Annotated in this window: 90 protein-coding genes and 1 rRNA gene (1 of these 91 running past the window's edge); 37 read left to right on the forward strand and 54 right to left on the reverse strand. The window is 51.3% G+C overall.

Features of this window, described 5'->3' with window-relative positions; all coding sequences use genetic code 11:
* The 4 genes from ACYVIY_RS08675 to ACYVIY_RS08690 form a co-directional block, all read right to left on the reverse strand.
* Positions 1-84: ribosomal RNA gene (locus ACYVIY_RS08675) — 16S ribosomal RNA — on the reverse strand; the annotation flags it as partial.
* A gap of 571 nt (positions 85-655) precedes the next feature.
* Positions 656-1,954, reverse strand: coding sequence for a tyrosine--tRNA ligase (tyrS, locus tag ACYVIY_RS08680; RefSeq protein ID WP_460975929.1), 1,299 nt, complete (start codon positions 1,952-1,954; stop codon positions 656-658).
* A 118-nt stretch (positions 1,955-2,072) separates the two neighbouring features.
* On the reverse strand, positions 2,073-3,287 hold the full coding sequence (locus ACYVIY_RS08685) for an S-adenosylmethionine:tRNA ribosyltransferase-isomerase (RefSeq protein ID WP_460975930.1): 1,215 nt from the start codon (positions 3,285-3,287) through the stop codon (positions 2,073-2,075).
* Entirely contained in the window at positions 3,280-3,789 is a 510-nt protein-coding gene (locus ACYVIY_RS08690; RefSeq protein ID WP_460975931.1) for a hypothetical protein, read from the reverse strand. The genes ACYVIY_RS08685 and ACYVIY_RS08690 overlap by 8 nt, the downstream gene beginning before the upstream one ends.
* 167 nt (positions 3,790-3,956) lie before the next feature.
* Here ACYVIY_RS08690 and ACYVIY_RS08695 point away from each other — a divergent pair, with 167 nt between their 5' ends.
* The 7 genes from ACYVIY_RS08695 (at position 3,957) to ACYVIY_RS08725 (ending at position 10,688) form a co-directional block, all read left to right on the forward strand.
* Positions 3,957-4,508 carry a cob(I)yrinic acid a,c-diamide adenosyltransferase gene (locus ACYVIY_RS08695; protein WP_460975932.1) on the forward strand — a complete coding sequence of 184 codons (552 nt, stop codon included), beginning with the start codon at positions 3,957-3,959 and terminating at the stop codon, positions 4,506-4,508.
* A 115-nt stretch (positions 4,509-4,623) separates the two neighbouring features.
* Positions 4,624-5,694 carry a branched-chain amino acid aminotransferase gene (locus ACYVIY_RS08700; RefSeq protein ID WP_460975933.1) on the forward strand — a complete coding sequence of 357 codons (1,071 nt, stop codon included), beginning with the start codon at positions 4,624-4,626 and terminating at the stop codon, positions 5,692-5,694.
* 157 nt (positions 5,695-5,851) lie between these two features.
* The gene (locus tag ACYVIY_RS08705) at positions 5,852-6,427 is read left to right on the forward strand and encodes an RNA polymerase sigma factor (RefSeq protein ID WP_460975934.1); all 576 of its coding nucleotides are present in this window, start codon (positions 5,852-5,854) and stop codon (positions 6,425-6,427) included.
* Between the two features lie 7 nt (positions 6,428-6,434).
* Entirely contained in the window at positions 6,435-6,770 is a 336-nt protein-coding gene (locus tag ACYVIY_RS08710) for a hypothetical protein (protein ID WP_460975935.1), read from the forward strand.
* Positions 6,763-7,251 carry a Spy/CpxP family protein refolding chaperone gene (locus ACYVIY_RS08715; RefSeq protein WP_460975936.1) on the forward strand — a complete coding sequence of 163 codons (489 nt, stop codon included), beginning with the start codon at positions 6,763-6,765 and terminating at the stop codon, positions 7,249-7,251. Before ACYVIY_RS08710 ends, ACYVIY_RS08715 begins: the two co-directional genes overlap by 8 nt.
* A gap of 63 nt (positions 7,252-7,314) precedes the next feature.
* Positions 7,315-7,716, forward strand: coding sequence for a hypothetical protein (locus ACYVIY_RS08720; protein ID WP_460975937.1), 402 nt, complete (start codon positions 7,315-7,317; stop codon positions 7,714-7,716).
* Between the two features lie 92 nt (positions 7,717-7,808).
* Positions 7,809-10,688 (forward strand): TonB-dependent receptor domain-containing protein, encoded by a 2,880-nt coding sequence (locus tag ACYVIY_RS08725; RefSeq protein WP_460975938.1) that lies wholly within the window; start codon positions 7,809-7,811, stop codon positions 10,686-10,688.
* A gap of 100 nt (positions 10,689-10,788) precedes the next feature.
* Here ACYVIY_RS08725 and ACYVIY_RS08730 read toward each other — a convergent pair whose 3' ends face one another.
* The 6 genes from ACYVIY_RS08730 to ACYVIY_RS08755 form a co-directional block, all read right to left on the reverse strand.
* A complete protein-coding gene (locus ACYVIY_RS08730) occupies positions 10,789-11,367 on the reverse strand; it encodes a hypothetical protein (protein ID WP_460975939.1) in 579 nt (192 codons plus the stop codon).
* Between the two features lie 65 nt (positions 11,368-11,432).
* On the reverse strand, positions 11,433-13,856 hold the full coding sequence (locus ACYVIY_RS08735) for a TonB-dependent receptor domain-containing protein (protein ID WP_460975940.1): 2,424 nt from the start codon (positions 13,854-13,856) through the stop codon (positions 11,433-11,435).
* A complete protein-coding gene (locus tag ACYVIY_RS08740) occupies positions 13,834-15,183 on the reverse strand; it encodes an HTTM domain-containing protein (RefSeq protein WP_460975941.1) in 1,350 nt (449 codons plus the stop codon). Before ACYVIY_RS08740 ends, ACYVIY_RS08735 begins: the two co-directional genes overlap by 23 nt.
* 15 nt (positions 15,184-15,198) lie before the next feature.
* Positions 15,199-16,353 carry an imelysin family protein gene (locus ACYVIY_RS08745; protein ID WP_460975942.1) on the reverse strand — a complete coding sequence of 385 codons (1,155 nt, stop codon included), beginning with the start codon at positions 16,351-16,353 and terminating at the stop codon, positions 15,199-15,201.
* Between the two features lie 69 nt (positions 16,354-16,422).
* On the reverse strand, positions 16,423-17,595 hold the full coding sequence (locus ACYVIY_RS08750; protein ID WP_460975943.1) for a DUF4856 domain-containing protein: 1,173 nt from the start codon (positions 17,593-17,595) through the stop codon (positions 16,423-16,425).
* 362 nt (positions 17,596-17,957) lie between these two features.
* Positions 17,958-20,381, reverse strand: a complete 2,424-nt coding sequence (locus ACYVIY_RS08755; protein ID WP_460975944.1) for an immunoglobulin domain-containing protein — start codon at positions 20,379-20,381, stop codon at positions 17,958-17,960.
* A gap of 306 nt (positions 20,382-20,687) precedes the next feature.
* Between ACYVIY_RS08755 and ACYVIY_RS08760 the strand changes: the two genes are divergently transcribed.
* Positions 20,688-23,774 (forward strand): ATP-binding protein, encoded by a 3,087-nt coding sequence (locus tag ACYVIY_RS08760; protein WP_460975945.1) that lies wholly within the window; start codon positions 20,688-20,690, stop codon positions 23,772-23,774.
* An 88-nt stretch (positions 23,775-23,862) separates the two neighbouring features.
* On the opposite strand, the gene ACYVIY_RS08765 is transcribed toward ACYVIY_RS08760, so the two are convergent.
* The 3 genes from ACYVIY_RS08765 to ACYVIY_RS08775 form a co-directional block, all read right to left on the reverse strand.
* Positions 23,863-25,830: an SPFH domain-containing protein gene (locus ACYVIY_RS08765; protein WP_460975946.1), complete on the reverse strand. Its 1,968-nt coding sequence runs from the start codon at positions 25,828-25,830 to the stop codon at positions 23,863-23,865.
* A gap of 305 nt (positions 25,831-26,135) precedes the next feature.
* Positions 26,136-27,734 (reverse strand): hypothetical protein, encoded by a 1,599-nt coding sequence (locus ACYVIY_RS08770; protein ID WP_460975947.1) that lies wholly within the window; start codon positions 27,732-27,734, stop codon positions 26,136-26,138.
* 138 nt (positions 27,735-27,872) lie between these two features.
* Entirely contained in the window at positions 27,873-29,309 is a 1,437-nt protein-coding gene (locus ACYVIY_RS08775; protein ID WP_460975948.1) for a BamA/TamA family outer membrane protein, read from the reverse strand.
* A 122-nt stretch (positions 29,310-29,431) separates the two neighbouring features.
* On the opposite strand from ACYVIY_RS08775, the gene ACYVIY_RS08780 reads away from it, so the two are divergent.
* Both ACYVIY_RS08780 and ACYVIY_RS08785 read left to right on the forward strand, forming a co-directional pair.
* Positions 29,432-30,808, forward strand: a complete 1,377-nt coding sequence (locus tag ACYVIY_RS08780; RefSeq protein WP_460975949.1) for an MFS transporter — start codon at positions 29,432-29,434, stop codon at positions 30,806-30,808.
* A gap of 87 nt (positions 30,809-30,895) precedes the next feature.
* Positions 30,896-31,843: a carbohydrate kinase family protein gene (locus ACYVIY_RS08785; protein WP_460975950.1), complete on the forward strand. Its 948-nt coding sequence runs from the start codon at positions 30,896-30,898 to the stop codon at positions 31,841-31,843.
* Between the two features lie 66 nt (positions 31,844-31,909).
* On the opposite strand, the gene ACYVIY_RS08790 is transcribed toward ACYVIY_RS08785, so the two are convergent.
* Both ACYVIY_RS08790 and lgt read right to left on the reverse strand, forming a co-directional pair.
* Positions 31,910-32,530, reverse strand: coding sequence for a transposase (locus tag ACYVIY_RS08790; RefSeq protein ID WP_460975951.1), 621 nt, complete (start codon positions 32,528-32,530; stop codon positions 31,910-31,912).
* A gap of 173 nt (positions 32,531-32,703) precedes the next feature.
* Positions 32,704-33,558 (reverse strand): prolipoprotein diacylglyceryl transferase, encoded by an 855-nt coding sequence (gene lgt / locus ACYVIY_RS08795; protein ID WP_460975952.1) that lies wholly within the window; start codon positions 33,556-33,558, stop codon positions 32,704-32,706.
* Between the two features lie 95 nt (positions 33,559-33,653).
* On the opposite strand from lgt, the gene yidD reads away from it, so the two are divergent.
* The 3 genes from yidD (at position 33,654) to ACYVIY_RS08810 (ending at position 34,900) form a co-directional block, all read left to right on the forward strand.
* Positions 33,654-33,866: a membrane protein insertion efficiency factor YidD gene (yidD, locus tag ACYVIY_RS08800; protein WP_460975953.1), complete on the forward strand. Its 213-nt coding sequence runs from the start codon at positions 33,654-33,656 to the stop codon at positions 33,864-33,866.
* A 138-nt stretch (positions 33,867-34,004) separates the two neighbouring features.
* Positions 34,005-34,382, forward strand: a complete 378-nt coding sequence (locus tag ACYVIY_RS08805) for a co-chaperone GroES (RefSeq protein ID WP_460975954.1) — start codon at positions 34,005-34,007, stop codon at positions 34,380-34,382.
* 119 nt (positions 34,383-34,501) lie between these two features.
* The gene (locus ACYVIY_RS08810; RefSeq protein ID WP_460975955.1) at positions 34,502-34,900 is read left to right on the forward strand and encodes a DUF4174 domain-containing protein; all 399 of its coding nucleotides are present in this window, start codon (positions 34,502-34,504) and stop codon (positions 34,898-34,900) included.
* Between the two features lie 66 nt (positions 34,901-34,966).
* Here ACYVIY_RS08810 and ACYVIY_RS08815 read toward each other — a convergent pair whose 3' ends face one another.
* A complete protein-coding gene (locus ACYVIY_RS08815; protein ID WP_460975956.1) occupies positions 34,967-36,928 on the reverse strand; it encodes a sialate O-acetylesterase in 1,962 nt (653 codons plus the stop codon).
* A gap of 146 nt (positions 36,929-37,074) precedes the next feature.
* Here ACYVIY_RS08815 and ACYVIY_RS08820 point away from each other — a divergent pair, with 146 nt between their 5' ends.
* Complete coding sequence (locus ACYVIY_RS08820) at positions 37,075-37,962, forward strand: SDR family oxidoreductase (RefSeq protein ID WP_460975957.1); 888 nt, start codon at positions 37,075-37,077, stop codon at positions 37,960-37,962.
* 6 nt (positions 37,963-37,968) lie between these two features.
* Here the strand turns inward: ACYVIY_RS08820 and ACYVIY_RS08825 are convergent, their stop codons facing one another.
* The gene (locus tag ACYVIY_RS08825; protein WP_460975958.1) at positions 37,969-38,835 is read right to left on the reverse strand and encodes a hypothetical protein; all 867 of its coding nucleotides are present in this window, start codon (positions 38,833-38,835) and stop codon (positions 37,969-37,971) included.
* A 244-nt stretch (positions 38,836-39,079) separates the two neighbouring features.
* Positions 39,080-39,631, reverse strand: a complete 552-nt coding sequence (locus ACYVIY_RS08830; protein WP_460975959.1) for a DUF2911 domain-containing protein — start codon at positions 39,629-39,631, stop codon at positions 39,080-39,082.
* A 156-nt stretch (positions 39,632-39,787) separates the two neighbouring features.
* On the opposite strand from ACYVIY_RS08830, the gene ACYVIY_RS08835 reads away from it, so the two are divergent.
* The gene (locus ACYVIY_RS08835) at positions 39,788-41,623 is read left to right on the forward strand and encodes an acyl-CoA dehydrogenase (RefSeq protein ID WP_460975960.1); all 1,836 of its coding nucleotides are present in this window, start codon (positions 39,788-39,790) and stop codon (positions 41,621-41,623) included.
* A gap of 94 nt (positions 41,624-41,717) precedes the next feature.
* On the opposite strand, the gene crtD is transcribed toward ACYVIY_RS08835, so the two are convergent.
* The 3 genes from crtD to ACYVIY_RS08850 form a co-directional block, all read right to left on the reverse strand.
* Positions 41,718-43,223, reverse strand: coding sequence for a 1-hydroxycarotenoid 3,4-desaturase CrtD (gene crtD, locus ACYVIY_RS08840; protein WP_460975961.1), 1,506 nt, complete (start codon positions 43,221-43,223; stop codon positions 41,718-41,720).
* Between the two features lie 70 nt (positions 43,224-43,293).
* Positions 43,294-44,184, reverse strand: a complete 891-nt coding sequence (locus tag ACYVIY_RS08845; protein ID WP_460975962.1) for a PE-PGRS family protein — start codon at positions 44,182-44,184, stop codon at positions 43,294-43,296.
* Between the two features lie 186 nt (positions 44,185-44,370).
* Entirely contained in the window at positions 44,371-47,853 is a 3,483-nt protein-coding gene (locus ACYVIY_RS08850; RefSeq protein WP_460975963.1) for a PAS domain-containing protein, read from the reverse strand.
* A 322-nt stretch (positions 47,854-48,175) separates the two neighbouring features.
* On the opposite strand from ACYVIY_RS08850, the gene ACYVIY_RS08855 reads away from it, so the two are divergent.
* The 3 genes from ACYVIY_RS08855 to ACYVIY_RS08865 all read left to right on the forward strand — a co-directional run bounded on the left by ACYVIY_RS08855 (position 48,176) and on the right by ACYVIY_RS08865 (position 51,979).
* Positions 48,176-50,659: an alpha/beta hydrolase family protein gene (locus ACYVIY_RS08855; protein WP_460975964.1), complete on the forward strand. Its 2,484-nt coding sequence runs from the start codon at positions 48,176-48,178 to the stop codon at positions 50,657-50,659.
* A gap of 113 nt (positions 50,660-50,772) precedes the next feature.
* Entirely contained in the window at positions 50,773-51,264 is a 492-nt protein-coding gene (locus ACYVIY_RS08860) for a papain-like cysteine protease family protein (protein WP_460975965.1), read from the forward strand.
* 76 nt (positions 51,265-51,340) lie between these two features.
* Entirely contained in the window at positions 51,341-51,979 is a 639-nt protein-coding gene (locus tag ACYVIY_RS08865; RefSeq protein WP_460975966.1) for a 3-keto-disaccharide hydrolase, read from the forward strand.
* A 73-nt stretch (positions 51,980-52,052) separates the two neighbouring features.
* Here the strand turns inward: ACYVIY_RS08865 and ACYVIY_RS08870 are convergent, their stop codons facing one another.
* Positions 52,053-53,033 carry an SMP-30/gluconolactonase/LRE family protein gene (locus ACYVIY_RS08870; protein ID WP_460975967.1) on the reverse strand — a complete coding sequence of 327 codons (981 nt, stop codon included), beginning with the start codon at positions 53,031-53,033 and terminating at the stop codon, positions 52,053-52,055.
* A 205-nt stretch (positions 53,034-53,238) separates the two neighbouring features.
* Between ACYVIY_RS08870 and ACYVIY_RS08875 the strand changes: the two genes are divergently transcribed.
* The 3 genes from ACYVIY_RS08875 to ACYVIY_RS08885 all read left to right on the forward strand — a co-directional run bounded on the left by ACYVIY_RS08875 (position 53,239) and on the right by ACYVIY_RS08885 (position 55,497).
* Entirely contained in the window at positions 53,239-53,601 is a 363-nt protein-coding gene (locus tag ACYVIY_RS08875; protein WP_460975968.1) for a hypothetical protein, read from the forward strand.
* A 116-nt stretch (positions 53,602-53,717) separates the two neighbouring features.
* Entirely contained in the window at positions 53,718-54,761 is a 1,044-nt protein-coding gene (gene queA / locus ACYVIY_RS08880; RefSeq protein ID WP_460975969.1) for a tRNA preQ1(34) S-adenosylmethionine ribosyltransferase-isomerase QueA, read from the forward strand.
* A gap of 40 nt (positions 54,762-54,801) precedes the next feature.
* Positions 54,802-55,497, forward strand: coding sequence for a 2-C-methyl-D-erythritol 4-phosphate cytidylyltransferase (locus ACYVIY_RS08885; protein WP_460975970.1), 696 nt, complete (start codon positions 54,802-54,804; stop codon positions 55,495-55,497).
* A gap of 6 nt (positions 55,498-55,503) precedes the next feature.
* Here ACYVIY_RS08885 and ACYVIY_RS08890 read toward each other — a convergent pair whose 3' ends face one another.
* On the reverse strand, positions 55,504-56,949 hold the full coding sequence (locus ACYVIY_RS08890; RefSeq protein ID WP_460975971.1) for a pyridoxal phosphate-dependent decarboxylase family protein: 1,446 nt from the start codon (positions 56,947-56,949) through the stop codon (positions 55,504-55,506).
* A gap of 172 nt (positions 56,950-57,121) precedes the next feature.
* Between ACYVIY_RS08890 and meaB the strand changes: the two genes are divergently transcribed.
* Complete coding sequence (gene meaB, locus ACYVIY_RS08895; RefSeq protein ID WP_460975972.1) at positions 57,122-58,096, forward strand: methylmalonyl Co-A mutase-associated GTPase MeaB; 975 nt, start codon at positions 57,122-57,124, stop codon at positions 58,094-58,096.
* Between the two features lie 49 nt (positions 58,097-58,145).
* Here the strand turns inward: meaB and ACYVIY_RS08900 are convergent, their stop codons facing one another.
* The 5 genes from ACYVIY_RS08900 to ACYVIY_RS08920 all read right to left on the reverse strand — a co-directional run bounded on the left by ACYVIY_RS08900 (position 58,146) and on the right by ACYVIY_RS08920 (position 65,193).
* Positions 58,146-58,700 carry an alpha/beta hydrolase gene (locus ACYVIY_RS08900; RefSeq protein ID WP_460975973.1) on the reverse strand — a complete coding sequence of 185 codons (555 nt, stop codon included), beginning with the start codon at positions 58,698-58,700 and terminating at the stop codon, positions 58,146-58,148.
* A 213-nt stretch (positions 58,701-58,913) separates the two neighbouring features.
* Entirely contained in the window at positions 58,914-59,375 is a 462-nt protein-coding gene (locus ACYVIY_RS08905; protein ID WP_460975974.1) for a hypothetical protein, read from the reverse strand.
* 47 nt (positions 59,376-59,422) lie between these two features.
* Complete coding sequence (locus tag ACYVIY_RS08910) at positions 59,423-59,938, reverse strand: hypothetical protein (protein ID WP_460975975.1); 516 nt, start codon at positions 59,936-59,938, stop codon at positions 59,423-59,425.
* Between the two features lie 456 nt (positions 59,939-60,394).
* A complete protein-coding gene (locus ACYVIY_RS08915; protein WP_460975976.1) occupies positions 60,395-61,939 on the reverse strand; it encodes a SusD/RagB family nutrient-binding outer membrane lipoprotein in 1,545 nt (514 codons plus the stop codon).
* A gap of 23 nt (positions 61,940-61,962) precedes the next feature.
* Complete coding sequence (locus tag ACYVIY_RS08920) at positions 61,963-65,193, reverse strand: SusC/RagA family TonB-linked outer membrane protein (RefSeq protein ID WP_460975977.1); 3,231 nt, start codon at positions 65,191-65,193, stop codon at positions 61,963-61,965.
* 840 nt (positions 65,194-66,033) lie between these two features.
* Between ACYVIY_RS08920 and ACYVIY_RS08925 the strand changes: the two genes are divergently transcribed.
* From ACYVIY_RS08925 to ACYVIY_RS08935, 3 genes are read left to right on the forward strand one after another with little or no spacing between them, the layout of a single operon-like run.
* Positions 66,034-69,300, forward strand: coding sequence for a SusC/RagA family TonB-linked outer membrane protein (locus ACYVIY_RS08925; protein WP_460975978.1), 3,267 nt, complete (start codon positions 66,034-66,036; stop codon positions 69,298-69,300).
* A gap of 19 nt (positions 69,301-69,319) precedes the next feature.
* Positions 69,320-70,822, forward strand: coding sequence for a SusD/RagB family nutrient-binding outer membrane lipoprotein (locus ACYVIY_RS08930; protein ID WP_460975979.1), 1,503 nt, complete (start codon positions 69,320-69,322; stop codon positions 70,820-70,822).
* Positions 70,823-70,847: 25 nt separating this feature from the next.
* On the forward strand, positions 70,848-71,687 hold the full coding sequence (locus tag ACYVIY_RS08935; protein WP_460975980.1) for a BT_3987 domain-containing protein: 840 nt from the start codon (positions 70,848-70,850) through the stop codon (positions 71,685-71,687).
* 73 nt (positions 71,688-71,760) lie between these two features.
* Here the strand turns inward: ACYVIY_RS08935 and ACYVIY_RS08940 are convergent, their stop codons facing one another.
* The 4 genes from ACYVIY_RS08940 to ACYVIY_RS08955 all read right to left on the reverse strand — a co-directional run bounded on the left by ACYVIY_RS08940 (position 71,761) and on the right by ACYVIY_RS08955 (position 78,626).
* The gene (locus ACYVIY_RS08940) at positions 71,761-73,248 is read right to left on the reverse strand and encodes a glycoside hydrolase family 130 protein (RefSeq protein ID WP_460975981.1); all 1,488 of its coding nucleotides are present in this window, start codon (positions 73,246-73,248) and stop codon (positions 71,761-71,763) included.
* Between the two features lie 114 nt (positions 73,249-73,362).
* Positions 73,363-75,678, reverse strand: coding sequence for a glycosyltransferase family 4 protein (locus ACYVIY_RS08945; protein ID WP_460975982.1), 2,316 nt, complete (start codon positions 75,676-75,678; stop codon positions 73,363-73,365).
* A 491-nt stretch (positions 75,679-76,169) separates the two neighbouring features.
* On the reverse strand, positions 76,170-78,224 hold the full coding sequence (locus ACYVIY_RS08950; RefSeq protein WP_460975983.1) for a sialate O-acetylesterase: 2,055 nt from the start codon (positions 78,222-78,224) through the stop codon (positions 76,170-76,172).
* Positions 78,225-78,323: 99 nt separating this feature from the next.
* Positions 78,324-78,626: a DUF4286 family protein gene (locus ACYVIY_RS08955; protein ID WP_460975985.1), complete on the reverse strand. Its 303-nt coding sequence runs from the start codon at positions 78,624-78,626 to the stop codon at positions 78,324-78,326.
* A gap of 86 nt (positions 78,627-78,712) precedes the next feature.
* Here ACYVIY_RS08955 and ACYVIY_RS08960 point away from each other — a divergent pair, with 86 nt between their 5' ends.
* Positions 78,713-79,168, forward strand: a complete 456-nt coding sequence (locus tag ACYVIY_RS08960; protein WP_460975986.1) for a cytochrome B — start codon at positions 78,713-78,715, stop codon at positions 79,166-79,168.
* Between the two features lie 298 nt (positions 79,169-79,466).
* Positions 79,467-80,036, forward strand: a complete 570-nt coding sequence (locus ACYVIY_RS08965; RefSeq protein WP_460976311.1) for a C40 family peptidase — start codon at positions 79,467-79,469, stop codon at positions 80,034-80,036.
* 57 nt (positions 80,037-80,093) lie between these two features.
* On the opposite strand, the gene argB is transcribed toward ACYVIY_RS08965, so the two are convergent.
* The 9 genes from argB to ACYVIY_RS09010 all read right to left on the reverse strand — a co-directional run bounded on the left by argB (position 80,094) and on the right by ACYVIY_RS09010 (position 88,734).
* Positions 80,094-80,876 (reverse strand): acetylglutamate kinase, encoded by a 783-nt coding sequence (gene argB, locus ACYVIY_RS08970; protein WP_460975987.1) that lies wholly within the window; start codon positions 80,874-80,876, stop codon positions 80,094-80,096.
* Between the two features lie 64 nt (positions 80,877-80,940).
* The gene (locus ACYVIY_RS08975; RefSeq protein WP_460975988.1) at positions 80,941-81,909 is read right to left on the reverse strand and encodes an N-acetylornithine carbamoyltransferase; all 969 of its coding nucleotides are present in this window, start codon (positions 81,907-81,909) and stop codon (positions 80,941-80,943) included.
* A gap of 47 nt (positions 81,910-81,956) precedes the next feature.
* A complete protein-coding gene (locus ACYVIY_RS08980) occupies positions 81,957-83,090 on the reverse strand; it encodes an aspartate aminotransferase family protein (protein ID WP_460975989.1) in 1,134 nt (377 codons plus the stop codon).
* Positions 83,091-83,226: 136 nt separating this feature from the next.
* Positions 83,227-83,955, reverse strand: a complete 729-nt coding sequence (locus ACYVIY_RS08985; protein ID WP_460975990.1) for an alpha/beta fold hydrolase — start codon at positions 83,953-83,955, stop codon at positions 83,227-83,229.
* A 13-nt stretch (positions 83,956-83,968) separates the two neighbouring features.
* Positions 83,969-84,589: a hypothetical protein gene (locus ACYVIY_RS08990; protein ID WP_460975991.1), complete on the reverse strand. Its 621-nt coding sequence runs from the start codon at positions 84,587-84,589 to the stop codon at positions 83,969-83,971.
* Between the two features lie 219 nt (positions 84,590-84,808).
* Entirely contained in the window at positions 84,809-85,396 is a 588-nt protein-coding gene (locus ACYVIY_RS08995) for a hypothetical protein (protein WP_460975992.1), read from the reverse strand.
* A gap of 162 nt (positions 85,397-85,558) precedes the next feature.
* Positions 85,559-86,791 carry an ATP-dependent Clp protease ATP-binding subunit ClpX gene (gene clpX / locus ACYVIY_RS09000; RefSeq protein WP_460975993.1) on the reverse strand — a complete coding sequence of 411 codons (1,233 nt, stop codon included), beginning with the start codon at positions 86,789-86,791 and terminating at the stop codon, positions 85,559-85,561.
* A gap of 216 nt (positions 86,792-87,007) precedes the next feature.
* Positions 87,008-87,889, reverse strand: a complete 882-nt coding sequence (locus ACYVIY_RS09005; RefSeq protein WP_460975994.1) for a hypothetical protein — start codon at positions 87,887-87,889, stop codon at positions 87,008-87,010.
* Positions 87,890-88,053: 164 nt separating this feature from the next.
* Positions 88,054-88,734 (reverse strand): ClpP family protease, encoded by a 681-nt coding sequence (locus ACYVIY_RS09010; protein ID WP_460975995.1) that lies wholly within the window; start codon positions 88,732-88,734, stop codon positions 88,054-88,056.
* A gap of 176 nt (positions 88,735-88,910) precedes the next feature.
* Between ACYVIY_RS09010 and ACYVIY_RS09015 the strand changes: the two genes are divergently transcribed.
* Positions 88,911-89,324, forward strand: coding sequence for a helix-turn-helix domain-containing protein (locus ACYVIY_RS09015; RefSeq protein WP_460975996.1), 414 nt, complete (start codon positions 88,911-88,913; stop codon positions 89,322-89,324).
* A 102-nt stretch (positions 89,325-89,426) separates the two neighbouring features.
* A complete protein-coding gene (locus tag ACYVIY_RS09020; protein ID WP_460975997.1) occupies positions 89,427-90,497 on the forward strand; it encodes a M42 family metallopeptidase in 1,071 nt (356 codons plus the stop codon).
* 88 nt (positions 90,498-90,585) lie between these two features.
* Here ACYVIY_RS09020 and ACYVIY_RS09025 read toward each other — a convergent pair whose 3' ends face one another.
* The 3 genes from ACYVIY_RS09025 to ACYVIY_RS09035 form a co-directional block, all read right to left on the reverse strand.
* Positions 90,586-92,058, reverse strand: coding sequence for a M48 family metalloprotease (locus ACYVIY_RS09025; protein WP_460975998.1), 1,473 nt, complete (start codon positions 92,056-92,058; stop codon positions 90,586-90,588).
* Between the two features lie 178 nt (positions 92,059-92,236).
* Complete coding sequence (locus tag ACYVIY_RS09030) at positions 92,237-95,263, reverse strand: outer membrane beta-barrel protein (protein ID WP_460975999.1); 3,027 nt, start codon at positions 95,261-95,263, stop codon at positions 92,237-92,239.
* A 33-nt stretch (positions 95,264-95,296) separates the two neighbouring features.
* On the reverse strand, positions 95,297-96,205 hold the full coding sequence (locus ACYVIY_RS09035) for a GLPGLI family protein (protein ID WP_460976000.1): 909 nt from the start codon (positions 96,203-96,205) through the stop codon (positions 95,297-95,299).
* A 120-nt stretch (positions 96,206-96,325) separates the two neighbouring features.
* Here ACYVIY_RS09035 and ACYVIY_RS09040 point away from each other — a divergent pair, with 120 nt between their 5' ends.
* Together ACYVIY_RS09040 and ACYVIY_RS09045 are read left to right on the forward strand one after the other, a co-directional pair.
* On the forward strand, positions 96,326-97,075 hold the full coding sequence (locus tag ACYVIY_RS09040) for an ABC transporter substrate-binding protein (RefSeq protein WP_460976001.1): 750 nt from the start codon (positions 96,326-96,328) through the stop codon (positions 97,073-97,075).
* A 42-nt stretch (positions 97,076-97,117) separates the two neighbouring features.
* Entirely contained in the window at positions 97,118-98,146 is a 1,029-nt protein-coding gene (locus ACYVIY_RS09045; RefSeq protein WP_460976002.1) for an AraC family transcriptional regulator, read from the forward strand.
* A gap of 26 nt (positions 98,147-98,172) precedes the next feature.
* Here the strand turns inward: ACYVIY_RS09045 and ACYVIY_RS09050 are convergent, their stop codons facing one another.
* From ACYVIY_RS09050 to ACYVIY_RS09065, 4 genes are all read right to left on the reverse strand, one after another.
* On the reverse strand, positions 98,173-98,517 hold the full coding sequence (locus ACYVIY_RS09050; protein ID WP_460976003.1) for a DUF4260 domain-containing protein: 345 nt from the start codon (positions 98,515-98,517) through the stop codon (positions 98,173-98,175).
* A 42-nt stretch (positions 98,518-98,559) separates the two neighbouring features.
* The gene (locus tag ACYVIY_RS09055) at positions 98,560-99,585 is read right to left on the reverse strand and encodes an NAD-dependent epimerase/dehydratase family protein (protein ID WP_460976004.1); all 1,026 of its coding nucleotides are present in this window, start codon (positions 99,583-99,585) and stop codon (positions 98,560-98,562) included.
* Between the two features lie 105 nt (positions 99,586-99,690).
* The gene (locus ACYVIY_RS09060; RefSeq protein ID WP_460976005.1) at positions 99,691-99,834 is read right to left on the reverse strand and encodes a hypothetical protein; all 144 of its coding nucleotides are present in this window, start codon (positions 99,832-99,834) and stop codon (positions 99,691-99,693) included.
* 179 nt (positions 99,835-100,013) lie between these two features.
* Positions 100,014-101,294, reverse strand: a complete 1,281-nt coding sequence (locus tag ACYVIY_RS09065; protein WP_460976312.1) for a 3-phosphoshikimate 1-carboxyvinyltransferase — start codon at positions 101,292-101,294, stop codon at positions 100,014-100,016.
* A 107-nt stretch (positions 101,295-101,401) separates the two neighbouring features.
* Here ACYVIY_RS09065 and nagA point away from each other — a divergent pair, with 107 nt between their 5' ends.
* Positions 101,402-102,589, forward strand: coding sequence for an N-acetylglucosamine-6-phosphate deacetylase (nagA, locus tag ACYVIY_RS09070; protein ID WP_460976006.1), 1,188 nt, complete (start codon positions 101,402-101,404; stop codon positions 102,587-102,589).
* A 166-nt stretch (positions 102,590-102,755) separates the two neighbouring features.
* On the opposite strand, the gene ribD is transcribed toward nagA, so the two are convergent.
* Entirely contained in the window at positions 102,756-103,823 is a 1,068-nt protein-coding gene (gene ribD / locus ACYVIY_RS09075; protein ID WP_460976007.1) for a bifunctional diaminohydroxyphosphoribosylaminopyrimidine deaminase/5-amino-6-(5-phosphoribosylamino)uracil reductase RibD, read from the reverse strand.
* 113 nt (positions 103,824-103,936) lie between these two features.
* Between ribD and prmC the strand changes: the two genes are divergently transcribed.
* From prmC to ACYVIY_RS09100, 5 genes are all read left to right on the forward strand, one after another.
* Positions 103,937-104,785 carry a peptide chain release factor N(5)-glutamine methyltransferase gene (prmC, locus tag ACYVIY_RS09080; protein ID WP_460976008.1) on the forward strand — a complete coding sequence of 283 codons (849 nt, stop codon included), beginning with the start codon at positions 103,937-103,939 and terminating at the stop codon, positions 104,783-104,785.
* 259 nt (positions 104,786-105,044) lie between these two features.
* Positions 105,045-105,308 (forward strand): four helix bundle protein, encoded by a 264-nt coding sequence (locus ACYVIY_RS09085; RefSeq protein ID WP_460976009.1) that lies wholly within the window; start codon positions 105,045-105,047, stop codon positions 105,306-105,308.
* Between the two features lie 51 nt (positions 105,309-105,359).
* Complete coding sequence (locus ACYVIY_RS09090; protein ID WP_460976010.1) at positions 105,360-106,337, forward strand: AAA family ATPase; 978 nt, start codon at positions 105,360-105,362, stop codon at positions 106,335-106,337.
* 36 nt (positions 106,338-106,373) lie between these two features.
* Positions 106,374-106,877 (forward strand): peptide-methionine (R)-S-oxide reductase MsrB, encoded by a 504-nt coding sequence (gene msrB, locus ACYVIY_RS09095; protein ID WP_460976011.1) that lies wholly within the window; start codon positions 106,374-106,376, stop codon positions 106,875-106,877.
* Positions 106,878-107,039: 162 nt separating this feature from the next.
* The gene (locus ACYVIY_RS09100) at positions 107,040-108,335 is read left to right on the forward strand and encodes a hypothetical protein (protein ID WP_460976012.1); all 1,296 of its coding nucleotides are present in this window, start codon (positions 107,040-107,042) and stop codon (positions 108,333-108,335) included.
* A 172-nt stretch (positions 108,336-108,507) separates the two neighbouring features.
* Here ACYVIY_RS09100 and ACYVIY_RS09105 read toward each other — a convergent pair whose 3' ends face one another.
* The 5 genes from ACYVIY_RS09105 to ACYVIY_RS09125 all read right to left on the reverse strand — a co-directional run.
* The gene (locus tag ACYVIY_RS09105; RefSeq protein WP_460976013.1) at positions 108,508-110,040 is read right to left on the reverse strand and encodes an MBOAT family O-acyltransferase; all 1,533 of its coding nucleotides are present in this window, start codon (positions 110,038-110,040) and stop codon (positions 108,508-108,510) included.
* Positions 110,030-111,325 (reverse strand): hypothetical protein, encoded by a 1,296-nt coding sequence (locus ACYVIY_RS09110; protein WP_460976014.1) that lies wholly within the window; start codon positions 111,323-111,325, stop codon positions 110,030-110,032. The genes ACYVIY_RS09105 and ACYVIY_RS09110 overlap by 11 nt, the downstream gene beginning before the upstream one ends.
* Before the next feature lie 8 nt (positions 111,326-111,333).
* Positions 111,334-112,650, reverse strand: a complete 1,317-nt coding sequence (locus tag ACYVIY_RS09115) for a hypothetical protein (protein ID WP_460976015.1) — start codon at positions 112,648-112,650, stop codon at positions 111,334-111,336.
* Between the two features lie 160 nt (positions 112,651-112,810).
* Positions 112,811-113,803: a glycosyltransferase family 2 protein gene (locus ACYVIY_RS09120; protein WP_460976016.1), complete on the reverse strand. Its 993-nt coding sequence runs from the start codon at positions 113,801-113,803 to the stop codon at positions 112,811-112,813.
* Positions 113,804-113,879: 76 nt separating this feature from the next.
* Positions 113,880-115,343, reverse strand: the 3' portion of a protein-coding gene (locus tag ACYVIY_RS09125; protein WP_460976017.1) for a hypothetical protein. The gene runs 279 nt beyond the window's last position; 1,464 of the gene's 1,743 nt are visible here — the last part of the coding sequence; its start codon lies beyond the right edge, outside the window; it ends in the stop codon at positions 113,880-113,882.

Genomic DNA, 115,343 nt, shown 5'->3' on the forward strand with positions numbered 1-115,343 from the left:
CACTGGCATTGCTGCCCGTTCGACTTGCATGTATTAGGCCTGCCGCTAGCGTTCATCCTGAGCCAGGATCAAACTCTCCATCGTAAATATTAGTGTGGCAAGATCAACTTACCACTGTCTTGTTCAACCGACACCCGAAGGTGTAAGGCTGAGTCTTTTTGTGCTGACCGTTTGTCAAAGAACTTCGCGCCTGGTCCGTTGACCGAAGCGGGGTGAGCTAAACTCTCGATGAGTGTATCTCGGTATGTGTCATTTGGGAGGGCAAAGGTACGCTGCTGATTCCCGTTTGTCAAGTAAAAACTGAAATTTATTTTTTGGCTTGCCTTTCAGTTTTTGCCTTTAACCTGCTCATACACAATGATTTAGATTGGTTATGAGTGGTTCCCGTATCGTTTGGGAGTGCAAAGGTAGCTGACTTGTTTTGCTTTGTCAAGCGAAACCGAAAAATAATTTTCATTTGTTTTTCGGTGTTGTCTTTGCCGAGCGGGTCAGGTGTGGTTTAGGCCGTTCTGACGGGTGCTCTTCCCGGATTTGGGACTGCAAAGGTAGGCACTTGCCCACCCTTTGTCAAGACCTCATTTGGAAATAAATCAGAGGCAATAAGGCTTACAGAGTCTAAGTCTCTGGTATGACTGGACTTAGACTCTGTAAATTTTTACGCTTTTTTTAGCAGATGATTCTTTTTGCCTTTTGACACTAGGATGTAGCGGTCCTGAAGCCATTCTAACTCCAGTGGTGCAGCCGGATCATTTACTTTTGTTTTGTTTATGCTGACCGCGTTTTGTGTAATAGCCCGACGGGCTTCGCCCTTAGATGCGTACACCTCTCCCCGACTAGCTACTGAAAGTAGATCCGTAATGTCTTTACTGCTTGCCAGTTCTTCGGCGGATATTTCGGTTTGGGGTACACCTTCAAATATTACGTCAAATTCTTCCACCTGAATAGAACGTAGCGTATCAAGCGTAGCCTTTCCAAACAATACCTCGGATGCTTTTACGGCCAGATCGTATCCGGCCTGCGAGTGGACACGTATCGTTACGTCCTGCGCAATGGCTTTTTGCAGAATGCGCAGATGCGGTGCTTCGGCGTGCTGGCGCTCCAAGTCTTCAATCTCATCGCGAGAAAGAAGTGTAAACACGCGGATCAGTCGTGAACAGTCAGCATCGGACGCGTTAAGCCAAAATTGGTAAAACTGGTAAGGCGACGTCATATTCGGATCGAGCCATACGTTTCCTCCCGCCGATTTGCCAAACTTGGTTCCATCGGCTTTAGTGACCAATGGCGTTGTCAGGGCAAACGCCAGATGCTCTTCACGCTCCTCCGTTTGACCGCCTTCTTTACGTCGAATAAGCTCCGTGCCTGTAGTAATGTTGCCCCACTGGTCGGAGCCGCCCATTTGTAACCGGATCCCTTTGTTCTTATAGAGCCAGTAGAAGTCATATCCTTGTAATAACTGGTAGGAAAACTCCATAAACGAGAGCCCCGTCTCCAGACGTTTCTTTACGGAGTCTTTAGCGACCATGTAGTTCACCGTAAGATGCTGTCCCGCTTCCCGCAGAAAGTCCAGAAACGTCATCTCCTTAAACCAGTCGTAATTGTTGACCATCTCGGCGGCATTTTCGCCAGAGAAGTCAAGGAAACGAGTTAGCTGCGCCCGTATCCCTTCCTGGTTGCGACGTAACGTTTCTTCGGATAAGTAGTCCCGTTCGGTCGAACGGCCGGATGGGTCACCGATCATACCGGTTGCTCCACCAACCAGCGCATAGGGTTTGTGCCCCGCCCGTTGCAGATGAACCAACAGCATGATGGTTGCCAGGTTTCCAATGTGCAGGGAAGCGGCCGTTGGATCAAACCCAATATAGGCCGCAGTCATATCCTGAGCGAGTTGTTCTTCGGTGCCCGGAGTCATGTCATGTAACATGCCCCGCCAGCGGAGTTCTTCGATAAAATTCATAATAAAAGGAGAAGGGAGGAAGGGCAAAGAAGGAGGAAACGGAGAAGTCCACTAACAAGTTTTTCCTTATCCCTTTCCTCCTTTTAGCCCCTTTCCTCCTTTTTTGCAAAAATAGTGGTTATGGTAATAGCAGCGATGAGTCGCCGTAGCTGAGAAACCGATATTGATTCGTCAGGGCCTCGTTATAAACCCGCTTCCAGTCGTCGCCAATCAACGTAGCGATCAGCAAAATCAAGGTCGAACCAGGCTGGTGGAAGTTGGTGACAATACCTTTACAAAGCTTCAGTTGATAGCTAGGCGTAATATAGATGCCCGTATGCGCAACAACCTTCTCCAGACTCGAGCGATCCAGGTACGTTAAAACGGCATTGAGCGCTTCCTCAACCGGCGGGTGTTCCGAAATGGGCAGTTGATACGCATAGTGCTGATCGAGCCTAAACGGATCAGGTTCGTTACGTATTACTTTAACGCCCATCCAATACAAGCTTTCCAGCGCCCGCATGGACGTAGTGCCAACCGGTATAATGGTACGTATATTAATAAGCAGGTTCTGAATATTCTGCCGGGTGTAAACAACCTGCTCGGTATGCATATAATGCTGGCGAACGTCCTCGGACTTAATCGGCTGAAACGTACCGGCGCCGACGTGCAACGTTACGTAATCGTGGCCGATACCACGCTTAGCAAGATTCTCGAACACAGCGGGCGTGAAATGCAGACCAGCCGTTGGGGCGGCCACGGCTCCCTCCTGCTTTGAATATACGGTCTGATACGTATTTCGGTCAACGTCGGTCGCTTCCCGTTTGAGGTAAGGTGGAAGTGGCACCTCACCTGCCTGATGTATAACCTGTGCAAACGTCAACTCAGCGGGCTGCCAGCTTAGGTTAATAACCGAATGCTCGGGATCATGCCAGGCAGCAGTAAGCGTAACCGGTCCGTTTGGTCCTAATAGGGTTGTTTCGAGCGCTTCATCCTGTTTCCAGCGTTTTCGATTTCCAATCATGACCTGCCACGTAACGGATCCCGTAGCTTCCATAGCCTGCGTGATGGGCTGATCAGCCGGATACGGGTTCAGCAGAAACAGCTCGATTAAAGCACCCGTTGTCCGGACGAAATGCAGTCGTGCCGGAATAACTTTAGTGTCATTAAATACCAGAAATGCATTCTCTGGCAATAATTGGGGCAAGTCGTAGAAATGCGCGTGGCTGACCTGACCAGCTTTGTAAACGAGCAATTTCGATGCGTCGCGCTGGGGTAGCGGAAACCGGGCAATCCGATCATCGGGCAGGTCATATTGAAACTGACTCAACCGCAATTGATTTGTTTCACTCATCGCTGCCTGGTTTCATGGCCAACCGGATAGGCAATGCAACCAATACAACGATTAAGATTGCCGTACTTAAGGGTAATAGCCAAACGTAATCAACAGCCTGAATACCTCGATCGGACCGATTCAGGAACGACAACACCAGAAGACCCAACCCCAGGATCGTGTTGATAGCCGCCATAAGCGCGTGAAACCAGTTCGTTACGACTACGTTGAGTTGGGACCGGTGACTCGCCCAAACGCTCGTGCTCACCATCGGAAGTTGTGCAGTAGGCACTCGGGTAAACAGCTTGGCAACGGCGTTAATAAGCGTGTTGTTCAGCAGAAAAATGATGACAGCGCTGTAAAATACTGCTTCGCGGCTAACTAATTGAATGGGCTGGTTACGCTCGTCGAAACGAACGGCTACTTCACCGGGGTACGAAATGTAGCTACTAAATAAGGCAAACAAGAGTCCAATGATCGACAAAATGCGCCAGACTCGAATAAAGAAAGTACCTGCTTTCATGTAAAATCGAACCGCAGAAGCGGAGAGAATGTGTGAATGAGCGATCGAGGGAATAACTCTACCACCCATTTCCATTTTTAACTTACTTTTTAATCCACAAAGGTACGGCTTCGGTGATGGAATTCCGTTATTGAAGCCATTTGTCTAGATTTTTGGTTTACCTAAACATGAAGATTTATACGAAAACAGGCGATAAAGGCCAGACTGCGCTAATCGGCGGCCGTCGGGTAAGTAAAGCGGATCTGCGCATTGATACGTACGGAACAGTCGACGAGCTAAACTCCTGGATTGGTCTGGTGCGCGATCAGGCGGTTAACGAAGGACGTAAAGAGCTGCTGAAAGAAATTCAGGACCGGCTCTTCACGATCGGCGCTGAACTGGCAACTGATCCCGAGAAAGCGCCCAAAAAAGCGATACCCGTTATTGTACCTGACGACGTTACGTTACTTGAACAGGCTATGGACTCAATGGATGCAGAGTTACCCGAGTTACGCGCCTTTGTATTACCCGGTGGCCATGAATCAGTGTCGTATTGTCACCTGGCCCGGACGGTTTGCCGCCGTGCCGAGCGCCTGGTTACTGCCTTGAACGATCAGTCGCTGGTCGATGAGCTGGTGCTGCAATACCTCAACCGGCTATCGGATTATCTATTCGTTTTAAGCCGCAAAATAGCGCAGGAATTGACCGTTAACGAAGTAGTCTGGAAGCCCAGGGTTTAATTTCAAAAAAAGTTGTCTTAACAACTAAATTTACTCAACCTAATTTTTTAGCTTTGCCACGAGCGGTCGAAACAGCGAAAGCAGCTGACCTAACTCGTTAACCAATAGCCTGATTATGACGACGGATGTATTGCAAATTGAATTGCGGAAAGCGGAGCGCTCCCGGATTCAGGAGGTAGATTTCAACCATCTGCCTTTCGGAAAACACTTCTCGGATCACATGTTCGTGGCCGATTTCATAGATGGTGAGTGGCAAAATCAGATGATTGTGCCATTCGACAACTTTACGCTAAGTCCGGCGCTATCGGCATTGCACTACGGTCAGTCTATTTTCGAAGGCATGAAAGCGTTCAAGAACGAGGCTGGCGAAGTATCCATGTTCCGGCCTTACGCCAACTTTGAGCGCATGAACGAATCGGCCCGCCGGATGTGCATGGCTACGTTGCCGGAAGAAGTGTTCATGGGAGGACTCGAAGCGCTGTTACGTGTCGATGCCGACTGGGTACCGAATACGCCTGACAGTTCGTTATATATCCGGCCGTATATGTTTGCGATGGATACGTTCTTGGGCGTTGCGCCATCGAAGACGTACCGGTTCTGTATTTTCACCTGCCCTGTAGGTGCGTATTACAGCAATCCGCCTAAGCTCAAAGTGGAAACCGAGTACATCCGGTCGGCTCCGGGCGGTGTGGGTTACGCAAAATGTGCCGGTAACTACGCGGGATCGATGTATCCGACCTTATTAGCCCAACAGCAAGGATATGACCAGTTGATCTGGACCGACGCTCGGGAGCACAAATACATTGAAGAGTCGGGTACGATGAACATCATGTTCGTTATCGACGGGAAGCTGATCACTCCTGCTACGTCCGACTCGATTCTGAAAGGCGTTACGCGTGATTCGATCTTACAAATCGCCCGCAGTTGGGGCATGGAAGTTGAAGAGCGCTTAGTTTCGATCGAAGAAGTTATCAGTGGTATTGAAACGGGTCGGTTAACTGAAGCCTTTGGAGCCGGAACGGCGGTAGGTTCATCGCCTTATTCGCTGATCGGCTATAACGGCAAAGATCATATGCTTCCTGAAGTAGCGCCAGCTGATTCGTTCGCCGTTCGGGTGAAGAACTACCTCGCGGATCTACGCACCGGTAAAGTTGAGGATACATTCGGTTGGATGTACACGGTGTAATTCAGCATTAATATCATAGAATGCAAGCCCTGGCCAAACGGTCAGGGCTTTTCTTTTAGGCCTTATCGACACTTGTCTTAAAATTTTCCATTTTTCAGCGCAGGTTTTCCGGACACTTTGCACCTAACTCTATAAATAGCCTCCCAGCGCAATCATTTTGACCGAGTCAGAACTCATAGCGGCCTTACAGACTGGTAGCGAAACCGCCTTTCGCCAGTTCGTTGAAACCTATCAGAAGAAGGTTTACAACCTGGCATTCCGGCTGGTTGGCGATCGGGATGAAGCGGACGACGTAGCGCAGGAGGTGTTTATGGAGGTGTATCAGACCATACAGCAATTTCGGGGCGATGCCAAGCTCAGTACCTGGCTGTACCGAATTACCACAACCCAGGCACTGGCTCACCTGCGCAAACGGCGGGCCAAGAAACGGTTTGCGTTCGTAACGAGTCTGTTCGGGTCGAGTAACGAAGTGCTGTATGACCCGCCCGCCACCGAAAACCCAGGACGCCAACTGGAGCAGTCGGAGGAAACGACGATGCTGTTAAAGGCCATTGAACACTTGCCCGATACGCAACGAGCGGCATTCACGCTGCATTACATTGAAGGACTGACGTATAAAGATATTGCTGACGTATTGCAGACAACGGTGTCGGCGGTGGAATCGCTGCTGCACCGCGCCAAACGTCAGCTTCGCACGCGACTACAATCGTTTTATCAGGATTCAACAAAATAACACGGACATGAACAACGAACAATCATCTGAAAACGACGCCTGGGAAGAGCGGTTCCGAAAGCTGGGGCAGTTACCGTCTGAGTCACCCAAGCCTTTTTTCTACACGCGTCTGCAAGCGCGGATGGAACGGCAAACGACGCCCGCACCTGCTTATGTGCCCCAGTGGCTGCGTCGGCCCGCTTACGCCTTAGCCGCTTTCGGGTTGATTGTTGTGCTGAACATGGGCGTAGCATTACGTTACGTATCCACCGATACAAGTCAGGCAACTACTGACGCTACCACCTACGAAAGTTTCGTTGCTGATTACCAGTTAACCACAAATACCGATTACGTCGATGAATGATCCTAGAAAATTCAGACTGCTCATAGGCTTAATTATCGGCCTGGTGCTCTTAAACGTAGCTTTACTAGCCTGGTTCGGCCCACTCAGACAGGGACGGGTTTGGCGCGGTGCTGGCGAACGAGGCTTATACCTAAGTAGGCAGCTCAACTTCAGCGACGAACAACGGGAGCGCTACCAGGCCCTGCGCCAGCGCTATTTCGAGCAGCGCCAAAAGCTCAACGAACAAGTTCGGCCGGAACGACGGGAGTTTTTTGAGCAAGTGTACGATACGACAAAAACAGACGCCGAACTCCTCACACAAGCGCAGGAGTACCACACCCAACTGGCGCAGCTCGATGTAATTACGCTTCGCCATTTTCAGCAAGTAGCCACTATCTGTACGCCCGAGCAACGCGAGAAGCTCCGCAAAATCGTCAGTGAAATGCCCTCACGAGGTAACTGGGAGGGTCGACGCGGCAGAGGAAACGCCCGACAAAAATAATTTTCGAATTCTGCGCAGGTTTTTCCTGCAACACGCATCTAACTCAGTAAACAACCAATAATCATGAACAAAGTAATCGTAATGGCAGCCCTTCTGGGCGCCTTCAGCATCGGTCAGAGCTTTGCACAAGAAGCGACGGAACCAACCCAAAGTGCGCAAGCCGGTCAACCGGGCCCAAGCCGTCGAGGTGGTCAGTTCAGGAACATGACACCCGTAGAGGCCAAAGACCTACCAGCCGCTATTACCTCGACGGTAAAAGACAAGTACCCCGATGCGACCATTCGCCGGTCGGCCAAGAATGATCAGGGTAAATACGTTGTGGTCGTTACCGACAAGCAGGACGCCCGGACCATGTTGCTTTTCGATGAGAAAGGCGCGTTGACTACCGAACGGCAGCTTCCGAAACGCCAGCCCGGCGACAAAAACGGGCACTGGCGTAAAAACAAAGCCGAGAAGAGTAAGTAAGCAGAACGGTGGCGGGCGTAACAACCCGCCACTCGTTTAAACGTCCGCACCTACCGTAATTCAATATCCTCAACGCTTCTTTTCAACACGCCATGAAACGCTTCCATCCGTTATTACTTTCTGCTTTGCTGCTGTTGTCGGGAACGGCTATGGCGCAAACGACTCAGGTATCGGGAACAATCGCCGACCAGAAGAACGAAACCCTACCCGGCGTTCCCATTATCCTGACCAATCAGCAGGATACAACCAAGCAGTTTTACGCCCTGACTGACATAAACGGGCGATTTACCCTGAACAACGTACCTGAGCAACAGTCGTATCGGCTCAAAGCGACGTATCTGGGCTTTCAGGATCTTGTTAAAACCGTAGAGGTGAACAAGCCTATGCTCGACTTAGGTACGCTGCAATTGATCGAGACGGCCAGGAACTTACAGGAGGTAAACGTAGTGGGCCGGATTGCGGCAACAACGCAAAAAGGCGATACCACACAGTTCAACGCCGACGCCTATAAAGTGAATAAAGATGCCAGCGCCGAAGACCTGATTCAGAAATTGCCCGGTGTTAGTGTTGTAAACGGCAAAGTGCAGAGCCAGGGCGAAGATGTGCAGAAGGTGTTGGTGGATGGTAAACCCTTCTTCGGCGACGACCCAACCATTGCCCTACGTAACCTTCCGGCCGAGGTGATTCAGAAGATTGAAGTCTTCGATCAGCTCAGCGACCAGTCCCAGTTTACCGGCTTCAACGACGGGAATACGTCAAAGACGATCAACATTGTGACCCGTCCTGATCGACGTAATGGTACCTTTGGTCGCGCCTATGCCGGTTATGGCACCAGCGATACGTATTCGGCCGGTGGTAATATCAACGTCTTTAACCAGGATCAGCGACTGAGCATTGTTGGGTTGTCGAACAACATCAACCAGCAGAACTTTTCGGCGCAGGATCTGGTCGGAGCGAGCAGCGGTGGCGGACAGCGCCGGGGTGGCTCGGGTGGCGGAGGCCGGGGAGGTGGCGGTAACCGGGGCGGAGGAGGTGGAGCCCCCCAATCAGGTGGCAACAATGGAGCATCGAACTTCCTGGTTGGACAGCAAGGCGGTATCAATACAGCAAACTCACTGGGTATCAATTTCTCCGACGACTGGGGCAAAAAATTAACCTTCCGGGGCAGCTATTTTGGCAACCTCGGCAACAACCGAAACGACCAGTCGCTGCTACGTACTTACTTCCTGGGCGGTAATGGAAATCAATTGTATCGCGAGAATGAACTCAGCGGCAGTCAGAACATTAACCACCGCCTTGACTTCCGGCTGAATTACAAGATTAATGAGAACAACTCGCTGCTCTTTACGCCCAGACTTAGCTATCAAAACAACAGCGCGACGAGTAATCTGCTGGGCAGTACGTTCCTGAGAACAATTCCTCCAGTTGGCGAAACACCGGCTGGCTTTTCCGACACGATTGATTCGCTGTTGAGCCGCACGCAAAGCGATTACGAAGCAGCTCGAACCGGGCTTAACTTCAACAATAACATTCTGTTCCGGCACCGTTTCGACAAGCCTGGCCGTACGTTATCCATTAATCTTGGTACGACCGTAAGCGATCGCGATGGGCTGAGTATGCTTTCCTCGCTGAATACGTTCATGACGGTTCCGGCCGATACGCAATCCATTCGTCAGCAAACGACCAGCCGTACCAATGGCTATGAACTGTCGGGGAACGTAGCGTATACCGAACCGCTGAGTAAACAGAGTCAGTTGCAGTTGAATTACAATATTTCGTACAACAACAACGACGCCGACCGCCGGACTTTTCAGTATAATGCACTAACGGGGCAGTACGAACAACTGGCACCGCAACTGTCGAACGTATCGCAGAGCGACTATGTGTTCAACCGCGCGGGAGTTGGTTATAATTTCCGGAATAAAACCGTTGGCCTGACCGCTAACGTAGCGTACCAGCGGGCTTCGCTCACCAGTGATCAGCGCTTTCCGCTGCCGGGCGTTATCAATACGAACTACAACAACCTGCTGCCCAGCCTGCAACTGGATTACCGCTTCACAGACAACAGTCGCCTGCGGTTGTTGTATCGCACCAACACCGCAGCGCCATCGGTATCGCAGTTACAGAACGTAGTGGACAACACGAATCCGCTGCTGCTGACAACGGGTAACCCGAACCTGCAACAGTCGTACAGCCATAATGTGTCGGCCCGCTACACGCTCACGACACCCGAGAAAGCGAGCAGTTTCTTTGCGTTGCTCAGCGCCGGCGTAACGAACAACGCGATCGCCAATTCGATTGAAGTCGGCACGGGTGATTCGACGGGTGCTGGTCCCCTGCTGAACGGTGTGCCGCTGGCTCCCGGTGTTCAATTGACGCGCCCCGTCAACCTGCCAGGAGCCTGGAACGCCCGGTCGTTGCTGACCTACGGCACCCCACTAGGTTTGCTGAAAACGAACCTGAATCTGAACGTAGGGCTGAACTACAACCGCGCACCTGGCCTGATCAACAACGAGTTGAACTACGTTCATAATTATACGCTGTCGCAGGGAGTGGTGTTGAGCAGTAACATCAGCACGAAACTAGACTTCACGTTATCGTACGGGTTCAACTACAACTGGGTCAATAATACGATCCGGCCTACGTTAAACAACAATTACATCACGCAGACGGCGGGAGCCCGCCTGAACTGGCAATTCGGCAAAGGCTGGCTGTTACAAACCGACCTCAACCATCAAGATTACCGCGGGTTATCGGCCACATTCAACCAATCGTACACAATCTGGAATGCCTCATTTGGCAAGAAGGTGCTACCCGATCAGCGTGGAGAGCTGAAGCTGACCGTCTTCGATTTGCTGAACCAGAACAACAGCATCAGCCGCAACGTGACCGATACGTATTTCGAAGACACGCAGTCACTCGCCTTACGTCAATACGGAATGTTGACCTTCACGTACAAGCTGAACAAGTAAGTGAAATGAGCAAGGAAACGGGCACGAGGAACATCCTCGCGCCCGTTTCCTTATTCAATGAATTACTGCCGCACGGCAGCAACATATAAGCTTATCTGCCTTATTTAGCCGACGCAGTCGTAGTACCACCGGTAGATGTAATTTTTATCTTCAAGCCGAAGTCTTTGCCTTTTGATACGTCTTTCAGCAGCACATTTTGCCCTTTTGAGCCAGTCCAGGTTAAACCGCCATCACTCGATTTAGAACTGCCGTATTTGGACGTAAAGTAAGCCCCTAACTCTTTCTGATGGGCATCGACCGATTGGCGCGTGTTCAGGAACAAATCGACCTCAATGGCTGATACTTTCTGATTAGCCTGATAGTACAGCATATCGGCCGATTCGAGATTTTTGAACTCGACGGTATAACCAACGTGTTTCGCATCACTCTCGAACGGCTCTCCTTTTTCGGTGGTCTTCACGGTAGCGAAGTCATCGCCCAAGTTAATACCCCGCCAGTCACTGGTGGGGGTTAAGCCCAAGTCGGCGACGCGTCCGGTAACCGCTACGTTAGATGTAGCAGGTCCGGCCGCAGCAGTTGTTGTGTCGGTCGTTTGATTAGTAGATTGCTGTTTATTCTGGCAGGCATTGGAAAGCACAAGCACCGCCAACACAGCCAAAAAGGTAAAACGATTTCGCATACGTAGTTAGTTAACTTCGCAAAAGTACAGTATTCGCACAACTGATCAGACAGACGCTTGTTTGATTACAGCTTTACCTGCAACGTTACATAAACGCTACGTCCATCGGAAGGCAGAATACCGGGACCCGGATAACCCGTTGCCCGACGGGTAAAATACACCCGGTCAGTCAGATTATTCAGGCTGCTTTCAATCCGGAACCGACGAAACTGGTACGAAACGCTGGCATCCATAATGGCATAAGCCGGAATAAGTCCGATAACGGCCGAAACGCCCCCCTCACGTGCGTTGGTCGCATCCGAAAACTGGTCAGACAGGTACGTATATTGAAAAGATGCCTTGAGGTTCTTATACCCAAGTCGAAGCCCACTTTTCAGGTTCACAGCGGGCACAAACTCGACCTGTTTTCCGGCTACGCCCGGAATTTCGCTGGCCTGGTATGTCGAATGGATCAGTGCAACGTTGGCAAATAAGACACCGCTCAGGTTTTCGTTCAGCGGGTTGATCATACGTAACAAATCACCTTCGGCGTAAGACTCCAGCCCCATAATGATGGCCTGCCCGATATTCCCCCGGCGACGTAACACCCGGTCGTTTTGATCATAAAACTGGACTTCGCCAATCCGATTGTTGTAGTTGAGTAAGAATGCACTTACATCGAAGTTGTAAAGAGTTGTTTGTACGCTGCGAACACCCAGGTCAATGGAGTAGCCTTTTTCATCCTGCAGATTTGAATCGATCACCGACGAGGGGTTGGCAATGCGCATGTCGCTGAACGTAATGGACCGGTAATTCTGCGACAGGTTTCCGTAAATGTCCAGCTTAGGCGTCGGCTTAAAACTAAGCCCCAATCCACCCAGCACAAACTGACGTCCATTAGTACGGGATTCGCTGGTTCGGGTTGCGTTAATGATATTTCCGGCCAGATCCCGCGTAATAGTGCCATAAAACCCATCCGCCGTCGTGTGAATATACTCGTAGCGAACACCCGGCGTAATAGACAACTTATCGCCTACGTACAGAATATTCTCGGCAAAAACAGATACGTTCCGGTTGGGGAATTGGTAATCGGACGATATAGCCTGCTCTGTGTCCACAAAATTAAAGTTGGCGTCTTTCCCTGTACTACCCAAGCCCTGCACACTGTGGTTGAACCCGTGGTAGTAGCGGCTACCGACGAGCAGCACGGCCTGCTGATTGCTTAAGGTATAGCGTTTAAGATACCGGGCTTCGGCACCCCAGTTCGTAAAATCGCCCTTAATCAAATCACGCTCACTGTTATCATCGACACTGGCCACCCGATTAGGCCGAAAACCAAGCGAATTCCGGTACGCTGACAAGCCGAACAGTCGTAGATTGACTTCGTTGCTGGTATTGAATTTATGATCGAAATGCAGGGCGGGCATAGTCCAGTTCACTTGAAACCAGTTCCGTCCGCGGTTGCTCTGCCGCGCATTCTGCCGAAACATCTCATCGGTTAAACCGCCGGGCTGCTGCGCCAGGTAGCTCATTTGGGTTATGTCGATGCCGAGCGTACTACGTTCCGACAGATGATAATCGACATCAGCATAAAGCGTAAAGTTGGTGAAGTGCGTGTTCGGCCGCCAGCCATTGCCTTGTTTATACTGAAAGAAGGTATAGTAACTCAGCTTACCAACCGTGCCGCTAAGGCTGGTAAAGGCGTTATAGAACCCAAAAGAGCCTAGAGTCTGACGCGCAATCAGCTCAATTTTTCGGTCGGTCACAGGCTTTTTCATTACAAAATTAAGGAGTCCGCCAAACTGAGTTCCATACTGCAGAGAGGCCGCCCCCCGCACAACCTGGATGCGGCCAACGCCTTCAACGGGTGGGGTGTAATAGCTTTCCGGATAGCCTAATGCGTCAGCACTGATGTCGTAGCCATTCTGGCGGACGTTGAAATTGGACGATCGGTTTGGGTCAAGACCGCGTCCGCCAATGCTTAACTGCAAGCCCGCCCCTTCATTTTCCCAAATGTTCAAACCTGCCACCCGAGCGTAAATCTGGCGGGCGTTATTAGTTGATAAGTTGGCGACTAACTGTTCAGGAATAATGACTTCGGATTTTTTACCCTCGTAGATTCCCATACTTTCTACACCCCGCATGCGCGTGAAGCCAAAATCCGACTGTTGATCTTTCACGACAACCTCGCTGAGCGTTTCCGTCCGGCTGAGCACCAGAATGACTATCTGCTGGTTCCGGTCAGTTATAATGGTCGTTACGTTGGCCGCTTTAAATTCGGGGTGGCTGGTCTGGATGACGTAACGACCCGCCGGTAGATTAGAAAACGTAAACCGCCCCAGGCTATCGGTTACCACGGAGCGCTTACCGTTGTTCAGGTACACCGTACAGCCGCTGACTGCCATACTGTCCGCGCGGGCCTGTACGTTCCCGGCAAGTTGGTATTGAGCAAAAACAGCCGTTGTGCTAAGCCAAACGGCCAACAGGCTAAAAACCGTAAATTTCGTCATCGAAAGAAGTAATCCAGGATTTGGGGGCGAACGAATCATGTTCATTCGCCAGATTAACGGTGGGGTCAATAAGCGGCTTCCCCAAACGGCCGTTGAGCGCTACGTAGGAATCGACGTACACTTGGGGGTTACGAAAACCACGCGCAGCAAACTGATCGCGGAGCAGATGAGCGTACTGCAAGAGCATATCGGGCTGCGTACTCATCATTTTTTCCTGCAAAGGGGTCAGAAACTCCGTGTTATTCACAATGACCTGCTTACCTGTATCGTCTCTGACGGTAAACTGGGCGTAACCGGCTTTTTCCATCAGCATCACTCGCCACGAGAACCGGTAGCCCTGCTCGGTCCAGAATAGTTCGCCCGGATAGAGCCGATACCGAAACGGCAGTAGTAGTTGAATGACGAAGAAAGCGAGAAGTCCACTCAGCACTCCTTTCTGCACAAGTGGCTGATACCTGTACGTTCGGTGCGGATTAAGAAACGCCACAGGCACCGACAACCATCGACCGATTCGGCGAATAAGTGCTTTATGAAAACCAGGCGAGAAAAAAATCAGCGCCGTAACGATCATGATGTATGGAAACATACCAATCGGAAACAGGACGGCCGTTAAGCCATGAAAGACAACTACCGCGATGTACGCCCAAGGACGTGTCTGGCTATTCCAAAGCAGAAACGGAATGCTCAGGTCGTAGAGACAACCAAACCAGCTAAATACGTAGTGGACCCAAGGGTAATTGAAGAGCGGACCAATTAGGGACATGTCGTTACGTGCCGGCAACCAGATTCTTAGGGGCAAAGCTTCCAGCAGCCAGTCACTGTTTAGTTTAGCCAGGCCCGCAAAAACGTATAGAAGAGTCACTAACAACTTTATGGAGTCGGTACACCAGGCTGGAATCTGATCGGAAAGCAGCGTTCTGTGGCGATATGCGTCAATGGAAAAATAAGCGTGAGCTGGCAAAAAAATTAGTAGGAGACAGACAAGGCTGGTGAAATAATAATGGTTAAGGTAGGTAGTCTTATCAATCAGCTCGATGTAGGTAAAGCTCAGGAACAAGCTCACTGCCGACAACCGATAAAACAGACCTAGCGCTACAAACAACGCTGACACACCACAAACCGCAAAGAGCCCGTATGTATGCGGGCCCAGCGGCTTAACGAATTCAAACCCATAGAAGGAAAAGAAAAAACGCGGTTGAATATATAACTCGTCGATCCAGCCTTTGCTCCAAAACCGGATGATGCTTCCGAACAGCATGATTCCGAAGGCAAATCGAAAGATGACTAACGGAGCGGCCGACGTCGTTTTCTGAAAATAGCCCTGCATACACTTCAGGCTAGGTTAATCACCGTCGTTGTCGGTATACGTAATCGTGATGCTCATGGCGGTTGTCATATCGACCTTGAGCATCCGTACGGCCTTCTGCATCTCGTTGTATACCTGAACGACAGCCGCATCGTTCGTTTTCACCTCGTCGTACAGCGTGTTTTTCAACGTATTCAACTGTTGCGCACTGGCGGCAAACTGAGTGTTCAGAATGTCAGCCAGCGCCGTACCTGTCCGGCTGTCTTTAGCGCCGAGCCCATTCAGGTACGTTTTTAGGCTTGGCCCTTCCTGGCCGGTTTTCACACTTTTGCCGTTGAAGAAATCGACAAAGGCCTGGTGAGCCGTTTTGGCCAATGTCAAGGAGAGATCTTTCTTGTAAAAAGCCTCTATCTTTTCTGGAGCTGGTGTACCGTTGGTCATTGCCCCCGATGGAATGCCAATCTTGCCCGACCGAATATAGCGCTCGTAGTGAAGCACATAGCCGTTCACCAGTTTTGAAGTCGAGCAGCCCGCATTTAAGGCTGTGCAGTTAATGAACGTATCGCGGTAACCCGATGTCCATTCCAAATTCACCTTCGTGAACATATCGTTCATCTGACCCGTCAGGCGTTTTAGGTAAGCAATTCGTTTAGCCGCATCGGCTGCGGTTGTATACTTCGCCAGGATCGCTTCATCGGTAGTCCCCAGCCCGTTGATCATGTAATCCAGCGCCGGAAAGCCTTGTTTCGGGTACGACGCCGGTACGTCAAATGTTCCGGTTCCGGCGGCCACGTACGCTTCAATACCCGTTACGTCGGTGGGATAAATATTAAAGAAGTTACGAAGCGTGTACTGCTCAGCTGGCCCGACGTCGAACAGCTCCACTTTCTGCCATTCGGTGTAGGTATCGGCCCAGGCCTGCCGAAAGTCAGTCAACGACGCTTTGTCGGGTTTAGCCGCAAAGGCATCAGACTTAGCCAGCATCGCATCAAACTTAGTCTTGAAGTTGGCGTAACTGGGGATAATAATGTTATCAGCAATATTGGTCAGCATCGCCTTACGGTCACTGCTGGCCTGATCAGTAGGGTCTGTCGGCGTAACCGTATTTGTATTGTCGTTCGACGAACAGGCCCAAAGCAACGCCATTGCCATACAAACCACGCCAACCGTTCTCCCAATTAATTGATTCATAACTTAAAACTAGAATGGAGCGGTACAAAAAGTACCGCTCCAAATAGGTTAACAGTGAAGGAATTTGTCTTAACCGTTGATCTTAAATTTCGTCTTAATAGCCGCGCTGGCCGCATCAATCTTGGCGTTTGTCAATCCCCAGAATCCATTGGGAGCCGAGTACACCAGATTGTTTAGAATACCATCCGAGAAGGCGGCATCGGCACCATACGATTTGGCGTACCGCAGGCTATAAATAAAGCCTAAGCCTTCGCCCATGGCATGAGCACGAGCCGCATCGGTAGTACCCGTTTTCCATTTACCCAGGTAGCCTAAGGCAGCGCCGGCAACCGCTTTTTCCATAGCTGAGCGAATAATGGACGCCTGTGCTTTCAGCGTGGTCTGATCGTTGTTAACGATAGCCGCCCGACCTTTTAAGAGTGCGGGATAGATTTTCGGAAAGTCTTCTTTGTTGTATTCCCACAAATACGAACCGATGAAGCTTTCGCCCGATGAAGTTGCTGTGGCTTTAGCGCCGTAGATCGGGTTAGCCGTTATAATTCCATAGATCTCGTCCCAATTCTGTTCCAGTTGGGTATATTTCTTACCGGCAACCAGTGTGGTGTTGTCCGAAGAAAGGTTCTTATCGCTTAGCAACACGTTGCCAATGTAATCCAGCTGGAAAGCGCCAATCAACGACTTCTGAATAATCTGCCCCCACTCAATACCCTTTTCATCGACCAAATACGTACCCAGTTTACCTGCCTTACCTTCAGCGGCCGTTGCCGATACAGACTTGCTGGCCGTAGCAATTGCCGGAAAAGCCGCTTCAATCGTCGTCCGCTCCTTTTCCGCGTCCGTCGCTGATAACGACGAGGCTGTTACATTCCTCAATTGAATCCCTGACGTATTCAACGATGTGTTCGCTGTTCCGGAGAATGGGTTGCTGGTGTTGGCAAACATATTTTTCAGCACAGTGGCATCCAGCGTAGCGCCGGTACCAACGGCCGTACCGTTGTACGTATTGATGGCCCGAAACATAGCCAGGCGCGTACTGCCGGTGGTCAGATCAACGGTTTTAGTGCCGGTATCATCTACGAAGAAATTGGCGTACGTAGTAGTATCCTTCAGCGTTGCATAATCGACAGACCGACGAAGTTGGGTGTTGGCGATGACTGGATTTTCTTCATCTATACAACTCGATAGCCCTGCGGATACCAGGAGAATTGAGAAAATAGAAGCGAATGGTGAACGTGTAGACATTTGAGCTTTCTTTATCTAATACGCTGCAAATCTAATAGCTATTTAGACTAATTATAAAATAATTGCTCTGTTTTTTTTAAAAGCTCAGGGTGCCTCCTCGTTTACGACATAGTAGTTAGCTGAAAATAAAAACGAAGAAACAGCTATATCTTTTTTCCTGAAGCAAAAATCGCCCACCTTCAGGAGGCTGGGCGATTTTTGCTTAAACATGCTGATAATACGATACTTACAACAAATTACATTCAAAGCTGGCTATTCGGTAGTGCTACCATTCTGGATATTTATTCCACCAGCCCAGTGTACCAAATGAATCAGAATGGGAGTTACTAAACGGTCCAGCTTCTTAAAGTGATTGCTGTGATTTAATTGGCTTTTATGACTTTGAGTGTCTGCCGCTGAGCCGGCTGACCACCCCGCCCTTCCCTGACCACCTCCAGCACATACACCCCACTCGACTCACCCTGCATGTCCCAGTCAATCACCTGCTCCCCCAGGGCTTCAGCCCACCGCTGCTGATGAAGCCGCTTGCCACGCTGGTCAACCAACCCTACCCACAGAGCCCCACCCCCTGCCCCACGTACTACCCCCCGCAGCCGCTCCTGCTGGATGGGGTTGGGCGCTAGCTCCACCTCTAAAGCCGTTTCCCGATCAGCCACCTCACGGGCCCGGCAGCTGCCATCCACCGTCAGCCGGTAAGGACCATACACCTGCACACGCCCTGAGCGCTCGGTCACTTTGAGATAGAAGTCGCCCTGGGTGTTGCTCTGGGCGTTGATCAAGCTCAGACTGCTGGTGGCCGTACCCCGGAAGAGCTGGGGTGTCTCCATGAGCTTAGGGCTGCTCAGGCTGTTCTTGTACCACTCGTACTTGACCACATCACCGGCCACCAGGACGTTGATGACGGTTGCTCCCCCCCGGCAGACGGTGGGGTTGTTGCCCCCGGTCACGGTGGTAGAGGCCGTGGCCGAACAGCCGTTATCCTGTCGGGTGACGCTCACCGAGTAGACGCCTGCGGTGGTGACCTGCGCCTTGTTGGGGCTGCCTTGTTGGATGGCTCCCTGGCTAAAGCTGTAGTTGTAAGTGCCACCAGGCGTAGGGTTGGCTGTCAGGGTCACGCTGGTGTTGGTAAACGACAAAGGACCGGTGTTATTAAGTGTTAAAGTGGGGCTATCCAGGTTGATGCCTACCTCGGTGGTGGCCATCGTTGAACAGCCGTTAGTCCCCGTCACCGTGACGGTATAGGTTCCCCCATTGCTCACCGTAGCTTGAGCGCTTCCATCCTGAGTAATGGGATTGGCTCCCCTGAAGCTGTAGCTCAGCGGGCCAGTGGTGGTGCTGGCCACTTTGAGTTGAACCGAGGTCTTAGCACAACTCAAGGGGCCGTTGTTGGTCAGGGTTACTACTGGGTTGTCATTAACGGTTAGGGTGAAGGCGGTGGAAGTGAGGCTACTTACTGAGTTGCTGACAACCACCCGATACATTCCTGCATCATCAGCCTGCACGTTGGTCAGGCTGAGCGTATTGGTGGTTTGCCCGGTTACTGGCTGGCTGCCTTTATACCACTGATACGTCTGAACGTTACCTGTTGTAGAGACAGCAGCGGTGACTGTCCCGCCCGGGCAGACGGCAGACTGGGTAGGTGGCTGGGTGATGGCGATCCTGTTTATACATATATTTTGCACCTCCTCCGGCGAGGAACAACCAGCAGCATTTCCGTAGATAAAAATTGATTCGGGTGAATTAGCCAGGTATTGGCAGATTGGGTCAATGGCACATTCACTGAGCTGGGCGTTGTCTAAAATGAAAACTTGGGTGTCTATTTGAGTTAATCCCCTAAGGCTGTTGAGGCTCATCAGGCTGGGGTTATTATTAATGAATAGCCTACTCACTCGGGTCAGCTTGCTCAACCCACTCAAATTAGTCAGGTGAGCATTATACAAGATTCGCAGTTCGCCACCTAGTTGAGTTAATGTGTTCAGGTCGAAGAGACTCGTTAGAGCAGCATTACTTTCAATATATAACCTACCACTCACACGAGTTAGCTGACTCAACCCACTCAGGTTAATCAGGTGGTCATTGTTGACCACCTGGAGTTCGCCACCTATTTGGGTTAATGCGCCTAAACCAGTTAGGCTAGTTAGGGTAAGATTGCGCTGAATATATACACTACCTCCTATGCTAGTTAGATTATTCAAGCCTATCAGGTTGGCCAGTTGAGCATTGTTAACGATCTGAAGTTCGCCGTTTAACTGAGTCACTGCGCTCAGGCTGTTCAGGTTTGTCAGAACAGGATTGCTGGTAATGATTAAACTGTTGCCTATGCTGGTCAGACTATTCAACCCAGTCAGGTTAGCCAGTTGGGTATTCCCACCAAAATCGAGATTCTCAGCTACCTGGGTCAATGCACTCAGGCTGGCGATGCTCGTCAGGATAGGATTGTTAGCAATGCTTAGGCTACCACCCACACTGGTCAGATTATCCAACCCTGTTAGGTTAACCAGTTTGGGGTTGTCATTAATTAGAAGCCCTCCGGCAGTTTGCACTGCAGAGAGCGATTTAAGACTGGTAATATCTGCCCCAGTAATGTTTAAACCTCTTGGAATAACGGTGCAACCGGGTGGAAAAGCATCTACCTGAGCCTGACTCGTTAGATCAATATCGCCACTCCCATTGGGTGGGGGGCACTGTGCCTGAGCCAGCAAAGGCAGGATCGCCAATATCAGAAACAGCCACTTCATAGGCCCCCGTACGAGGTTGGTAATAAAAAGACGTAGAGTAGAAATCATAAAAATGAGTTGGGTTAGCAAGCCGCCAAAACTAGATTTCGGCGGTCGTTGGATACGCACAAAGGTGTGGGTGCAACGCCGTCAAAATCTATCTCAATCGAACCATTTTGAGCGGTATCGAACCATTTTTGCGCTAAACGAGGCTATTGTCGGGTCATACGGCTCAAGTATTGGGGTGTACCATTCTCTACAGCATACTGCCCGGTTCTCACCATCTGCGTAGTAGTACCACGCTAAAGCCACAGGCGGGCTTTGTCACGCATCTGATCATGCGTATATTTGACAGTGATGTCACCCTATTTACTCATGCGTTTCGTTAATCGTGTAGCGGCTAGCTGGCTGTTGCTATTTGGCCTGACGATAGGGCCCAGCGGAGCTCAACTGCTTGTGCCCCAACTGCTACGGCAATTTGAAGAAAAACGAGGGCTGAGTCTGACCGTACTTAATATCACTCAAGATGCCCGGGGGCACCTATGGATGGCCTCAACTAATGGGGTTCTGCGCTTTGACGGCAAACAGTTCCGGGTCTTCCACGATCCCATGTTGAAAGAGGGAGATTATTACTACTTAGCGGTGCCTTCATCCGATGGACGTATCTGGCTCAAAATGGGGGCGGGCTTTTCGCTTTCCTACGTTGATTCCCGCCAGCAACGTATTGTGCGTGTGCCAGATACTACCCGGCTAGTGCACGACTACCTGGCCAGATACGGGTCGCACTACGTGTTTGCCGACGTTCAGGCCAACCTCTGGATCGGTCTGAACAAACACGGCCTGTTAAAAGTCAACCCTCAAACGCTCGCCGTTGAACACATCGTTGATCAGGGATTGGACATCCGCAGCATTACTCAAGATCGCCAGGGTGTTGTTTATTTTGCCACGCCGAACAAAGGCTTGTTTGCCTTCAATCCGCAGACGAAGCAACTGACCAACTACCAACATAACGATCGGGACACTACGTCCCTGAGCAGCAACGCTACCTTTGGTGTGCAGGCTCGGCCTGATGGCAGCATTCTGGTGGGTCAGGGCAACGAAGCCAGCATTTTCTGGCCTGCCACCGGGCGGTTTCAACGCTTAGGACTGAATACCCAGCGAACCACGGATCCTCTTTCGTCGCCATACATTTATGAGTTTAAACTCGATGCCCAGGGCAACGCTTACTTCACTACGGGAGAGATTCTGTTCTGTTACACAGCGCAGGGAGTCCTTCGGCGGCTTGGCATCAGTTCACCCACTCACTACGTCGGAGGGCTATATGTGAGTCCAGCCAACAGACTGTGGGTAAGCCTGACCAAAGAACTCTACGAGTACAACCTGAATCAGGCTCCTGTGTTCCCGTCTCTGCTCTTTCAGAAAATAACCGTTAATGGTACGGAATTGCGCGATAACACGAGTGCCACCCAAAGCCTGGTCTATGACTCCCAGGGGCACCCTACCCTGACGGTCCGCGAAAATGACCCGTTTACCATGCAGTTCACCCTGCTGGCCAAGCAGGTGCAGGGAACGCTGCGCTGGCGGCTCAATGGGTATAATCAGGAGTGGATTTCGTCGCAGGACATCCAGGGAGAGGCTGCTTATCAGCTACCCGCAGGTACCTATACATTTATCGTCAATCGGGGTTATAAGGCAGGTGGTTGGGAACCGACCGTGTCGACACTAACGATTGTCGTGGTAGCACCCTTCTGGAAGACACCCGTATTTATGACCTTAGTCGCGCTGGTCGTGGTAGGACTAGGTTTCTATTTCATTCGCACGTATATCCGGCGACGGCAACTGGCCGGGCAGCTAGCCCGCGAGCAGCAGGAAGCGGCCAGCCTACGACAGCTTGATGAACTCAAAACCCGGTTCTTCAGTAACATCACCCACGAGTTTCGTACGCCTTTAACCATCATTCTCAATGCCACCGAGCAGTTAGCGGCCAGAACCTCCGCCCCCAATGAACTGCCCGAAGTCGGCACCATTCAACGCCAAGCCCATCAGTTACTGCGGCTCATTACCGAAACGCTCGATATTGCCCGACTGGACGCGGGCAGGCTGGAATCCCACCCTCAGATGGGTAATCCAATCTGGTTTATTGGGCAAGTGGTTGCTCAATTTGCCGGACTGGCTGCGCAACGGGGCGTCGATCTCACCTACAATAGTCACCCACTGCCCGCACCGGCCGACCCACTCAGCGGCCAATCGCCCGACGACAATTTGTTTAATTTCGACGGTGACAAGTGGGAAAAGATTACTTACAACCTGTTGGCCAATGCCCTCAAATTTACGCCTACCGGGGGCCATGTGCAGGTCACGGGCCAGATTACAGCAGACAACCACTTTGTAGTAACGGTCACCGACACAGGAATCGGTATTCCTAAAGATCAGTTAGAACGCATCTTTGAGCGATTTTATCAGGTGGATGCCCGCTCGACACGGGCGTATGCAGGCACTGGTATTGGCCTGGCGCTGGTTCAAGAGTTGACCACATGGTTGGGCGGACGGATAACGGTAGAGAGTCAACCCAATCAAGGTAGTACGTTCACGGTCGACTTACCGCTGAGCGTAGCGAATGCAGACCAAACTACCCTGCCTATAGCCGCCGTGGATTCGGCCGCCGTGACTTCAGCGACCGTTGATTCAGTGGTAACGTCTAAACCGCTGGTACTGGTGGTCGAAGACAACGACGATCTACGAAAACAGGTGGCTGATTACCTGTCAGGAGCTTACCAGGTGCTGTTAGCGGAGAACGGTCGGCTGGGCTGGAAACAGGCCCTGGCCCAAGTGCCCGATCTGATTGTGAGCGACGTAATGATGCCTGAACTGGACGGCTACGAGCTGTTGGAGCGGCTAAAGAATGACGAGCGTACCAGCCACATTCCGGTTATTTTACTTACAGCCCGCTCGGCCTCCGAGAGTCGGATACAGGGCCTCCAAACTGGGGCGAATGATTATCTGGTTAAGCCCTTCAGCCTGGCCGAACTGGTACTACGAATTGGCAACGGGCTGCGCACCCGCCAGAACTGGCAAAAACGGTTCATGGCCCTATCGACATCTGCCCCAGTTGCCGCATACGTAGAACCGGTAATAGATCGGGAAGGGGCTTTTCTTAATCGACTGCGTCAGATGATTCTGGCGCAGCTCGACAGCGACGCCCTGGATGTGGACTGGCTAGCGAAGCAGGCGGGGATGAGCCGGACACAACTCAATCGTAAACTCTCAGTCCTGACTGGCCTAAGCCCTAACCGGTTCATGCAGCGAGTTCGGCTCGAGCGGGCGGCTGAACTCTTACAAACGGGAGAGATGAACATTGCCCAGGTAACGCTCCAGGTGGGTTACAGTTCGCAGTCACATTTTGCCAAAGTATTTCAGGAATATTTCGGATACGCTCCGACAAAGTTGAAAAGAAAAGTCTAAAGCACTTGTTTAACACCTTTGCACAAGCCAGGTCCGCTTCGTTTTAAACAGAACTGACCAGTATCTCGACCGGTCAGTTCCATTACGTCTATTCTTTTTCTTTAGCGATTACGGCGTCTGTAGGCTTCGTTACGTCAACAATTTTGATTGCCTTCCCCGATTTTCGTTCTTCGATCTGTTCGAGCAGCTTTAAGCCCATTAGTCCGTTCATAGAGCCATCCGTTCCATTCCCGGCTCCGTTGATGACAATATCCGGAATGACCCGAATATGCCCCTTGCCAATTTCTTCGGTGATTTTGAAACGGGTAAAATTCTCTTCGCCCATGGCCTTCACCTGTCGCTCGTACGCTTCGGCAGTTGAGCGACCGATCGCCAGAATCTTCTCAGCCTCAGCAGAACCCGTTTTGGCGATACGTTCGGCTTCGGCATCAGCGGTTAGCTTAGTTGCTTCTGCGTCAGCGGCCGCCTGCCGACGACGAGCCTCGGCATTAGCCTCAGCACGGATCTTAGTCGCTTCCGATTCGGCCCCCACCTGTAGTTTCAAGCTGCGGGCCTCCCCTTCCGACTTCTTAACCGCAGCATCGGCGGTACGCTGGGCAATTTCTACACTTTGCTGCGCTTTTACCACCTCGCGCTGAATGTCGGCCAGGGCGGTTTCGCGTTCCATTCCCTGCCGCTTTTCCTGCGCCATCCGCTGCGTCTCGTAGGTCTTTTCTTCTTCCTGCGCAATCTTCCGATCGGTCAGGGTTTTCATTAAGCTATCAGGCGGCACAATGTCGCCGATGAGCGTATCCACCGCGTTTACGTTGTAAACTTCCAGTACCTGACGAATGTGCTCACGAGCGGCCTCCTGGCGTTCTTTCCGGGTGCTCAGGAATGCAATCACGTCAGAATCCTGCGCCGAGTTCCGGAAGTAGTTGCCAATTGTGGGCTCAAGCACCTGCGACACCAGGTTATTCATACTGCCGAAACGAGCAATCACTTTAGGCGCTTCAACCGCCGGAATGTGGATAATCTGCGCTACGTCGAGATTGAACGGGAACCCGTCTTTCGAACGTACCGTAATCGTCGACAGGTTCCGGTCGAGGGCGTGGGCTTCGGTTCGTGCGTTAGCCCAGTTCAGCACCAGATTGGTGGTTGGCACCCCTTCTACCTTCATCGTATACGTATTGATCGGATATTTACCGGGGCCCAGCGGCTCCATCCAAACCCCGCGGAAGCCGCGCTGAACAATGTTGCCGTGCTTGAACGACTCGCCCGTTACGTCGATGCCATCTTCACCGATATACGAAATGACCACGCCAACATGCCCAATGGGAACTTCAGTCATCGGAATCTCTTCAATCTGAACCGCCCAGGGATTAATGTAATATGAGCCGGCCAGCACTACCTGCGGCTGCAAGCCCCGATTCCCTCCGTTTTGAAGAAAGAAGTCGACGTTTTGAAAGTTATTATGCCCTTCTACATTCTTACCAGCAATTTGTCCTGGCTGCAAAGGTGCACCATCGAGGGTGGTAATGATGCCGACCATATTCTCCCGAATAACGGTCATGTCGGCAATGGTTATGGTAAACGCATACGTATTAATTCGGTAGGTACCCGGCGTCAGTATGCTGGTTTGGCGACCCTTTTGCCCTCCACTATTCAGAAACCGCTCAGTATCCTGAAAATTATCGGAATCAACCCGCCGGGCCAGAATGTTACCCGTCGGCAGTTCCGCCCCGTCATTGGAGAGCACCAGCCCAATTTTTCCTTCGGGAATTACGGTAAACGGCTGCATAGTGATGCCGTACTGCCAGGGCCACATCCACCAGTATAGTCCAGGAGCCAACGTTTGGGCCTGATAACCAGCCTCACCTTTCGTGGCAATAATTCGCCCATCGGGCAGGCCGCGATCTGTACCGACCAGTACGTATTTTTTGGTCACCAGACCGATTCGGTCTTCGGGAACAATAACCATCCCGAACAAAAAGCGAAGCACCCATTTATAGAGCACAACGCCCAGAATGAGCATGACTACCCACGCCCAGGTTGACAATACGGGTAAAAAATCCATGAGAAGAAAGGTGTAATTGGTTGAAATGATCGAAAAGTACGCGGAAATACAGCGCAGCATTCAAGCGGCTTAGTAAGCGGAAGGAGAAAATTGACGGCCTACATCGGAAGAATAAATACGTCGAATGGACGTATCAAAAGTAGAGAGGACGAGTAAACCAGTATACTAAAACTGGACGATTGGTTGCCCGCTGGCCGGATCGGATTTGGTAATTGATGGATGGAAATTATTGAACATATGCTTAAACAAAATAACCGCTGGATAGTGATGCTACGATCCGGCGGTTTGAGTTAGATACCTTTATTTTAATTACCAGTCACCAAGATTTTAGCCCCTCTGCTTACGTACCGAAGGGTGCCATTTTGCTTAATCTGTTTCGCCTGCGCGGAGTTCGTGGAAATAGTGACCACATGACCCTGACTAATTGTAACAACATCTTGAACCGTTGGCTCACGGCCGCACAACCAGGTGGCTGGATTTGACCAGTCTCCGGACTGAACCGAAACACAGGGCGCCGGCGGAGCACTGTCTAGCTTGACGACCCAAAAATCGTTAAGACCATGATTGCCGATCACATCGCCATCCGTGGACGCAGTAACACCGGCTAGTACGCAGTTCCCATTGGCCGTCACCAACACCGCAGACGCCTGGTCTCCTTTCGAGCCGCCTAAAGATTTCTGCCAGATCAAGTTTCCAGCCCCATCCAGCTTGACGGCCCAAGCGTCAAAACCGTTTATTGTGCCTGCCAAGGGATCAGAACTGATTGCACCTGCAAATACGTATTCCCCATAGGCCGTAATTGTTACCGCACTCAAATGATCACTATATAGGCCGCCTAAAACCTTTTGCCAAATGATGCTACCTGCACTATTTAGCTTAACTGCCCAAGCGTCCGGAAAACTAAACGATGCGTGATTATTTTCTTCGCTTACATCTCCATCTCTGGAGTACGTCTGTCCGGCTAATACATATCCGCCATCGGTAGTGGCAATAACCTGACTAACAAGGTCAGCGTCCTTTCCTCCCAACGCTTTCTGCCAGATAAGGTTGCCCGACTCATCTAGCTTGACTAACCAATAGTCAGCGTAATACCAGGAGTCAGTGGGATCTTTATGGAAGCCCGTTATGTCTCCATCATTAAAATAGACTTGTCCGCCTACTAAATATCCTCCGTCAGCGGAAGCGGTTATGGTAGTAGCGAAGTCATCGTGGGACCCGCCAAAGGTTTTCTGCCAAAGTTTGTTGCCATTGCCATCCAGCCTAACCACCCAATAGTCAGTAAATCCACGATTAACGGTTACGTCTCCGTTATTCGATCCGGCAGTACCCGCCAATACGTAGTCCCCATCCGAAGTCGCGATCACCGCATTTGCATAATCATCCCTCGATCCGCCCAAGGCTTTCTGCCAGATCATATTGCCATTGCCGTCAAGTTTAACGACCCAGAAATCAGCGCCACCGTGGTTACCCGTTACGTCCCCATCATTCGACTCGGTTCTGCCCGCGACCACATACCCTCCGTCCAAGGTTGTGGTCACGGCATAGGCAATGTCATTCTTCGATCCACCGAAGGTTTTTTGCCAGACTCGGTTACCGTTCACATCCAGTTTAACGACCCAGAAATCAGCGTTACCGTGGTTGCCTGTCACATCGCCATCATTCGACTCTGTACCGCCCACTATTACGTAGCCCCCGTCCGGGGCAGCGACCATACCACGAGCCTGATCGTTATTTGACCCGCCCAGGGTTTTCTTCCAGTTGACTGCGGGAGCAACCTGAGCAACTGCCAACTGACTAAAGACCAGCAAAATGATCGATAAGCTTATTCGTCGCGAAAGGAAATGAAAAAGGCGAAGTGATGGGCGGGAACTGGAAGCAAAAGCGGAATACGTAAAATTCGGCATAAACAATAATGTAGGCTCAAGGGCAATGCAGACTCAAACAAGGCAATTTATTGATCTTTACGCAACTCAGTTGCCAAAAGCTGTTGCTAAATACACTCCGGCTTAATTTGCAGGATTGCTACCTCACTGGATGGAGATTTACAATTCGGAGGCCAGATTGAAGAAGAAGCCGGTCTTACCCTGGGCGTTGATGGTGCCGCTGAAGCGAAAAACCAGATTATAAAACGTTACGACATCGAGACTCAGGCCCGTACCAGCTAGCAATCGATTGGCCAGTTGGCTCTGATATTGTTCGGCCACGGTGCTCCTGACGTAGCCAGCATCGCCGAAAATCGTTACGTAGGCGGCAATCGGCAGGGTATTGAACTGGCGTATATGAAGCCAGTTGAGTTCTTTTCGCACGTTGAATAACTGATAACGCAGGCTGTTTCGCCAGATGGCCGTTCGCTGCCCATCCACTACGTACAACTCGTAGCCGCGCACCATATCGGACGAGCTTCCCAGGCCGCGCAGATTAAAATAGGGCTGTCGATTTGGCCAGGTCGTGCGGCCACGCAGGCTGCCAGCCGCGTAGAAATTCTTGCCAAGCGCCCAGTACCGGGTAATGGAGGCCGCCATATCGAGGAAGTGAAAATTGTCGTTCGGTAGCAGTCCCATTACGCCAATCCCGCCCGTTATCAATGTGCCCTGCAAGGGATAGACAACGTTGTCACGACGATCGTACCGGTAGGCGTAACCCAGCGAGAGGTAACGCTGGCGAGTCTGGTCATCCAAAAAATAGTCCGGATTGAGCTGTACAACCGTATCGGCAATTGTATTTCGATTGTAACGGGCTTCGACAACGTGGTAGTGGTACAGGCCGTGTCGATTCGTTAAGGTTACCCCCGCGTACAGCCGTTCACGTAACGTTTCTTCAGATTTTACATAAACCCACTTATCGGCATTGGTCCGATATGGGATTTCGTTGTTAGTTAGATATCCCATCTCGACCCGAAAGCCAATCTTTTGAGCCCGATCTATGTACGGTTTGCTGTAGGACAAAACCGTTTTTTGCAGAAATCCCCGTATCACCTCAATCTGTAGCCGGTCATTGGTACCCGTTACGTTCCGATAGCTCAGACGTCCCCCATAGATAGTTCGGCGGAAATCGTGCCCTCGGTCATACCACCATTCATTGAAATTTCGGTCGGCCAGATCAAAAACGGGATAGGCAATAACGTACCACCGTTCTTTCATGGTTACCGTCAGGTCTAATCGTGGCATCTGCGTCGTATCGGCAGGCACGGTTAGCTGCGTAGCGACGTCGACGGTGACGAACAGATTCGTGTTGTTGATATTACGCTGATCCCAGGAAATCCGCCCGGGCAGATCGGCCAGCCGGATGGTATCCCCCGTGTGTAAGGTCATCTCCCGCAGAATAATCCGGTCGCGCGTTCGGTAGTTTCCCTGCAGCGTTACCGACTGAACAAGGACCGACCGGGTCGAGTCGATGGCTGCATCGGCCCATCTCGTTAGAGAAGACAATAAAAATGCCGTCAGCAGGAAAACGACTGGCGGCCAGTTCTTTGGAATCATTCTCAAATTTACACCTTTTCCAAAAAAATAAGCCAACAATTTCTATATATGCTTCAAATCGGTACGTATTATTGTTGTCCTGTTTAATATCGCCCCGAAGCCTATTCAAACGTATATAGTGTATGCAAACCGAAAAAATACAGACACCGACGAAGGTGTTTAGACCAAAGCTCAGTTTCTGGCAAATCTGGAACATGAGCTTCGGTTTTTTTGGCATTCAATATGGCTTCGGTCTCCAGCAGGCGAACATGAGTCCGATTTTTCGGTATCTCAACGCCAACGAGTCCGAAATTCCTGCCTTGTGGCTGGCCGGTCCCGTAACGGGCCTGCTTATCCAGCCCATTATCGGAGCTCTGAGCGATCGAACCTGGTCACCGCGCTGGGGCCGCCGAAAGCCTTTTTTCCTGATTGGAGCGATTATTACCAGCATTGCGCTCATACTGATGCCCAACTCATCGAGTTTATGGATGGCGGCCAGCCTGATGTGGATTCTGGATTCGGGTCTTAACGTATCGATGGAGCCGTTCCGGGCATTCATCGGCGATAAACTAAATACGGAGCAGCGCACGATTGGGTTTGCCATGCAAAGCTTTTTCGTAGGATTTGGACAAACACTGGCCAATTTGATGCCGCGCATCCTGCCGTTCTTCGGCCTGACTATGGTGGCTACCGGAGCCAATGCCATTCCAGACATTACGCGCTGGTCGTTTTACATTGGGGCCGTAGCCATTGTGGCGGCTGTTCTGTGGACCATGTATACCACCGACGAGTATCCGCCGGAGGACATGGCTGCGTTTGAACGCGAAAAGCGCGAAGGCAGTGGCGTGTTCAAAGCCTTTGGCGAAGTCGTTCATGCCCTGCGTGATATGCCCGCAACGATGAAGCAGCTATGGTGGGTGAAGTTCTTTACCTGGTACGGCCTACCGCTGATGTGGCAATACCTGTCGCTGGCCATTTCGCGTCACGCTTTTAACGCACCCACCGCTCAATCACCAGGTTTTGAACGAGGCATTGAGGTAGGGAACGATTGCTTTGCATTGTTCAACGTCGGCTGCTTCGGCATCTCGTTCTTTTTGCCCGCCATCGCGAAACGATTGGGCCGTCGGGGTACGCATGCACTGTTCCTAACGTTAGGTGGATTAGGGTTTATGTCTATGCTGCTTGGCGAGGATAAAAGCTATTTCCTGATTGGTATGACCATGGTGGGCTTAGCCTGGGGCTCGATTCTATCTATGCCTTACGTAATGCTTTCGACTTCTGTTCCGGCCGAACGAATGGGCGTGTACATGGGCTTATTCAATGGTTTCATTGTAGTGCCACAAATTGTGAACATGGTAACGGTCCCATTTTTGTACGATAGCCTGTTGGGCAGCGACCCCCGCAACGCGCTTGTATTATGCGGTGTTTGTTTGCTGTTAGCAGCAGGAGCTTGTTTTCTGGTGAAAGAAACGCCACAAAGCGAAGCCGCAGCCTTACCGATTGAACCCGGTGGAAACTAATTTCTGAACAGTTCTTTACATTTGTCATGCCTCAGCTTTTGGGTTGGGTTCGACCAATAGCGCTGAGGTATGCCTGTTTAGACTCAGATGACCACAACTACCCGTCCATTCGCCGTATTATCTGTTGGCGAGTTGTTAGCCGATTTCATAAGTCATTACGTTTCCACTAGCCTGCTCGATGCCCAGGATTTTCGCCGGTATCAGGGCGGTAGCCCGGCAAATATGGCGGCTAACATGGCTCGCCTGGGTAACTCAGCCGCATTAGTTGCCTGCGTAGGAAACGACAACATTGGCCGGTATCTGCTTCGGCAGGTAACCGAAGCGGGGGTAAATACAGAGTACGTACTTGCTGACCCACTGGAGCCAACCAGTATTGTTCTTGTGTCCCGCACGGCTGGTACGCCCGATTTTGTGGCCTACCGCCACGCAGATGCGCAATTACGCGTCGAGCAGTTGCCCGATACATTACTGCAGCAGGCACACATTTTTCATACAACCTGCTTTGCGCTAAGCCGCCAGCCCGCCCAGAACGTAATTGTAGATGCCGCCCATCGTGCCCGACTAGCGGGCTGTCAGGTGAGCATTGATGCGAATTACGCCCCGACCATCTGGCCTGACCGCGAACGGGCCTGGGAGGTGTTAAAAGATTATTGCTCAGCGGGTGCTCTAGTCAAAGTAAGCGAAGACGATACAGAACGGCTGTACGGCGAAGCGCAGTCACCCGAACGGGTTTTCAGCGATTTTCACCAGATGGGAGCGTTGCTGGTATGCCTGACACTAGGCCCCAACGGCAGCATTGTGTCGTACGAACACGGCACAAAACAAGCCCGAATACCGGGCCGGAAAATCGATGTAGTTGATGTTACCGGGGCTGGTGATGCGTACTGGGCCGGGTTTCTTACCGCCCACCTCGACGGCTATGCACCGGCTAACTGCGCTAGTGCCGGAGCGGCAATGGCAAAAATGAAATTAGGCCGGCAAGGGCCATTGCCCGATTCTGTCAACCGAAAAGCGATTTACGATACGTTTCAATAAAAAGACAGGCCCCGCAGTTAGTACGGGGCCTGTCTTTTAACCAGGATTATCTACGCGAAGGGTCAGTTACTTTAAGGCAGCCAGCTTAGGCAGGTCTATATCTTCCACGGTTGCTTTGAGCTTGTCCATACTCACGCCATGTCCTTTAGCAGAAACTATATAACGCTTATTAACAAGTACGGCAATCTCACCGTCTTTGCTGCTATTATCGTATTTCTCGTACGATTTATGATCGCCTAACTTGTCGGTTTTCTCGTAGCCGTCAGCGGTTTCTTTATCGATTTCGATTGCTGACCAGGCTGCGAGGCCCATCATCATGGCCGTTCCGCCACCGTCTACAATCGAAATTTCAACGGTTTCGGTATCGTCGGCATTAGCGTACTTTCCCGTAGCGGTCGATATAACAAAACCGGCTGCCCCGTTCTTTTCTCCCGTAGCTTCCTTACGGGCTAATCCATCGGCTTCGGCGGGCAGCAACTCCTTCAACGATCGAAAATCAACGGCTTCAACCGGCCCGTTTTTCTGAAGTTCTTCCGCCTGATTCGCCATTTCTTTCATGGCGCTCAGCGCTCCTAAGGTCGATACAGATTCCTGATCCTTTTGCTCGTCTTCCTTGCTGCCCGAACAGCCGGATAATAACGTAACAGCGAGCAGAGTGCCCGACAGTAAATAAGAATGTATACGCATTGTAATAAGGGTTTGTAGGACTGACGCGAAAATGGATCGTAAAATACCGCTTTCGTTCATACGCCCTTCAAACTATTGAGTAAGCGTTCACCTTTGTATATGCGTAAACCCTTGTGGGTTTTACCGGGCTATTCGAGGATTACTATCTACCGAGAAATTGGAACAGGACCCGTCTAAACTGTTCCTGTCCGCGTTGGAGCCGAGTTCGTATTAAGCGGTATTTTATGTTGGTTCCGATAGCTGCGAATCAGGAAGTAAACGCCCAGCAATACAGCTGGGATACTTAAAATCTGGCCAACATTCAACGGCAGACTGTCTTCGAAGGGAACCTGGTTTTCTTTCAGGTATTCATAGAAAAACCGCAACCCGAACACCCAAATCAGGAATATACCCAGCATACTGCCCCGTGGCGTACGCTCCTTGTAGCGACTCCAAAACCAGAGCAGGATAAAAAACAGAACCAGACACGACAGCGATTCATACAACTGAGCCGGGTGGCGGGGTATTTTTTCGTACTCCGAGTTATTCAGAAAAATAAACGCCCAGGGTACGTCCGTCGGACGACCCACGATCTCGGAGTTCATCAGATTGCCAAACCGGATGCAGGCTCCAGCCAGCGCCACTGTAATCACAATACGGTCGGTTACCCACAAAAAGGTTTGCCCTGTCTCCAGACTTGACTTTCGGCGCGAATACAGCCACAAGCCTGTCAGAATGCCGATGGTCGCTCCATGACTGGCTAAGCCTCTGTAGGGCGGCAGAATCACTTCGAGTGGATTTTTGAAGAGTACTTCGGGTTCGTAAAAGAGAAAGTGCCCGAACCGCGCCCCGATGATCGTGGCCACGACCATGTAGATCAGCAACGAGTCTGTATCGGTAACTGGCTTGTCTTCTTGTTTAAAGACATAGGTCATAATCTGCATCCCGATCAGAAACCCTAAAGCAAACAGGAGCCCATACCAACGAACCGAGAATGAGCCAATGTGAAATATTTCGGGATCAACATCCCAAATTACGTACTGCAGCATAACAAGATCAGTGTCAAAACCGCCCGGTCACCAGCGACGGCGGGCAAAGATAAGGATTCGGGAAAGTTTTTGGGTGTTTTCGTGTTGAGCGGTATATGATAAAGTCGTTACTGATTGGCCTGGTAAAAATCTATCAGGCCGTGGTGTCGCCGTATTTCCCGAATGCCTGCCGCTATACACCCACCTGTTCGCAGTATATGGTGGAGGCCATTCAAAAACACGGCCCCGTGCGCGGTGGCTGGCTGGGCCTGAAACGCATAAGCCGATGTCATCCGTGGGGTGGTCACGGCTACGATCCTGTGCCTTAAAAACCCTGTTTACCAGTCAGCTTATCCGTTCGGCCTCTCCAGATCCTGACAACTTGACCCATTTGTCAGTTACGCCCGATTTTTGACAGGCCGATTCACGAACTGACTTGCCTTATTCAACCGATTTACTGACAGATTATGATTGGAATTACTGCCGATAACAAGTTAAAACGCCTGATCATTGTGGGCGACCGGGTATTGATCAAACCGAAAGATCCGACGGATCGTACAGCCAGTGGCCTGTATTTGCCCCCTACCGTACAGGAAAAAGAACAAGTCCAGTCGGGATATGTTATAAAGGTAGGCCCCGGATATCCGATCCCGGCACCGACCGAAGATGAGCCCTGGAAAGAAACCGAAGAGAAAGTGAAATACATGCCGCTTCAGGCGCAGGAAGGCGATGTGGCGCTGTACTTACAACGTAACGCTATCGAATTGCAGTACGAAGGCGAGCAGTACGTCATTGTGCCACAGGCGTCGATACTGATGCTGGAGCGCTCTGAAGATCTGGTGTAGAAAGCCGGATAGGTTGACCGTTTTACATCGAACCCATACTCAAATTGCGACGTCTGCGTCGCGTTACGTTAAACACTATGCGAAGCCGTTGGTTGATGAGTTTAACAGCATTATTAATCATGCTAACTCTTGGTATGGAAAGCGTAGCAAATCAAAAGAAATCGCTCAGAGCCATTCTGGACGAAAAGAAAGACCACCGGCGCGTATTGTTGCTCTATGGCCGCGATGACGCTCAACACTACATTATTGATCAGCAGGAAGCACTGAACGAAGAACGGGATGGGCTGGCCGATCGCGAACTCGATGTCATTGTCCTGGTTGCGTCGCTGCTGCCTGAGCCAGACCGCCAGTTCCTGATGCACGATTATAAACTCAACCCAGCCGACGACTTCGTAGGGTGGCTGATTGGCAAAGACGGGGGTATCAAACAAACCTACAAAAAGCCAGTCGACACGGCCGAATTATTCCGCCTAATCGACAGTATGCCGATGCGGAAGCAGGAAACAAAACATGAGTAAACCCCTGTTCCAGCTTAGCGATTTGATAATTACGTTTAGCAGTTATCAAACCGCTAAGCTGTACTGTTACTGACCTTCGTTGAATTTAGCAGCCTCTGTAATGCCAGGCCACGTGTCGGTACGAAACGGAACGGCCGGGAAGCCCTCCTGATTAAATAAGTTTACATCGCTGTTGTCGTCGGCCCAGCCATAACGGACCGCTACCGGGGCTGTCACTGAATCGCTATGCACCACCACCGTATTCCCCTGCACATCGGCCTTGGCGTAGTAAAACTTTTTGTCGGCACCCGCAACTTCAAAGCCTTTCAAATACCCGTATTTATCCTTCACCCGTAGCCCAGCCCCAAGATTCTGAAAGCTGACAATGGCCCGGTTACCATCAACTGTTACGTTGTTCAGCATCGGCCAGGCACTCACGCCCGTTTTCTGGTAAGCCACCCGCATAGCCTCGGCCGCTAACCGTTTGCCCACGTCGTGCTTGTTTTTCGGGTGAATGTCGTCCGGCTCGCCGATATCGGACGTAACGGCCATGCCAGTTTTCGGAAGCTTAAGCGTCATCGTCTGCGCTTCGCGTAATTCAGCCCAGGTGCTTCCGCGTCGGCTGTCGCCGTTGGCAGCGTTAAAACTGGCCAGTTGTACGTAGAGGAACGGAAACTCCTCACCCCAGTGTTGTCGCCAATCCTGAATCATTAAGGGAAACGCCTGACGGTACTGATAGGCCCGACCAGCGTTTGACTCGCCCTGGTACCAGATAACTCCCGCTATGCCGTAAGGGACCAGCGGATGAAGCATCGCATTGAACAGCTGTGTAGCAAACGCATTCGGACCGGGGTTAAACGAGGAGGGCGCAACATGAGCGACACGATACTGCCAATCACCGGCCAACGGTACGTCAGTACTACCAATGGCCAGGCGCATTTTTCCGGGGTCTCCCATCAACCCTCCGGCTCCGCCATTATCGGCAACCTGAACGGCAATGACATTACGTCCCGGCTTAAGTAAGCCAGTAGGTATTGCATAGGCACGCGCATCGAGCCCTTTTGTGCTGCCCACGAACTGACCATTCACATACGTTGAATCATCATCGTCAATTGACCCGAAGTGCAGGGTTGCTTTCGCGGTCAGATCGCTACGTTCCGGAATGATTATTTCCCGCCGATACCACACTACGCCGTCCAGGGTTGGCAGTCCCTTCCATTCCCAGTCGCCCGGCACCGACATAACTTTCCAGGATGTTACGTCAGTCGTTGGGTTGGCCCACGCTTGTTTGTCTGCAGGGGTTGGCAAGCCGCCCTGCTGGCGTTGCAGTAGCGCGTTGATGCGTTCTTTTCCACGCTGCACCACTTCTTCATACGTACCCGGCAGTTTATCGACCACGGCCTTCAAATCAGTATTTTGGCTCAAGGCCTTGCGACTTGTCCAGGTTTCGGAATGCGTTCCGCCCCACGACGTATTAATTAAGCCAATCGGCACGTTGAGTTCCTGCTGTAGTTGTTTAGCGAAAAAATAGCCAACCGCCGTATAGCCAGACGCGGTAGCCGGGCTGCAGACCGTCCACTCGCCGTCGATATCATCTTTAGGCGTTAGGCTCATCGCTTTTTTAACGGCCAACTGCCGGATCTGCGGGAAGTTAGCCGCCTTGATTTCGTTCGACCCGTTTGCTGCGGCACTCAACGGCCACTCCATATTCGATTGGCCGGAACAAACCCATACTTCGCCCAGCAGCACGTCATCTACCGAAATGCTGTTCTTCCTGCCTTTTACAACAAGCTGATAAGGCCCTCCGGCCTCCATTGGGTCGAGCGTAAGCCGCCAGGTTCCATCTGCACCGGCTTTGCTGGTTTTAACCTGATTGTTCAAGGTAACCGTTACTTTTTCGCCTGCGTCGGCCCATCCCCAGACCGGCAGAGGTTTACGGCGCTGCAACACCATGTGCGACCCAAATACCTTCGGCAAACGCACCTCGGCCAATGCACTCTGCGCGCTTAGTACAGACAATAAGAAAAGCGGCCATTTAAAACTTTTCATGGGTTACAGGATTTACTAGATATGTGTATTCAAGCAAAGTCAAGATTCGGTTTGGTTAGCAAACGGCATCCTTGACAACGGTAGCTGATCCGGCTTGGCTTATGGCTGCTAAAATACGGTTATCTCTTTAATTCGCCGATCTGACTGTGCTACCCGAGCGTATACTGATTACAGGAGCCAGCGGTACTGTTGGCCGGGAAACGATACGGGAACTGATCCGGCACTCGAACCAGCGGTCATTTGAAGTAGTGGCCGCCATTCGTACGCCGACTGACGAAAAACAATCTTCCGCTCCCCAACCCGATAGCTTTGTCTACTTAGATTTTACGGATACAAGCACCTTTGCTCCGGCCTTACAGGGCGTTGACCGGGTACTACTCGTACGTCCACCCCAGTTAGCCGACGTAGACACCATTTTCAAACCGTTTATCGAAGCCTTAAAACAGGCTAGGGTAAGGCAGGTAGTTTTTTTATCGTTACAAGGCGTAGAGAACAACCCCGTTACGCCCCATCATAAAATTGAAAAACTGATTGTCGAAGCCGGTTTGACGTTTACATTCCTGCGGCCCAGCTTCTTCATGCAAAACTTAAGTACCACACACCGCGATGAGATTCGGCTACGTAACGAACTGTTTATTCCGGCGGGCGACGGCCGGACCAGTTTTGTGGATGTGCGGGATATAGGCGCAGTTGCGACTCTGATCTTGCGGAGCCCAATCAGCGAACACGCAAATAAAAGCTACGAGTTAACCGGATCGGAAGCGTTGACATATGGCGAAGTAGCTGCGATTTTGTCGAAGGTACTTGGACGGACAATCGCGTATCGCAACCCATCTATTCTTCAGTTTATCTGGCGCAAATGGCAGCGCGAACGGCTATCGCTGGGTTTCGTGCTGATGATGGTTGCCTTGTATACGGTGTCGAAGCTTGGCAAAGCGGCCCGTTTAACCGACGAAACCGAACGACTATTAGGTCGTCGGCCTACTACGTTTCAGCAGTTTGTCAATGACTACCGGAACGTGTGGAGCCTGTAAACTGTGCTAGCGAATTCGCGGCTTGCCCTGTACGTCGAGTACCTTGGTTAAGTTACGACGCATGGCGTAGGTATAGCGTAGGGTGAAACCGTAACTCATGCCGGTGCCCGTTCCCTGCAACTGCGCCCGCTGCATCAGCGTCTGGTTCACTGAATACGCAACATCAGTAGTTATTGAATTACCCAGTCCCCAATACTTACGGGCCGACAAACCCAGATCAACCTTGTTGCTTAACCGGATGTTGTATTCAGCGCCAACTTCGGCCAGCACCGACATCCGTGAATTTGTTTGCGTCTGGCTGTTCAGCCGTAGCGTGTCCGGCGTTTCCTGGCGACCGTGGTAATTGTAGCCAACCAGAAGAAACCGGCCTTCCTGCTGACCATTATTTGGGATTAACCACATGCCTCCGCTTACCCAAAAACCAGACCGCAGCCAGGGACCGCTCGTGGATAACAACAGGCGCTTTCCTCTAAGCACAAAGGCATTTCGGTCGTTCGTATAGCGAAAAACCAGCGGAGAATTTCCATTACTGACCGAAACCTGCGTATGAATGGGCGTCCGGGCGTAGCCGCCTTCCACCATCCAGCGTTCGCGATACGCCCAGCCAATAACGACCGATCCGCCGAACTTGGTGACCCGATCACTTTGGATCAACCCATTAAATGAGTTATCTAGCCCCGCTTTGTCGGTCCGCAGGAAACCGTCGAGAGCTACGTACCAGCGATCACGAATGGTAGGCCCTCCGTACCGCGACAACAGCCGATCATATTGCTGGCTACGGTCCGGAAGCCGGTAGTAGTCGGCTACATTCTGCCCACAGGCAGGCAGTGCGACTAGACCGAGCAGGAAATATAGAAAGTAGCGTTTTATCATCGGCTGGTTGGTTTTCGACTACACAAATAACGCTATAAACGTTTGTTTGTTAATTACTTACCCGTCATTTAGTTCTTTACTGGTCAATAAACTCTGTACCTAATTACGAACAAACTCCTGGCGAATAATCTGACTAAGCTAAACAACCTACTCGTAATTTACAACTTATTCATTTACAGTAGCTTATAACAGACAAGCCCGATCTATTAGATCGGGCTTGTCTGTTATTGGATTCAAATTAAAATTAGTTACCAGAACCGCCAGACTGGCCGTGCTTCATCACAGGTACCGAAACGGTCATGTTATCCCAGGCAATAGCGATGCTATTGTTCGAGGGCGTAATAGTCAGCTTTTCGATTGGCGATTTGCTCATCGAAACCGGTACTTTCACCATCGCTACGTCATTGCCTTTGATTTTTTCGTAATCATAGGCTCCCCACTGACCCAGCGTGCTGTTCAGCAGAACGCTCCACTCCTTCTCGCCGGGAATGGAAAATAAGGTATACGTACCAGCTTTCACCATTTTACCGCCGAACATAACGTCGTTTTTGAACGTAACCTCAGTGGCTTCATTCGCTCCGGTCCGCCATACTTTTCCGTACTTTTCCAAGCTGCTCGATCCCTCGGCCCCGAAAATGACCCGGCCTTTCTTAGACGGCTGACCATACATCACTTTGATAGACTTATCGGGGCTTTCGGCCGTAATACGTGGGCTGGCTGGCGCTTTTTTATCTTGTGCCTGGGCCAGCGATACCATCGCAAACAGGAAAACGAACACTGCAACTAGATTTTTCATATTTAAGCTGTTGGTTTGTTAAGTGTATTTTAGGATACGTTGCAAAGTAAACGATAGTTTTTTGAGAACAATATAAAGATTAGCCTGTAAGTTGGTATTTTTACTCTTAAATGGTATGCACGCATACTAACTCTTAATTTAGCATCTCTTCTCCGTATGGCAACGCCGTATTTCAGTAAACGTAATCTGCAATTCCTACTTCATGACGTATTCAAAGCCGAGGAATTGACACAATATGATTATTTCAGCGCCCACGACAAGGAAACGTTCAATATGGTGCTGGACTCGGCTACGTACATTGCCGACAACCTCATGCATCCGTACCTGAAAGAGGTCGATCAGAACCAGCCTGAATTGCGAAACGGGCAGGTTACGGTTCATCCCAAGATCAAGGAGTTCATGCGAGCCCTGGGCGAAGCGGGTCTGATCGGGGCGGGTCTGTCATTTGAGCACGGTGGTCAGCAACTGCCCCAGATGATCAGTTCTAGTATGGGCTTTATTCTGATGGCGGCCAACAATGGCATGATGTACTCGGGCCTTACGTCAGGAGCCGCTCACCTCATTACGTCCTTCGGCTCGCCGGAACTGATCGAGTTCTACGTACCGAATATGCTGGCAGGTAAGTGGCAGGGTACTATGGCCCTAACCGAACCGCAGGCGGGTTCGTCGCTTTCAGACGTAACTACCTCGGCAACTCCACTGGCAGACGGTACGTACAAAATCAACGGTCAGAAGGTATTTATCTCGGCTGGCGACCACGATGCAGCCGACAATATCATTCACCTGATGCTGGCCCGCATCGATGGAGCGCCTAAGGGAACGAAAGGCATTTCGTTGTTTGTCGTGCCCAAATACCGGCCGGCTGTAAATGGTGAGTCTACGCCAGACGAATCCACGCCGGGAAATTTTGTTGATAACGACGTGCAGTCGACGGGTGTGTACCATAAGATGGGCCAGAAAGGCGTGCCCGCCATGCACTTGACTATGGGCTCCAACGACAACACGATCGGGTATCTGGTTGGCGAACCGCATCGGGGTCTGCCCTACATGTTTCAAATGATGAACGAAGCACGTATCGGTGTCGGCATGACAGCAGCGGCAATTGCCACGGCCGCCTACCACGCTGCGCTGCAATACGCCAAAGAACGCCCGCAAAATCGGCGGCTGAACGAGAAAAACCTGCTCGACGCTCCACAAACGCCTATTATCAACCACCCCGATGTTCGACGGATGCTGTTGTTCCAGAAGGCAGTTACCGAAGGGTCACTGTCGTTGCTGGTTGAAGCGGCCCGCTTGTATGACATCAGTCAGGTTGCGGAGGGTGAGGAGAAAGAAAACGCCTTTCTGATGCTTGATCTGCTCATGCCGGTTGCCAAGTCCTACCCATCGGAGATGGGCGTGCAATCGGTGAGTCAAAGCCTACAGACATTCGGAGGCTACGGTTATACCGAAGACTTTCCGGTTGAGCAGTTATACCGCGACATTCGTATAACGCCGATTTACGAAGGAACCACCGGCATACAGGCGCAGGATTTGCTGGGTCGTAAGATGACTATGAAGGGCGGTAAAGCCCCCCAGTTGCTCTTTGCTGAAATCAGCAGGACCATTGCCGCTGGCAGCACATACGATGACCTGAAGCCTTACGCCGACCAGTTGGCAGCAGAGCTAACCCGTACTCAAGAGGTTATCATGTCCATCATGCCCCATGCGACGAAAGGCGATATCGAGCGTTATCTGGCCGACGCTACGTTGTTTCTGGAGTTGTTTGGTATTGTGGTCGTAGCCTGGCAGTGGCTGAAACAAGCCGTAGTGGCCAGGCAAGCGTTGCTCGCGCAAAACCCTCAGGGCGATGAACTGGCCTTCTACGAAGGAAAGATTCACACGATGAAGTTTTATTTCCACTACGAAGTGCCAAAGACGTTAGGTCTTGCTACGCGGCTTAAAGACCCGGAAGTTTTAACAATTGTGTCAGAGAAAGAACTGGCGCTGTAAGTAAGCGCTAAACCAACCGCCACTTCGCGAAGTGGCGGTTGGTTTATACCCGGAAACGCAGTGTATTATAATTCCTTTAGCCCGAGATTCGACCCTACTTCCTGATCAGGTCAGTAGCGATCTTGGCGGATAGCAAACAAAGAGGGATTCCACCGCCGGGGTGAACACTTCCGCCCACGAAGTACAGATTGGAGAACTGGCGCGAAAAGTTAGGGTGCCGTAGAAAGGCGGCAAACCGGTTGTTACTGCTATTGCCATACAGCGCCCCCTGCGAGGAGGCCGTTTTTGCTTCAATGCTGCGCGGGTCCAGTATCGCTTCGGTTTCGATCAACGGCTCAATATCTACGCCCAGATTGTAACTCAGCTTCTGGATAACATCCCACCGGGCTTGCTCGATAATGGCGTCCCACTCCTGACCGGTATTGTTGGGCACATTGAGCAAAATGAACCAGTTTTCACAGCCCTCCGGTGCATCGTCCGGTTTGCATTTCGACGTAATGTTCAGGTAAATAGTAGGGTCGTGATACAACTGGTTCCGGTTGAAAAGATGCTCAAACTCCGCCCGATAATCGTTGCTGAAAAATATGTTATGCAAGCCGAGACCAGGAAAGGTTTTCCGGACACCCCAGTAGAAAATCAGGCCCGAACTCGACTTAGGCTGACGCAGAATCCGCTCCGGCTGGCGGGCGTTCGGCAAGAGCTTACGAAACGTATTCACTACGTCCATGTTGGAAATACACAGGTCGAAGGGGACAGAACTTGTTACCGGCGCGCTGTCTGCTTTTGCTGACTCCTGGATGGTGAGACTAACCGCTTTAGTCCCGTTGGTATTGATCTGGGTAACCCGCGTATTCAGGTGAAAACGAACGCCTAAATCTTCAGCCAGTTGCACCAGGCTGCTGGTAATCCCGACCATACCATTCGTTGGAAAAAACGCACCGATGTTATATTCCAGATGTGGAATAATATTCAGCGTGGCCGGAGTCTGATAAGGATTGGAGCCGTTATACGTAGCGTAGCGGTTAAACAACTGCACCAGCTTCGGATGACTGAACCGCTCTTCGTTGGCTTCGTTCATGGTACCGAAGACGCCTAAGTTGGGCAGGTTTATATACCCTCGAAGTGCGTGCCGATTAAGCCAGGTCGATGCTTTATGCAGTGACCGATGCAAAAACAGCTTCTCCGTTACGTTGAATTTCAGGGCACTGTCCTTTAGGTGGCGATGCAGGTGTTCGGCCGGTTCACCGAGTACCGATTCGACCTCCTGGCCAAAGCGCTCTTGGTCAGCCCAGGCCGTCAGGCGCGTGCCATCGTCCCAGAAGTAACGGCAGGTTTCGTCCAGGCGGACGTAGTTAAAGTAATCAGCGGGGTTTCGGCCGGCCAGTTCGAACAATTCATCCACCAGTTGCGGCATGGTGAACAGCGACGGACCGGCATCGAAGCGATAAGCTTGTTGGTGAGCATTCAGTTGCTCAAACGAGGAGAGTTTACCGCCCGGATACGCATTAGCGTCGAAAACATCAACCGTATATCCTTTTACAGCTAATCGTATCGATGCGGCAATACCGCCAATACCGGCTCCAATAACAGCAGCTTTCATTCAGAGATGAATCGTGTAGATAGACAGATAAGCGTCATCCATCTTTACTACCCGATTCAGCCCATAATGTTTATTGCTGGCGCCCGTAATAATACAAGTTGACGGAGGATGCACCCGCGCGTTCGCTGATGGTAAAGAAGCCCTTACCGTCTTTTTCAAAACAAATGGCTTCACCCTGCGGCTCCAGACGCGACGTTAACCGGCGCGCCGTACCATACTGCAACGCATCGGCAACGCTTTGGCCGGCATCGCGTCTCCAGTAAAGGACGTTGGCGTAGGTACGTATCAAAATCTCGGAACCATCCGGCGAAATAGCGGCTCCGGTAACGTAGCCCGTCAGGCCATCTCCGAACGAAGGCAGCTCACCCAACGGCTCGGCTACCGTTACTTCGTTTACGTTCTGCGGATACTTGAGCCGGTACAGGCGTACGTTCTGCTCCCGCTTCGTGATAATGTAGATGTCTTTAGTTTGCGGCTCCACAAACATGGCTTCGGCATCGCGCGGACCATCGGGGTAGCGAAAGTTGATCCGCTCGATCTGCGTGATAGGCGTTTGCAGGTTAGCAGGCTCGGGTAACCGATATATCTGACTGATCTGGTGCTGGGCTTCGTTATCGCCTATCTCGCCAATATAAATGTAATTCACGCCATCCTGCGGACCAGGGCCAATGGCCAGTTCCTCCCAATCCCGGTTACTAAACTGCGGAATCTTGATTTTCCCTTTCACTTTACCATCGTAGCCCAGCAAGGCCAGTTCGGCCGGACTCCCACTATCCTGCTCGATCCATAGGTTACCAGGTTGGCTTCGGCTGTCGGCCATGCCAGACGCTTCGTCGATCTGGCCGGGCTGCACTTGTGCAACAGTCGGTTCGGATGAAAATTGCGCGGTGTAAACGCTGGCAACTTCCAGTTTGCACGACACCATGGCCAATAAGCCAATCACCAAAACAAGATTACGCATGAAGTACTCAGGTTAATTCTGTCGTCAAAGTAACGAAACAAGCAACGAAATAGTAAATCGGTGTTTAATAATACTACCCAAATATGTTCGTCTTGTTCACGCTCAGGGCTTGTTTTCGCAGTAACGGGCAACGTATCGCTTTACTAATCGGTCAGCAAACGATGCGGTCGGCTCAGTTCTTTGCCACTACGCCGGGAGGAATACCCGGAAAGTAGCCCCTTCGCCAGGCCGCCCTTCGGCGGCAATGTATCCCTGGTGGTTTTCAACCACTTTCTGAACGATGGCTAAACCAATGCCCGTTCCCTGATAGTCGGATCGGCTGTGCAGCCGCTGAAACACCTGGAATATCCGCTCGGCGTGGTGCGGCTCGAATCCGATACCGTTGTCGACTACCTCGATGAGGTGAAACTCACGGTCCAGATCGGCGGGTAAAACCGTGATCGTTGCCTGATGCCCTTTTACGCGTTTCGCCGTAATCGTAATTTTTGGACCTTCGGCGCGGCCAGTCTGCACAAACTTGAGCGAGTTGCTGATGAGGTTCTGAAACAATTGACGCAGCTGCGCCAGGTCCCCGTTCACATTGGGCAGAGTGTCGACAAGTACGCTGGCCTGTTTTTCCTCAATGGCATTTTCGAGGTCGGTCAGCACATCCTGAATCAAGATGTTCAGGTTCACCGGATGGATCGCTTCGCGTTTGGTTGCAATGCGTGAGTATGCCAGCACATCCTTAATCAGGACCTGCATCCGAGCCGCTGCCGACTGCATACGGTTAACAATATCACTGCCTTCGGGACCTAGTAAAGGAGCGTACTGATTCTGTATAACATCGCCAAATGCCTGAATTTTGCGCAACGGCTCCTGTAAATCGTGAGACGCTACATAGGCGAACTGTTCCAGGTTCTTATTGGATCGCTGCAGGTCGATGACCGACGTTTCGAGTTGCTGCTGTAGCCGTTTCAGCGGGGTGTAATCGCCGAAGGTTACCAGGACTTCATCGCCCATCTTGGTCGACATGATGTCGAGCCAAACGTCGATTCCGCTGCCGTAATAATGAAAATCGAACCGCAGCGTTTCGCCGGTAACGTAGGTGTGCCGGTAACGTTCAAACAAGGTATTGGTCTTGTAATCGGGAAACCACGTACTGCCCAGTGCGCCAATGACCGCTTGGGGAGACTGACCGACGTACGACGATAATTGGCGGTTGGCCACCCGAAAGCGAAAATCCACTATTTCACCCGCTTCGTCACGAACCGGCGTAAACAGAAAAATGCCCGTTTGGGATGTATCGATAACGGTTTGTAATTCAGTGGTCAGTCGTTCGAGCTGCTGCTGCGCCCGCTTCAGCTCCGTGATGTATTGAAACACGGCAAGCACGTCCGAACCCTGTTTGACCATGGTAATCTCGGCCCACAAATCGACGTCATCGCCCAGGAAATGCTGTTCGAACTGCTGAGGTTCACCCGTCTGTAATACGGCTTGCAGCCGATCAAAAAATCCTTGCTGCGCGGCTACAGGAAACATGGTAAAGAGCGTGTTCCCCTGCATGTAGTCCAGCGGTCGGCCCGTGGCCGCAGCGGCAACCGGATTCGCGAACTTATATCTGAAATCGACAACCGTCTCCCCGCGGTTCCGGATTGGCTCATACAACACCAGTGCCGTGGGTGAGCTGTTTACAATGGCCTGAAGCAGATCCGCGGTTTGCTCGATGTCCAGCGACGCCCGCTTCTGCTCGGTAACGTCGGTAAAGGTCACTACCAGTCCGTCGCCGAGCTGGCGGGTCGATACGTCAAACCAGTGGTCGAGTCCATCGTAGTTATACCGAATTACGTCGCGCTTTGGCTCACCGCTTTCAACCGTTTGGACATACAGCGAAAACATGCCCGACTCGATTGTACCGGGCAGGTTCGTTAGCAGCGTATTGGCCAGCAGCGTTTCAAGCGGAAAGCCCAGCAATTGCCCGGCCGATGCATTTCCAACCCTGTACTGAAAATCAACAATTGACCCAGCCTCGTCTCGAATAGCGTCTAAAGACATGATGCCGCTGTACGAACTGTTGAGAATGCTGTTGAGCAGATCGGCCTGTCGTTTATTGTCTTTGGCAGCCTCCTCAAGTGCCTGCTGGGCTCGTTTAAAATCGGTGACTGACGAGAACGTAACAACTAATTCATCCTGACCAATTTTGCGCGTATTGACATTGACCCATTGATCCAGCCGACCATCGTTGTAGTACGTTTCGATGAACTGAGGCTCGCCGGTCTCCAGCGTTTTAACATAAACGTCGAAAATCCCCGTTTCGCGCAGACGCGGATGAAGCTCCAGATCACTACGACCCAACATTTCGTCGACGGTTAACTGCACAATCTTGGCCGCCTGCTGGTTAGTGGACTCGATCAGGAAATCCACGATCTCGCCATCCTCATTTCGAATTGCCCGCTCGGCAACAATGCCGTTTGAGCTGGCATCCAGGATACTATTCAGGAAGTTGGCCTGCTGCTCAATTTTTAAAGCAGCCTGTTTGCTTTCACTAATGTCGGTATACGTAACTACAAGGCCATCGCCAAAGGGGGAAAGGTCCATTGTGTACCATACACCTCCGTAGTATACGGCCTGAAGGTGGCGTGGCTCACCCGACTCAACCACCTGGACGTATTTGTCGAACAAACCGGCCTCGCGAAGCCCCGGAAAAGTCGCTAGTGCACGTTGACCAACCAGTTCGTGAACAGCTCGCCCGCGAATATCAGCCCCGGCTTCGTTGATGACCCTGATGGAAAAATCAATAATCTGACCAGCCTCGTCACGAACGGCTTCCAGCGCTTTGATTCCGCTGGGAGAGTTATTCAATACGCTGCGAAGCAGGTCGGCCTGTTGCCTGGTGCTGCGGACGGCACGTTCTACCTCCAGAGTCGCCTGTCTCCGTTCGGTAATGTCGTTGAAGGTAACTACAAAGCCGTCACCAAGCTTCACAACGGACATTTCGTACCAGGAAGGCTGGTCAGTCTTGGGATATGATGTCTCGAACCGGGTCGGATATCCTGATTCAACCACCTGGACAAATTGATCGAATAAACCAGCCTCTTTAACACCCGGCAGTTCATCGAGCATCGGCTTACCGACAACGTCATCACTCAGCGCCATCATCTGCCTGGCAGCCGTGTTGAGCCGAACAAACCGAAAATCGACGATAGTTCTAAACTCATTCCGGATAGCCTCGTACATAATGATACCGTTCAGGGATGCCTCTAAAATACCATTCAGCAAATCGGCTACTGCGGGTTGAATCGAGAGTTGTTGATCCTGCTGATTTGCGTTCCTGACAACCACAAGAATACCGTCACCCATCCGCGAACGAGTAACATGGACAAGACCATGACCCAACGGGCTTAAAAAATTAAATTCCTGTGATTTGCCGGTCTGTAGAACGGCCACGTACTGGCGAAAAATTGGCTGCAGGAATTCCTGGCGCTGGCTGTCTCCCCCAAACACCCGCTCGCCGACATCAGCCTGAAACAACCATTTGATTATGGTACGTCCTTTATCGTTACTGTAAGCGATCAGAAAATCGATTAACTCGTCCTGGTCCGTACGAACCGATTTCAAATAGAAAGCTGAATCAGGAAGAGCATCAAGAAATTGAGCAAAAAAGGCAGCAGAAGGCTGATCGGTTGACATAGAAGACGTAACACAGACGCTGATAAGTATAGCAAGTTACTTATTTTACACCATACTCATTTTTTCCTGGACTCTCTGGACGATCGAGGACGAATCAACAGGCTTCAAATCAATCGATTGGCTTACCGGTCAACGCTGTATTTTTTGGCAAACGGCCATTTAGGTTACAATTGCTGAACTCTAGAATTTATTCATGACCCCGTTTATCAAGTCGGCAGTATCAACAGCGCATTCGTAGCCAAATACACTATACTTTCAATAAAACGCTTCACTTCGTGGCCGTTTCGCCTTATTTTTACTTCTTACAACACTCGTCTAACGAATGATTTCTCATCCAACTACCTTCTGGCAGAACCAGCTGCTTATAGTGGCCGTTTTTTTGGGGCTGGCCCCCGCCTTATATGCCCAGGACGCCCCTACGTACCAGACGCCCCCGAAACCACTGGCTGATCTGGTTACAGTGCCGCCAACGCCGGGCGTTAGTGTTACCGGCAAAGGCGATGTTATGCTGATTCTGGAGCAGGCTGCCGCCCCAACCATTGCGGAGCTGGCCCAGCCCGAACTTAAGCTGGCGGGCTTACGCATGAATCCGGCGAACAATGGCCCAAGCCGTGCCCGTTACGTAACGGGTCTGAAGCTGAAAAAGCTGACGGCCAAAGATGAAGTAGCCATAAAGGGGTTGCCTGCCAATGCGCAGATCAGCTACGTGCAGTGGTCACCCGACGAAACAAAGTTCGCCTTCGCCAACTCGACCGATACCCGGATTGATCTCTACGTAGCGGATGTCGCAACGGCAACGGTGACCAAAGTAGGCACTGCTGCGCTGAACGCCGTGATGGGTACGCCCTACCGGTGGGTATCCGACAGCAAAAGTCTGATTGTAAAAACGATACCCGCTTCGCGCGGTAAAGCTCCGGAAGAGAGCCGCGTACCGGTTGGTCCAACGGTTCAGGAGAACGTAGGCGGCAAGCGTGGACAGGCGCCAACGTATCAGGATCTGCTCAAAAATCCCTCGGACGAACGACAGTTTGCGTATTACGCCACGGCACAGGTGGTTCGGTTAACCCTCGACGGTCAGGCGACTCCGATTGGTCAGCCGGGTATCATTGCCTCTGCCGACCCCTCGCCGAACGGGCAATACGTGATGATCGAAACGGTGCATACGCCGTTTTCGTACCTGGTGCCGGTGTACCGCTTTCCGTTGAAAACCGAAGTTTACGCCATTACCGGTTCGTTAGTCAAAACGCTGAATGATGGTCCGTTGCAGGAAAGCGTACCCTACAGCCGGGATGGTGCTCCGACGGGTCCGCGCGATTTCAACTGGCGGGCCGATGCCCCGGCTTCCGTTTATTACACCGTTGCGCAGGATAACGGCGATCCAAAGGTGAAAGCTGACGTTCGGGACAAAGTCTACCTGACCGACGCGCCTTTCTCGGCTCAGCCGAAAGAGATCTACGCAGCTCAGTTCCGGTTCGACAATTTTGTGTGGGGCAATGAGTCGGTAGCGCTGGCCAGTGAACGCTGGTGGCAAACCCGTAAAGAACTCACCAAAACGGTTAACCCCAGTAACTGGCAGACCGACGTGCTGTTTGATCGCTCCTACGAAGACCGGTATAGCAACCCAGGTGACCCCGATACAAAACACAACCAATACGGCCGGGAGGTGCTGAACCTACTGCCGAACAATGATATTTTTCTGATCAACACGCAGGGTGCTTCGTCCGAAGGCGACCGTCCGTTTGTAAGCTTGTTAAACCTGAAAACCAAACAGTCAAAACAGCTTTGGCGGTCAACTGCACCGTATTTCGAACGGCCCGTGGCTATACTCGATGCGGCTAAGCAGGTGATTCTGACCACGCGCGAAACCCCGGACGAAAATCCGAACTACTTCGTCCGTAACCTGAAAGCGCGTATCGCGCCCATTCAGGTTACGCAGTTTCCGCATCCATACCCACAATTAAAGGGCGTTCAGAAACAACAGCTTCGCTACAAACGTAACGACGGCGTTGACCTGACGGCTACGTTGTATCTGCCCGCTGGTTATAAGAAAGAACAAGGTCCGCTCCCAACGTTTTTGTGGGCGTACCCGGCTGAATTCAAAAGTAAAGATGCGGCCAGTCAAGTCTCCGGATCGCCGTATCAGTTCAATCGGATCAGCTACTGGGGCGCGGCTGCGTTTGTCACGATGGGTTACGCAATTCTCGATAACGCCAGCATCCCGATCGTTGGTGAAGGCGATAAAGAGCCCAACGATACGTACGTTGAGCAATTGGTAGCCAGTGCTAAAGCGGCCATTGACGAAGGCGTCCGGCTGGGCGTTGTCGATTCAAGCCGGGTTGGCGTAGGTGGTCACTCGTACGGCGCTTTTATGACCGCGAACCTCTTAACGCATAGTAAGCTGTTCAAAGGCGGTATTGCCCGCAGTGGCGCGTATAACCGCACCCTGACGCCATTCGGATTCCAGAACGAACAGCGCAGCTACTGGCAGGCTCCGGAGGTGTACAACAAGATGTCACCCTTCATGAACGCCGACAAAATGAAAACGCCGTTGTTGCTGGTTCATGGCGAAGCGGATAACAATACCGGTACGTTCCCAATCCAGTCGGAGCGGTATTACAACGCCCTGAAGGGATTCGGTGCCACCACGAAACTCGTATTTCTGCCTTACGAAAGCCACGGCTACACCGCGAAGGAATCGCTGCTGCACATGCTATACGAGATGAATGGCTGGCTTGACAAATACGTAAAAAATGCGCCAATGGCTCAGGGCGGCCCCCAAGCCGGTAAGCTCGGTGGCGGTAAATAAACGAAGCCTACCGACGATTGACCGTTCTTAACAAAGTGATTACTTGATGTTTGCCTGATCTGTAAATTCACGACTAACAGATCACTATCAAATACCTTTAGTCTTTATTACGCATGGCAGATCGTCGTCACAACTTCACTATTTTTCCGCAAAGCTATAAGTACGGCTGCTGGCTGGCCGCTACGCATTCTATGAACATGTATAATATCTATTGGGGGTATTATTCTGGAATGCCTTGGCCAGTATCGCTTTATGATAATTCTGTAAATTATCACGATAGCTGGCTCGGTCAAAACCAGGGGTTACTCATGGATAGCGGCATTCTAACGGAATTTGCGTCCAGAAACCGCTTACAATACCAGCGATTATATGGCGATACCAGTGTAGTAAGCAACAAGATCATCCTATCGCCGGTGATGGTAGCGGGCCGGTTGGCGGGCAGTGGTAACGATTCCCATTTCTTTGTGATCACCGGGGTTAAAAACGGCAAAGTGTACTGGAGTGATCCTAAACCCGATGGGCAAGCCAGCATGGGCGTTACGACCTTCGCGGATTTCAAAAAAACGCACCCCAATGCCTTTGAACACGCATTTTGGTGGGGGTAACGTTACGTTCTCGTAAACAAAATGATTAGGTTTTCGGGCGTTTGTCTTTAGAGTATAAAGACAAACGCCCGTTTTTATGAAAATCCGCTTTTTTGCAATTGCCGCTGTGCTGCTACTTGGTCTTTCGAGCCTCGCCTTGATTCGGCCACAAGCCGATGGATGGGTTAGCCTCTTCGACGGAAAGACGCTCAACGGCTGGAAAGCCGCCGAAAACCCCGCTACGTTCAGTGTTCAGGACGGAGCTATCGTTGTATTTGGCCCCCGCGCTCACCTATTCTACGATGGACCGGTTAATAACCATAATTTCAAAAATTTTGAGTGGAAAGCACAGGTGAAAACAATGCCCGGTGCCAACTCGGGCATGTTTATCCACACGGCTTATCAGGAAAAAGGGTGGCCGTCTCAGGGTTACGAAATTCAGGTCAACCAGACGCATACCGACTGGCGCAAAACTGGCAGTGTGTATGCCCTTCAGGATGTGAAAGATGTGTACGTGAAAGACGATGAATGGTATACAGAGCACATCATCGTTAAGGGTAAAAATGTGACCATCAAGATCAACGACAAGGTCATTAACAATTATACCGAGCCCGACAGCATCAGCCGAAGCAATTCAGGCAAAAAGCTCAGTAGCGGCACGGTTGCCCTCCAAGGCCATGACCCCAAGAGTAAAGTGATGTTCAAAGACATTATGCTGAAAGTACTGCCCGATTAACCAAATCGGCAGCCGTAAAAAAGTCGGACGCAAGTGAGGTATTGGCTCATTTGCGTCCGCTTTTTATACCCTGTTATCTGAATTGCTGGATGCTGTAATCGCGGGACTGTAGTTTAGACCGATCGCCCATGGCTGCGCCGATTTCACCGATGCGCGCATTGATAGTATATACCCGGCCATTCACGGCAACATTTGTCGTCGCTTGGAAATAGCCGTTTTCATCCGTTTTTACAATCGAGGCCGTCTGCCAGTTGTCGCTGCTACGTACCTGCGCAACGCGGCTTCCCCCGCCCGTTACTACGTACAGATCATTATTGAACAAGGTCAGTCCATCACCGGGCAGCGCACCCGTGCCTGTAATCTCCGATACCGCGTTCCCGTTCTGTAAATCAACCTTATACAGCTTCCCCTGTCCTGTATTGGCGACGATAAGGTAGCCGTTGGGGTGGTAAACAATTCCATTCAAACCAAAGGTCGGGCTGGAAAATCGCGTGTCGTCCCGAACCAGAATGCTTGCTTCTCCGGTTGAAGTCACTTTGTAGATAACCGGCGAAAACGAATCCGTTACGTAGACAGTACCATCGGGTGCCAGGGTGAGGTCGTTGGCGAAATTAGGTTCGGCCGCGGGTAACAGGGCATCGAGGTCAATCCGGCGTTCTAACTGACGAGTGTTCAAATTAAATACCACCAGTTCGGCCGTCTGGCGAATGGTTTGGGGTGTGCTTTTGTCCGAAGCACCCTGATCGTTGTTGCAGACGAGTATGCGACCGTCGGCTACTTTAATTCCGTTACAACTGATAAGCGCCGGGTCTGATAGAAGATCCTGGTATCGGCCATCCGTATCGACCGTCCCGATTTTGCCCTGCGTTACCGACGTAACCAGGAATTTTCCCAGCTGCGCCGAATACGTAATGCCTTCCGGATATTGTCGCTCAGCGATAAAATTTATACGTTCGGGGAAGGGTGCATTGGGGCTGTCGCGGTGATCTTCGCAGGCCGATAGACCACAGGCCGTAATCAGTACGGTTACAGGCGTAAACCAGTTCGTTTTCATTGAATAAACGTTAAGTGTATGTGATATAGACAGGCATTACGTATGCCAGAGACACAAATAGTTACTTAACCTTTTTGTTTCAAAAAAATTTAATCCGCTGGTCTCTCTACGTATCGCGGCTGACTACCGTAGCTCAGTACCTGACCAGCAGTAAAACCATCTGTCTTTTTTTGAGTTATGAGCTTTAGATAACCACTAGAATGTTATGGAACATTTCACCACCTTAACCGAAGCCATGGAAGACCTGCGGGCACGCGGTTACACTCACGAATTTGGCCCCAAGAAAGATTTCCTGGAAGAAAAGAGTACCGAGACAAAACTAAAAAGTGAAGAGTTTAACGTAGACGAATTTCACCGGTTCGAGGGCACATCTGACCCCGGCGACGAGATGACCTTGTACGCCATTACGGCCTCCAATGGCATGAAAGGCGTGTTCGTGTCGGCGCAGGGCACCTACGCGAACGAAGTGTCACCGGAGTTAATGGCGAAGTTCAACGTAAGTGACCGGGCTGAGGTCAATACCGATGGAGCCGTTAAACCAATTGATACGTTACCAACAGACCAATAAACGTTTTTGTCATATTTGCAAGAAAAAAGTCCGGAACATATCAAATTTCCCGGACTTTTTTCTTATATTTGCGGCCTTTACAAAAAACGCGTCGTTCTTTTTCGTGCTGATATACCATGAAGTTATCCGAATTCAAATTTGATTTACCCGAAAGTCTCATTGCCAAGTACCCGGTTGAACGGGGTGAATCACGATTGATGGTCGTTGACCGCAAAACCAAAACCATTGAACACAAGCAATTTTCGGATATACTGAGCTATTTCGGCGACGGTGATGTGATGGTGATTAACGACACCAAAGTGTTTCCGGCCCGGCTCTATGGAAATAAAGAGAAAACCGGTGCTAAAATCGAGGTTTTTCTGCTGCGCGAACTGAACCGCGAAATGAAACTCTGGGATGTCCTGGTTGATCCAGCCCGGAAAATTCGCGTAGGTAATAAATTGTATTTTGGGGATAGCGATCTGGTGGCTGAAGTCATTGACAACACCACCTCACGGGGACGTACCATTCGCTTTCTGTTCGACGGCAACCACGAAGAGTTCATGAAAGCGGTCGACGAATTAGGCGAGACTCCCCTACCCCGCGAAATCAATCGGGAGGCAGAAACCTCCGACCGCGATCTATACCAAACCGTTTTTGCTCAGCACGTTGGCGCCGTAGCGGCTCCAACCGCCGGCCTGCACTTCACCCGCGCCATGATGAAGCGAATGGAGATTAAAGGCATCCATTTTGCACCCATTACGCTTCACGTAGGTCTGGGTACGTTCCGGCAAGTTGACGTGGAGGATCTGACCAAACATAAAACGGATTCCGAAAACTACCGCATTGGCGAACCAGCCGCTCAAACGGTTAATACGGCTCTGGACGCGGGCAAACGGGTATGCGCCGTAGGCACTACATCCCTCAAAGCCATTGAATCGTCGGTATCGGCCAACAGCCGCCTGAAACCGGTTGAGGGCTGGACAGACAAGTTTATTTTCCCCCCTTACGATTTCAAGATTGCCAATACGCTGCTCACCAGCCTACACTTGCCCGAGTCGATCCTGATTATGATGACCAGTGCGTTTGGTGGACACGAGCTGATTAAACATGCCTACGAAGTAGCCATCAAGGAGAAATATCGCTTCTTCAGCTACGGCGATGCCATGTTGATTTTATAGGTCATTTGGTTGTTTGTCGGTTTGGTTGTTTGTTTGCCTTATGCAGGTATCCGACAAACAACCAGACCCTCAAACCACCCCACGCTTTGCCATTATTGTTGCCGGCGGTAGTGGCAGCCGGATGAAGACCGACATTCCAAAGCAGTTTCTGCTGGTTGACGGCAAACCCATTCTACAGCGTACGATTGAGCGGTTTCTGGCCGTTTCACCAGCACCTCAGCTTATCCTTGTGCTTCCAGCCCGCGATTTGTTTACCTGGGCCTCTCTCTGCGAACAGCACAATTTTTACCCGTCTACTACTTTTCCTATTCTGACGATTCCGGGTGGTGCAACGCGCTTTCAATCGGTTCGGAACGGATTACGTAGCATTGACGCTCAGGACGGTTTAGTGGCTGTCCACGACGGGGTGCGTCCGTTTATTTCGCCGGAGATTATTGAAGCAAGCTTCCAGACGGCCGACCGTACCGGATCAGCCGTAACCTGTGTGCCGGTGAAAGATTCAGTGCGGGTTGTTGACGCCGACGGCCGAAGTCGGGCCGTAGATCGCAGTCAGTACCGGCTTGTGCAAACTCCACAAACGTTTCAATTAGCGCGGTTCCGGACGGCCTTCCAGGTCGAAGAGCAGTCGTTCTTCACCGACTGCGCCAGCGTAATGGAGCATGCGGGCTTCCCCATTACGTTGATCGAAGGCTCCTACGAGAATATAAAGATTACTACACCGGAAGATCTGAGATAACTCTATCTATAAACCCTTCCCAATCTGGCTAACTGCATCCAACAAGGCCAGCAGGTGCGCATCAGTGGTAAGCGGGTTCATGAGCGATACGCGCAGATATACCCGTCCGCGTAGCGTGGTTTGTACAATGTAAAAACGTCCTTCTTTCAAAAGACAGGTGCGAATAGCGGTGTTGAAATCATCCAGTTGTTCGGCGGTCAGGTCCGTGTCTACGTACCGAAAGCAAACAATATTACTCTCCGGTTCAACGGCTAGTTCAAAGTTGGGCCGTTGGCGTATCTGCTCCGCGAACTGCCGGGCCATACCGTACAAGGTGTCGACATTTTTGGTAAAAATGCCTTCGCCATAGGTACGTAACACTGCGTATACCTTGGCGCTCATCATCAGCTTTGTGCACTCAAACGCTCGCTTTCCCGAATTGAACCAGTCTTTCGCCGTTGCATCGGCCCACAGATACTGCGCCTTTTGCTGGAACGTCTGGTATGAATCCGCATCACGCCGGTACAGCACAGCCGTAACTAAAGCGGGAATCATCATCATTTTATGAAAGTCGATAACAACTGAATCGGCGCGTTCGATACCCTGCACTAGCGGACGATACGTATCCGATAACGCGGCAACGCCCCCGTGCGCTCCATCGGCGTGAAACCAAATCCTGTGCTGTTCACAGAAATCAGCGATGGCCACCAGATCGTCGTACGAACCGGTCGAGGTTGAGCAGGCGCTACCCACGACCGCAAACACCGTTAGTTCGTTCGCTTTTGCCTGCTCCAGATAAGACGTCAGTAAGTCGGTACGCATCTGAAAGCGGGCGTTCGTGGGTATTTTAATGATACCGTCGGTACCGAGCCCCATGATCCGGGCAGCTCTGTCGACGCAGTAGTGAGCTTCTTCAGATACCATAATAGCCAGACGAGAAACGTCACTTTCGTTGTGATACCCTTTTTCCCATATATCAGCCGGAGCAGCCACGGCACGGGCGGTAAGCAAGGCCGTTAGGTTAGCCAGCGTACCGCCCGATGTGAGCAGGCCCCCGGCTTCGGGTCCTAACGTAAGGTGACTGGCTAACCACTGTGTTACGATCCGTTCGAGCGCGTTGGCAGTCATGCCCATCTCATACACAGCCATTCCCTGATTGAGCAGCCCGGTCAGTAAACCTGCCAACGCAGCCAGCGGCAAGGGAGGGGCCACCTGATGCCCCATAAACTGAGGGTTATGCAGATGAATTGATCGCTGGATCATACGTTCGAACAGGGCAAGCGGATTAGCCTCTACTGGCTGAGCAAAATCGGCCTGCCAGTACGCGAGTTGGTCATCCGGTTCTTCGTAAGTCAGAACTGGCTCATTTGGCCTGCTTGCCTGAGTAAGGTGATCGGCTAACAGATCGACCAACGCATGCGCCTGCTCACGAAATTGATCGGCGGAATAAGCAGTAGATAAGGGTATATTCATTACGTATTGAAATTTGGGCAAAGCAACGGCTACGCATTGATGCCTGGAAATACTTATTTTTGATGCACTGCTTTTACAACTGGTTGTGAAAGCTGATCCGGAAATTCATTGGCTAGCTACGGCCAGATCGCACTGTGTTTCGTTAACCTGATTCGACCCTAGATTGTGATTCATGCGTAACCGATTTGCTCCTGATCATTACGCAGCCGGTATTCTGGCTGGCGATCGGTTACTATTAAGCCAGGCCATTACGCTTGTCGAAAGCCGACGCACTGACGATCAGGCATTAGCGCAGCAAGTTCTGGAACGCGTATTACCCCACACTGGCAATTCAGTACGTATTGGCATAACTGGCGTACCGGGTGTCGGCAAAAGTACGTTTATCGAAAGCTTTGGCAAATACCTGACCGGGCTCGGGCACCGTCTAGCTGTGCTGGCTATCGACCCAACAAGTCAGCGATCACGAGGCAGTTTGCTGGGCGATAAGACCCGGATGGAAACGCTGTCAGTAGATCCTAACGCCTATATTCGTCCCTCCCCAGCTGGCGATTCATTGGGGGGCGTAGCGCACCGTACCCGCGAGACAATTCTGCTCTGCGAAGCCGCCGGATTCGATGTAATTCTGGTTGAGACAGTCGGTGTAGGGCAATCCGAAACGGTTGTGCACGGAATGGTTGATTTCTTTTTGCTGCTCATGCTGGCCGGGGCCGGTGATGAGCTACAGGGGATGAAACGCGGTATTATGGAATTAGCGGACGCACTCGCTATCACTAAAGCCGATGGCGATAATCAGGCATCCGCAAATCGCGCCCGTGTTGAGTATCAAAACGCTCTGCACCTGTTCCCACCAACGGGCACCGGCTGGTTTCCACCAGTACTTATCTGTTCAGCCCTGATCAACAACGGGATAGCGGATTTATGGCAGGTAATTCAAGAACACCAGCAGTTGATGACCCAAACGGGTCACGGTGCCAAACGTCGCCAGGAGCAGCAACGAACGTGGTTCAGGGCTTTGTTGCAGCAACAGCTAGAAACCCAATTTTATAGCCAGCCTGGCGTACAGGAACGACTTAAAGAGCTTGAGGATCAGGTAATAGCTGGTACGCTCCTACCCGTTCCCGCGGTAAAACAACTCACCCTTAGCTGATACCGGAATCATACGAGTTGAAACTACCCAAGCAACTACGCTTCGCATTTCATAACGACTTGATGTCATTTGCCACAATAGTGAGATCATTGTTAAGTTGATGACCTCCGCTGGCTAACTCGCGGAAAATCGCCCAGGGAAGTTTTTGCCTGTAAATAGCAAGATGGGCAAACGGTACCTCCTCATCATCGCGGCAGTGGTAAAAGAAAACAGGAACGTCTTCGGGCAGCCTGTCCGCAAAATTCTCCTGTAGTTTAAACCCTTCTTTCCAGTCTTCATCACCGCTCCAGAACGGCGTGGCAATCAGAAAAAGGCCTGCTATCTTTTTCTTGACTTCGGTTTCGGAAACCCACTTCAAAAGCATAGAAGCACCGAAGGAGTGTCCCACCAAAACGGGCTCTTCTTCCAGCAGCGAAACTGCTTTATCAATCTGCTTGATCCGCCCTAAATCCGGAACGGGCTCATTTGACAAGCGTGGATAGTGTATAGCATACGTTTCTCCTAAGATCATCCGCAACGAATCAACCAGGGCAGCATCTGCTTCATAATCGTTTTCACTGCCTCCGCCCTGTATAAATAAGATATGCTTGCTACTACTGCTCATAGCTGGCAGAAGATAAAAGTTGAACACGGTTAACGCCAATCCATTTCGCGGGAACTCTACTTTAATCGTATCGGCAACCGTTACGTCTAACCACGTAACGGTATTCAGGAGAGCTAGACTCTATTAACCACTTACTTTAGGTACAACGGTAGGTTACAAAAAAAGGCAAACCTTTCGTTCACCTTTTTTTCAGATAGCTAAGCAAGTCTGTACTTACGAGTTGCCTAATGTTCGATCCGGTTCGTTTGCCCGAGTCGCCGGAATAGCGCCCTCTGTTGTGCTCTGGTTCCAGTCAGCACCGGTCGTTGAGTCAGATTCGCTTACTGTATTTTCAGGCTGCTGGTAGGCCGTCATCGGGTCGGTTTCGTCGGTAGACGCATCCTCAGCGTCTGTTGGCAAGGGAGGTTGCCCCCACGAAGCCCGCTTCGACTCTTCGATCTCGGCGTCAGAGGGTCCGTCATTATCCGATTCAGCCGCCATCCGCTCGATATCTTCGTAATTATCGGCAAAGTTGGTGTCGTTCGTCTGTATTTGCCGGGATGGCAAGTCGTTATCCCGCTGGATATCGTTCAACTGGGTTAAGCCCTGTTCAGGTGCCAGCCCCTGGGTACTTTGCCGTTGTTTAGACGCAAAAGACTCATCGTTCTCTTTGCGAAGTTTGCTGCTTACGCTCATAACGTTGTTGGTTTATGGTGTACTGATTACTTTACCCGTTGCTTTAGTTAATACGTTGGCTCATGGTCGGTATCGGTACCGGTTTGGGCCACCTGTTCCGAATCGTCGACCTGATCACCGCCCGAGCGATCTTCGGAGTCATCAGCGTCCTGCTCTTTGGCTTCTTTCTGGGCCGCTGGTGTTCCAACTTCCTCGGCTGAGGCATAATCGTCGGGGCCGTGCGTTGTCACGTCCACCGTACTCGTGTTTGTTTTATCGCCGTTCGCAACAATACTTTTCTGGGCTTCTTCGGTCACTTCCATCGTACTGTTGTCCATATCGCCCATGCGCATCACTCCGTTTTTGCTGTCCATGTCGATACCACCAAATGCTCGATTGTTACGTCCATCCTGACCGCCCCGAACCTGCATACTGTCGAGACCGTTGGATGAATCATCTATCTCGTCTCGGTTTTTATTGTCCGTAAGATGCACATCCGCGTCGGCATCGTCGGTACCGAACGGGCCTTCTGTACGGCCAATTATCTGCGCTTCATCGCGTTCTACATCTTTCTCGTCTTTCATAACTTTGAGTCGATTAATTGTATAGAATAACCCTGAATTCTTCAAAAGGTTTGGGCTGCTCCATAGGCTTACTTCCCCGATTCTTGTGCATTGTCAGCAGTTAAGCAGAATACGCAGGTTTGAAAGAAGTTGACTCAAACAGCTACCGAAAAATTAATATACATACCGAAAAATAGACATCATTCCTGATCAACTATGAACTAAGCCAGATTAGCTGTTACCTTTCTGACTGAAATGTACGGGTAGCATAGCCGGGTGAACACCAGCTAGGTGGCCGCCGGTCAAATCTGTTCCGAAATCGGGACAGCCCCTCTAGTCGAACTGCACTTTAATAGTTGGATAAAGCGTAATGCAGAAAGCAGACCGGCCTTGTCGATCTGCTTTTTTATTGCCCTAAAACAAAAAGGAGCCCACCTAGCCGATGGTCTCCTTTTTACTTAAAGTTTGTTCACGAACTTAATCGACATCCCAGAACAAGCGAGTGCTAAAGACATCCACAGTCCCCTGAGCTTCTACGTTAGCCGCGTTCGAGCCAGATTCCGTATTTGGGTAGAAGAAGCGTACCGGACGTTTTGCATCCGTCACCTGCGTACTTTGCGGAATGTTCGGCTGGTTCGTACGTCTGTATTCAGCCCATGCTTCCAGACCGCTGAAGTTAGTCAGGGCAATCCATTTCTGAATAGCAATTGCCGTCAGCTTATCCGTCGAAGCGTCCCAGTCATAATTGTTAATCTTGCTGCCTTTGAAAGCGTCAGCACCCGCTACGTTCGCGCCTAAAACGCGGAACGACTGCTTGATGCCTTCTTCAAAATAAGCTTTAGCCGCATTCGGAAGCGTTACATCGGCGTAACGTTGCTTTGCTTCCGCCAGCAGGAACTGAACTTCAGCCGCCGTCATGATAATATACGGACGGTTGTACTCGCCTTTTACCAGCAGACTTGGTCCCAGCGAAACCGTGTTGGCCGGCAGGTAACCCGAACTGGCCCCAAAAGGCGTGCCTGAATAGTTGGCCATCACCTCTTTCTGAGTACTTACACCAGGCGTACTGGCGTTCTCGCCCCCATTGGCGTAGGCAATCCGCTTCAGCCGCAGGGTATCACCAGCCGCTTTGAGGCTATTGACCAGAAACTGCGTTGGGCGCGGATAATTGTTCAGCGCGCGTTTTGCACCGTTGGCATCGTATCCCCAGCGGTCATATACTGGGTTCAGTTTACCAGCCGTAGCCAGGTAAAACGAAGGACCACCAACACCTACATCTATACCGGTGATAAAGCCCGAACCTTCCGTTACAATCTTGTTAACTTCGGTTTTGATGTAAGCCTCTCTGCCGGCAACTCTGGATTGCCGGATCAGAATGCGCATCTTCAGCGAGTTGGCAAACTGTGTCCACCGCGTTACGTTCCCGCCGAAGACAATATCCGATCCTGTAAAGGCGCTGGCAAACGGATTGGCTTTCAGATCGGTAATCGCTTCGTCCAACAACGTAATGAGCGATTCGTAAACGGCCTTCTGATCATCAAATTTTGGGGCCAGCACAGCGCTTCCTTTCAGAGCATCGGTATACGGTATGTTGCCATACATGTCGACCAACTGCTGAAACAACATGGCCTTCATCACCTTTGCCGGTCCTTTCAGGTATTTCTGACTGTTGGCATCAGCATTATTGATTACGTACTGATAGTCCTGTAGGTTATCGTAATAGCCATCCCAATAGTTGAAATCACCATTGGTGAAGTTGTAAGCAAACTGCGTGGTACTAATGATGTACCCATTACCCTGCGACCACTGGCCCGACCAGTAGAAACCGATTTCGTTCGATCCCTGTCCGTCTGTGTTACCGGCAATATTCCGCGCGGTCGTATTCAGGGCATTGGTGAAAACAAAACTTGGTGATGCAGTTGGTAATACGTTGGGGTTTGTATTTATATCTAAGAAAGATTTATTACAACCACTACCAACCACGGCCACAAAAGCGGCTATGAATAATGATTTTAATTTCATGTTAAATCAATGTCGATGGTTTACTAGAACGTAAGATTGATGTTTACACCATACTGACGTACTGGTGGGGTCTGTCCGGTTGTGTTGATACCAATACCGAGGGCCGACGTTGCGGTTGGCGTTGCTGTGCTGCCTGGCGTTGGGTTACCCTGGTAGCTGAACTCAGGGTCTGTGTAGTAGTTCAGCTTATCAACGATCGTGAACAGGTTCCGGCCGTACAGCGCAATGCTGGCTCCCGAGAAGATCTTTGTTTTGCTCATCAGGCTTTGGGGCAGGCGATACGCCAGGTTGATATCCCGAAGTTTGATGAACCAGGCTGGCGTAACGAAGTTCTCCGATACCAACCGATATTGGTCAACCCACAGGGCATACTCCGCTTCACGTACATTAACGGTCGTGTTTGGAATAACCGTTTTGCCGTCAGCATCCAGATAAGCCGAGTTCGGGAAGATATGCGGAGCCCGGTTTTCGGTCCACTTACCCGTTCCGGTGAACGTCATCTGACGACCCAGATCGCTGAACATTACATTACCACCCCGGTATTCGAAGTTAAACGTAAAGGCTAAATCACCGTATTCGATTTTCGAGCCCAGACCGGCAATATGGCGGGGAAGCACACCACCGCGCGACGACAAGGTGGTCTGGCGGAGTGGGTAACCCGTTGTTGAGTTCACCAGCACACGACCCGATCCATCTGGAGCGTATTGATAACCATCCGTTTTCAGGATTGGAAACCGCTCACCCTTAATTACGTTCGTGTTGGCGTATGCAAATCCACCGTACTGGAACTCGTTGATGCCCGGATACAGATCAAGTACTTTGTTGTCGTTGTACGAATACCGAACACTCGCATCCCAGGAGAATTTACCACCCCGCGCAATCAGATATTTCAACTCGGCTTCGTATCCCCAGTTTTTGGTTTCACCGACGTTGATCAGCAGGTTGCTGAAACCAGTTGAGTTTGGAACCCGAACGGTGATAACCTGGCCTTTTGAATTCTGAGTATATGCCGATACGTCAATGTTAACACGGTTGTTGAACAACTGGAATTCGCCACCAATTTCGGTCGAATAAACTGTTTCAGGTTTCAGACCAGCATCCGGTAATACGTTACCAACGGTCAGACCAACAGTGTTGCCGTACGGAAAGCCCGTACCATTGCCGTACGCCAGATCAAGACCGTATAAGGGAATGTTGTCATTGGCGTTCTTATTGGCGTTCACCCGGATCTTCGCGTAGTTCAGGACATCGTTGCGAATACCAGGGAAAGCGTCTGTTGGAATGAACGAGAGGGCAGCGCCGTAGTACGGATACGACCACGTATTGGCCGGACGATTTGGTTTATAGAACCGAGACGTAGCGTCGAAGCGGAACGTACCGTTCAGAATCAGCCAGTTTTTGTAGTTCATGGTTAAGTCAGCGTAGTACCCATACCGACGCTCCTGCGTTGTGGCTTCACCCCCAGTCAATTCACCTTGGCGGTTCGCTACGTTGTATACGTCGGGTACGACAATGGAACTTGATCCAACAGCCATGGATTTAGTCGTACGCTGATAAATGCTGTTCCCCAGGATTAACTTGTTGGTAAACGGACCGAAATCTTTCGTCAGGTGAACCTGGAATTCGTTGTTAACGACGTTTTCTGTATTCGAGTAATCTGTTACACCACCCAGAATGTCGGTGATTGCCCGGTATATACCCGTACCATCGCCGTCGTGATAAAACGGAGCAGGAACAAACGATTTCGTTTTAGCCCAGTCTGAATACAGGAATTTACCCGTGGTATTTTTGCCCGTCCGGGAGTTGTTCATCACCCCTAAACGCTCCGTGATCATCAGCCAGGAAGTTGGCTTATAGTTCAGGCTCAGATTACCGTTCAGGTTAGCATCTTTGTATTTCATTCGGCTGTTATCGGCATTGAAATACGGGTTATTGTAATAGTCGTTGTAGAAACCGTTTGGATTGGCAAGTGGATTGGTCTGCCAGTTGCGCAGGTCGTTCAGGGGCAGGTTGGCTGGCTGGTTGAGTACGTCGTTGTAGAAATCAGACGAAGTACGGTCGTAAACAGCCTGCGTAAAGCCGACGTTGAAACCGGCGGTCAGTTTACCATATTCTTTGGTAGCCGACAACCGTGCACCGGTACGTTCGCTTTGGTCGTTCGGTACAATCCCAGCAATCTTCTGGTTTTCCAGCGACATATAGAACGAACTGGTTTCGTCACCACCCTGGAAACTCACCTGATTGTTCATCGACACGCCCCTGTTGAACGCCTTCCGACGGGCATTTGGAATAGCTGAGTACGGGATAATCAGCTGGCTGCCATCTTCGGCTGTCCGGCCCTGAATCCGCAGCGATCCATCAAACTGATCACCGTACTGCTGATTTTCGTAAGGCCGCCAGTTTTCTTTCATCCGAACCAGATAGTCGTTGCTGTAACCAGCCGTACCGAACGATGGGTAGTAGTGAGAACCCGAACCGAACTTGTCCTGAATCTGCGGCAGAAAACTGATGTCCTCAAAGTTTGTACTGTTTGAATACGATACTTTGAGTTTTCCTTTTACGCCTTTCTTGGTGGTGATGATGATAGCACCGTTAATACCAGCCGACCCGTACAACGTAGCAGCCTGTCCACCTTTCAGGATAGACACGCTCTCGATGTCGTTAGGATTGATCAGAGCCAGAATGGTCGACGTCGTCTGCATACCATCCAGCACGACCAGCGCTTCGTTGTTACCAGTCAGCGAGCGGTATCCACGTAACACAACCTTTACAGCTGGGTCAACGCTGTTGTTTACATTGTAAACGGCCAGACCGGTTACCTTGCCCGAAAGTGCCTGCGCTAACTGGGGCGAACGGCCAACAGTTACATCCTCTGTTTCTACTTTAGAAACAGCATACCCAATCTCACGCTGACTCTTCCGGATACCCTGAGCCGTTACCACAACTTCCTGAAGCTGTGAAGCGTCGGGTTTTAAGGAAAAATTCAATGACGTTTGGTTGTCAACCTTAATCGTTTGGGAAGTAAAGCCGATGAAGCTGGCGTTTAATACTTCGCCTTTTGACGCATTGATTCGATAGATGCCTTCAGCATCTGTCGTGGCACCGCGTGTCGTGCCTTTCACCGAGATGTTAACGCCCGGTAATGCAGATCCGTCCTCTGATGAAGTGACCTTTCCGGTGATGACCAGGTCCTGGGCCAGCAAAGGAATAGCGAATAAACACAGTATAAACTGTGCTAGTAAAAATTTACGCATAGAACGTCGTTTAAGTTAAGAAGTAGTACTTAAATAATATCCACTACCCCAAAGTAAAGTAATTTTATTGAGACAAGATTTTGCCAAGGTCAATTTTTTTTCAATCATCCCCTACTATTCGACCTATAAGCAAAATAATGTTCTGAATAAGAATGGTTGGCGGCTACATTACATAAGGGACCTTAACTAAGTATAGTTTCGTTTTACTTGAACTCAATTAAGTATTGGGTATAGAGCAATCACTGGGTATTTGATATTCCAAAAAGGCCATGTTCATTGTCGAACATGGCCTTTTTGGACGATTTACTGATTAATTCTCTTCTCCTGAAAGGTTAGTCGCTGAATTTTACAGCTTTTGAATGGGCAAGCGGTTTTGTTATACTACGCTCACTAGTTGACTACTTTTCACTAACCTATACTCGGTATATATTCACTACCTAGGGTCAAATTTGTTCGCTGACCATATATACTAAGTAAACTACAGTCTATAAAACATTACGATTCATTGTCTGTTGTTTATCTCTAGCAGCTCTTAACTACCAGTTTACCCATAGAATATATCTTCTAAACGCTTTATACAAAATATATTTTTGAAAGTTTAACTATGTAGTAAGTAATTTTTACAAGCCGTACTAAGTACTAACCTATAAAAGTACAATTTTCTGATTAAAATTAGATTAAAGGACTTTGTAGCGAAATTAGGCATTTATGAGGTATACTATCTATAAATTATGGCAATAGGTGCTATTTGACAAACAAAAGGTTCGTTTTTTGGTAGATAAGTCTTTAATTTTGTTGAAAAATTAGTTTTATAGTTCAAACAAATCTCCATCAACTTTTATGAGAAAAGTTCTAATTGGAAGTTGGCTCATGTCACTGCTGTTCTGTTTGCCGCTGATGGCGCAGGAGGCCGTTGTGACGGGTCTCGTTACTTCGTCGGATGATGGCTCAGCCCTACCCGGCGTGAGCATTGTTGTAAAAGGAACAAGCCGGGGAACAACGACAGATGCGAATGGGGCCTACCGGATCAACGCCGGAGGAAACGCGACCCTGACGTTCTCCTTCGTAGGGTTTAAGTCGCAGGATGTAGCCGTTGGGAATCGCAGTTCGGTTAACGTCGTCTTGCAGAATGATGCCTCTACCCTGAACGAAGTCGTAGTGACGGGATTCGGTATCCGTCGGACTGAACGGGAAATCGGTACGTCGGTTACGAAGATCAACAGCTCACAGATCAACCAGGCCGCTCCGGTTAACATCGCTAATGGGTTAACGGGTAAAGTTGCCGGTTTGCAGGTCAACTTAACTAACAACGCTGTAGGATCGACTCCACGCTTAACGATACGTGGTAACCGCTCTTTCCTCGGAAACAACCAGGCCTTGCTGGTTGTCGATGGTGCACTCACAGATATTGCATTTCTTTCATCTATCAACCCCAACGATATTGAAAGCACAACTATCTTAAAAGGGCCCAGTGCAGCGGCTTTGTACGGGTCAGATGCCTCTAACGGCGTATTAGTAATTACCACCAAGCGCGGTACCACTAATAACCGGCCACAAATCTCGTACACAAACAATACTCAGTTCGAGAGCGTATCGTACATGCCATCGCTCCAGAACAGCTACGGCTCCAACGGTGGTGAAGGCGCTCCGTTTATCGACGCCAACGGCCAGCGGTTGTACGTTCCCTTCGAAAACCAGCAGTTTGGTCCCGCCTTCGACGGTTCGCTTCAGCCCCTTGGCTATGGCGTACAGGTACGGAACCCCGATGGGTCGCTCCGCCTGGATACCTTGAAGGTGCCGTACTCAGCTTTAGCGAAAGATCCGCGCAAAGCGTTTTTCAACACCGGCGCTACGGTACAGCACGATTTATCGTACCGGATTGGCGATGCGCAAAACTTTTTTGGTTTAGGCATTCAGCGCGTTGACCAGACGGGTATCGTACCCAACGATCGGTTCAGCCGCACAAACCTGTTGGTGAACGGTGGCCGCACGATTGATAAATTCACAGTTACGGCAAAGGCCAACTTTACGTATCAGAATCGGAATCTGGAGAATGGCGATTTTGGTCAGGGCCGTCCGGTCTACTGGAACCTGCTGAATCAGCCCGCCCATGCCCCCCTGACTGATCCCCGCATTAAAGACATTACGTCACCCTACGGCGATGTAAACGGGTACTTTAATGCTTATTACCCAAACCCGTGGTGGCAGGTAACGGGCGACAATTCGCGGGCGGTTACAAATCAGTACAACTTCCAGGGTTATGCCGACGTTGCCTATCAGTTTACGAAATGGCTGAACGTATTGTACCGCGTGTCGGGTCAGGTATCGAACTCTCAGTTTAAGTCACACGTGGCCGAGGTAACGTTCAGCGACTATGCGATCAGTGACCCCTGGGGCGCCGGTAACATTGCCTCATCGGTACAACGGCGCAGCGCAACTGTTACTGATCAGACCGACACACGCACCCGCTTTACGGGCGATCTGCTGGTGTCGATTACCCCAACCTTCGGTGATTTCACGACGAAGTTAATCCTGGGGCAGCAAACCCGTACCGACTATCGGCGCAATACGTATGCGAACGCGGCTGCACTGGTCATTCCGGGAGTATACAACATCTCGAACCGGCTGGGTGAGCCGAACGTATCGGAATACAACGCACAAAGCCGTCTGCTAGGTGCATTTGGCGACTTGACCATCGGCTACCGCGACATGTTCTTCCTGCACGCTACGGGACGGAATGACTGGACGTCGCTGCTGGCTCCTGACAACCGGTCGTTCTTCTACCCCAGCGTCGATGCCTCGGTGATTCTGACCGAAGCCTTACCTTCATTGAAGGGCGGCAATGCGTTGACGTACTTAAAACTGCGCGGAGGTATTGCCAGAGCCGGGAACGTAAACGTAGCGGCTTATCAGCTTCAGAACGTGTTCAACCCCGGCACCAACCAGTCTTCGGGTGGTAACCCGGCTTCGGGCGGAACGCAGTTCCCGTATGGCAGCCAGCCTGGCTTCGAATTGGGTAACACGCAGAATGACCCCAACCTGAAACCGGAGTTCACAACGAACCGCGAAGTAGGCGTTGAAGTTGGTTTGTTTGACCGGATCAACCTGGAAGCCGTGTACTACACGACGACCACAACCAACCAGACCGTACCGATTCAGATCTCGCGCGCTACGGGTTACACCTCAGCCCTGATCAACACGGGTTCGATGGAAAACCGTGGCGTAGAGCTGGAACTACGTACGCTACGTCCAATCGTGAACACGGGGGGCTTTACCTGGAACATCAACACGAACTATACCTTCCTCGATAACAAGGTGACGTCGGTTTACCCAGGTCTTGACCGCATCAATATCCCGCTCACTGATGGTTCAGGCTCGTCAGTGTATGCAGCCGTTGGTCAGCCTTACCCAGCGTTGTACGTATCGGATATTCAACGGGTGACCGATCAAAACAGTCCATATTATGGACAAGCTGTAGTTAACTCAACCACGGGATACCCAATTCTGGACCCTACAATCCGGTATTATGGTACGACCCAGCCGCGCCATCGCTTCGGCCTGACCAATACGTTTGGCTACAAGGATTTCACCCTGTCAGCGGTAGTTGAATACCGGGGCGGCAATGTGATTTACAACCAGCTTGGCAACGCACTTGAGTTCACGGGTGCTGGCATTCGGTCGACCTACAATGGCCGTCAGAATTTCATTTATCCGAACTCGGTTATCCAAACGGGTACTGATGACCAGGGTAATCCAACCTATACGCCGAACACGAGCGTATCGACCCGGGATGGTAATCTGGAATTCTGGACGAACTCAGGTTTCCATAATGCCGCTTCGAGCTACGTAACGAGCGCAGCGTTCTGGAAACTACGGGAAGTGGTGTTGGGCTATAACGTACCGGCTGCTTTCCTGAGCAAAACCAAATTCCTGAAGACGCTGAACGTAGCCCTGACCGGCCGGAATCTATTGCTGTTACGTCCGAAGACAAACGTTTTCTCCGATCCGGAATTCTCGCTGGATAACAGTAACGCACAGGGAACAACAAATGAATACCAAACTCCGCCTACGCGGTTCTATGGTTTCCGGGTAAGCGTTGGGTTCTAATCTTAATCAACAACTAACAATGTTCAACATAAAGAAAATAACGGTTGGGGCATTAGTCGCGCTGCTGGCGGTATCGTCGAGCTGCAAAGACGACTATCTCGACATCAACAATAACCCCAACCAGGCGACCTCGGCAACGCCCGAGCTGGTTCTGCCCAGTGCGTTAGCGTCTACCGCCAGTTATATGCAAACCCGTTTCCCGTTCCTGAACCTCTGGATGGGCTACTGGAACTGGAGCGGTAACTACTCGATCGGTACATCGGACAAAAACTACCAGTTTACCAACTCCTTCGGCGCGGGTATCTGGGATAATGGGTACCTGATCCTGAAGAACTACAATTACATCGATACGCAGGGCGCGGCCTTAAACCAACCTGTTGTGCAGGGAATGGCTAAAATCATGAAAGCCCTGCACTTTCAGATTCTGGTCGATACCTACGGCAACGTACCCTATACCGAAGCCCTATCGGGTGTGGCCACGGCGGCTCCGAAATACGACGATCAGGTAGCGATCTATGAAGATCTGTTTAAGCAGATCGACGCAGCGCTGACCTTGTTCGATCAGGCAGACGAGGTAGCGGCTCAGGGTGGTACCGTTCGGAATCCGGGCTCAAACGACATCATGTTTCAGGGCGATCTGGATCTATGGCGGAAGTTTGCCAATACACTGAAATTGCGGATGCTGCTGCGTCAGTCCGAAAAACCAGAGCGGCAGGCGTTCATCCAGGCGCAACTTGCTACACTGAAAGCTTCGGAATACGGATTCCTGGGCGAAGGCGAAAATGCGGCTGTCAACCCCGGCTACACCAACTCGGCCAACCGCCAGAATCCGTTCTACGGCAACTTTGGCAGTACAGTGACGGGTACGCCTACAGAGTTGAGCAATCAGTATAAAGGCAATAAGTTCGCTATCGATTTCTATCAACAAACGAACGATCCACGTCTGGGCCGGTTTTATTTTCCGGTCGGCGGTACGGGCACTACGTTCAATGCTACGTTCTTTGGCACCATTAATCCGTTGGTGAACAGCCAGGTTTCGGCGATCGGACCAGCTTTACTGGAAAGTGCAGATCAGGACGCGATAATCCTGGCTTCGCACGAGTCGCTGTTTCTGCAAGCGGAAGCAGCTCAGCGCGGCTGGATTACTGGAACACCTCAGACGTTCTACGAAGAAGCGATTACCGAGTCGTTCCTGAATGTTGGGCTGACCGCTGCGCAGGCGGCTACGTACTACGCGCAAGCCGTTAACAACGTAGGCTGGGAAGCGTCAACGAACAAGCTTCAGGCGATCATTACTCAGAAATGGGCGTCGCTCAACGGCTTTAATCCGTTCGAATCCTGGTCTGATTACCGTCGACTGGGCTACCCGAACGTACCGATCTCGCAGGACCCAAGCACGACCATTCGGCAAATTCCGGTACGTCTGCTGTATCCGCAGAGCGAGTTTAACTATAACCAGACCAATGTGAGCGCACAGGGAACGGTTAGTCAGTTCACGACAAAGATTTTCTGGGAGAAATAAGCGATAACACCAGCAAAGAACTATTATGAAAAAGTTTTTATACGTCATCGTCGCTGCGAGCCTGACCGGAAGTCTGAGCTCCTGCCTGAACGATGATGAACACTACGTTGATTTCAAAAATGTGGGATCCGTTGCGGAGATTCCGTCATCGGCTTTCTACGGCGCTCAGGATACCCGCAGCTACCTGAAAGTAGCGGCCGTCACGGACTCGTTCGACGTGAACATTGCGTCGCCGAATCCACCGTCACAGGATATTCAGGTGACGGTGGCCGTTGACGAAGCCGCCCTGGCTGCGTATAACGCGCAGAATGGTACGTCGTTCAAAGTGTTGCCTGCGTCCATGTATCAGCTGTTGACGCCAACGGTTACGGTGAAAGCCGGTACCCGTTTGGCGCCAATTGCGTTCCAGTTGAACACGACTTCGTTAAGCTTCACCGATACGTATGCGATTCCGTTTGTAATCAAAAGCGCAACGAATGGCGTGGTGGTAAGCTCGAACTATGGTACCAAGATTCTGGCTGTGGTTCCACGGAACAACTACGAAGGTAACTATCAGGCGACGGGTACGTTCAATCACCCAACAGCGGGCGCACGGGCCATTAACCGCCCGAAAACGCTGAGCAGCATTGATGAGTCGACCAGCCAGACGGAATACGCTGACCTAGGCGGCAGTAACACGATGTGGCTAAAGATTAATGCCGACAATACGGTTACAATCATTCCGAAAGGAACATCGGCTGCGGCAACGATTCAAAGTGGCGTCAACACCTATAACCCAACAACGCGCACGTTCACGTTGAACTATCGCTACGCGGGTGCCGGTGGTGACCGGGTTATCACCGAAACTATTCGGCGGGTTAATTAAGCGCTGGCAGACAGAATACACAAACAGGCAGTTGGCTTAAGCCAACTGCCTGTTTGTGTATTCATTATTTCCATCAGGCAATCGTTGCGGTTACTTCCTCTGCTTTGTTCGAGCCGGTTAGTTCCGCCAGCAATTCATCGACGTTCACGGTCGCAAAGCTGCTGGCATAATCGGCCATAGCGTAAGGAATAATCAGGTCACTCCCGTTTATAATGCCTCCGCAGCTATATACGACGTTCGGTACGTAGCCTTCGCGCTCGTTTTCGTCGGGGCTCAAGATTGGTTCTGTTGTCCGGCCGATTACCTTACTAGGGTCGTTCAGATCGAGCAGAAACGCACCAATGGCGTATTTACGCATGGGACCAACGCCGTGACTAAGTACCAGCCAACCCGCTTCGGTTTCAATGGGTGAGCCGCAGTTGCCTAGCTGTACATACTCCCAGTGATACGTTGGCTTCAGAAGCAGTTCTTTGGTTTGCCAGAAATACAGGTCGTCGGAATACATGAGATAGATATTCTCGCCATCCTGCCGCGAGATCATGGCGTATTTCCCGTTGATCTTACGAGGAAACAAGGCCATACCTTTGTTTGATACCTCAGCCCCGTTCAGGGTGCTCACGTTGAAGTGCGTAAAATCTTTTGTCTCCAGCAACTGCGGGAACGTAACGCGTCCGTTGTAGGCCGTATACGTAGCGTAGTAAGTCACCTCGCCATTGTCATCGGTAAACTGCACGAACCGGGCATCTTCAATCCCGTTGGTTTCGTTCGGAGACGTGGGAAAGATGCATCGTTCATCCAGACTCTGGTCGTCCTCGAAGTGAATTTCATAGTTCGAACGGGCCAGCGCCAGCAAACCACCGGCAATGGTGTCGTATTCGGCATTGTAGCGATACTGAGCCAGCACACGCTTTGTCTGCGTTTCCAGCTCGGGCAGGCTGAACTCATCGCCTAACCCCGCCATCATTTTTTCCTGAATACTATTTTCCAGCCTCAGCTCATACAGTTTCCGCTCGAACTGCGCCCGATTAAACCGATGATTGGGCACAATCTCCGGCGACGTTACGTAACGCGACGGTTTTCGCAGAACGATCTTACCCTCCTGATCGATATAACCCATCCGGAACGAGATCGACGATACGTGTCCTTCTCCGGTGGCGCGCAGGCTCAAAATGAACCGCTTGTAACCGGGCGGCACGTTGCTCTGGTCAGGATGCCAGATCATCGACGGGTTAAAGAGGGCAGCCGACTCCAGCGAGTACTCCATCGTGAAGTACGCCCCCAATAGCAGCTTACGCTCCTGGGTGAGTGGCTCGTCGGTCAGGAGCTGCGGTTTTATCTGCTCAAACCGTTGTAGCAGAAAGCGCTCCAGCTTATAGTGCCGACCGCCAAACTCCCGAATTACCTCGTCGAGTTTTCGCTCGGCTTCTTCATCACTCATCGCCCCGATTCGGGCGATGATTTTCAACGTTCGGGTAGTACTTCCTAAATCAAAAGGACGAAACAAGACACGCGTCGGATCGGGCCGGAGAACAATACCCGTCCGGGTTGCTTTAATACTCATTCAGTAAAGACGTTACAGAATCGATTAGATACACGCTTAAAATTGGCTAATGCGGCCGTAACCTGCAACGCCTGATACGTATAACTTGAAAATTCTGTCTCTTCATTGGACAACTTAGCTTAAGGACGTAATTTCTAGGTTAACGGACTTTTTTTCCTGACGTCGTTTTTGAACCGTGTCCAGTTCAGCTAGGGCCAGCAGGTACGACAAAGTAGACTCCGCACCCTGATTTTTGTTCACCCGGTCGATGTGTAAGCCATCGCGGCAGCCACCCGTTTGCTGGTCATACAGAGGCAGACCCAGGTCATTCAAGCCAATAAACCATTTGAACACCCGAACGGCCGTTCGCTGCCATTCGTCGTCGCCGGTTACTTCATAAGCCGCCAGGCAGGCCGATACGGTACTTTGGGCTTCGAGCGGTTGTTGGTCGAAATAAGCGCGTGGCTGCCCTTTTACGTAAAACCCATTGGAACCAATAGGCTGAAAATGCCCGCGCTCCGCCGTTTGAAGTTTGAGCAACCACTGCAACGATTGCACACCGATCCGAACGCACTGTTCATCTCCCGACCGGATAAAGGCGTGAGCCAGCACGGCGTTGTCGTACGATAGAACGTTCTCAAACCAGGGCCAGTCTTCGGTTGCGGTTTCCGTATAACAGAACAGAAGTTTGTCGAGCAACTGCCGCTGAATCGTTTTCGCCAGCCGGTCGTCGTTGAATTTTTTCTGGTATTGATAGATGCCCAACAGGGCAAAAGCCCAGGCTCGCGGAGAAGTCATATCAGCTACCGACGGCATCACTTTTTCGAGTAATCCCAAGGCCCACGTTACGGTGTTCCGGTCGGTGGCCCGGCCAATGCAGGTACCCAGCGCCCAAATCGTTCGTCCCGTGCTGTCATCGGAGCCCACCTCTTCGAGCCAACGGCGGTCGTAGCTCATGAAGTTGCGGAACCGGCGGTATTCATCGGTATAGGCATAGTTGAGAAACGCGCAGTAATTGTCGGCCGTTTTCGCCAGCTTCTGATCCCCTACGTTAGCCTCCAGAAGGGTCAAAGCCAGAATGAGCGCCCGCGCGTTATCGTCGGTGCAGTATCCTTCTTCGTAGAATGGCAGGTGGAAGCGGGCATGCTGAATAATACCGGTTGAATCGGTCATTCGATACAAATGATCGAGCCGTAAAGCGGGTAATCGGAAAGCAGAGCTGCTCAGTCCGCCCATTGTATACGAAGCCTGATTATTTACCAGACCCATCCGTTCGTGCCGCGCCTGAGCAAATGAGTCAGCATAGGCTTGAATCACCCGTTCCCAGATCATCTCACGACCCAACATATACGCTTTCTTACGGATACCGTGTCGGCGGGACTCATCGGTAAGCAGGTTAATGAGCTGATCGGCAATGGCCTCCGAATCACCAAACGGCACCAGCACACCACGTCCGTCGGCCAGCAGTTCTTCAGCATGCCAGTACGGGGTCGACACCACCGCCTTGCCGCAACCAAAGGCGTAGGACAATGTACCGGATGTAATCTGAGCCGGGTTCAGATAAGGCGTAATGTAAATGTCGGCCGCGCCCAGGTACTCCAGCAAATCGTCTAATTCAACAAACTGGTTATAGAACCGAACATTGTCCCGCACACCAAGATCAGCGGCCAGTTTCTTCAAACTATCCCGGTAGACCTCGCCTTCGTGTTTTACCAGATTGGGGTGGGTGGCCCCCAGAATCATGTAAACCGCGTTCGGCACCTGTTCAACAATACGGGGCAAGGCACGAATCACATGCTCGATGCCTTTGTTGGGCGACAATAAACCAAAGGTAAGTATGGTTTGCTTGCCTTCCATGCCAAACTTGTCTTTATAGAAATGGGGATCAACGAACGGCATATCCGGAATACCATGCGGTACTACGTCTATTTTTTCGCTGGGTACGTCATAAATATTGATCAGAAAATCACGCCCTTTCTCCGACATGCAGATGACCCGCGCCGACAGATCGGCAATGCTTTTCAGGACCAGCAACTGCTCTTCGTTTGGGCTTTTCAGAATGGTATGAAACGTCGTCACGATGGGCATGGCCAGATTCCGGAGCAGCGTCAGGATATAACTGCCAGCCGGACCACCGTAAATTCCGTACTCGTGCTGTAAACAGACGACATCGATATCTTTTGAATTCAGGAATTCGGCCGCTTTACGGTACGCTTCCTGGTCGTGCTGGTAAAAATCATACCGAACTTCGCTCGGATAATCGTATCCTTCAGCTACGTCGTTTACCGAAACTACCAAAGGTTTCGACTCGGGAATAAATGAATTGTATGACTTGAAAAGATCGGAGGTAAAGGTGGCGATTCCACACTGACGAGGAAGGTAATCACCGATAAAGGCTACATTTTTGGGTTTGTGACTCCACATGTCCGAGCCGTTTATTTGATCGATCATATCGTTGAATAGTATAGAAGGTTCTATAACTCTAGCAGTTAAGATGCTTTTACGTATAAAAGTGTCTTAACCTAACTTTTGTTTGTAAAAACAAAACAATTTAGGGGTATTGAATAGCGAAGTAGATTAAAGGGCGAATAGTCCTATCTTATATATCAATTCAACCCTATTTTATATTGGAATAAGAAAAACGCATACTAGCTTTTTCACGCAAAAAGCTGGTATGCGTTGTATACCCGTTAAAGAATAATGTTTACTATTTTTTTCGTCTTTCTTGGGGCCTGTTGTAAATTTTTATTCTGCTGCCGTAGCTGCTCCACTTCGCGCTTGAGCTAAATAACATACAGCATGGTTTCTTCAATTTTTTCGAGCTGTCTACAAGGCAGGTTACACTTACCCGAACTGTAATGCGGATGTAGTCAGCATACACGTGACACAGCGCCTGGATACGTAATGCTGTTGACCAGGTTGACTATCTCTTTTCTGTACGGTTACCTGATTCGTAGCGTAACCTGAGCGGTGTCGTCTTCGCCGTTATCGTAGCCATTCCCAGGAGTCGAATCCGGGTCACCGATGGATGTTAGGGCTACTTGTGATTTAATTACCGCTTTGGTTGATTGCAGTGCTCTGGCCCGCATCCAGACCGTTTCGGTACGGCCCGGCGCGACGTTGCTGATGGTGGCGAAATATTGTCCGGACGCTGCGGTTATGTTCGTGCCATCGATAAAACTTAAACTTGCCGGCAGCGTACACACTACGTTCACCTGCCCCGACGTACTACCGCCCTGATTGCCAACACTCATGCTGATCGACACGATGTCGCCAACTGACACAGCGGGTTGGTTAAGAAATACAGCAAGACTTAAATCGGCTTTCGTCGGGTCGGGTGTCGGTTGATTTGAGGTTACCGGTGGCAGCGGTGGTGCATTCATCGAGATGGGTACGCTAAACTGCCGCGTACCGGCCTGACGCGTTCGAAACATTACCTGTGCTACGTCGTCCTGTCCGTCGCCAATGCTGGTGTTCGGGCGTGAATCCATATCTAACTGATCGGCGCGGGCAATTTCAGCTGCTATCCGATACGTCCCTTCCTGGGTCGGAACCGCCAGAAACGTTACGGATACAGGCGCTGTGGGCGTCACTTCAGCCAGCTTTGCCAGCACAAGCCCCCGCGTATGGGTTAAGCCGGTTCCATTTATGAACGTTAGCGGAGCGGGCAGTTCACAACGTAGCCAAACATTTGTAGCCACCTTAGCGCCCTCGTTTCGAACGGTGATCGTGATACGCACGGGATCATTTGCCCGCAACGAAGGGGCGTCAATGTAGGCGTCTATTTCCAGATCGGTACTCTGCACATTGACTGGTGGCAAGGGCGCTACGTTCTGAAAAAAGTCATTCGTCAAATAGTTGTTCCAAGCATCACCGAGCAGTCGTAAACCCTCGCCCGAAAAGTGAACCCCGTCGGTTCTGGGCATCTGAATAGTATCTGTGTCAGGACCAGGATACACCCGATCAACGTGCTGAATCACGTAATTCTGCGCAGCTATGACTGGCTCATAATGGGTAAGATTGTAGTTGATGAGCAGGTTATCATCCATCGATACCCGCGCCACCACCCAGGTCAGATCAAAGCCCGCATCCCGACGACTTTGCCGAATCACCGTTTCCAGATCCTGCGCGTAACGGGCCGCCGATGGGTCGGTGTCGTAAAACTCGGCTTCGCCCTGATGCCATAATACGGCGCGTAATCCGGTTAAACGAGCGTAATCCTGGACAATCCGTTTCAGGTTTCCGTACGGCATTCCCGGCCGGAAATACTCGTTGTAGGAAGTGGCGGTACTATCGACGGTGATACTTTCCCGCCAGTTGCGCACGGCTGTACCCGACCAGGCCGCATTGTAAAACAGAACCGGTACGTTGAATCGGGCGGCCAATCGATCGCCTAACCGCCCCCAGCACCACGCGCTCTGCCCACGCGGTCCGATGAGACTCGTGGCTGACATTGGAGCCGCGTAAAACGGCAGCGGCAACCGAATGGTGTCGGTCAGGTTGAAATGCGGAGCGCACACGACTCGTCCGTCGGCCGGATCCACCGCATCACGCTCCCAGATGCCTTGCCCGTTCGATTGGCCCGCGATGGCAAATACCTCGCCAACGCCAACGGGTTGTTTCTGATCGGTAGCAACGATATTGCCTCCGGCCCAGGCTCGTACTTCCAGCCGATACCACCCACCAACTGCAAGCACCCGACCGCCAAACTGCCCGTTGGCCGGGCTCTCATCCAGCACGGCCCAATCGGTCGACTGACCCTGACCGGTCTGGACGGCAAGCAAACGGGCTTCAACCCGCTCGATAGGGACAGCGCAAACACCGGCTATGGTCATGTAGGACTGGTTGGCATTGCTGCGCTGAAAAACCAGGTGCGAAACGGGAAACGTTATAGAAAGCTGAGCGTAAGCAGAAACAGCGAAGAAAACCTCAACGACACCTAATCCCAACAGCCAGAACATCTTCGCCCACGGGGTGGATAACCGAGAGGCATACATAAGGTACAGAGTAACAGTGGATATACACCCGACAGAATCACGAATCATGCCGTCGATAACCCACCGTGAAACCCCTGAGCCTATATTTACCAGACGGTATTAAACCTCTTCCAGCAGCGTATCAAACGAGACAAGCTGATTGGCGAACCGATGCTGTATACGCCTTTGCATCGCATCAGCGTGCTGATGCAGGTAAACATCATAGTCTGCTCTTGACAGAAAATCCAGTTGCACCGAGTACGTTACTCCGCCATTATCGAGCTCAGTTAACAGCCGCAGCAAACGGTGTCCCGTCGGCAATTTCGTAGCAGCAACGGCGGGGAGGTAAAACGTTTTCATCCAATGAAGCCAGTCGTCGGCGACCTCCTGGGCAACACTATACGTAGTATTATAAAGAATCATAGTAGTCAAACAAACGATTGTCGGCGTAAGTTGGCCATTTGGTTGTTTCTTTGTCAAAAACAATATTTCACTAACTCGTTTGTTGAATGCTATACAATATCCTTAGACACGCCCATTCCGGCCTGCGCTGGCTTGTACTTATTTTGTTGATAGCGGCCGCGGTCACAGCTATTCAGCGGCTTCGGGGTCGTAACACGTATACCGACGGTAACCGCAAGCTGTATTTGTTTGCGCTTATCGCTACGCACATACAGTTCTTAGGCGGTCTGCTGCTCTATGTACTCCCGGTTAGCGCAGGCGGCAGCCCGAAGGTAAACTTTGACCTCGCTATGGACAAGTTCTATCGCTTTTACACGGTAGAGCACATTACGACTATGCTAATCGCGATTATTTTAGTGACTATTGGTTACTCGCGCCACAAGCGGCTCAATGATGCCACCGATAAACACCGGATGGTCGCCCTATTTTATGGTCTGGGGCTGCTCCTTATTCTTATTGCGATTCCGTGGCCATTCCGCATGGAAGGGGCCAGCTGGTTCTAATCGCTTATTGTCTATAGGTACAAAGGGTGCCCGGGTTCAGCAGTGACTCGGGCGCCTTTTTTTATTGCTCGAAAAAGCTCAATCAGCCTTAAAGTCTACCAATCAGCTTGATTTTTGTAGAGCACTCTTGTTTATTATTCAACCAATAAAAAATTTACTAATCTAATAATCAGAATTTTACGATTTGTGGCATTCTATTTTCCAAAAATCGTGTAGAAAATATTCCTCAATTATTTGGAGATAATTCCCCATTACTATACTTTTATGACACGTAATTTGAATTTGACCTAATTTCATGATGAGAAAAATGCTCCTGACAGCATTATCTGCTGTCTCGTTTGGCATCGTTCAAGCTCAAACCGTGCCCGCCGTAGTTGAATTACCCACCGTACTTAATCAAGTTTCCGTACCTACTGTAACTGAAGTACCCACCGTAACTACACCAAGTTTCTACGAGCAAATTCCCCTTGTAGGCGATGTCATCAGCTTCGCCAAAAAGCATCTCACCATTCGCTACCGCTCCGGCGGCACCAGTACCCACGGATTCGACTGCTCCGGCTTCACTCGTTTCTGTTTTAACCACTTTGGCATTACCCTCCCCCACTCCAGCGCGGCACAAGGCAATGTTGGCATGCCTATCGAGAAGGCCGAAGCCCAGCCTGGCGACTTAATTCTTTTTAAAGGACACAGTTCTGGCGGCAGCCGCATCGGTCATGTCGGACTGATTACCGAAGTGATCGGTGATCGGATCAAATTCATTCACTCAGCCTGGAATGGTGGCGTCCGTTACGATTACCTCCACGCTGATTATTATCACAAGCGGTTTGTCGGCGTCCGCCGGGTGATGCACTTACTGGCAGAGAAATGAAAAAAGTAAAGCGGCCCGAAGCCGCTTTTTTGGTATTTATATCTTCCCGTCACCGGCCTATTTTCTCAGCGTCGTTCCGGCACCCTGTACAACGGCTGCGGCCACTTCATCGGCATGGCAGATGATCACTTTCGATACGCCGTTGTCTAACGCCCGAAAGGCATTGTCCAACTTCGGAATCATGCCTTTATTGATGGTGCCAGCCGCTTTATTGACTGCATAAACCTCTGGAGTCAGCTCAGCGATTACACTGTTATCGTCGTTAGGGTCAGCCAATACGCCTTTCTTCTCAAAACAGTAGACCAGCGTTACGTCATTGTGCTTAACCATATCGACCGCAATCGCCGATGCCATCGTGTCCGCGTTTGTATTCAGCAAATTCCCCGTTTCGTCGTACGTAATTGGTGCATATACGGGTGTTAGCTCCTGCCGCAGAAAGTACTGAATCTGTCCGGAATCCACTTCTTTAATGTCACCCACGAAGCCATAGTCAATGTCTTTCACCGGTCGCTTTTCGGACAGAACCGTACCGGCATCGGCACCCGTTAAGCCAATTGCGTTTACGTCTAACGCCTGAAGCTTCGCAACAATCTGTTTATTGACCAGCCCCCCATACACCATCGTCACTACGTCGAGCATTGGCTGATCGGTAATACGTCGTCCGTCAACCATAGTAGTTTGAATCCCTAATTTCTCCGCTACCTGAGTCGCCACTTTTCCACCACCATGAATAAGCAGTTTAGGCAGAGCCAGTGTAGAAAACGCGTTCAGAAAGCGAGTTAACGCATCGGGATTGTCGATGACGTTTCCGCCAATCTTAATAACAGTGAGTGATTGCATTTGAGTTGAACGTAACGGGCAGGACAGTTTACAGCAACGCCAGAACTAACGCTGCCTTTCTCCGTCAGATTGTTTTCAGGATTTCTTTTAGTACCGCCTGAGCCGACCATTCTCGGTTAGCCGCCTGTTCAATAACCAGCGACTGTGGGCTATCCAACACCTCATCAGCCACTTTCAGATTGCGCCGGACGGGCAGGCAATGCATAAACTTGCCGTTGTTGGTTAACCGCATATGGTCCATCGTTACCGCCCAAGATGGGTCCTGGGTGAGTACCTGGCCGTATTGCGTATAGGATGACCAGTTTTTGCCGTAGATAAAATCAGCTCCCGCAAACGCTTCGGCCTGGTTATACGTAACAGGCGCGTCGCCAACAAATTCAGGCGCTAATTCATAACCTTCGGGATGCGTCACCACAAAGTCAACATCTCCTGACTTGACACGGGCGTTCATCCACTCGCAAAACGAGTTTGCCACGGCCTGCGGCAACGGTTTGAAATGCGGCAACCAGGTCAGTACGACCTTCGGCCGGACCAAGCCCGATGCGGCTTTCGCTTCGTCGATGGTAATGCAATCGGCCAGCGACTGTAGCGGGTGCCGCGTTGCTGATTCCAGGTTAACGATAGGTACCTTGGCGTATTTAGCAAACTGGTGCATGACCTGCTCCCGATAATCCTTGTCCCGGTCTTTCAGCTCGGCAAAGGCCCGGATGCCGATGATGTCACAATAGCGGCCAATAACGGTGGCTGCTTCGCGAACGTGTTCAGCTTTATCGCCATTCATGAACACCCCCTCTTCCATCTCCAGCCCCCAGCTGTCCTGTCCGACATTCATGATCATTACGTTCAGGCCGAGGTTCTGCGCGGCCTTCTGCGTACTCAGGCGGGTACGTAAGCTGGAATTAAAGAAAATCAGCCCGATCGTTTTGTTCTTACCCAGGTGCTGATCGGCAAAAGGATTGGCTTTGGCGCTACGTCCGGATTGAATCAACGCGTCGAGATCCGTTACGTCGGCCAGGGAGAGGAAATTGGTCATTAGTGTATAAACGCCCTGCGTCTTTGTGCAGGGTATAAAATTCAGAATTATAAAACGACACTCACTTCTTTGCGCAGCGCTTCCAGGAATTGATCGGCCTCATCCGTACCGATGGCCAGTGAAGGAAGCAGCCGAATGATGTTTTTGCCGGCTACGCCCGTGAACTGCTTGTGCTCGAACAACAGCGACTTCCGTAACGCATCAACTGGGAAATCATACTCAATACCGATCATAAGCCCCCGGCCACGCAAGTCCTTGTAGCCGCCGATTTGACGGATGCCATTCATCAGATAGTCCCCCATACGGGCGGCATTTTCCAGTAGGCCTTCGTCTTTCATGATGTCGAGCACCGCAATGGCTGCCGTACAGGCCAGATGGTTTCCGCCGAAGGTTGTCCCGAGCAAGCCATAGCTGGCCTTGAATTTGGGCGAAATCAGAATGCCGCCAATCGGAAACCCGTTGCCCATCCCTTTCGCCATCGAGATAATATCGGCCTGGATGCCGCTGAACTGGTGCGAGAAGAACTTACCCGACCGGCCATAACCACACTGAACACCGTCGAGAATCAGCACGGCACCGGTTTCGTTGCAGCGCTGGCGGAGTGTTTGCAGAAACTCGTCGGTAGCTACGTTAATGCCGCCCACGCCCTGAATGCCTTCGATGATAACCGCGCATGTATCCGATGTAATACCCTCCCGAGCCGCTTGAGCATCGTTGTACGGCAGAAACGTTACGTGCTGGTTATAGTTGATCGGTGCTACAATAGCCGTATTGTCCGTAGCCGCTACGGCACCGGCGGTGCGCCCGTGGAATGATTTCGAGAACGCAACTACTTTCGTCCGGCCGTTGTGAAATGACGCCAGTTTTAAGGCATTTTCGTTTGCTTCCGCGCCAGAATTGCACAGAAACAGAGTATAATCAGGATGTCCGGAAAGAGCACCTAGTTTCTCGGCTAACTCCTGCTGCTGCGGTATCCGGACCGAGTTCGAATAAAATGAGATTTTATGAAGTTGGTCGGTCAGCGCCTGCACGTAACGTGGGTGCGTATGGCCAACCGAAATTACAGCGTGGCCCCCGTACAGATCGAGGTAACGGGTACCGTTCGTGTCCCATAAATAGCTGCCCTGTGCCCGAACGGGTTCAATGTCGTACAGCGGATAAACGTTAAAAAGCTCAGCCATTTCGCAAAGAAGTAACAGTCGTCGGTATACGACTTATAAAACCTGGTGCAAGTTTACGGATTATCAGGCGAAAACCGGTTAAAACGCAAAAAGGAAGCCGACTCGGCTTCCTTCCAAATTCTCAGTTTATAACTGCTTACCCGTTAGCGACGAATGACTGAATCGCCTGCAACGTAGCTTCTGGTTCTTCCACCATGCCTAGATGTCCGGACTCGTTCAATACAACAAGACTAGCTTGGGAAAGTATCTCGGCCAGGCGACGATTTTTCTCGATGGGAATAATCTGGTCATGCTGACCGGCTACAATCATCACCGGGAACGTAGCGTGCTGGAGTACATGCGTTCGATCGGGACGTAACAGCATTGCCTGTACACCCGCGCTCAAGGCTTCGCTGGGCAAGTCACTGTACCGGTCAATCAGCGTCGTTACGGTATCAGCCATCTTCGTTCGATTGTCAGGCGCAAACATATTGGTGATGGCCGTTTGAAGAAAAGCTCGGCTTCCCTCAGCAGCCAGCTTGTCAATTACCTGTCGACGTTGTTCTTTCTTGGCTTCGTCATCGGCCGATACGGTTGAGTGGAATAAGCACAATCCTTCTACCAACTCCGGATACTGCTCCGCAAAAGCTAAGGCAATATACCCGCCCATCGAATGGCCCACTAATGTAACCTTATCAACCTGAGACTTTTGCAAATAAGCATTTAGTTCTTCTGCGTACGCTCCAATCGTCTGAAGATGGCTTAAGCGGGCGAAATCAGGTCTCAGCACAGGGCTCGATACAGACAAATCGGCGTAGACGCCATCCCAGATGGAGGCATCTACGCCGTGACCGTGAATGAGACAAAGAGTAGTTTGCTGACTCATTACACGCCTTATACTAGGATTCGAGTACGCCCAGCAGAATCAGAACGATACCCACGATGAGCAGAATCAGACCAAGAACGCCGATAACACCACCGAATAATAAAGACAGGATCAGACCGATAGCACCGATAATGATCCCGTTACGGGCATTACGGTTCAACGCTTTAGATTCGTCCGGCGCTACGTGGTTTTTGATTTTCTTGTCTAGTTTTTTCAGCACCGTACGCTCCATCAGCGACAACTTCTTGGTCGAAGCTGCGCTTGCTGATACGTTCGACTTATCGCTGGCGGTGGTGAGCAACTCGTTAACCCGGGCCATCCGCTTGGTCAGTTTCTTGTTCGAAGCCAGTTTGCTATCGTTCCGAACGTAGGCTTCTACCTGACTCATTACTTGTTTAGCCTGTGCGACCTCAGCCATAGCGGGTGCTGGCGCGGGCGTTGCTTCGGGGGTTAGTGTTTCAACAGCAACGGGCTGCGCGGCTTCAACTGGCGTGGCTACAGCAACCGTTTCCTGCTGGGGTGATTTAAATTGTTCGCGTGGGCCTTTTTGAAAATAAGCAACTGGACGGCTGCAGGATGAAAGAATGGCGGCACCCATAAGGGCGGCAAAAATGTGCTTGGAAAGCGTGCTCATAGAGAACATGGTTTAAATGAATGAACGATTGAGATATCACCCACAACAACTGCATCTTTTGGGGTTTGTTGTGAGGTAAGGCGAAAAATTGAACGAATTTGATTAAATGAAATTTGCCAAACTCGGCAATACAGGCAGGGCTGAACCGGACACCAAGCGTTCTAACGGATTCGTAAACTACTAGTAACGAATCTATTAGAACGCTTGAGCGAACTGATTTTACAATAGTCCGACCAACAGGATAACGGCTCCGGCCAGTAGCAAAATAACGCCCACGCCTGAGCCCGCACCGGTCAGCAGAAGAATCAAACCAACAATGACGACAACCGCTCCAGCGGCCAAAATACCCGTGCTGGCCATCGCTTTGTCTGGGTTGGCGGGGGCCAGCCGTTTGCTAAGCTTCTTATCCAGTTTTTTCAGTACCATCCGCTCCATCAGGTTTGCTTTGCGGGGAGCGGTTGCGGCATCAGGCGTCAGCGTTACGTTGGTCGAAGCTGTAGCCAGCATTGTGCGGGCGCGATTCATCCGTTTTTGTAAGGTCTTGTTAGCCGCCAGTTTGCTATCGTTACGTACCAGAGCGTCGATCTGGTCGAGGGCGGCCGTAGCCTGCGCAATCTGTTCAGTAGGCGTTACGTCAGCGGGCGTTGCCGCCGGGATAGCTTCCGCCACCGGGGCCGTTACCTGAGGCTGAGCGGTCGTAAACTGCTCGCGTGGGGCTTTTTGAAGATAAGCAACCGGGCGGCTACAGGCCGCAAAAAATAAAGTCAGCAGCAAGCCGACCAATGCGCGATACGTAGTTGTTTTCATTTGACAGGGTCATTTGAGTGTTAATTGATTAATTGTCAAGGGCTCAACTGACCTGCTGTCTGCTTTGTTATCGACACATGAACAATTCCGAGTAAGTGGGAATGTAACGAGCCCCAACCTCTGTCGAAGCTGGGGCTCGTTACACTATATATTGCAGAACTCTTAAGCTACCGACCGAAGCTGATAGGTTGTTGACTTACCGAACTTCTCACGAGCATATTCCAGACTGACGGTCAGCTCTTTGATGCCTGCCTGAGAAGGCATCTCGAACATAGCGTCGGTGATGATCGATTCGCAGATTGACCGCAAACCGCGCGCACCTAAACCATACTGGAGCGCCTGATCAACGATGTAATTCAGGGCGCTGGGGTCCCAGTGCAACGTAATGCCTTCCATCTGGAAGAGCTTATCGTACTGCTTGGTAATGGCGTTTTTAGGCTCGGTCAGGATCTGCATCAGGGCCGCCCGATCCAGCGGTTCGAGGTAAGTCAGCACGGGTAAGCGGCCGATGAGTTCCGGAATCAGTCCGAACGATTTCAGATCAAGCGCGGAGATATACCGCATCAGATGACCTTTCTCGAACGTTTCGTTCAGTCGGCGATCGCCCGAAAAACCGATTGGGCGCGTATTGATCCGCTTGGTGATGTGTCGCTCGATACCGTCGAAAGCGCCCCCGCAGATGAACAGGATGTTCTCCGTGTTCAACGCAATCAGTCGTTGGTCGGGATGCTTACGACCACCCTGGGGCGGTACGTTCACGACCGAACCTTCGAGCAGTTTTAGCAATGCCTGTTGCACGCCTTCACCACTGACGTCGCGGGTGATACTGGGGTTATCCGATTTGCGGGCGATTTTGTCGATCTCATCAATGTAGACAATACCCCGTTCGGCCGCTTCAACGTTATAATCAGCGGCTTGCAGCAGCCGGGTCAGAATCGTCTCGACGTCTTCACCCACGTAACCCGCTTCGGTGATCACCGTAGCGTCAGCAATACAGAACGGCACCTCCAGTATCTTGGCGATTGATCGGGCCAGATACGTTTTTCCGGTACCTGTTTCGCCAACCATGATGATGTTCGATTTTTCGATCGTTACGTCGTCGCTGGTCTTTGGCTGCATCAACCGCTTATAGTGGTTATAAACGGCAACACAGATCGCTTTCTTCGCATCGTCCTGACCAATAACGTATTGATCAAGGTGGTGCTTCATATCGATAGGCTTGATCAGATTGATGTTCACCTCGGCGGGGTCGCTCCGTCGCGGGCGCATCTCCTCCAACACCACCTGGTGTCCTTGCTCAATGCAATAGTTGCAGATGTGCGCGTCAATTCCTGACAGCAGCACCATCACCTCGTTTTTGCGTCTTCCGCAGAACGAGCAACTGATTTGTGGCATGTACGTTTGCAGTGTAAATAGGCTAGTTTTGAATCAGACCGCTGGGTTTTATGCCGTTTTCGGTCCGATGCAGTTAACAGTTCGTTTGCGCGCTTTGTTAGGGCAACTTGGCTAAATAAAGACGACCCAGGTGTGCCTGGGTCGTGAGCTATTGACAAAGTTATTAATCGGCCACCAGACCGCCAAGCTGACTGAGCCTTACCGACTAACTTTTTATTAATCGTAAACAAAAGTACCGCTCACAGTGCCAGTCTGGTAGCTGACGGGTAAGCCATTATTGGCAAAGGTGTATTGGTATGTTGCTTCGTTGGTTGATACAATTACAGAAGGGTCGGTGGGTGACAGATTCTGGGATTTCGACCGCAGTAGATTATTCTTACTCGAATAGGTTTGTACGTCGATCAGCCCTCCCTGCGAGATCAGCCCGCGCAGGGGATTTTGGGACGTATCATACTCATACGTATCCCGCGCTCGGGAGGTTACGGCACCCGCAGCATCCGTGATGGTAACATCCTGCTGAATAACGTTATCATTGGCGTAGACATACACGCGCTCGTTTTTGCTGCCGTCGGCAAACCGCTGCGTTTGTTTGATAATATGCCCAGTCTTATCGAGTTCATACATCGTTTCCACGCTGCTCCCCGTTGCGGCAGGTGCTAGCGTTGCTCTAGCCGTTACGGTTAATCCTTCGTACGTGAATTCGTAGCGACGAACAACATCCAACGCTACGGCAGTGCCCGTGGCGGGGTCCGTTGAGAAACGGCCTTCTTCTATCTTTTGTAGCCGATTTTGCGCATCATACGTAAGTACTGTCTGAGGCATATCGTCTTTCCCCTCGCCCGACCGCTGATTGTACGTCCATACCGATGCCTGCCGTCCTTTACTATCGTAGGTAAAATCCGAGGAAAATATATTCCGCTGCGTTAAGACGTATTGCTTTAGATGCCCCTGTACAGCAACCGACATAGATATTGGTGCCGATACTGCGGTAGAATCGAGAGTTCGCGGCTTGACCACTTCCGTTGCGTTAACGCAAGCCGCTAGTAAACCAGGTATTGCCAGACTGACGCACCAGCCAATCAGGGTATGAGGTCGCATAAGGTTAATTTGTTTGCCAATATAGCCAAACGCCTGTAAGACAATATAACTACTGAAATTAGGAAATGGCCTGATCTATTTTTATTTATCGGCAAAAAAGAAAGGCGCGAAAACCACATTTGTAGCGTTCGCGCCTTTTTACTCAGGTCGATTTAACGGACAGATTAGGCCGTTTTTTCACGACGTAATACTTCGTCGATCAGACCGTATTCTTTAGCTTCGTCAGCACGCATCCACTTATCGCGGTCGGAGTCTTTTTCAATTTCTTCAACCGTCTTTCCGGAGTGATGCGCCAGAATCTGGTACAGTTCCTCACGGAGTTTAACGATCTCGCGGGCGGTAATTTCGATGTCAACCGACTGCCCCTGTGCACCACCCGATGGCTGGTGAATCATAACCCGGGCGTGAGGAAGTGCGGTCCGTTTTCCGGCGGCACCACCGGCCAGTAAAACAGCGCCCATAGAAGCCGCCAGACTAGTGCAAACGGTGGCTACGTCGGGCCGAACGTACTGCATGGTGTCGTAGATACCTAAGCCGGCATATACCGATCCACCGGGGCTATTGAGGTACATCAGGATGTCTTTCTTCGGATCAGCTGACTCCAGGAACAGCAACTGCGCGACAATGATGTTGGCAATGTTATCGTCGACGGGAAGGCCCATAAAAATGATCCGGTCGGCCATCAGCCGCGAGAAAACGTCTACCTCACGGAAATTCATGGGCCGTTCTTCAATGACCGAGCGGGTCATATTTTCGACGGTGTGGTTCATGTAACCGTCTACCGTCAGGCCGTTAAGGCCCATGTGATGCACGGCAAACTTGCGGAATTCTTTTTCGTAATTCATATATTGGGTTTACTCTTTGGTTTGAAAACGAATAACAGACAGTGTAAGTTTCGGCCGCCAACGTGGCAGAGTCTTTGCGACCCCACCAGTTTAGCTGCACCGAACACTGCAAAATTGTGTTATCATACCGAAAAACAGTATCGGTTTAGGTTTAGATTTTATCGTAGTTACTTGATATGAAGGCTTCCATCGCAGAAAAAATACGACTTCAGCGGCTCCAGAAAGGGTTATCGCAGGAGAATATGGCCGATCTGCTCAACTTATCCACGACGGCTTACGGCGACATTGAGCGCGGGAAAACCGACCTGACCCTATCCAGGCTTACGCAGATTGCCAACGCCTTACAGATTTCGCCGGTAGCTCTATTAGCCGATGAAGCCGTTTCCGCGCAGGTAGTCGACGACAAACCGAATGAGGTTATTCATCATGAACTGGAGACGCTACGCCTGACCATTGAGAAGCAACAGGTCGAACTCGACAAGCTGCGGCTGGAGGCTGACTACTGGAAGCGTAAATACGATGACCGCATTGCTATGGACCTCCTCCGGTCGATGGGCGTGGAGCAAAAACGCGAGCGGATCGGGTTCTAATTACTTGGCCGAAACTGAAAAGACGCTTACCTTGCCGACAGGAAGAACTTACGTTACCGGCGCGCTAGTTTGATGCGCTCCTGGTTTTAGATGCATACGCAAATGACCGACCAAAGTAAAAATTTTCTCTACCAGTACCTTAACAACGCTTCGCCAACCGGCTTTGAATCGTCGGGGCAGCAGATTTGGTTAGATTATCTCAAACCCTATACCGACGAGTATATTGTTGATACCTACGGAACAGCCGTCGGCGTGATCGGGCCAGGCAAAGACTACAAAGTCGTAATTGAAGCCCACTCCGACGAAATCTCCTGGTTTGTTAACTACATCTCCGACGATGGCTACCTCTTTGTTCGCCGGAACGGTGGTTCCGATGCGGTAATTGCTCCATCGATGCGGGTGCATCTGCATACGAAAAAAGGCGTCGTGGATGGGGTGTTCGGCTGGCCAGCCATTCACGTTCGCGATCTGGCTAAAGATACGGCTCCCAAAGTAACCGACCTGTTCATTGACGTGGGGGCAGCGACCAAGCAGGAAGTAATTGATCTGGGCATTCACGTTGGTACGGTCTGCACATTTTCGGACGGTTTGATGGAGCTGAACGGCCGCTACTTCGTGGGTCGGGCGCTGGATAACCGCATGGGTGGCTTCATGATTGCCGAAGTGGCCCGCCTGCTCAAAGAAAATAACGTTACGTTGCCGTATACGCTCTATGTGGTCAACGCGGTACAGGAGGAGATTGGCCTGCGCGGTGCCGAAATGATCGCCCGCCGGTTACGTCCTGACCTCGCCATCTGCACCGACGTAACGCACGATACGCAGTCGCCGAAGTACGATAAGAAAGAGCAGGGTGATCTGAAATGTGGCGATGGTCCCGTATTGTGTTATGGTCCGGCCGTGCAAAACAACGTACTGGATTTCATGATCAGTGTGGCCGAGCAGCAGGGCATTGCGTTCCAGCGCCAGGCCGTCAGCCGCTCAACCGGTACAGATACCGACGCCTTTGCGTATGCTACGGAAGGCATTGCCTCAGCCCTGATCTCACTGCCTTTAAAATACATGCACACCACCGTCGAAACGGTGCACATGGACGACGTGCAGAACGTAATAAAGTTGATGTACGAAACCTTACTGGCTTTAAAGGGCGGTGAAGATTTCCGGTATATCAAGTAGCTTGGCTGGAATTTATTAGACTGGTTGAATCATATAGCAGTAGATAAGAAAGCCAGTAAGCAAACAATGTTCACTGGCTTTCTTGTTTCTAGCGGGTTATAATCTTCACTAACGTACCGGCGGCAACGCGATCGTCGGCTTTTAGGCTGTTCAACGTACCCAGCTCTTCGAGTCGGCTGGAAGGCATTCCCAAAGTAGTCATTACGTCTCGGAATGAACCGTCGCGGGCGGCTTTTCGGATCGCTACGCGCTCTGGCTTGCGATTGAGCTTATCGGGGTCCGTAAGTGCACGGAAGTTACCGGCTACGCTTTTAAACGTTTGGAACGCATTGTTGAACGCACTAGCCGAGGACAGTCCGTGAAGCGCGTAGATGTTGTTGTTGTATTGAATAAGCCAAGTTCCAATCTGTAAGGTGTTCTTCGGGTCCGTCTGCTGCTGTTGTTGCGGCTGGCCCTGCTGTTGCTGCGGCTGCTGTTGTGAAATAAGTACGTATGCCGGATTTCCGTTAATGGTCGTCTTTGAACTCTCCAACACCTTCAGGCTAAGCTGTTTCACCAGCGCCTGAGCCGCTTCGTCCAGCGATTTACCGGGTGCCAGCATCAGAATCATACCCGTCTGTCCATCTTTATCGGCCATCTGGAATTGGCTGGGCGCGTTCTGGTGCTGCCAGCCGCTCGGCACAGGAAACTGAAAACGTAATTCCGGATGGTAAAACACGTTCTTCTCGACAAAGCCCTGTTTCGGATCTTCGCCGTATACGATTCCATCAATCATCTGTAAATACCGATCCCGATCAGTCTGGTAATTACCCGGATTTTTCGCCTGGTACTCTTTTGCCAGTTCATGCACACGCGAGTAGCGATTGCCCGGATCGGGGTGCGTAGAAAGAAACGTGGGAACGGCCTGCCCCGAATTGTCAGAGATGCGCTTGATGGTAGCAAAGAAGTTGGCCATCTGGTGAGCATCGTACCCGATCTTACTCGAGTATTCGACACCGATACCGTCGGACTCCGTCTCGTGCGCCCGGCTATATTTAAGGGTTAACAGCCCTAAACCCTGCTGAGCCATTTCAGTAAGCTGAGGGGCAAATACGGCGCTGGCAATCGTTCCTAACGTACTTAAAATTTGAGTGTTCTGCTGGCGAACCGAATGCCGGGCGGTGATGTGGCCGATCTCATGACCCAATACCCCGGCGAACTCCGCTTCGTTGTTGAAGTGAGCCATGATGCCCCGCGTAAAATACACGTAGCCACCCGGTACCGCAAAGGCGTTTACGACGGGAGAGTCGACGATGAAAAATTGATACGGCAAATCGGGCCGATGGGATATCTTGGCCATCGCCATGCCTTTCTGGTTGATAAAATCCTGGAGCTGTTTGTTTTCGTATAGCCCCATTGTGGCAACAACGGAAGGATGCGATTCTTTACCGAGTGCGATCTCCTGCTCCGTCGACATCAACGACAATTCGCGTTTCCCCGTCACCGGATTACGTGCGCAGGCGCTTATCAAAACAAGCAGGATCAATACCCCAAATCGGGTTGGCGTTAAACGAGCGTGCATGGCTGAATGAGGGTTCATATTTAGTGTCAGTAGTTACCGCCTAAAGCGCTTTGTACTGACATGTGAGTATAAACCACTAACGTAGTCTGCTTTGTTTAAGCCAAGTATATTGATAGAGAATAAAGAGTAAACCTGAAAAGGCAGTCTGTACGGTTCGTAAGCTGGCTGTAACGATCCACTAATTCTGTCTCCGAAAGCCACGCCCATTTCCCCCGCCGTCGCCTGGCATCCGATCCATACGACGGAATTGGCGATCCTGAGAAGGGGTAGACTGGCCCGTCCCAAACCGGCGCAGATTATAGACAAAACTGACCATGAAGTACCGGTTCAGCACCCGGCTTTGCACCTCCTCGGTGTAGGTGTCTGTTACGTTCCGGACAATACTCTGGTTCTGGTTGAGCAGATCGAACACCTGGAGCCGCAGTTCGCCCTGATTCTGCTTAAACAACTGCCGCGACAAGGCCGCATTCCACAAGGTAAATGACTGGTTGTACGTTGCCGAGTTGCCGCCGTAGTTGTTGTAATACACGTCGGTGGTGAACGTAAAGTGGAACGGCAGTTGGTAAAACAGATCGAACGTAACAGTCTGGTTCAGAAAAGTCGTGTTTTGCTGCGGCTGCAACGAATACCGGGCGGATTGCAGATTGATATTACCGGCTAAACTCAGGTCCAGCTTTTCGTTCAGATTCGTGTTGACGCGCAGTCCCTGGCCGACAAGCCAGTTCTGGAGCCGGTTCGGCTGGTTGTTGACAAAACTGGTTCCGCGGTTGTAGGTCAGGTTCGTCGTCAGGTTCAGGTTTACCCGTTGCTCACTAAACATCAGGGGTCTGCCCAGCGCCAGAAAGCCGCTCAGGTTGTAGTAGCCATCGGTGTTAATCGGTTGAGTGGTCTGCGCACCCGACCGGGTAAACGACGTAGCATTAACGATCTTATTGTCGGTCCGGCTTACGTTCAGGGAAGCAAACAAACTCCGAAAGGTCGTGGGCTCCAGCCGGTTGAAGTTCATCGACAACGTATGGGTGTATTCGGGTTGCAGGTTGGCATTGCCAAGCCGAATATTGAGCGGGTTTGTATTGTCAGGAACCGGCTGCAACTGGTTTACCGATGGCGCGTTGATGCGCGTGCGGTAATTGATACGTAGCGTCCGGCTCTTCCCGAAGTTGTACGTAAACAGCGCATTGGGCAGCAAATTGGTGAACGTCCGGTTCAGGGTCGTATCTCTGCTGAGGTTGTTCGACCGTAACCCGGCCTGTTGCACATCGACACCCAGGGCGTAGGTATACTTCAAACGACGGGTTTGCCAGGTGAGTCCACCCCGGTTGGTCATATACGTATTCACAAACCGATTGGTCAGGCGTGTATTGACCAGATCGTAGCGCCCCGTCGATTCGTTGAAATCAGTAACGAGCCGGTCTGATGTATTCCGGTTGTTCGACAGGGTGTAGTGAAATTCCAGCGTCTGACGTAACGAAAGCGGCTCGGTATAGCTGAAGTTGATCGAGTTGTTCATCGACCGGGTTTGCTGATCGTTACGTTGGTTGATGTTCTGGGCAAACAACCCATTCACCGCAGTTTGGCTTTCCGGAACGGCCGTGGTTGAGACAGTAGTCGTTGAAATCGGCGTATTGGGCTGGGCGTAGGTGTTGGTCGACCGGTTGAAGCCTTCGTTGTCCTGATCATTCAGTGATACGTTCCAGTTCAGGGAAAACGTACGTCCGCGCTTGCGAAATTTACGCAGAAACAGCAGCGAATTACTACCCGAAAGCCCTTCGCCTGATGAGGTATAATTGGTATTACTGGTGTTGACCACAGCTCCCCGCCCATCGAGCGTCTGGGCCTGATTTTGGGTTTGGTAAGTTGACTGAAGCCACGACAGGCTCGGAATAACGCGAATGGTTGTCAGCGAATCGATTCGGTAATCGAGCCGGAGATTCGCGCGGTGGTTGGTATTGGTATTGTCGGAGCCGTTGGCGCGGTTTGTCACAAACGACGAATCGGACCGGTTCGTACCCGACGTACCCGTGTCGTTCTGGCCCGGCAATACGTTCTCCCGGCGGCTGCGCTGATCCGTTACGGTATTGGTGTTCGACACGTTATAACTTCCCGCTACGTCGATTTTTTTGCCCCAGCCATCGCGGTAATTAATCCCCCCCGACCACGATTGCGTAATCGCGTTGTTACCGACCTGACCGCCCCCGCCGAACGAGCCGCCACCCTGTCCCCCCCCAACCCGGATCATATTTCCGCCCCCTGGGTTGCCGCCCTGCCCCTGGCCGCTGCCCCCAAAGTTGCTGCCCAGTCCCAGGTCCTGCGCCGTGAAACCCTGGCGGTTCACGTTGTTTGCCGATCCGATCATCGAAATCTGCTGGCCGTTGTTAAACCGGTTCAGGCTCAGTCCGGCCGAGTACCGGGCCTGGTCGTCGGGTTTGGGACCGGCCCCAATCGACTGCTGGCCGAACATGCCTTTGCGTTTGTCTTTCTTGGTGGTAATGTTGATGGTTTTTTCGCGGTCGCCATCGTCCACGCCCGAAAATGCCGACTGCTCGGATTGCTGGTCGTAGAGCTGCACTTTATCGATGATGTCGGCCGGTAGGTTTCGGGTGGCCATTTTGGGGTCATTGCCAAAAAATGGTTTTCCATCGACCAGCACTTTTCTCACTTCCTGCCCCTGCGCTTTTACCGTACCGTCGCGGTCGACCTCCACGCCGGGCAGTTTTTTCAGTAGATCTTCGACCTGCGCATTCGGCTTCGTCTTAAACGAACCGGCGTTAAACTCCAGCGTATCGCCCTTGACGGCAATGGGTGCCCGCTCGCCCTGTACGGCGACCTCATTGAGGGTTTGGGTCTGGGCGACTAATTCAAGCGTCCCGGCGTCGGCGGCCGGGCTCGCCTTCGTGATAGAAACCCGGTGCGAACGACTCCGGTAGCCAACGTACGTAACCAATACGCGGTATTGCCCTTCGGCTACTTTCGGAAACAGAAATTGCCCTTCTCCATCGGTAATGCCGAACGTAATGAGCGATGAGTCCCGCGCCGACAGCAGCGATACCGACGCTTCGAGCAACGGCTTACGCGTCAACGAATCAACGACCGCTCCCCGGATCGTACCCGGTGACTGAGCCAACGCCGTACTGACGAACAGCGAACCATGAAAAAAGACGACCAGCGCCCAGCATAAATTCTTCAGCAGTACCGTTTTTTTCATTGCCCCGTCGGCTTAATCCCATTCATTGGTTTCTTAATTTCTATTCATCATACGCTGGCGGAACGTAGCCATCGCCTTCCGGCGCAACTCGTTCATCTCATCGGACGAAACAACTTTAGCGTCTTTAGGCGGTTGAACAGCGGTTTCGGGGACGGCTTCCATCAACACGCCCGTTGCTTTAAACGACTCGTTGTCCGATTCGATCTGCAACACAACGCCTTTCTCCGGTGTCAGACCCGCAACGGGTGAATAGGTAAACGGCAGATCGGTGGTGTACCAGACGGTATAGGTTTCGGCCGGCCCCGACTGGGCGGCATCGTTCCGTTCAGCCGGGGCAGCGCCAGGCCCTCCGCCCATCATTCGGCGCATCGGCCGATACGTAGCGGTGGCTTTGCGGCAAACGTAGCCCGCAATCTTTTTCGTCTTGTCAGACAACTGCCAGCCTTCGGCTTTGGGCATGGGGCGCTCCGTGCGATAAACTTGCGTCGAAGAATCTTTTTTCATCGTCAGCACGTCAATGGTCGTCCGGTTGGCCAGATCGAGAAAGGTAGTTTGTTCAAACGGGGGCGTCATGCGCATTTCGCGGGGTTGTCCGGCACGATCACCTCCTCCGGGCCCATCGGCTCCTCCCCCGAACGTCCGGCGAATCATCATATTTTGCGGACGGTCGCGTTCCTCTTTGGCCATCGCCCCCGAAAACACCAGCTTCTGCGTAAAGGACATCACATCAGGCATCCCTTCGGGTGGTTCCGGTGCTCCCGGACTGCCGGGCCGCACTTCCTGGCCGTTAATGACCATGCGCATCTGCGAAAAGTCAATACGGCGCATGCCTTCGTACGTGATTTTACCCGCCAAACGACTGTCCGATGAGGATGATTGAGCGTATAAGGTTATTGTGATGAAGAGGCTAAGGACAGAGATGGCCAATACACGGTGTTTCATGGTGGAAAGAGGGATTTAGGTAGTAAACGTTGCACAATTTATAGAAGCTTCATCTAAAACTTTGGCGAAAGGCGTTAAATTGAGGTTAAGTAGGCGTTTTTACGTCCCAAAAGCCATTTTATGCCTCCACAACGTATCGTTTCGCTGGTTCCTTCCCAGACTGAACTCCTTTTTGACCTGGGTTTAGATGCTGAAATTGTGGGCATTACCAAGTTCTGTATCCATCCTGCTGACAAGGTAAGAGAGAAGGCGATTGTGGGTGGCACCAAGACTCTGCACCTCGACCGAATTCACGCCCTGAACCCCGATCTGATCCTGGCGAATAAGGAGGAAAACACCCGCGCGCAGATCGAGGAGTTGCAGTACCATTATCCGGTACACGTAACGGACATGACAACCTTGTCGGACGCAGTTGCCATGATTCGGGAAGTCGGCGTTTTGGTCGGCAAACCAGATCGGGCGGAGCAAATGGCCCGGCAGATTGAGCAAAGCCTGCGCCTTTCTTTTGGCGAACCACGCCCATCTGTCGCGTATTTCATCTGGCGTAATCCATATATGGTAGCCGCAAGCGATACGTTCATTGATGCTATGCTCAACGTAGCGGGTTTTCGCAACGCCTTCGCCAACCAGACCCGCTATCCGGAGGTTACGCCAGCCGAACTACAGGCCGTCCAACCCGATTTGATCTTTCTATCGTCGGAGCCTTATCCGTTTACGGAAAAACACAGCGCCGACTTTCAGGCTATATGTCCGTCCGCTCCCGTGTTGATTGTAGATGGTGAACTGTTCTCGTGGTATGGGAGTCGGTTGTTGCGGGCGGCTGATTATTTTAAGAACTTGCACCAGGAAATCGCCCGGCTTGCAGTTTAGCGATTTGCCTGGCTGCGCCTTTTCTGTCTTTCATTAGGTCCAATGCAATCTGCTGATCATACCCTCTCCATTGCTTCGGTTAACGTAATTCTGTTTGCAGCCCAGCAACGGGGGGCCGATGCCAACGCATTAACTCAGGCGATAGGCATTCGCCCCGACCAGCTTCGTGACCCCGATGGGCGCGTAACTATCCGGCAGATGCAGCAGCTTTGGCGCGAAATCGTAACGGCAACTGGCGATGCGAACATGGCCCTGCACCTCGGTGAACTGATTAATCCTGTGTCTATTGGGGTACTGGCTTACGTAATGATGCACTGCCCTACGTTGGGAAAAGCATTCGAAAAGCTTTGTCAGTATCAGGATATCGCCTGCGAAGGAATACGAACCGAAGGGCATCGGGAAGGCGATCAGTTCTGGTTATCGCTTCATCTGACGAGTCCCGATATTATTTATCCGGCCTACGTCCTTAACTCAGAATTGTCGATCTATCTCTCCGCTATCCGGGCGCTTACCGGTATGCCGGTTGCTGCTCAGGAAATTCGGTTTGCGTATCCACGGCCACTCGACATCTCGGAGCACGAACGCGTTTTTGCTCCGGCACAGGTAAGTTTTGACGCCGACGTAACCGTGATGGCGCTGGATGCAGCTCTGCTCGATACGCCGATACTAAACGCCAATCCAAGCTTGTTCGCCATGTTTGAGCAGCACGCCGACGACTTGCTGCGTAGACTCCAGAAACCAACCTTAAGTGCCCGCGTACGCAGCGAAATTCTTAGGCTGATGAAAGGCGAAGAGCCCACGCTGGCAACCGTAGCCGATCGGCTGGCAATGGGCGTCCGGACGCTTCAGCTTCACCTGAAAGACGAGGGCACTACGTATCAGCAACTTCTTGATGACATCCGGAAAGAACTGGCGGTTAAGCACCTGCGCGAACCGAACCTGAGTACAACCGACATCGCGTACCTGCTGGGTTTTGCCGAGCCGAGCGTTTTCTTTCGGTCATTCAAGAAATGGACGGGGCATACCCCCGGCGCTTACCGGAATCTGGGCAGTCAGGTTCGCGCAGCGTAACGGATCATACCCGCGCAACCGTTTTTTCACAGGCTATCCATACTTGTGTGGGTAAAGCTATCGAAGTATTTCAGGCCGTAGCCAGCCACGCGGTCCATGCTGGAGTGAGCAACGAGTATCACGCCAGCCAGTATCAGGTACTGATTACCCAGAATCAGACCTAGCACCCCAATCGCCAAGCCCAGCCCTTTGTGATGCACAACGTTGTAAAGCACCGCGCCAACCGCCGGATTAACCAGGTAGCCAATCATGCTCAGATCGGGTGCCAACAGAAAAGTAGGAAACCACCACCAGGCGAAATTCAGGCGAGAAAACAGATAGATACTGGCCAGAAATAAGGCTAATTCTTCGGATTTTAGTAAGGTTTTCATTGACAGGTTGATTTAGAGTGAATGGACATTTGAATGAATTGCCTAGCGAATACGATCAGCGTTAACAGCCGCAGTCTCTGCAGTCGATACAGGCGTAAACGACTGGTTTAGTTGATGCTGGGCAAACCAGGTCAGCGTTGTGGTGATGGCTTCGTCGATTGGCGTTTCCTGAAAATTGGGGAAGGCCGCCCGTACGTTTGAATCATCGAGCAGAATAGTGTTCTCGTAGAGATATAACATCTCTTTCACCTCCCGAACGACGGGTACAAACAAGCCCAGGAAACTGATGGCCAGCCGACTATGGATCTGCACACGTAGTGGTTTACCAGCTATAGCGGCAATGCGGCCCAAAAACCACCGGGTAGATGGAAACGTATGCCCACCATAGTTCCAGACTTCATAGGGGGCAGTTGACTCCCGGAGCATCAGGCGCACAATAATCTCAGCGGCATCGTTCGTAAATACGGACTGGTGCGGAATATCCGCGTTCAGGAGCCAGGGTAAGGCTTTGCCCGTCAGAGCACCTTCAAAAATAGGCTTCACTCCGGCGTTCAGAACGTTTGGCCCCCAGAAGTCCGGGAGCCGAACATTCAGTACACGGCAACGACCCTGAGTAGCCGCCTGTTCGAGCATCGCTTCAAGGGTAACACGTAACTCTCCTTTTTTACTGACGGGATTCGGGCGGCTATCTTCCCGGATGGGTTCCTTGGCGTTGCCGAAATTGTAGACATTGCCGGGAAAAACGAGGGTAGCTCCCTGCTGAGCGGCTGCATCGATAATGTGCTGGGTAGCTCTGTCCATGTTGCCGAACCACTGGTGATACGGGTAATTGATGCCGTGAAAAATGTGCGTTTTGCCAGTGGCAAGGGTGTTCAGTACCGCTACATCCTGTACATCACCTTCGACAAGGGTTAGCGTAGCTGCATTGGGGAACAATGCTTCCGCTTTAGCGCGGTTACGGACCAGAATGGTCACCGGTAGCTGACGGGCCAGCAGATTTTGGGCGACCGCGTACCCGATACTACCCGTTGCGCCCAGAACAAGTATGTTTATTGAATCAGAACTCATGACGTTTGCGCGTTGATTAAGACCTGTCAAAGGTCCGGCGCAAACATCAGGTCGTCGCTGACGGAAAATGCAAATCGAGTGACGGATTACGAAAAAAGGGGAATTCTACCGTTTCTCGCAGGTAGCCCTGGAATCAAGGATAGTCGTAGCGTTCGTTTTCTGGAACGTATTGGTGCGCTTAAAATTTTCGACGGCAACTTCCCCACATACATCATACGTAGCGGAATTGGTAATCACGGAGGAGTTCATGACGGTAGTTGTCGCGTCAATCCGGCACCGATAGCAGTCGCCGTCAACCGTCGGCTGTTTACAATTGAGTAAACCCAGGAAACAAACAAATACCAACAATCTTCGAATCAGCAGAGCCACAGTACTTTTGGTTTAATGGGCATTCGCTAGTTAAAACAACGAATGCCCTTACGCTTATTCTATCGTGCGTTTTCCGAAGCAGCACTTATGTTCTCTACGGTCAGCACCTTCGCCATATCGTCCCAGAACGAGGGGTAAGATTTCGCCACTACGCCCGGCTCTTCGATAATTACCTCGCGCTGCATGGCCACCGGCGCAAACGCCATCGCCATGCGGTGATCGTCGTAGGTGTGAATGACTGGAATGCGTTCGGCGGATGTCTGGCTTACCTGATGCACTTCGTACCGCTCATTCGTTTCTATTTCGACTAATTCGGCACCAATCTTTTGCAGTTCAGCCTGCAAGGCCGCCACGCGATCGGTCTCTTTGATTTTAAGGCTTTCGATACCGGTCAGGGTTAACGTAATGCCTTTTACGGCTGCACAAACGGCAACCGTCTGCGCCAAATCAGGGCAATCCGTAAAATCCCACGAGAGTGCAGCTTCTACAGGACGCTTGGTTAAGCGAACGCCTTTCTCGGTGAACGTACTGTCAACACCCAGGGCCCGCATGATCTCGACAATGGCGCTGTCACCCTGTAAGGACTGTTCTTTCAGACCGAGTAATTCAAGCTCCGTAGATGGGTGCTGGGCCAGCGCCACAACACTGTACCAATAGCTCGCTCCCGACCAATCGGACTCAATCTGGTAAGTCCTGGCCGTATACGGTTTCGGCGCAACGGTGATGGCGTTGGTGGACCAATCGGCCTGAACGTCGGCTCCGAAATAGGTCATCTGTGCCATCGTCATCTCGATGTACGGGCGCGACCCTACTGCGCCGGTTAAGCTCAAGGTAAGTCCCTGCGGCAATCGGGGCGCAATCATCAGCAGCGCTGATATATACTGACTACTTACATCGCCCCGGATGCTCACCCGGCTCTCACCCGACGACGTAAAACCGTTCAGCTGCAAGGGCGGATACCCCTCGTTCTTCAGATACGTAATGTCGGCCCCGAGAACCCGTAACGCATCGACCAGAATACCAATCGGCCGTTCACACATCCGCGCTGTACCGGTCATTGTTTTTTGCTGCCCCGTTACGGCGAAATACGCCGTTAGAAACCGCATGGTCGTACCGGCGTCCAACACATCAGCCGTGCTATCTTCCGACCGGAGCAGGCGGATCATCGTCTGCGTATCGCGGGCGGTCGACAGGTTCTGAAGATCGCTCTGAAAACCAGTTAACGCGTCAATGATTAAGGCGCGATTGCTTTCACTTTTCGACGAAGCCAACGGAATGGTGGCCTGAACTGGATTACCTTCAACAGAAGTAGCTGGGGGGATTAAGCGGACGGCGTTCAAGAGACTGGCAAATTGATTGGGAGACAAACGAGTCGCAAAAAAACGAAAATCCTGGTAGATTCCGGTCATCAATGGCTTGTTACCCCAGATTGAATTCTTTTTTACGAATGACTTATTTTCTCAACGCAACCGTTTTTACCGGCACAGAATGGTTAACGGGCGCATCTGTACAGGTCGACAACGGCCGGATTCAGGAAGTTTCTTCTTCGCAAAATATAGCGGATGGAAACGGCAGCGACGTCTCGGTTATCGATCTTAACGGTGATTATTTGATTCCGGGTCTGATCGATTTGCAGCTATATGGCGGCTCGCATATTTTTCTGAACGAGCAGCCAACTCCCGAGGCCGTCCGGCATATTTACAACTCGCACGCCAGTAACGGCACGACGACCCTGCTGCCGACCATTCACTCGACCTCGCTGGAGATTATGCAGCAGGCGATGGCCGCTGTGCAGGTTGTACGTACCGAGAACCCGTATGGCGTACCGGGTATTCACCTCGAAGGCCCTTACTTCAACCCGGTTAAGCGCGGAGCCCATAGTCCGGCCTTTGTGCGCACACCCGCTGCGGGAGAACTGGAAGCCTTGTTCAGCAGCAACGCCGACGCCGTTCGGATTCTGACGCTGGCACCAGAGATGCTATCGCCCGAACAGCTCCATACGCTTAAACGACTCAAACATCCGAACACGCTGCTTTCGCTGGGTCACTCAAATGCTACGTATCAGCAGGCGATGCACGCGTTTGACGAAGTGGGTATACCACTAGCCACGCACCTCTACAATGCCATGCGCGGGTTTGAAAGCCGCGAACCCGGTGTTGTTGGCGCGGTCTTCGACAATCAGCACGTTCGGGCCAGTATCATTGCCGATGGTTACCATTGCGATCCGGCCACCATTCGCATTGCGCGCAAACAGCTCGGCGAACGGCTATTTCTGATTTCGGACGCTTTGTTTGCCAATCCACCCCGTCCCGATTTCAGCTTAGGCCAGTTCGTCGTTCGTTTTGAACCCGACACAGACGAGTCCGGCGAGTTCAGGCGGGGCCGTTACGTCAACAACGAAGGGAAGCTAGCCGGATCAGCCATAACCTTGATCGACTGCGTCCGGATTTGCGTCGATCGGGTCGGGTTATCACTGACAGATTCCCTCCGGATGGCCTCTGTAATTCCAGCCGAAATTATTGGGTTAGGCCATGAACTAGGCTCCATCCAATCGGGGTACGTAGCGAATCTGGTTCGGCTGGACAAGTCATTGACCGTGAAAAACGTATGGGCCTCTGGCGAACAACTTCGTTAATAAAGTTTATCCTTTCTGTCATTTCGACGCCAGGAGAAATCTTCGGTAGCGATGAATTACTCAATTGAGAGGATTCCTCCTGGCGTCGGAATGACAGAAATAAGCTACCTACTTGTCTCTTCTTATAAGTTCTGAATAGGTCCGGCAACTAGTCTAAATAGAGTTCTTATTGCGGTTTATAGATGGTCAGTTCATCGTCGCCGACCTGTTCGCGGCTCACGAGGGTGCCCCGCACGGCTGGTGCCTTCACGCCCCCGTTGAGCAGGGTCTGGCTGCGAAACACGCGCATCTCATCCCATAAACCGGAGTCTATGAATGAGTTCAGCAACGTAGTGCCTCCTTCCACAAGGACGGACTGGATTCGACGCTGGTGTAGATCGTTCAGAAGCTGAGTCAGGAACGGCTTATCCGAATCGAGCGGAACGTACTGTGCAGCTTGATTCGAACTCGAATCGCCTTCAGTCGCAAGACCATGACTGTAAACCAGCGTGGGTTGCGACCCATCGAACAGGTGCAGATCAGGCGGCAGTAACCGTTGTTTATCGATGACGATACGTATCGGGTTACGTCCCGGCCAAAGCCGTACGTTCAGTCGCGGATTGTCGGTTCGGGCAGTGTTTGTGCCGACCATAATGGCGTCCTCTTCTGCCCGCCACCGATGTACCAGTCGCTGGCTGAGCGGCCCACTGATCTGAACCGGTTTGCCGCCCGCTCCGGCTATGTATCCGTCGGTCGTTTCCGCCCATTTGAGAATGATATAAGGGCGCTGTTTTTCAAAGAAGAGAAAAAAACGGGCGTTCAGCTCCCGGCCTATGTCCTGCAAAAGTCCGGTTTCAACGGTGATACCCGCATCGCGTAATTTCTCAAACCCCTGCCCGGCTACCAGCGGATTGGGATCATCGTTGCAGCAGATTACCCGCTTCACCCGCTTTTCGATGAGTAAATCGGCACAGGGTGGCTGCTTGCCGTAATGGGAGCAGGGCTCAAGCGTTACGTAGGCCGTGCTTTCGGGTAACAAATGTTCATCTTCGGGACGTACCGACAGGATGGCGTTACGCTCGGCATGCGCTTCGCCGTAGCGCTGATGCCAGCCTTCGCCAATAATTCGTTCGTCGCCGGGTTCGCCATGAACAATCACGCAGCCAACCATCGGATTCGGGCTGACCTGCCCCCTGCCTAAAGTAGCTAGTTCGAGCGCCCGGCGCATGAACAGAGTTTGTACGTTTTCAGACATTACTTGTCAATTTGAGGGCTCGCTGTGTCGGAAAACTGACAACCGGGACAGAGAACCGTCGAAAACTAAAAACTAAAATTTAGTTTTACACAAAATTACACGACCTCGACCGAATGGCTACAGCCAAACCGCTATACGACCGCTTAAGTAAGAATATTACAGCCTACCCACCCGAAGAAGCGCGGGAAATGGCTTTTATGCTCCTGGATCACTATTTCGGCCTGCGCAAAACCGACGTATTGACCGATAAGCCGCTGCCACCGAACCGCACCGAACCCGACTGGTTCAAGATTCTGGAGCGGCTGAACCGGCAGGAGCCGATTCAGCACGTTATTGGTACCACCATATTCTGCGGACTGGAATTTGAGGTGTCGCCCGATGTGTTGATTCCAAGACCCGAAACCGAAGATCTGGTGCGGCTGATCATGCACGACTTCGCTGATCGTACGGACGACGTTCCTATTCTGGACATTGGCACGGGCAGCGGCTGCATTGCCGTTACGCTGGCCCGGTTTCTGCCCCAGTCGGTGGTGACAGGCTGGGACGTTTCGGCCGAAGCGCTGGCCCTGGCGCAACGTAACGCGCAGCAGCTGAAGGCCGACGTAACGTTTGAGATTCAGGACATCCTGAACGTACCGGCTGACTTTACCCAGCGGTTTGATTGTGTGGTGAGTAACCCGCCCTACGTAACGCGTTCCGAAGCGGCCGATATGAACCGCAACGTACTCGACTACGAGCCGGATCTGGCTTTGTTCGTCGAGGACAACGATCCGCTGGTGTTTTACAAGGCGGTCGCGGATTTCTGCGTTCGCCATCTGACGAAAGATGGCGCTTGTTACGTTGAAATTAATGAGCGTTTCGGCGAAGCTACCCGGCAGGTGTTCGCCGATCGGGGGTTTACCAAAATTCAGGTCTATAAAGATATTCACGGCAAAGATCGTAGCGTCCGGGCCACGTTTTAATTGAAGTTGTAGAGTTGCAGGGTTGTATAGTTATAGAGTTGCTCCGCCGAATCTCTAACTTATGAGCATTGAATCTTAAAACTATATAATTATAGAGCCTTACAACTCAGAGCATGGCCACCGTCAATAGATTAGAAGACCTCAAAGCTTGGCAGAAAGCCAGACTTTTGTCAAGCAGTATTCATGAAACCACACGGGATAAAACGTTCCATGATGACTACGATTAAAACGTCAGATACGGCGGTCGGGAGGTTCGGTCATGGACAACATTGCTGAAGGTTTCGGACGTGGCAATCGGGGTGAGTTCATTCAATTCCTGGGTATTGCGAAAGGCTCGTTGACCGAGGTAAAATCGCAGTTATACCGTTCGTTGGATAACCGCTACGTTACACAGACAACCTTTGATCAGCTCTATATGCAAGCAGATGAAGTAGGCCGAATCATCGACAGCTTACTCCTATATCTGAACAACACGGATAATAAAGGGAGACGCTATTCAAAGGGAAACTTAGACACCGATTAGCGACACGAACTATACAACTGTATAACCATACAACCTTATAACTTCATAAGGATGCAGGCATCGACATCAATTACATACCACACAAAAATTCGGGAAGTGTTCCGGGAGATGAGCCAGGTGGTGGTTGGGCAGGATCGGCTGCTGAACCGGCTGCTTATTGGTTTATTTACGGGTGGACACATCCTGCTGGAAGGCGTCCCTGGCCTAGCCAAAACGTTGACCATCAATACACTCGCTAAAGTGCTGGAACTGGACTTTCAACGCATTCAGTTTACGCCGGATCTATTACCCGCCGATCTGATCGGCACGATGATTTTCAATCAGAAAACGGCCGAGTTTGAAGTGAAGCAGGGGCCGATTTTTGCCAATCTGATTCTGGCCGATGAAGTAAACCGCTCTCCCGCCAAAGTGCAGGCGGCTTTGCTGGAAGCCATGCAGGAAAAACAGGTGACCATCGGCGAAGAAACGTTCGTGCTTGACCGGCCATTTCTGGTTCTGGCTACTCAAAACCCCGTGGAGCAGGAAGGCACCTATCCCCTACCCGAAGCTCAGGTCGACCGCTTCATGATGAAGGTATTCGTTGATTACCTAAACAAAGATGATGAACTGGAGGTCATGCGCCGAATGTCGAACATGAATTTTGACTATGAGGTACAGCCAGTTTTGGGGAAAGACGATTTAGTTGCCATTCGGAATGAGATCAACGGCATCAGCATCTCCGAAACCCTCGAACGCTACATTATCGAACTCGTTTTTGCCACCCGTCGCCCGATGGAATACAACCTTCGCGACGAAGCCCGGTACATTCAGTTCGGCGTGTCGCCCCGCGCCAGTATCCACTTAAACCTGGCCGCCAAAGCTCTCGCTTATTTCGATCAGCGCGATTACGTACTGCCCGAAGACATCAAAGAAGTGGCTCCCGACGTATTCAATCACCGCATCATGCTCAACTACGAAGCCGAAGCGGATGGTATTACCCCCCTACAGGTGATCGACTCGATTCTGCGGAAGGTTGCCATTGGCCGCTGAACCAGTCCCGTACTGAATTCTGTTTCATACATACCCATGAAGCAGAACCAGTTTTTCCTCATCATTGCCCTTGTGGTAGCGAGTGGCCTTTGGTTTTACGGCACCTACGTAGCGAAGCCTAAAGTCGCGCGCCACCTCCCTCCCGGCACTACGTCGCCCGGTGGCCGACGGGTCGAAAAGTCGGAGGCTGAGTGGAAAGACGTACTGACCTGGTCGCAGTATCGGGTTATGCGTAATCGGGGTACCGAATGGCCGAACAGCAGCCCGCTCACGCACGAACACAAGCCCGGTACCTACGTTTGCGTCGGCTGCCGGAATCCGCTATTTTCGTCTAAGACAAAATTTGAGTCGGGAACTGGCTGGCCAAGTTTTTACGCGCCCATTGTGTCGAATGCGATCTATACCGAACCCGACGGTAGTCGTACTGAGGTGCGCTGCTCAGTTTGCGACGCGCATCTGGGCCACGTGTTCAAGGATGGTCCTGATCCAACCGGCCTTCGCTACTGCATGAACGGCGTGGCGCTGGCCTTAACGCCCTGATGCGGCTCCCCCGCAATTGACTGTTTCGCAACTCAACCGGCAAAATGCGCAGTTAACCACCCGTGTCTGCCAGCTAATGACGGTTCCAATTTAATACGGCAACCTGTGCACTGAAATTTGGCGTATCAACTCTGTATCACTCGCCCTGTTTCAGCGCAACTCATGAGATCAGTTCTGTTCCTTTCTCTTTTATTGGCAGCATTAATGTCCTGTCAGAAGCCTAACGACCTTACTCCTGACACCCTACGACCGTCTCCTACAAATTCGTCGACTACGGGTACACCTACAGAAGTAGGCCAGCCGATGGGCGAGTTGGTTACGAAAGTAATCGGCCCCGCTGGGGGCACAATCACCCTGTTTGGCGGTACCGTATCGCTACACATACCCGCCGGAGCGATTACCAAAGAAACAGCCATTACGGTTCAGCCCGTCGAAAACAAAGCGTTTGGTGGCGTAGGAACTGCCTTTGCGATTAGTCCAACCGATCTTACTCTTCAGAAGGACGTAACGGTTACCTGGCAGTACACGCCCGAGGACCTGGAGGGTTCGGTACCCGAAGCGCTGGGACTCGCATATCAGGATAAGAACGGCGTCTGGCACGGTCGTACGGACGTTACCATTGATAAAGCGCGACAAACTATAACAGCCCCTATCAGCCATCTGGCGCACTGGGCGTTCTACGAGCAGTTTTTTATTAAGGTCGACAAGAAATCGCTTGCGCCGACCGAGCAGGCAAAATTGACCGTTTATTATCAGGAAGGATACCAGGATGCCAAAGGGCCGAACGATGTCTCCAACCTGATTCTGCTAACCCCCGCAAAAATAGTTTCCGCTAGCCGGGTGGTACGCTGGACTATCAACGGAGCCACGGCCGGTATTGAACAGAGTACAGACTACTCGAACATTGGCCAGATTACGGAAGAGCGGACGTATGCCAACGCAACCTATGACGCTCCTCTCCGCGAACCCGCCATAAATCCGGTCGTGATCGGAGCCGAAATCGATTTGAAGCAGTGGGGGCGGCTCATCCTTGTGCAGCCCATTCGGGTCGAGTCAAGCTCGTTAATAAACGTTGGGAGCTCCATTGACGCAAATCCTAACGTGTCGTTAACGCTGACCGGCTCTGAGCTTCGGGCGGTAGTAATGTCGGGAACCGGCCTGCCGATGGTTAGTTTTATCGTCTATAATTTTAAGGGAAAAGGCACCTATACGTTTCCTGAACCGAAAGGAGCCGTGAACGAAGCCGTTGCCATGCTTGGGTACGGTAGTGGCTACGGCCAGGGCTATTACGAACCTCTATCGGGTAAATGGATATCGGGCAATGTCACGCTGAACGTTACCGAACACGGAGGCAATGGCAAACCTACCAGGGGCACCTTAGCGGGTACGTTTTACAACGGCTCCTCGCCCGTTCCAGTACAGGTGAAGTTCAAGAGCGCCCCCGTGTACGTGCCGTAATTGATAAACGTAACGCTTTGTTTCCCCTCACCCCCAACCCCTCTCCCCAATGGGCGAGGGGAGCTGATAGCCAGGCCCCTTATCCCGCTTTTCCCATACGATCAAATCCCCCTCTCCCACCGGGAGAGGGGATAGGGATGAGGGCATACAAGTAAACACTCAATTCACCCGCTTAGAACTGGAAGTAGATAAACTGGTTTGACGAGAATACACCAAACAGATAGGTGACGAACGTAATCAGCACGAACAGCACGTAAAACTGGACGGTGTTTCGGGTTGGGATGTAGAGATAGAAATATTCTTTCACCAGCAGAAACCCGATCAGGAAAACGCTGAACCACATTTCTACGCTATTCATCGGGCTATCGATCGACTCGGTTGGCGAGAGCGTCGCGATACGTTGTAAGATCAGCATGGCATCGCTAAGGGTCCGGGCTCTGAAGAATACCCACGTCAGCATAATCAGCCCGAACGTAAACAGGACGTTGCCTACAATACGTATTGGCGACCGTTGGCGTTCGGTTCCGGCGACCGGCGAGGTGACCATACGCGCGGGCGTCGCCGAAAAGCCGAGTCGGGCCAGTAGCTTGTCGCGCAGTACGGCCAGAATCTGGTACACGCCATTCAGACCACCCCAGATTACGTACGTCCAGTTAGGCCCGTGCCAGAGGCCACTCGCCAGAAATACAATCAGCATGTTCAGGTACTGCCTAACTTCCCCTTTCCGGTTGCCGCCCAGTGGAATGTACAGGTAATCGCGGAACCAGGTCGACAGCGAGATGTGCCAGCGTCGCCAGAATTCGGATACCGACTGAGCAATGTAGGGCGTTCGGAAGTTTTCCATGAGCGTAAAGCCCATCACCCGCGCGGCTCCAATGGCAATGTCCGAATAGCCCGAAAAATCGCAGTAGATCTGGATGGTATAAAAGAAGGTAGCAGCGAGTAGCGTGAGCCCATTGTGCTCGGACGGGTCATTGTAGGCGTAATCGACCAGCATGGCCAGCCGATCCGCGATCACGACCTTTTTGAACAGGCCAAAGGCCATCTGCATCAGCCCCGCCTTTACGTTCTCAAAATCATAGGAAAACGTCTTATGAAACTGCCACAGGACGTTTTGCGGTCGTTCGATCGGACCCGCCACGAGCTGCGGGTAGAACATGACGTAGAGCGCATAAATCCCAAAATGCCGCTCCGCCTTATGATTGCCCCGGTAGACTTCAATAGTGTAACTCATGGCCTGAAACGTGTGGAACGACAGACCGACGGGCAGAATACTTTTGTTGTCTTTAAACGACGAAATGCCACTCTCGCCAAACAGGTGCAGGACTTTAACGAACAGCCGGTTGCCGATATTCATGGCCTTCTCGGCCAGTTCGGGCATATTCAGATGCTCGAACAGCCAGGATATATTCTCAGTAAAAAAACCCAGGTACTTAAAAAAGGCCAGAATACCCAGGTTCGACACCAGCGATATAATCAGCAGCCATTTCCGGGTTTTACCCTTCGACTGCTCGATCCAGATTCCGGCGAAGTAATCGATAACAATGGTCAGAAACAGAATCAGGATGTACTCGGGCTTGAGCACCATGTAGAAGTAGCAGCTCGCTACCAGCAACAAGATCCAGCGCCCCCGCCACTTTAGCCCGAAGTAGCTCAGCGTAACGACAATAAAGAAAAGTAGAAACTGTAGCGAGTTAAACAGCATACGGTTCGGCCTGCGTCACCGATCGAGGTCGGCGCAGGGCGTTCATAGCCTGAACGGCGTAATAGAAAAAACCAATAACGAGTAACACTTCAATCGAATACTCCAGTAAGGCAGTCGGCGTGAGCAACGCGGAAAGCCGATCATAAACGGGCATCCCCAACCGCCACCACAACGACGGATGAATAGCCGCCAGTATATTGAATCCAATCAGGCCAATGCACCAGCGATTGCGCCGAAAGTCAACCAACGTAAACACCAGCGGCAGCATAAACAGATAGGCGTAATGGGTGATTGCGTTCTGCTGCACAACGGTCATGACGCTGTAGACGAGCACAAAAATAAACGGTACGTAGTCCCGATAACGCCAACGGGGTGCCCGGCTGCGCACGAATCCTGTGCCGGCTAAAATAACCAGCAAGGTAATGGCGAGGCCACCCCATTTCCAGATCGCTCCTACGGAACGTAATCCATCGGTCAGCACGGGGTTAAGCACTGAACGCCAGTTGGGTGCTTTGATTAGATCGCCTTCTGACGACTGCTGTTGTAAAAACAGCAAGCCTGTTTTCCAGTACATCCACCCCGTCACGGGCAGAATCACGACGGCTAACCCGATTCCGAATCGAACAGCCGTACGCAGGTTTCCCAGCATCAGCAGGCATACCGGCATCAGCACCAGCGCAAATACAATCTTGGTTGCCATCATGCCCAGGCCCAATACTACACCGGCCAGCAGCGGCTGACGGTCCATGAACGGAATAGCCAGCAGGGCAAAAAGCCACAGTACTACGTCTTCCTGCCCACTAAATACCGACATGGTGAAGGGCAATGGCAAGAGGTAATAAAACAAGGCGCGGAATAGCCGGTCGCCGGTCGAATCCTGATTTTTGTAGTACCGATAGGTTAGCAGAACCGCCAGTCCTTCGACCAGCAGCATAACCAGCACCACCATTCGCGAGTCTCGCCAGATGGCTAAAAACGGAGCAATCCAGTACCCAAACAACGGCGAGTAGCCACTGTACACATCCCGGTATGGAATCCCTCCGTCCAGAGCCGTTAAGCTGATTGGATAGTAATACTCAGATGCGTCAGACTGGGGCATATAACCCAGGATCAGATAAACACCCACAAAGGGTAACAGGCGAAACACGGTCCAGAAGACGAGCAGCCACGGCACTTGTAGGGACGTATCGAACTGAGTTTTGATCCAGCTTCGCCGGTTTAGTACCAGAATAAGTACCAACGCCAGCACAACTGAAACCACTGATTTTACAAAGACAATAAACATTTGTTCGACTAATCAACCAGAAACGGCTTAGATGGATGGCCGGGAACGGGTGCTTCGATGAGTTCCTGTCCGCCCGATGCATACCATAACTGCCTTAAAACGATACGTAGCATGTACACCAGTATACCCAGCTCGACGCACTGAAACAGGTAATCGATCCACTCGGAAGGTCGGTCGATCAGCGACCAGCCATTGTACAACTCCTGATTATTATAGATAACGGATAAAATGGGTTGTGCGACGGCCAGAAAATTCAGCAGTGTGAACGCAATCCACACCTTCGGGCGATCATTCACCGACAGAACGACAAAGACGAGCGGCAAGGCATACGTAAACAGATAATAACCCGGTGAGCTTGGTAGGCACACCATAAACAGATTAAACGTAAATACGTACAGTAAAGGCATCAAGCGTCGGTAGCCCAGCGCCCGGTACTGATGCCCGATTAATGAAGCGCCCCCAATGGTCAGGATCAAACCGCACCAGTTCAGGTAGGTGAGCGGAACCTGATCAAAGTAATTTCCGAACAGGGGACGTAACACGCTCACGGCATTGGGCGTCATCGGTAAGGACGAATGCTGGATAGGCATCAGGAAATCCATGCCGACCAGTCCATACAGAATGGCCAGGCTGGGGATCCCCACCAGCAAAAGGCCCGCTACGTATTGAAGCCGGTTCGGCACAATAAAGAACAGCGGAATCAGGAGCACCACCAACATGAATTTAATGGTCAGCATGCCGATTCCCCAGATGATGCCCGCCCACAGACTAAATCGCCGACTTTCGGGTAGAGCCAGCACAATTAAACCAAAACCCCACATCCACAGATCCTCTTCACTGCTGAGAATCATGGCCACGAAAGGCAGAGGCAGCAGGTAATACAGCACAAACCAGACGATGCCGCCATCAACTCGATCGTTGTAATAGCGTAAGGTTGCCCGAGCCACAATAAACTCGGCCAGCGCCATCAGGAGAACAATGGATTTAGCACTATACCAGATAAACAAGGGCAGACTGATCAGATAACCGAACAACGGAGCGTGGTACGACAGAAAGTCTCGATACACCAGTTTGCCCTGCATAGCCGCGATGGCTTTGCGGTAAAAGAAATCGACATCGCTGCGTGGATCCTGATTTAATACCATATATACCACAACGAACGGTACTATACGCAGGGCTACAAACGTCAGGTATACCGTAGCGGTTTCGTGGCGGGTCAGTAACGGCTTCAACCGTTCACGATTGAAATAAGCCAACAGGGCAACTATTGCTAAACCGGCTGCAATAATTACTTTGACCAAAGAGGTAGTCTCTAATGAAATCATATAAGTCTGGCAATAGAATTAGGCGTTAAAGGAATTTTCTCCCTGGTTTTATCTTTGTTCGACTGCCCGGCAGGAACACAGTATAACTTAAGAAACAGTTACAAAGGCCGTGCCTAATATTCCGGGATGGCACTATCCTACAGCAATAGTATATAAAATCTTATAATTTCTCTTCTTGTCGTGAATAAGACCTGTCCGGGCCGTAGGCAGATTGCCGCTGCTGCTTCCGGATAATCTCCCGCACAACGTATAAAGGCCGACCTTTCGTCTGAAAAAAGATACGCAACACATACTCCCCGATCATACCCAGCGCGATCAACTGAACACCACTGAACAGAATAATGACGAACAGAAGTGCGGTAAAACCCTGCGGAACATCGCCGTAAACGTATTTTTTTATCAGCGTCTGAATAAGATAAAGAACAGATACACCAATTGTGATCATGCCCAACCGGGTAACCAGTTTGATGGGGTACTCACTAAAATTAAAAATACCGTTATACGCCAGCTGGCGCAGCATTTTAAAGGAATACTTCGGCGCTCCGGCTACGCGGGCATCGCGTTCATACTCCACCCCAATCTGCTGAAAGCCAATCCAACTCCGCATCCCCCGAATAAAGCGGCTCTCCTCCGGCATCTGATTCAAAACATCGGCCACCCGTCGGCTGATCAGCGAAAAATCCCCGCTGTCTAAGGGAATGTCGACGTAGGAGATTGACCGCATAAATCGGTAAAAGGCCGAATAAGCCAGCCGTTTAAAAAAGCTTTCTTTCCGCTTTTTCCGAACGGCATACACAACGTCATACCCTTCTTTATACTTTTCGTAGAACTCCGTCAGCAGTTCGGGCGGGTCCTGCAAATCACCGTCAATGATAAACAAGGCCTCACTGCCTCTGGCGGCTGCCATACCGGCGGTTAACGCCGTTTGATGGCCGTAATTCCTCGACAGAAAAACGCAATGATACCGGCCATCCGCCAAGGCGAGTTGCTGCATTAATGCGGCCGTGTTGTCGCGGCTGCCATCATCAACAAGCACAACTTCAATCGATAGGGACGTTGACTCCATCACAGCGTTCAACCGCTTTACCAGGTGCGGGAACGAGTCTGTTTCGTTGTACAGTGGAGCAACAATGGAAATCTGCGGGTCTGACAAAGGCGTAACAAAGGACGATTCTCTGCCCGCAAAAGTACGTCTTTTTGCATCTTGGCCCGCACTCACCGGCCGTTTCTCAAGGAATCGTTATTGTCTGGTTACTGAACCGCACAGGTTGTTCGGCAGATGGAATGAATAAACCGACCCGATACGCACCCGGTGCCAGCAGGCTGTTCACCACTTCGGCCCGCACATTTTCCGGGGACTGGTTCAACCAAAAAGCCTTCATTGCAAACGGCAATTCGGACACGTATAAGTACGAGCGCTGCGGAGATTGCACCACTACCGCCGACGGCCCATTTACTGACAGTGCAGTGGGTGGCACCGTCTCGGCAATATAGCTATAGCCTCCGCCCGACACGTTGACATGAACAAGAGAATCAGCACCGCCGGGCTGGGTCGGCGGACGTAATATCGACTCAAAGGGCGTGTAATAGGCAGCGGGATACTGGTATATTCCTCGTTTAACCGCTTCGGTCATCGCACGGTTAGCCAAATCCGCGAAAGGCGTTCCCCAGGTCGGTCCTAAGCCAGTTCCATTGTGTTTCTGGTTGAATGCGCTTGTCAACAACACCTGCTTGCGGTAAGCCACTTTCGGCCAGCGGATAAAATAGGAGATACCAAAAATGGCGATACCAACCAGAATTCCGATCCTGACCCAGCGGTTCAGAGCCTCACTCCGACGATATTCACTTAGTAGAGTCAGGTAAAGAAGTGAAATCAACAGAGCTGGGTAGATCATATAGTTACTCACGAGCATGACCGAGTACCCAAAGCGGGGCCGCAGAAAGGCCACAATGCTGGCATTCACCATCAAAAACGCGTAGCATCCGACAAAAAAATACTGCCGCTGCCGATCTGCTTTGAACCCGTTACCGGCCGAGCGCGCGTAAAGGGTATTTGACCCCAAAAAGCTAGGAAGCATGTTCCAGAGCAGTGCCAGCATGGCGGTAATCAACACCAGGCCCGCCAGTGTTGGCAGGATGCTTCGCTTAACAATGTCAGCATCCGGAAAGAAATCGAACAGGCCACCAATGAACGTAAAGAAAGCCGCGACAATCAGATACGGTTGCCGGATGAAAAACGAAAAACTGCTTTCATTGCCCTGAGGACTCTGGAAATCGTGAAAGTAAAACAGTATAGTAGAGACTCCGATGACAAGCCAGATTCCTAATCGATACCAATTCCTTTGTAACGCCAACACAACGGCTCCCGCAACCCAACCAAACAGGCCATTACTCATCGAGAGCGACGCCAGTAGCTGCAAACCGGTTGCGGCCGCAAAGCGGTTCAGGCGACCGTTGGCCAGCATGTACAGCGCCGTCAGAATCAGACAGACCACCACCTGGTGCTGCAAGCCCGTAATCGCCCAGATGCTGGTCAGGTAGTACTGCGGTTGAAGTACGAAAAAAGGAATAGGAACGAACGCCAGCAACGGCAGGTTGAGCCCTCTGAACACCCGGTAGAACAGCCAGACGATACCGAGCAGAAATAAATACCCTGCCAGAATCAGCCACCGGAAATTCACCTGCCCGGTAAA

It is taken from the genome of Spirosoma knui (assembly GCF_054780635.1).

Excerpts from the sequence above, each read along its gene's own strand:
- ACYVIY_RS08950 (WP_460975983.1), bottom strand. The coding sequence starts at position 78,224 with ATGTATGCCTCTCGGTTATCCACCCCGTGGGCGAAGATGTTCTGGCTG.
- ACYVIY_RS09025 (WP_460975998.1), bottom strand. The coding sequence starts at position 92,058 with ATGCACGCTCGTTTAACGCCAACCCGATTTGGGGTATTGATCCTGCTT.
- ACYVIY_RS08870 (WP_460975967.1), bottom strand. The coding sequence starts at position 53,033 with ATGAAAACGAACTGGTTTACGCCTGTAACCGTACTGATTACGGCCTGT.
- ACYVIY_RS09060 (WP_460976005.1), bottom strand. The coding sequence starts at position 99,834 with ATGAACTCCTCCGTGATTACCAATTCCGCTACGTATGATGTATGTGGG.
- lgt (WP_460975952.1), bottom strand. The coding sequence starts at position 33,558 with ATGCTGCAGTACGTAATTTGGGATGTTGATCCCGAAATATTTCACATT.
- ACYVIY_RS08815 (WP_460975956.1), bottom strand. The coding sequence starts at position 36,928 with ATGAAAAGTTTTAAATGGCCGCTTTTCTTATTGTCTGTACTAAGCGCG.
- ACYVIY_RS08810 (WP_460975955.1), top strand. The coding sequence starts at position 34,502 with ATGCTAACTCTTGGTATGGAAAGCGTAGCAAATCAAAAGAAATCGCTC.
- ACYVIY_RS08945 (WP_460975982.1), bottom strand. The coding sequence starts at position 75,678 with ATGATCGATCAAATAAACGGCTCGGACATGTGGAGTCACAAACCCAAA.
- clpX (WP_460975993.1), bottom strand. The coding sequence starts at position 86,791 with ATGCCACAAATCAGTTGCTCGTTCTGCGGAAGACGCAAAAACGAGGTG.
- ACYVIY_RS08725 (WP_460975938.1), top strand. The coding sequence starts at position 7,809 with ATGAAACGCTTCCATCCGTTATTACTTTCTGCTTTGCTGCTGTTGTCG.
- ACYVIY_RS08755 (WP_460975944.1), bottom strand. The coding sequence starts at position 20,381 with ATGATTTCTACTCTACGTCTTTTTATTACCAACCTCGTACGGGGGCCT.
- ACYVIY_RS08985 (WP_460975990.1), bottom strand. The coding sequence starts at position 83,955 with ATGAGTCAGCAAACTACTCTTTGTCTCATTCACGGTCACGGCGTAGAT.
- ACYVIY_RS08980 (WP_460975989.1), bottom strand. The coding sequence starts at position 83,090 with ATGGCTGAGCTTTTTAACGTTTATCCGCTGTACGACATTGAACCCGTT.
- ACYVIY_RS08720 (WP_460975937.1), top strand. The coding sequence starts at position 7,315 with ATGAACAAAGTAATCGTAATGGCAGCCCTTCTGGGCGCCTTCAGCATC.
- ACYVIY_RS08920 (WP_460975977.1), bottom strand. The coding sequence starts at position 65,193 with ATGCGTAAATTTTTACTAGCACAGTTTATACTGTGTTTATTCGCTATT.
- ACYVIY_RS08930 (WP_460975979.1), top strand. The coding sequence starts at position 69,320 with ATGTTCAACATAAAGAAAATAACGGTTGGGGCATTAGTCGCGCTGCTG.
- ACYVIY_RS08990 (WP_460975991.1), bottom strand. The coding sequence starts at position 84,589 with ATGAGCACGCTTTCCAAGCACATTTTTGCCGCCCTTATGGGTGCCGCC.
- ACYVIY_RS08940 (WP_460975981.1), bottom strand. The coding sequence starts at position 73,248 with ATGAGTATTAAAGCAACCCGGACGGGTATTGTTCTCCGGCCCGATCCG.
- ACYVIY_RS09085 (WP_460976009.1), top strand. The coding sequence starts at position 105,045 with ATGGACAACATTGCTGAAGGTTTCGGACGTGGCAATCGGGGTGAGTTC.
- ACYVIY_RS08935 (WP_460975980.1), top strand. The coding sequence starts at position 70,848 with ATGAAAAAGTTTTTATACGTCATCGTCGCTGCGAGCCTGACCGGAAGT.
- ACYVIY_RS08845 (WP_460975962.1), bottom strand. The coding sequence starts at position 44,184 with ATGCGTAATCTTGTTTTGGTGATTGGCTTATTGGCCATGGTGTCGTGC.
- msrB (WP_460976011.1), top strand. The coding sequence starts at position 106,374 with ATGAAGCAGAACCAGTTTTTCCTCATCATTGCCCTTGTGGTAGCGAGT.
- ACYVIY_RS08775 (WP_460975948.1), bottom strand. The coding sequence starts at position 29,309 with ATGATTCCAAAGAACTGGCCGCCAGTCGTTTTCCTGCTGACGGCATTT.
- ACYVIY_RS08825 (WP_460975958.1), bottom strand. The coding sequence starts at position 38,835 with ATGATAAAACGCTACTTTCTATATTTCCTGCTCGGTCTAGTCGCACTG.
- ACYVIY_RS08975 (WP_460975988.1), bottom strand. The coding sequence starts at position 81,909 with ATGACCAATTTCCTCTCCCTGGCCGACGTAACGGATCTCGACGCGTTG.
- ACYVIY_RS09110 (WP_460976014.1), bottom strand. The coding sequence starts at position 111,325 with ATGTTTATTGTCTTTGTAAAATCAGTGGTTTCAGTTGTGCTGGCGTTG.
- ACYVIY_RS08965 (WP_460976311.1), top strand. The coding sequence starts at position 79,467 with ATGAGAAAAATGCTCCTGACAGCATTATCTGCTGTCTCGTTTGGCATC.
- ACYVIY_RS09035 (WP_460976000.1), bottom strand. The coding sequence starts at position 96,205 with ATGAAACACCGTGTATTGGCCATCTCTGTCCTTAGCCTCTTCATCACA.
- crtD (WP_460975961.1), bottom strand. The coding sequence starts at position 43,223 with ATGAAAGCTGCTGTTATTGGAGCCGGTATTGGCGGTATTGCCGCATCG.
- ACYVIY_RS08865 (WP_460975966.1), top strand. The coding sequence starts at position 51,341 with ATGAAAATCCGCTTTTTTGCAATTGCCGCTGTGCTGCTACTTGGTCTT.
- ACYVIY_RS09005 (WP_460975994.1), bottom strand. The coding sequence starts at position 87,889 with ATGCGACCTCATACCCTGATTGGCTGGTGCGTCAGTCTGGCAATACCT.
- ACYVIY_RS08915 (WP_460975976.1), bottom strand. The coding sequence starts at position 61,939 with ATGAAATTAAAATCATTATTCATAGCCGCTTTTGTGGCCGTGGTTGGT.
- ACYVIY_RS08860 (WP_460975965.1), top strand. The coding sequence starts at position 50,773 with ATGGCAGATCGTCGTCACAACTTCACTATTTTTCCGCAAAGCTATAAG.
- ACYVIY_RS08760 (WP_460975945.1), top strand. The coding sequence starts at position 20,688 with ATGCGTTTCGTTAATCGTGTAGCGGCTAGCTGGCTGTTGCTATTTGGC.
- yidD (WP_460975953.1), top strand. The coding sequence starts at position 33,654 with ATGATAAAGTCGTTACTGATTGGCCTGGTAAAAATCTATCAGGCCGTG.
- ACYVIY_RS09010 (WP_460975995.1), bottom strand. The coding sequence starts at position 88,734 with ATGAATTACGAAAAAGAATTCCGCAAGTTTGCCGTGCATCACATGGGC.
- ACYVIY_RS09040 (WP_460976001.1), top strand. The coding sequence starts at position 96,326 with ATGCCTCCACAACGTATCGTTTCGCTGGTTCCTTCCCAGACTGAACTC.
- ACYVIY_RS08850 (WP_460975963.1), bottom strand. The coding sequence starts at position 47,853 with ATGTCAACCGATCAGCCTTCTGCTGCCTTTTTTGCTCAATTTCTTGAT.
- prmC (WP_460976008.1), top strand. The coding sequence starts at position 103,937 with ATGGCTACAGCCAAACCGCTATACGACCGCTTAAGTAAGAATATTACA.
- ACYVIY_RS09100 (WP_460976012.1), top strand. The coding sequence starts at position 107,040 with ATGAGATCAGTTCTGTTCCTTTCTCTTTTATTGGCAGCATTAATGTCC.
- ACYVIY_RS08765 (WP_460975946.1), bottom strand. The coding sequence starts at position 25,830 with ATGGATTTTTTACCCGTATTGTCAACCTGGGCGTGGGTAGTCATGCTC.
- ACYVIY_RS08780 (WP_460975949.1), top strand. The coding sequence starts at position 29,432 with ATGCAAACCGAAAAAATACAGACACCGACGAAGGTGTTTAGACCAAAG.
- ACYVIY_RS09015 (WP_460975996.1), top strand. The coding sequence starts at position 88,911 with ATGAAGGCTTCCATCGCAGAAAAAATACGACTTCAGCGGCTCCAGAAA.
- tyrS (WP_460975929.1), bottom strand. The coding sequence starts at position 1,954 with ATGAATTTTATCGAAGAACTCCGCTGGCGGGGCATGTTACATGACATG.
- ACYVIY_RS08695 (WP_460975932.1), top strand. The coding sequence starts at position 3,957 with ATGAAGATTTATACGAAAACAGGCGATAAAGGCCAGACTGCGCTAATC.
- ACYVIY_RS08875 (WP_460975968.1), top strand. The coding sequence starts at position 53,239 with ATGGAACATTTCACCACCTTAACCGAAGCCATGGAAGACCTGCGGGCA.
- ACYVIY_RS08740 (WP_460975941.1), bottom strand. The coding sequence starts at position 15,183 with ATGCAGGGCTATTTTCAGAAAACGACGTCGGCCGCTCCGTTAGTCATC.
- nagA (WP_460976006.1), top strand. The coding sequence starts at position 101,402 with ATGACTTATTTTCTCAACGCAACCGTTTTTACCGGCACAGAATGGTTA.
- ACYVIY_RS08770 (WP_460975947.1), bottom strand. The coding sequence starts at position 27,734 with ATGCCGAATTTTACGTATTCCGCTTTTGCTTCCAGTTCCCGCCCATCA.
- ACYVIY_RS09090 (WP_460976010.1), top strand. The coding sequence starts at position 105,360 with ATGCAGGCATCGACATCAATTACATACCACACAAAAATTCGGGAAGTG.
- ACYVIY_RS08890 (WP_460975971.1), bottom strand. The coding sequence starts at position 56,949 with ATGAATATACCCTTATCTACTGCTTATTCCGCCGATCAATTTCGTGAG.
- ribD (WP_460976007.1), bottom strand. The coding sequence starts at position 103,823 with ATGTCTGAAAACGTACAAACTCTGTTCATGCGCCGGGCGCTCGAACTA.
- ACYVIY_RS08910 (WP_460975975.1), bottom strand. The coding sequence starts at position 59,938 with ATGAAAGACGAGAAAGATGTAGAACGCGATGAAGCGCAGATAATTGGC.
- ACYVIY_RS09105 (WP_460976013.1), bottom strand. The coding sequence starts at position 110,040 with ATGCTGTTTAACTCGCTACAGTTTCTACTTTTCTTTATTGTCGTTACG.
- ACYVIY_RS08790 (WP_460975951.1), bottom strand. The coding sequence starts at position 32,530 with ATGCGTATACATTCTTATTTACTGTCGGGCACTCTGCTCGCTGTTACG.
- ACYVIY_RS08715 (WP_460975936.1), top strand. The coding sequence starts at position 6,763 with ATGAATGATCCTAGAAAATTCAGACTGCTCATAGGCTTAATTATCGGC.
- queA (WP_460975969.1), top strand. The coding sequence starts at position 53,718 with ATGAAGTTATCCGAATTCAAATTTGATTTACCCGAAAGTCTCATTGCC.
- ACYVIY_RS08710 (WP_460975935.1), top strand. The coding sequence starts at position 6,435 with ATGAACAACGAACAATCATCTGAAAACGACGCCTGGGAAGAGCGGTTC.
- ACYVIY_RS08805 (WP_460975954.1), top strand. The coding sequence starts at position 34,005 with ATGATTGGAATTACTGCCGATAACAAGTTAAAACGCCTGATCATTGTG.
- ACYVIY_RS08900 (WP_460975973.1), bottom strand. The coding sequence starts at position 58,700 with ATGAGCAGTAGTAGCAAGCATATCTTATTTATACAGGGCGGAGGCAGT.
- ACYVIY_RS08685 (WP_460975930.1), bottom strand. The coding sequence starts at position 3,287 with ATGAGTGAAACAAATCAATTGCGGTTGAGTCAGTTTCAATATGACCTG.
- ACYVIY_RS09030 (WP_460975999.1), bottom strand. The coding sequence starts at position 95,263 with ATGAAAAAAACGGTACTGCTGAAGAATTTATGCTGGGCGCTGGTCGTC.
- ACYVIY_RS08835 (WP_460975960.1), top strand. The coding sequence starts at position 39,788 with ATGGCAACGCCGTATTTCAGTAAACGTAATCTGCAATTCCTACTTCAT.
- ACYVIY_RS08995 (WP_460975992.1), bottom strand. The coding sequence starts at position 85,396 with ATGAAAACAACTACGTATCGCGCATTGGTCGGCTTGCTGCTGACTTTA.
- ACYVIY_RS09050 (WP_460976003.1), bottom strand. The coding sequence starts at position 98,517 with ATGAAAACCTTACTAAAATCCGAAGAATTAGCCTTATTTCTGGCCAGT.
- ACYVIY_RS09020 (WP_460975997.1), top strand. The coding sequence starts at position 89,427 with ATGACCGACCAAAGTAAAAATTTTCTCTACCAGTACCTTAACAACGCT.
- ACYVIY_RS08700 (WP_460975933.1), top strand. The coding sequence starts at position 4,624 with ATGACGACGGATGTATTGCAAATTGAATTGCGGAAAGCGGAGCGCTCC.
- ACYVIY_RS08960 (WP_460975986.1), top strand. The coding sequence starts at position 78,713 with ATGCTATACAATATCCTTAGACACGCCCATTCCGGCCTGCGCTGGCTT.
- argB (WP_460975987.1), bottom strand. The coding sequence starts at position 80,876 with ATGCAATCACTCACTGTTATTAAGATTGGCGGAAACGTCATCGACAAT.
- ACYVIY_RS08735 (WP_460975940.1), bottom strand. The coding sequence starts at position 13,856 with ATGACGAAATTTACGGTTTTTAGCCTGTTGGCCGTTTGGCTTAGCACA.
- ACYVIY_RS08955 (WP_460975985.1), bottom strand. The coding sequence starts at position 78,626 with ATGATTCTTTATAATACTACGTATAGTGTTGCCCAGGAGGTCGCCGAC.
- ACYVIY_RS09055 (WP_460976004.1), bottom strand. The coding sequence starts at position 99,585 with ATGAGTTCTGATTCAATAAACATACTTGTTCTGGGCGCAACGGGTAGT.
- ACYVIY_RS09115 (WP_460976015.1), bottom strand. The coding sequence starts at position 112,650 with ATGATTTCATTAGAGACTACCTCTTTGGTCAAAGTAATTATTGCAGCC.
- ACYVIY_RS08745 (WP_460975942.1), bottom strand. The coding sequence starts at position 16,353 with ATGAATCAATTAATTGGGAGAACGGTTGGCGTGGTTTGTATGGCAATG.
- ACYVIY_RS08925 (WP_460975978.1), top strand. The coding sequence starts at position 66,034 with ATGAGAAAAGTTCTAATTGGAAGTTGGCTCATGTCACTGCTGTTCTGT.
- meaB (WP_460975972.1), top strand. The coding sequence starts at position 57,122 with ATGCGTAACCGATTTGCTCCTGATCATTACGCAGCCGGTATTCTGGCT.
- ACYVIY_RS08885 (WP_460975970.1), top strand. The coding sequence starts at position 54,802 with ATGCAGGTATCCGACAAACAACCAGACCCTCAAACCACCCCACGCTTT.
- ACYVIY_RS08750 (WP_460975943.1), bottom strand. The coding sequence starts at position 17,595 with ATGTCTACACGTTCACCATTCGCTTCTATTTTCTCAATTCTCCTGGTA.
- ACYVIY_RS08785 (WP_460975950.1), top strand. The coding sequence starts at position 30,896 with ATGACCACAACTACCCGTCCATTCGCCGTATTATCTGTTGGCGAGTTG.
- ACYVIY_RS08905 (WP_460975974.1), bottom strand. The coding sequence starts at position 59,375 with ATGAGCGTAAGCAGCAAACTTCGCAAAGAGAACGATGAGTCTTTTGCG.
- ACYVIY_RS08830 (WP_460975959.1), bottom strand. The coding sequence starts at position 39,631 with ATGAAAAATCTAGTTGCAGTGTTCGTTTTCCTGTTTGCGATGGTATCG.
- ACYVIY_RS08690 (WP_460975931.1), bottom strand. The coding sequence starts at position 3,789 with ATGAAAGCAGGTACTTTCTTTATTCGAGTCTGGCGCATTTTGTCGATC.
- ACYVIY_RS08730 (WP_460975939.1), bottom strand. The coding sequence starts at position 11,367 with ATGCGAAATCGTTTTACCTTTTTGGCTGTGTTGGCGGTGCTTGTGCTT.
- ACYVIY_RS09045 (WP_460976002.1), top strand. The coding sequence starts at position 97,118 with ATGCAATCTGCTGATCATACCCTCTCCATTGCTTCGGTTAACGTAATT.
- ACYVIY_RS08855 (WP_460975964.1), top strand. The coding sequence starts at position 48,176 with ATGATTTCTCATCCAACTACCTTCTGGCAGAACCAGCTGCTTATAGTG.